Origin of the sequence: Leifsonia sp. NPDC080035, assembly GCF_040050925.1 — a bacterium.
Taxonomy (GTDB): domain Bacteria; phylum Actinomycetota; class Actinomycetes; order Actinomycetales; family Microbacteriaceae; genus Leifsonia.
The window spans coordinates 2,239,222-2,352,121 of the sequence record NZ_CP157390.1 but is presented as its reverse complement, the minus strand read 5'-3'; the positions used below and the strand labels follow the sequence as shown (position 1 = coordinate 2,352,121).

Annotated in this window: 101 protein-coding genes and 1 pseudogene (1 of these 102 cut by a window edge); 40 read left to right on the top strand and 62 right to left on the bottom strand. The window is 71.3% G+C overall.

Features of this window, described 5'->3' with window-relative positions:
• Positions 1 to 128: 128 nt before the first annotated feature.
• Positions 129 to 527: a VOC family protein gene (locus AAME72_RS11500; protein ID WP_348786697.1), complete on the top strand. Its 399-nt coding sequence runs from the start codon at positions 129 to 131 to the stop codon at positions 525 to 527.
• A gap of 224 nt (positions 528 to 751) precedes the next feature.
• Here AAME72_RS11500 and AAME72_RS11495 read toward each other — a convergent pair.
• The 7 genes and pseudogenes from AAME72_RS11495 to AAME72_RS11465 form a co-directional block, all read right to left on the bottom strand.
• A pseudogene (locus tag AAME72_RS11495) lies at positions 752 to 956 on the bottom strand (ATP-binding protein); the annotation flags it as partial.
• A 164-nt stretch (positions 957 to 1,120) separates the two neighbouring features.
• Positions 1,121 to 2,635, bottom strand: a complete 1,515-nt coding sequence (locus tag AAME72_RS11490; RefSeq protein ID WP_348786696.1) for an alpha-N-arabinofuranosidase — start codon at positions 2,633 to 2,635, stop codon at positions 1,121 to 1,123.
• Between the two features lie 26 nt (positions 2,636 to 2,661).
• Positions 2,662 to 3,924: a family 1 glycosylhydrolase gene (locus AAME72_RS11485; RefSeq protein ID WP_348786695.1), complete on the bottom strand. Its 1,263-nt coding sequence runs from the start codon at positions 3,922 to 3,924 to the stop codon at positions 2,662 to 2,664.
• On the bottom strand, positions 3,924 to 4,814 hold the full coding sequence (locus AAME72_RS11480) for a carbohydrate ABC transporter permease (RefSeq protein WP_348786694.1): 891 nt from the start codon (positions 4,812 to 4,814) through the stop codon (positions 3,924 to 3,926). Before AAME72_RS11480 ends, AAME72_RS11485 begins: the two co-directional genes overlap by 1 nt.
• The gene (locus AAME72_RS11475) at positions 4,811 to 5,758 is read right to left on the bottom strand and encodes a sugar ABC transporter permease (RefSeq protein WP_348786693.1); all 948 of its coding nucleotides are present in this window, start codon (positions 5,756 to 5,758) and stop codon (positions 4,811 to 4,813) included. Before AAME72_RS11475 ends, AAME72_RS11480 begins: the two co-directional genes overlap by 4 nt.
• 59 nt (positions 5,759 to 5,817) lie before the next feature.
• A complete protein-coding gene (locus tag AAME72_RS11470; protein WP_348786692.1) occupies positions 5,818 to 7,059 on the bottom strand; it encodes an ABC transporter substrate-binding protein in 1,242 nt (413 codons plus the stop codon).
• Positions 7,060 to 7,171: 112 nt separating this feature from the next.
• The gene (locus tag AAME72_RS11465) at positions 7,172 to 8,206 is read right to left on the bottom strand and encodes a LacI family DNA-binding transcriptional regulator (protein ID WP_348786691.1); all 1,035 of its coding nucleotides are present in this window, start codon (positions 8,204 to 8,206) and stop codon (positions 7,172 to 7,174) included.
• 134 nt (positions 8,207 to 8,340) lie between these two features.
• Between AAME72_RS11465 and AAME72_RS11460 the strand changes: the two genes are divergently transcribed.
• From AAME72_RS11460 to AAME72_RS11450, 3 genes are all read left to right on the top strand, one after another.
• Positions 8,341 to 9,846 (top strand): alpha-N-arabinofuranosidase, encoded by a 1,506-nt coding sequence (locus AAME72_RS11460; protein ID WP_348786690.1) that lies wholly within the window; start codon positions 8,341 to 8,343, stop codon positions 9,844 to 9,846.
• A gap of 99 nt (positions 9,847 to 9,945) precedes the next feature.
• A complete protein-coding gene (locus AAME72_RS11455; RefSeq protein WP_348786689.1) occupies positions 9,946 to 10,188 on the top strand; it encodes a hypothetical protein in 243 nt (80 codons plus the stop codon).
• A complete protein-coding gene (locus AAME72_RS11450) occupies positions 10,185 to 10,751 on the top strand; it encodes a hypothetical protein (RefSeq protein WP_348786688.1) in 567 nt (188 codons plus the stop codon). Before AAME72_RS11455 ends, AAME72_RS11450 begins: the two co-directional genes overlap by 4 nt.
• 52 nt (positions 10,752 to 10,803) lie before the next feature.
• Here AAME72_RS11450 and AAME72_RS11445 read toward each other — a convergent pair whose 3' ends face one another.
• Positions 10,804 to 11,412: a GNAT family N-acetyltransferase gene (locus tag AAME72_RS11445; RefSeq protein WP_348786687.1), complete on the bottom strand. Its 609-nt coding sequence runs from the start codon at positions 11,410 to 11,412 to the stop codon at positions 10,804 to 10,806.
• A 17-nt stretch (positions 11,413 to 11,429) separates the two neighbouring features.
• Here AAME72_RS11445 and AAME72_RS11440 point away from each other — a divergent pair, with 17 nt between their 5' ends.
• The 3 genes from AAME72_RS11440 (at position 11,430) to AAME72_RS11430 (ending at position 15,544) form a co-directional block, all read left to right on the top strand.
• Positions 11,430 to 12,269, top strand: a complete 840-nt coding sequence (locus AAME72_RS11440) for a helix-turn-helix domain-containing protein (RefSeq protein WP_348786686.1) — start codon at positions 11,430 to 11,432, stop codon at positions 12,267 to 12,269.
• Positions 12,266 to 13,129: an aminoglycoside phosphotransferase family protein gene (locus AAME72_RS11435; RefSeq protein WP_348786685.1), complete on the top strand. Its 864-nt coding sequence runs from the start codon at positions 12,266 to 12,268 to the stop codon at positions 13,127 to 13,129. Before AAME72_RS11440 ends, AAME72_RS11435 begins: the two co-directional genes overlap by 4 nt.
• A gap of 165 nt (positions 13,130 to 13,294) precedes the next feature.
• Positions 13,295 to 15,544 carry an alpha-galactosidase gene (locus AAME72_RS11430; protein ID WP_348786684.1) on the top strand — a complete coding sequence of 750 codons (2,250 nt, stop codon included), beginning with the start codon at positions 13,295 to 13,297 and terminating at the stop codon, positions 15,542 to 15,544.
• A gap of 102 nt (positions 15,545 to 15,646) precedes the next feature.
• Here AAME72_RS11430 and AAME72_RS11425 read toward each other — a convergent pair whose 3' ends face one another.
• On the bottom strand, positions 15,647 to 16,780 hold the full coding sequence (locus tag AAME72_RS11425; protein ID WP_348786683.1) for an ROK family transcriptional regulator: 1,134 nt from the start codon (positions 16,778 to 16,780) through the stop codon (positions 15,647 to 15,649).
• 99 nt (positions 16,781 to 16,879) lie between these two features.
• On the opposite strand from AAME72_RS11425, the gene AAME72_RS11420 reads away from it, so the two are divergent.
• The 4 genes from AAME72_RS11420 to AAME72_RS11405 are packed head-to-tail and all read left to right on the top strand — an operon-like array spanning position 16,880 to position 21,412.
• Positions 16,880 to 17,830: a sugar ABC transporter permease gene (locus tag AAME72_RS11420; RefSeq protein WP_348786682.1), complete on the top strand. Its 951-nt coding sequence runs from the start codon at positions 16,880 to 16,882 to the stop codon at positions 17,828 to 17,830.
• Positions 17,831 to 17,852: 22 nt separating this feature from the next.
• The gene (locus AAME72_RS11415; protein ID WP_348786681.1) at positions 17,853 to 18,776 is read left to right on the top strand and encodes a carbohydrate ABC transporter permease; all 924 of its coding nucleotides are present in this window, start codon (positions 17,853 to 17,855) and stop codon (positions 18,774 to 18,776) included.
• Between the two features lie 8 nt (positions 18,777 to 18,784).
• Positions 18,785 to 20,149 (top strand): sugar ABC transporter substrate-binding protein, encoded by a 1,365-nt coding sequence (locus tag AAME72_RS11410; RefSeq protein WP_348786680.1) that lies wholly within the window; start codon positions 18,785 to 18,787, stop codon positions 20,147 to 20,149.
• Between the two features lie 57 nt (positions 20,150 to 20,206).
• The gene (locus AAME72_RS11405; protein ID WP_348786679.1) at positions 20,207 to 21,412 is read left to right on the top strand and encodes a Gfo/Idh/MocA family oxidoreductase; all 1,206 of its coding nucleotides are present in this window, start codon (positions 20,207 to 20,209) and stop codon (positions 21,410 to 21,412) included.
• 74 nt (positions 21,413 to 21,486) lie between these two features.
• Here AAME72_RS11405 and AAME72_RS11400 read toward each other — a convergent pair whose 3' ends face one another.
• From AAME72_RS11400 to AAME72_RS11370, 7 genes are all read right to left on the bottom strand, one after another.
• Positions 21,487 to 22,179: a phosphatase PAP2 family protein gene (locus tag AAME72_RS11400; protein ID WP_348786678.1), complete on the bottom strand. Its 693-nt coding sequence runs from the start codon at positions 22,177 to 22,179 to the stop codon at positions 21,487 to 21,489.
• A gap of 32 nt (positions 22,180 to 22,211) precedes the next feature.
• The gene (locus tag AAME72_RS11395) at positions 22,212 to 23,441 is read right to left on the bottom strand and encodes a multidrug effflux MFS transporter (RefSeq protein ID WP_348786677.1); all 1,230 of its coding nucleotides are present in this window, start codon (positions 23,439 to 23,441) and stop codon (positions 22,212 to 22,214) included.
• Between the two features lie 247 nt (positions 23,442 to 23,688).
• Positions 23,689 to 24,870, bottom strand: coding sequence for an ROK family transcriptional regulator (locus AAME72_RS11390; protein WP_348786676.1), 1,182 nt, complete (start codon positions 24,868 to 24,870; stop codon positions 23,689 to 23,691).
• A gap of 16 nt (positions 24,871 to 24,886) precedes the next feature.
• Positions 24,887 to 27,145 carry an alpha-xylosidase gene (gene yicI / locus AAME72_RS11385; RefSeq protein ID WP_348786675.1) on the bottom strand — a complete coding sequence of 753 codons (2,259 nt, stop codon included), beginning with the start codon at positions 27,143 to 27,145 and terminating at the stop codon, positions 24,887 to 24,889.
• A complete protein-coding gene (locus AAME72_RS11380) occupies positions 27,146 to 28,042 on the bottom strand; it encodes a carbohydrate ABC transporter permease (protein ID WP_348786674.1) in 897 nt (298 codons plus the stop codon).
• Positions 28,042 to 28,992 carry a sugar ABC transporter permease gene (locus AAME72_RS11375; RefSeq protein WP_348786673.1) on the bottom strand — a complete coding sequence of 317 codons (951 nt, stop codon included), beginning with the start codon at positions 28,990 to 28,992 and terminating at the stop codon, positions 28,042 to 28,044. Before AAME72_RS11375 ends, AAME72_RS11380 begins: the two co-directional genes overlap by 1 nt.
• A 67-nt stretch (positions 28,993 to 29,059) precedes the next feature.
• The gene (locus AAME72_RS11370; RefSeq protein ID WP_348786672.1) at positions 29,060 to 30,370 is read right to left on the bottom strand and encodes an extracellular solute-binding protein; all 1,311 of its coding nucleotides are present in this window, start codon (positions 30,368 to 30,370) and stop codon (positions 29,060 to 29,062) included.
• 193 nt (positions 30,371 to 30,563) lie between these two features.
• On the opposite strand from AAME72_RS11370, the gene AAME72_RS11365 reads away from it, so the two are divergent.
• A complete protein-coding gene (locus tag AAME72_RS11365; RefSeq protein ID WP_348786671.1) occupies positions 30,564 to 31,661 on the top strand; it encodes a beta-eliminating lyase-related protein in 1,098 nt (365 codons plus the stop codon).
• Between the two features lie 101 nt (positions 31,662 to 31,762).
• Here AAME72_RS11365 and AAME72_RS11360 read toward each other — a convergent pair whose 3' ends face one another.
• The 5 genes from AAME72_RS11360 to AAME72_RS11340 form a co-directional block, all read right to left on the bottom strand.
• Positions 31,763 to 32,968: an ROK family transcriptional regulator gene (locus AAME72_RS11360; RefSeq protein WP_348786670.1), complete on the bottom strand. Its 1,206-nt coding sequence runs from the start codon at positions 32,966 to 32,968 to the stop codon at positions 31,763 to 31,765.
• A 19-nt stretch (positions 32,969 to 32,987) separates the two neighbouring features.
• A complete protein-coding gene (locus AAME72_RS11355) occupies positions 32,988 to 34,085 on the bottom strand; it encodes a Gfo/Idh/MocA family oxidoreductase (protein WP_348786669.1) in 1,098 nt (365 codons plus the stop codon).
• The gene (locus AAME72_RS11350; RefSeq protein WP_348786668.1) at positions 34,070 to 34,762 is read right to left on the bottom strand and encodes a ThuA domain-containing protein; all 693 of its coding nucleotides are present in this window, start codon (positions 34,760 to 34,762) and stop codon (positions 34,070 to 34,072) included. Before AAME72_RS11350 ends, AAME72_RS11355 begins: the two co-directional genes overlap by 16 nt.
• Positions 34,759 to 35,955: a Gfo/Idh/MocA family oxidoreductase gene (locus AAME72_RS11345; RefSeq protein WP_348786667.1), complete on the bottom strand. Its 1,197-nt coding sequence runs from the start codon at positions 35,953 to 35,955 to the stop codon at positions 34,759 to 34,761. Before AAME72_RS11345 ends, AAME72_RS11350 begins: the two co-directional genes overlap by 4 nt.
• Positions 35,956 to 36,085: 130 nt before the next feature.
• Positions 36,086 to 37,123, bottom strand: a complete 1,038-nt coding sequence (locus AAME72_RS11340; protein ID WP_348786666.1) for a LacI family DNA-binding transcriptional regulator — start codon at positions 37,121 to 37,123, stop codon at positions 36,086 to 36,088.
• A gap of 70 nt (positions 37,124 to 37,193) precedes the next feature.
• On the opposite strand from AAME72_RS11340, the gene AAME72_RS11335 reads away from it, so the two are divergent.
• The 3 genes from AAME72_RS11335 (at position 37,194) to AAME72_RS11325 (ending at position 41,079) form a co-directional block, all read left to right on the top strand.
• Positions 37,194 to 38,168: an acetylxylan esterase gene (locus AAME72_RS11335; RefSeq protein WP_348786665.1), complete on the top strand. Its 975-nt coding sequence runs from the start codon at positions 37,194 to 37,196 to the stop codon at positions 38,166 to 38,168.
• Between the two features lie 173 nt (positions 38,169 to 38,341).
• Entirely contained in the window at positions 38,342 to 39,535 is a 1,194-nt protein-coding gene (gene xylA, locus AAME72_RS11330) for a xylose isomerase (RefSeq protein ID WP_348786664.1), read from the top strand.
• A 113-nt stretch (positions 39,536 to 39,648) separates the two neighbouring features.
• Positions 39,649 to 41,079 (top strand): FGGY family carbohydrate kinase, encoded by a 1,431-nt coding sequence (locus AAME72_RS11325; protein WP_348786663.1) that lies wholly within the window; start codon positions 39,649 to 39,651, stop codon positions 41,077 to 41,079.
• Positions 41,080 to 41,195: 116 nt separating this feature from the next.
• Here AAME72_RS11325 and AAME72_RS11320 read toward each other — a convergent pair whose 3' ends face one another.
• From AAME72_RS11320 to AAME72_RS11295, 6 genes are all read right to left on the bottom strand, one after another.
• Positions 41,196 to 42,314 (bottom strand): glycerate kinase, encoded by a 1,119-nt coding sequence (locus tag AAME72_RS11320; RefSeq protein WP_348790122.1) that lies wholly within the window; start codon positions 42,312 to 42,314, stop codon positions 41,196 to 41,198.
• 5 nt (positions 42,315 to 42,319) lie between these two features.
• On the bottom strand, positions 42,320 to 43,189 hold the full coding sequence (locus AAME72_RS11315) for a sugar phosphate isomerase/epimerase family protein (protein WP_348786662.1): 870 nt from the start codon (positions 43,187 to 43,189) through the stop codon (positions 42,320 to 42,322).
• Complete coding sequence (locus AAME72_RS11310) at positions 43,186 to 44,343, bottom strand: DUF993 family protein (RefSeq protein WP_348786661.1); 1,158 nt, start codon at positions 44,341 to 44,343, stop codon at positions 43,186 to 43,188. The genes AAME72_RS11315 and AAME72_RS11310 overlap by 4 nt, the downstream gene beginning before the upstream one ends.
• Entirely contained in the window at positions 44,340 to 45,533 is a 1,194-nt protein-coding gene (locus AAME72_RS11305; RefSeq protein WP_348786660.1) for a Gfo/Idh/MocA family oxidoreductase, read from the bottom strand. Before AAME72_RS11305 ends, AAME72_RS11310 begins: the two co-directional genes overlap by 4 nt.
• Before the next feature lie 212 nt (positions 45,534 to 45,745).
• A complete protein-coding gene (locus AAME72_RS11300) occupies positions 45,746 to 47,038 on the bottom strand; it encodes an MFS transporter (protein WP_348786659.1) in 1,293 nt (430 codons plus the stop codon).
• A gap of 147 nt (positions 47,039 to 47,185) precedes the next feature.
• On the bottom strand, positions 47,186 to 48,169 hold the full coding sequence (locus AAME72_RS11295) for a LacI family DNA-binding transcriptional regulator (RefSeq protein WP_348786658.1): 984 nt from the start codon (positions 48,167 to 48,169) through the stop codon (positions 47,186 to 47,188).
• Between the two features lie 85 nt (positions 48,170 to 48,254).
• On the opposite strand from AAME72_RS11295, the gene AAME72_RS11290 reads away from it, so the two are divergent.
• Positions 48,255 to 49,013 carry a GntR family transcriptional regulator gene (locus AAME72_RS11290; protein WP_348786657.1) on the top strand — a complete coding sequence of 253 codons (759 nt, stop codon included), beginning with the start codon at positions 48,255 to 48,257 and terminating at the stop codon, positions 49,011 to 49,013.
• Between the two features lie 152 nt (positions 49,014 to 49,165).
• Here AAME72_RS11290 and iolD read toward each other — a convergent pair whose 3' ends face one another.
• From iolD to AAME72_RS11260, 6 genes are all read right to left on the bottom strand, one after another.
• Positions 49,166 to 51,076, bottom strand: a complete 1,911-nt coding sequence (gene iolD / locus AAME72_RS11285; RefSeq protein ID WP_348786656.1) for a 3D-(3,5/4)-trihydroxycyclohexane-1,2-dione acylhydrolase (decyclizing) — start codon at positions 51,074 to 51,076, stop codon at positions 49,166 to 49,168.
• Complete coding sequence (gene iolB / locus AAME72_RS11280) at positions 51,073 to 51,981, bottom strand: 5-deoxy-glucuronate isomerase (protein ID WP_348786655.1); 909 nt, start codon at positions 51,979 to 51,981, stop codon at positions 51,073 to 51,075. The genes iolD and iolB overlap by 4 nt, the downstream gene beginning before the upstream one ends.
• 18 nt (positions 51,982 to 51,999) lie before the next feature.
• Positions 52,000 to 53,511 carry a CoA-acylating methylmalonate-semialdehyde dehydrogenase gene (locus AAME72_RS11275; protein WP_348786654.1) on the bottom strand — a complete coding sequence of 504 codons (1,512 nt, stop codon included), beginning with the start codon at positions 53,509 to 53,511 and terminating at the stop codon, positions 52,000 to 52,002.
• A gap of 65 nt (positions 53,512 to 53,576) precedes the next feature.
• A complete protein-coding gene (locus AAME72_RS11270) occupies positions 53,577 to 54,461 on the bottom strand; it encodes an aldolase (RefSeq protein ID WP_348790121.1) in 885 nt (294 codons plus the stop codon).
• A gap of 22 nt (positions 54,462 to 54,483) precedes the next feature.
• Positions 54,484 to 55,455, bottom strand: coding sequence for a 5-dehydro-2-deoxygluconokinase (iolC, locus tag AAME72_RS11265; protein ID WP_348786653.1), 972 nt, complete (start codon positions 55,453 to 55,455; stop codon positions 54,484 to 54,486).
• A 177-nt stretch (positions 55,456 to 55,632) separates the two neighbouring features.
• Complete coding sequence (locus AAME72_RS11260) at positions 55,633 to 57,063, bottom strand: MFS transporter (protein ID WP_348786652.1); 1,431 nt, start codon at positions 57,061 to 57,063, stop codon at positions 55,633 to 55,635.
• A 36-nt stretch (positions 57,064 to 57,099) separates the two neighbouring features.
• Here AAME72_RS11260 and soxR point away from each other — a divergent pair, with 36 nt between their 5' ends.
• Complete coding sequence (gene soxR / locus AAME72_RS11255; protein WP_348786651.1) at positions 57,100 to 57,543, top strand: redox-sensitive transcriptional activator SoxR; 444 nt, start codon at positions 57,100 to 57,102, stop codon at positions 57,541 to 57,543.
• 95 nt (positions 57,544 to 57,638) lie between these two features.
• Here the strand turns inward: soxR and helR are convergent, their stop codons facing one another.
• The 3 genes from helR to AAME72_RS11240 form a co-directional block, all read right to left on the bottom strand.
• The gene (gene helR / locus AAME72_RS11250; RefSeq protein WP_348786650.1) at positions 57,639 to 59,777 is read right to left on the bottom strand and encodes an RNA polymerase recycling motor ATPase HelR; all 2,139 of its coding nucleotides are present in this window, start codon (positions 59,775 to 59,777) and stop codon (positions 57,639 to 57,641) included.
• A 100-nt stretch (positions 59,778 to 59,877) separates the two neighbouring features.
• Positions 59,878 to 60,861 carry a LacI family DNA-binding transcriptional regulator gene (locus AAME72_RS11245; protein WP_348790120.1) on the bottom strand — a complete coding sequence of 328 codons (984 nt, stop codon included), beginning with the start codon at positions 60,859 to 60,861 and terminating at the stop codon, positions 59,878 to 59,880.
• 89 nt (positions 60,862 to 60,950) lie between these two features.
• Positions 60,951 to 62,279: an amino acid permease gene (locus AAME72_RS11240; RefSeq protein ID WP_348786649.1), complete on the bottom strand. Its 1,329-nt coding sequence runs from the start codon at positions 62,277 to 62,279 to the stop codon at positions 60,951 to 60,953.
• Between the two features lie 55 nt (positions 62,280 to 62,334).
• Here AAME72_RS11240 and AAME72_RS11235 point away from each other — a divergent pair, with 55 nt between their 5' ends.
• The 3 genes from AAME72_RS11235 (at position 62,335) to AAME72_RS11225 (ending at position 69,188) form a co-directional block, all read left to right on the top strand.
• On the top strand, positions 62,335 to 63,105 hold the full coding sequence (locus tag AAME72_RS11235) for a GntR family transcriptional regulator (RefSeq protein ID WP_348786648.1): 771 nt from the start codon (positions 62,335 to 62,337) through the stop codon (positions 63,103 to 63,105).
• 199 nt (positions 63,106 to 63,304) lie between these two features.
• The gene (locus AAME72_RS11230; RefSeq protein WP_348786647.1) at positions 63,305 to 65,464 is read left to right on the top strand and encodes an alkaline phosphatase family protein; all 2,160 of its coding nucleotides are present in this window, start codon (positions 63,305 to 63,307) and stop codon (positions 65,462 to 65,464) included.
• Positions 65,445 to 69,188, top strand: coding sequence for a LamG-like jellyroll fold domain-containing protein (locus AAME72_RS11225; RefSeq protein WP_348786646.1), 3,744 nt, complete (start codon positions 65,445 to 65,447; stop codon positions 69,186 to 69,188). The genes AAME72_RS11230 and AAME72_RS11225 overlap by 20 nt, the downstream gene beginning before the upstream one ends.
• Positions 69,189 to 69,233: 45 nt before the next feature.
• Here AAME72_RS11225 and AAME72_RS11220 read toward each other — a convergent pair whose 3' ends face one another.
• Complete coding sequence (locus AAME72_RS11220) at positions 69,234 to 69,863, bottom strand: glyoxalase (protein WP_348786645.1); 630 nt, start codon at positions 69,861 to 69,863, stop codon at positions 69,234 to 69,236.
• A 183-nt stretch (positions 69,864 to 70,046) separates the two neighbouring features.
• On the opposite strand from AAME72_RS11220, the gene trxA reads away from it, so the two are divergent.
• The 3 genes from trxA (at position 70,047) to AAME72_RS11205 (ending at position 70,939) form a co-directional block, all read left to right on the top strand.
• Positions 70,047 to 70,433, top strand: a complete 387-nt coding sequence (gene trxA, locus AAME72_RS11215) for a thioredoxin (protein ID WP_348786644.1) — start codon at positions 70,047 to 70,049, stop codon at positions 70,431 to 70,433.
• Between the two features lie 24 nt (positions 70,434 to 70,457).
• Positions 70,458 to 70,619 (top strand): hypothetical protein, encoded by a 162-nt coding sequence (locus AAME72_RS11210; RefSeq protein WP_348786643.1) that lies wholly within the window; start codon positions 70,458 to 70,460, stop codon positions 70,617 to 70,619.
• Between the two features lie 113 nt (positions 70,620 to 70,732).
• The gene (locus tag AAME72_RS11205; RefSeq protein ID WP_348786642.1) at positions 70,733 to 70,939 is read left to right on the top strand and encodes a hypothetical protein; all 207 of its coding nucleotides are present in this window, start codon (positions 70,733 to 70,735) and stop codon (positions 70,937 to 70,939) included.
• A gap of 25 nt (positions 70,940 to 70,964) precedes the next feature.
• Here AAME72_RS11205 and AAME72_RS11200 read toward each other — a convergent pair whose 3' ends face one another.
• The 5 genes from AAME72_RS11200 to AAME72_RS11180 all read right to left on the bottom strand — a co-directional run bounded on the left by AAME72_RS11200 (position 70,965) and on the right by AAME72_RS11180 (position 74,398).
• A complete protein-coding gene (locus AAME72_RS11200; protein ID WP_348786641.1) occupies positions 70,965 to 71,894 on the bottom strand; it encodes an AraC family transcriptional regulator in 930 nt (309 codons plus the stop codon).
• Positions 71,895 to 71,997: 103 nt separating this feature from the next.
• Positions 71,998 to 72,360 carry a hypothetical protein gene (locus tag AAME72_RS11195; protein ID WP_348786640.1) on the bottom strand — a complete coding sequence of 121 codons (363 nt, stop codon included), beginning with the start codon at positions 72,358 to 72,360 and terminating at the stop codon, positions 71,998 to 72,000.
• Between the two features lie 35 nt (positions 72,361 to 72,395).
• A complete protein-coding gene (locus AAME72_RS11190) occupies positions 72,396 to 72,665 on the bottom strand; it encodes a hypothetical protein (RefSeq protein WP_314149476.1) in 270 nt (89 codons plus the stop codon).
• Between the two features lie 47 nt (positions 72,666 to 72,712).
• The gene (locus AAME72_RS11185; RefSeq protein ID WP_348786639.1) at positions 72,713 to 73,828 is read right to left on the bottom strand and encodes a glutamate--cysteine ligase; all 1,116 of its coding nucleotides are present in this window, start codon (positions 73,826 to 73,828) and stop codon (positions 72,713 to 72,715) included.
• 63 nt (positions 73,829 to 73,891) lie between these two features.
• Complete coding sequence (locus tag AAME72_RS11180; protein ID WP_348786638.1) at positions 73,892 to 74,398, bottom strand: GNAT family N-acetyltransferase; 507 nt, start codon at positions 74,396 to 74,398, stop codon at positions 73,892 to 73,894.
• 51 nt (positions 74,399 to 74,449) lie between these two features.
• Between AAME72_RS11180 and AAME72_RS11175 the strand changes: the two genes are divergently transcribed.
• On the top strand, positions 74,450 to 75,229 hold the full coding sequence (locus AAME72_RS11175) for a hypothetical protein (protein WP_348786637.1): 780 nt from the start codon (positions 74,450 to 74,452) through the stop codon (positions 75,227 to 75,229).
• On the opposite strand, the gene AAME72_RS11170 is transcribed toward AAME72_RS11175, so the two are convergent.
• The 3 genes from AAME72_RS11170 to AAME72_RS11160 all read right to left on the bottom strand — a co-directional run bounded on the left by AAME72_RS11170 (position 75,216) and on the right by AAME72_RS11160 (position 78,281).
• On the bottom strand, positions 75,216 to 75,635 hold the full coding sequence (locus AAME72_RS11170; protein WP_348786636.1) for a VOC family protein: 420 nt from the start codon (positions 75,633 to 75,635) through the stop codon (positions 75,216 to 75,218). The two genes, AAME72_RS11175 and AAME72_RS11170, sit on opposite strands and share 14 nt — an antisense overlap.
• 88 nt (positions 75,636 to 75,723) lie before the next feature.
• Positions 75,724 to 76,869, bottom strand: a complete 1,146-nt coding sequence (locus AAME72_RS11165) for a cystathionine gamma-synthase (RefSeq protein WP_348786635.1) — start codon at positions 76,867 to 76,869, stop codon at positions 75,724 to 75,726.
• 47 nt (positions 76,870 to 76,916) lie between these two features.
• Positions 76,917 to 78,281, bottom strand: a complete 1,365-nt coding sequence (locus AAME72_RS11160) for a cystathionine beta-synthase (RefSeq protein WP_348786634.1) — start codon at positions 78,279 to 78,281, stop codon at positions 76,917 to 76,919.
• Positions 78,282 to 78,361: 80 nt separating this feature from the next.
• On the opposite strand from AAME72_RS11160, the gene AAME72_RS11155 reads away from it, so the two are divergent.
• A complete protein-coding gene (locus AAME72_RS11155; protein ID WP_348786633.1) occupies positions 78,362 to 79,030 on the top strand; it encodes a metal-dependent transcriptional regulator in 669 nt (222 codons plus the stop codon).
• Between the two features lie 203 nt (positions 79,031 to 79,233).
• Here the strand turns inward: AAME72_RS11155 and AAME72_RS11150 are convergent, their stop codons facing one another.
• Both AAME72_RS11150 and AAME72_RS11145 read right to left on the bottom strand, forming a co-directional pair.
• The gene (locus AAME72_RS11150) at positions 79,234 to 80,478 is read right to left on the bottom strand and encodes an Nramp family divalent metal transporter (protein ID WP_348786632.1); all 1,245 of its coding nucleotides are present in this window, start codon (positions 80,476 to 80,478) and stop codon (positions 79,234 to 79,236) included.
• A gap of 143 nt (positions 80,479 to 80,621) precedes the next feature.
• Complete coding sequence (locus AAME72_RS11145; protein WP_348790119.1) at positions 80,622 to 82,496, bottom strand: ABC transporter ATP-binding protein; 1,875 nt, start codon at positions 82,494 to 82,496, stop codon at positions 80,622 to 80,624.
• Between the two features lie 209 nt (positions 82,497 to 82,705).
• Here AAME72_RS11145 and AAME72_RS11140 point away from each other — a divergent pair, with 209 nt between their 5' ends.
• The 5 genes from AAME72_RS11140 (at position 82,706) to AAME72_RS11120 (ending at position 87,286) form a co-directional block, all read left to right on the top strand.
• Positions 82,706 to 83,992, top strand: a complete 1,287-nt coding sequence (locus AAME72_RS11140; protein WP_348786631.1) for an ABC transporter substrate-binding protein — start codon at positions 82,706 to 82,708, stop codon at positions 83,990 to 83,992.
• Positions 83,993 to 84,076: 84 nt separating this feature from the next.
• Complete coding sequence (locus tag AAME72_RS11135) at positions 84,077 to 85,108, top strand: sugar ABC transporter permease (RefSeq protein WP_348786630.1); 1,032 nt, start codon at positions 84,077 to 84,079, stop codon at positions 85,106 to 85,108.
• The gene (locus AAME72_RS11130) at positions 85,108 to 86,022 is read left to right on the top strand and encodes a carbohydrate ABC transporter permease (RefSeq protein WP_348786629.1); all 915 of its coding nucleotides are present in this window, start codon (positions 85,108 to 85,110) and stop codon (positions 86,020 to 86,022) included. The genes AAME72_RS11135 and AAME72_RS11130 overlap by 1 nt, the downstream gene beginning before the upstream one ends.
• Positions 86,023 to 86,026: 4 nt before the next feature.
• Positions 86,027 to 86,263, top strand: a complete 237-nt coding sequence (locus AAME72_RS11125; protein ID WP_348786628.1) for a hypothetical protein — start codon at positions 86,027 to 86,029, stop codon at positions 86,261 to 86,263.
• A 12-nt stretch (positions 86,264 to 86,275) separates the two neighbouring features.
• Positions 86,276 to 87,286 carry a LacI family DNA-binding transcriptional regulator gene (locus AAME72_RS11120; protein ID WP_348786627.1) on the top strand — a complete coding sequence of 337 codons (1,011 nt, stop codon included), beginning with the start codon at positions 86,276 to 86,278 and terminating at the stop codon, positions 87,284 to 87,286.
• Positions 87,287 to 87,651: 365 nt separating this feature from the next.
• Here the strand turns inward: AAME72_RS11120 and AAME72_RS11115 are convergent, their stop codons facing one another.
• From AAME72_RS11115 to AAME72_RS11085, 7 genes are all read right to left on the bottom strand, one after another.
• Complete coding sequence (locus AAME72_RS11115; protein WP_348786626.1) at positions 87,652 to 88,890, bottom strand: MFS transporter; 1,239 nt, start codon at positions 88,888 to 88,890, stop codon at positions 87,652 to 87,654.
• Between the two features lie 63 nt (positions 88,891 to 88,953).
• Entirely contained in the window at positions 88,954 to 89,439 is a 486-nt protein-coding gene (locus tag AAME72_RS11110; RefSeq protein WP_348786625.1) for a MarR family transcriptional regulator, read from the bottom strand.
• Between the two features lie 32 nt (positions 89,440 to 89,471).
• Positions 89,472 to 90,128, bottom strand: a complete 657-nt coding sequence (locus tag AAME72_RS11105) for a class I SAM-dependent methyltransferase (RefSeq protein WP_348786624.1) — start codon at positions 90,126 to 90,128, stop codon at positions 89,472 to 89,474.
• A gap of 184 nt (positions 90,129 to 90,312) precedes the next feature.
• Positions 90,313 to 90,450, bottom strand: coding sequence for a hypothetical protein (locus AAME72_RS11100; protein ID WP_348786623.1), 138 nt, complete (start codon positions 90,448 to 90,450; stop codon positions 90,313 to 90,315).
• A gap of 249 nt (positions 90,451 to 90,699) precedes the next feature.
• Positions 90,700 to 91,089, bottom strand: coding sequence for a 50S ribosomal protein L7/L12 (gene rplL, locus AAME72_RS11095; RefSeq protein WP_185278456.1), 390 nt, complete (start codon positions 91,087 to 91,089; stop codon positions 90,700 to 90,702).
• A gap of 53 nt (positions 91,090 to 91,142) precedes the next feature.
• Positions 91,143 to 91,658, bottom strand: coding sequence for a 50S ribosomal protein L10 (rplJ, locus tag AAME72_RS11090; protein WP_348786622.1), 516 nt, complete (start codon positions 91,656 to 91,658; stop codon positions 91,143 to 91,145).
• 275 nt (positions 91,659 to 91,933) lie between these two features.
• The gene (locus tag AAME72_RS11085; RefSeq protein WP_348786621.1) at positions 91,934 to 93,079 is read right to left on the bottom strand and encodes a DUF4185 domain-containing protein; all 1,146 of its coding nucleotides are present in this window, start codon (positions 93,077 to 93,079) and stop codon (positions 91,934 to 91,936) included.
• A 187-nt stretch (positions 93,080 to 93,266) separates the two neighbouring features.
• Between AAME72_RS11085 and AAME72_RS11080 the strand changes: the two genes are divergently transcribed.
• The 8 genes from AAME72_RS11080 to AAME72_RS11045 all read left to right on the top strand — a co-directional run bounded on the left by AAME72_RS11080 (position 93,267) and on the right by AAME72_RS11045 (position 103,478).
• Complete coding sequence (locus AAME72_RS11080) at positions 93,267 to 94,298, top strand: LacI family DNA-binding transcriptional regulator (protein WP_348786620.1); 1,032 nt, start codon at positions 93,267 to 93,269, stop codon at positions 94,296 to 94,298.
• 75 nt (positions 94,299 to 94,373) lie between these two features.
• Complete coding sequence (locus tag AAME72_RS11075; RefSeq protein ID WP_348786619.1) at positions 94,374 to 95,291, top strand: ROK family protein; 918 nt, start codon at positions 94,374 to 94,376, stop codon at positions 95,289 to 95,291.
• On the top strand, positions 95,288 to 97,057 hold the full coding sequence (locus AAME72_RS11070; protein ID WP_348786618.1) for a class I mannose-6-phosphate isomerase: 1,770 nt from the start codon (positions 95,288 to 95,290) through the stop codon (positions 97,055 to 97,057). The genes AAME72_RS11075 and AAME72_RS11070 overlap by 4 nt, the downstream gene beginning before the upstream one ends.
• A gap of 147 nt (positions 97,058 to 97,204) precedes the next feature.
• The gene (locus tag AAME72_RS11065) at positions 97,205 to 98,464 is read left to right on the top strand and encodes an extracellular solute-binding protein (RefSeq protein WP_348786617.1); all 1,260 of its coding nucleotides are present in this window, start codon (positions 97,205 to 97,207) and stop codon (positions 98,462 to 98,464) included.
• Entirely contained in the window at positions 98,464 to 99,339 is an 876-nt protein-coding gene (locus AAME72_RS11060) for a sugar ABC transporter permease (RefSeq protein ID WP_348786616.1), read from the top strand. The genes AAME72_RS11065 and AAME72_RS11060 overlap by 1 nt, the downstream gene beginning before the upstream one ends.
• A 7-nt stretch (positions 99,340 to 99,346) precedes the next feature.
• A complete protein-coding gene (locus AAME72_RS11055) occupies positions 99,347 to 100,171 on the top strand; it encodes a carbohydrate ABC transporter permease (RefSeq protein WP_348786615.1) in 825 nt (274 codons plus the stop codon).
• 32 nt (positions 100,172 to 100,203) lie between these two features.
• A complete protein-coding gene (locus AAME72_RS11050; RefSeq protein WP_348786614.1) occupies positions 100,204 to 102,312 on the top strand; it encodes a hypothetical protein in 2,109 nt (702 codons plus the stop codon).
• The gene (locus tag AAME72_RS11045; RefSeq protein WP_348786613.1) at positions 102,309 to 103,478 is read left to right on the top strand and encodes an SGNH/GDSL hydrolase family protein; all 1,170 of its coding nucleotides are present in this window, start codon (positions 102,309 to 102,311) and stop codon (positions 103,476 to 103,478) included. The genes AAME72_RS11050 and AAME72_RS11045 overlap by 4 nt, the downstream gene beginning before the upstream one ends.
• On the opposite strand, the gene AAME72_RS11040 is transcribed toward AAME72_RS11045, so the two are convergent.
• The 4 genes from AAME72_RS11040 to AAME72_RS11025 all read right to left on the bottom strand — a co-directional run bounded on the left by AAME72_RS11040 (position 103,469) and on the right by AAME72_RS11025 (position 107,211).
• Positions 103,469 to 104,245, bottom strand: coding sequence for an alpha/beta hydrolase (locus AAME72_RS11040; RefSeq protein ID WP_348786612.1), 777 nt, complete (start codon positions 104,243 to 104,245; stop codon positions 103,469 to 103,471). The two genes, AAME72_RS11045 and AAME72_RS11040, sit on opposite strands and share 10 nt — an antisense overlap.
• The gene (locus AAME72_RS11035) at positions 104,242 to 105,861 is read right to left on the bottom strand and encodes a HAMP domain-containing sensor histidine kinase (protein ID WP_348786611.1); all 1,620 of its coding nucleotides are present in this window, start codon (positions 105,859 to 105,861) and stop codon (positions 104,242 to 104,244) included. Before AAME72_RS11035 ends, AAME72_RS11040 begins: the two co-directional genes overlap by 4 nt.
• Positions 105,858 to 106,613: a response regulator transcription factor gene (locus AAME72_RS11030; protein WP_348790118.1), complete on the bottom strand. Its 756-nt coding sequence runs from the start codon at positions 106,611 to 106,613 to the stop codon at positions 105,858 to 105,860. Before AAME72_RS11030 ends, AAME72_RS11035 begins: the two co-directional genes overlap by 4 nt.
• Before the next feature lie 79 nt (positions 106,614 to 106,692).
• The gene (locus AAME72_RS11025; RefSeq protein ID WP_348786610.1) at positions 106,693 to 107,211 is read right to left on the bottom strand and encodes a DUF6226 family protein; all 519 of its coding nucleotides are present in this window, start codon (positions 107,209 to 107,211) and stop codon (positions 106,693 to 106,695) included.
• Positions 107,212 to 107,321: 110 nt separating this feature from the next.
• Between AAME72_RS11025 and AAME72_RS11020 the strand changes: the two genes are divergently transcribed.
• Both AAME72_RS11020 and AAME72_RS11015 read left to right on the top strand, forming a co-directional pair.
• A complete protein-coding gene (locus tag AAME72_RS11020) occupies positions 107,322 to 108,890 on the top strand; it encodes an ABC transporter permease (protein ID WP_348786609.1) in 1,569 nt (522 codons plus the stop codon).
• A gap of 29 nt (positions 108,891 to 108,919) precedes the next feature.
• On the top strand, positions 108,920 to 109,591 hold the full coding sequence (locus tag AAME72_RS11015; RefSeq protein ID WP_348786608.1) for an ABC transporter ATP-binding protein: 672 nt from the start codon (positions 108,920 to 108,922) through the stop codon (positions 109,589 to 109,591).
• Between the two features lie 169 nt (positions 109,592 to 109,760).
• Here the strand turns inward: AAME72_RS11015 and AAME72_RS11010 are convergent, their stop codons facing one another.
• From AAME72_RS11010 to AAME72_RS10995, 4 genes are all read right to left on the bottom strand, one after another.
• A complete protein-coding gene (locus AAME72_RS11010; protein ID WP_348786607.1) occupies positions 109,761 to 110,348 on the bottom strand; it encodes a pentapeptide repeat-containing protein in 588 nt (195 codons plus the stop codon).
• Between the two features lie 67 nt (positions 110,349 to 110,415).
• Positions 110,416 to 111,471, bottom strand: coding sequence for a sugar phosphate isomerase/epimerase (locus AAME72_RS11005; protein ID WP_348786606.1), 1,056 nt, complete (start codon positions 111,469 to 111,471; stop codon positions 110,416 to 110,418).
• Entirely contained in the window at positions 111,464 to 112,534 is a 1,071-nt protein-coding gene (locus tag AAME72_RS11000) for a Gfo/Idh/MocA family oxidoreductase (protein ID WP_348790117.1), read from the bottom strand. The genes AAME72_RS11005 and AAME72_RS11000 overlap by 8 nt, the downstream gene beginning before the upstream one ends.
• 92 nt (positions 112,535 to 112,626) lie before the next feature.
• A protein-coding gene (locus AAME72_RS10995; protein WP_348786605.1) for a Gfo/Idh/MocA family oxidoreductase crosses the window boundary here: on the bottom strand, positions 112,627 to 112,900 show its 3' portion. 824 nt of this gene lie beyond the right edge of the window; only the last 274 of its 1,098 coding nucleotides appear in the window; its start codon lies beyond the right edge, outside the window; it ends in the stop codon at positions 112,627 to 112,629.

Below are 112,900 nucleotides of genomic sequence, written 5' to 3'. Positions count from 1 at the left end.
CGCGCGATGCGTGCGCAGCATTAACCGGGATTCGAATCCCGCATTCTCCGCCACTGTTTCGAGATGCGCCGCGGGGAGCGCGCTGCGTTCACCGGGGTTCCGGCCAACGCGGGTCTACAGTGCGGGACATGGCGTTGGGCGACTACCCCGTTCGGGCATCGATCGGGGTCACCGATATTCGACGGGCGGTCGGGTTCTACGAGGGAGTGCTGGGACTCGTGCCCGAAAGCGAGGGTCCGAGCGCGGGCATCGAAGGGGGCGCACGGTTCTACAGGGCCGGGCAGGGCACGATGCTCAACGTGTTCGAGACTCCTGCTGCGGGAGGAACGGCCTCAACGGTCGCAACCTTCTACGTCGATGACATCGAAGCGATCGTCCACGGGATCTCCCGGGCAGGCGGCGAGTTCGCCCGCTATGACGGTTTCGGTCAGGACGAGCACGGGATCGGGCCGCGTGCCGGTGGAGGGCGCATCGCATGGATCGCGGATCCAGACGGTAACACCATCGCGATCGAATCGGACCACTGATCCGCGTCGGCGGATGGGCGGCAAAGGAGGACATGCGCGCCGACACGCCGGGGCGACGCGGAGAAGGGAGGAGCCGCGGGGCTCAGAGGGGCGGGATGTCCTCCCGTTCCGACGGGACGACGTAAGACCGGTGAGGGCGGCGCGCAGACCGCGCCTTCCAACGGCGCAAGGTCGTGCCAGGCGACGGGAGAAGCACGCATGGCCGCGACGACGCACGATGTCAGCTCACGACCCGCCCACAGGGTGAAGTCGAGCCCGCCCTCCCGCGACGACGACCTCGTCCCGTCCACACACCACCAGCAGGCGCAGCGCGCGGTACAGCGACGACGTGCCGCCGCCGTTGGCTCCGGTCACGACGGTGACCCGGCCGAGCGGCAGCACGAGGTCGCGGAGCGAGCGGTAACCCGAGACCGCGACGGTGAAGACCATGCCGGGATGGTATCGGGAACCGCCGAGTACACAGAGGGTCTGCGTACTCGGCCAAGCGATCCCGACATGGTGCGTGATGGAAGCATCTTCGTTCCCTTTCTCACTGCCGACCCGGGCGCGGGCGCGCACGGGCTGTCACGGCGTCGGGTCGCCGTCACGGTGTGTCAGCCCAGCAGCACCTCGGTCCACGAGACGGCGGGCAGCCGCAGTCGGATCGTGTCGCCGTCGCGGGCGACCGGGAGGTCGGCGAGCGCGACGCGTTCCGGGTCGTCGAGCGTGTTGGCCGCGTCGAGATCCGGGTCGGAGAGCGTGCGAGCGGACACGCGCAGGTCGCGGCCCGCCGCCCCCAGCGTCGCGAGGTCGATCACGAGCTCGGTGGGCGCGTCGACCGCGCGGTTGACCGCGTAGACCGCGTAGCGCCCTGCGGCCTCGTCGTGGGTCGCAACGGCATCCACCAGCGGCACGTCGCCGAAGCGCTCGGTCGCATAGGTGTCGGAGCGCACGCCGACGTCGAGAGCGATACCTCGGCCGTGCGCCGAGGTGGCGGCGAACGGGAAGAACGTCGTCTGCTTCCACGCCGGGCCGCCGGGCTCGGTCATGATGGGGGCGATCACGTTGACGAGCTGGGCGAGCGAGGCGCTGGTGACCCGGTCGGCGTGCTTCAGCATCGTGATCAGGAGGCTGCCGAAGACGACCGCGTCGGCCACGGTGTACACGTCCTCCAACAGCCGCGGGGCGATCGGCCAGTTGTCGGTGCCGGTGATGCGGTCGATGTTCTCGAAACGCGTGTTGTACCAGATGTTCCACTCGTCGAAGGAGATGTCGATGCGCTTGTCGCTGCCGCGCACGGCCTTCACGTGGTCTGCGGTGGCGATGACGCTGCGGATGAAGTAGTCCATGTCGACGCCCGACGCGAGGAACGAGCCGAGGTCGCCGGTGTTCTCGTAGTAGGCGTGGCACGAGATGTAGTCGACGAGCTCGTAGGTCTCTGTCAGCGTGGTCCGCTCCCACTCGCCGAAGGTCGGCATGGACGAGCTCGACGAGCCGCACACGACGAGTTCGAGGTCGGGATCGTACGCCTTCATCGCGCCGGCGGTCTTCGCCGCCAACCGCCCGTACTCCTCGGCCGAGCTGTGGCCCAGCTGCCACGGACCGTCCATCTCGTTGCCGAGGCACCAGATGCGCACGTCGAAGGGCTCCGAGCGTCCGTTGGCGATTCGCTGGTCCGAGAGGGCGCTGCCACCGCGGTGGTTGGCGTACTCGAGCAGGTCGAGAGCCTCCTGCACACCGCGCGTGCCGAGGTTGACCGCGAGCATGAGCTCGCTGCCCACCTTGTCCAGCCACGACTGGAACTCGTGCAGCCCGACCTCGTTCGTCTCGGTGGTGTGCCAGGCCAGATCGAGCCGGCGGGGCCGCTGCTCGCGCGGCCCGACGGAGTCCTCCCAACGGAAGCCCGAGACGAAGTTGCCGCCGGGATACCGGATCGCCGAGACGCCGAGTTCCTTCACCAGGTCGATGACGTCGCGCCGGAAGCCGTCCGCATCGGCCGAAGGGTGGCCCGGCTCGTAGATGCCGTCGTAGACCGCCCGGCCCAGGTGCTCGAGGAACGAGCCGTAGAGCCGGGGGTTGACCGCCCCGATCGTCGCGGCGGGCTGGAGGGTGAGACGGGCTGCGTGCATGTGCTTCTTCCGGTGAGGTCGTTGGGTCAGGATGCGGCGAGCGCAGCGAGGCGGCGGCTGTGCTCGCGATAGCGGTCGGCGACGGGGTTGGCGACCCGAAGGAGGCCGTCGGCCGACTCGACGAGGTCGTGGAGGCCCATCGTCAGCAGATGATCGGCGCGCGGGTTCGCGCTGTGGCGCCAGGTCCACTCGTACATGTCGAAGAGCGGCCACCAGGTGTATCCGACGACGGGCGCTCCGTCGTCGCGCATCCGCTGCACGAGCGCGAGCGACTCGTCGAGCCAGGCGATGCGCTCGGCCACGCTGCCCGTCACGCAGGTCTCTGTGACCATCACGGGCGCGCCGTAGCGTGCGGCGAACGACTCCAGCGCCTCCCGCAGGCCCTCGGCGCCGCGGTCGACGCTCGGCCGTGGGTCGGCGAAGCCGCCGCCGTGGTGAACGCCCGGCTCGAACAGCTCGGTCGAGTGGCGGGGATAGTAGTTGACCCCCATCACGTCGGGCTGCACGGCGTTGTCGCGGAACCACTGCAGTTCGACGTCGGGGATGGCCGGTGCGATCCGGTCGAGAAGCGGGTGCGCGGCATCGACCCGGCCGGTGACGAGGTCTTCGACGAGGTGCACCTGGTGCCGGAGGCGCTCGGCCTCCTCGCGGTGCTCTGGCGCGGTGTCGTCGCCGATGAAGCTCATCGCGGCGTCGACGTGCACGAAGGCCGCCGCGTCGCCGATGCGGTCGGCGAGCGCGCGCTGGCTGCGGACGAACCCGCGTGCCAGGTTGGCGGCGATCGAGGCGAACCCGGACGCCCCGGTGAGGTAGGGCGGCCAGTAGCCGTACTCCCCCGAGAACAGCGCGTGGATGACGGGCTCGTTCACGGGCGTGTAGTCGAACACCCGGTCGCCGTAGCGCTCACCGAACCGCGCCGCGTACTCCTCGACATGGTGCGGGTAGTCCGCGTTCGCGAACTGCGCCTCCAGCCACAGCGGCGTGCCGTAGTGGAGGAGGTCGATGACCGGCCGCAGCCCGGCGTTCAACTGGGCGTCGACGGCGCGGTCGGTCCACTCCCATTCCCACCGCCCGGGCTCGGGCGCGACACGGTACCAAGGCACGCCCCAGCGCAGGAGCTCGGCACCGACGCCCGCGGCGAGCGCGAAGTCGTCGGCGAACCGCTCGTAGTGCTCGGTCAGCTCGTACTCGTCGATCGCGCGCTCCCCCGGCCGCGACTGCGGCACGAAGGTGTCTTCGATACCGAGCCCCAGATGGAGGCGGCCGTCCTGGAACCAGCGCGGCGCCATCACTTGAGCCCCGTGGTCGCGACGCTCTCGATGAAGCGCCGCTGCATGATCAGGAACATGACCGCGAGCGGGAGCACCGCGATCAGCGACCCGGCCATCATCGTGCCGTAGGGGATGATGCCGCTCGGTCCGGTGAGCAGGGTGAGCCCCGAGGTGATCGTCCCCATCTCCGGAGATGTGGTGAACACCAGCGGCCAGAGCAGGTCGTTCCAGTTGTTCACGAAGGTGAAGATCGCGAGCGTGAGCAGCGCCGGGACGGCGTTCGGCAGCACGATGCTCCGGAAGATCCGGAACTCGCCCGCGCCGTCGATCCTGGCCGCGTTGTCGAGGTCGCGGGGCAGCGAGATGAAGAACTGGCGCAGGAAGAAGATGCCGAAGGCGTCGGCCGCGCGCGGGATGATCAGCCCGGCGAAGGTGTTCACCCAGCCCAGCTGCGCCACCAGCTGATAGACGGGGATGAGCGTGGCCTGGAACGGGATCATGAGGCTGGCCACGATGACGATCAGAAGCACGCGGCTGCCACGGAAGTCGATCCGCGCCAGCGCGTAGGCCGCGAGCGAGTCGAACACGAGCGCGAAGACGGTCACCCCGCCGGCGAACACGAGGCTGTTGACGAACAGCCTCCCGAACGGCAGATCGTTGAAGATCTTGGTGAAGTTGTCGAGCGTCCAGGCGCCCGGCAGCAGGGTCGGCGGGAAGGCGTTGATCTCGGCGGCCGGCTTGAACGCCGTGAGCACGATCACGATGACGGGCAGCACCACGACGGCGGTGAGCACGAGCACGGCGGCGAACAGCAGCCAGCGCTCGGCCCGGCGCCCGATCCGGAGGCGCGCGCGGCGAGGCGCTGTGCGCGTCGGCGTGGCGGTTCGCGATGCGGCGGTGGTCGTCATGCGATGTCCTTCTCGCGTCGTCCGAAGAAGCGGAACTGGATGAGGCTGAGGAGCAGCGTCGCCGCCAGCAGCACGTAGGAGAGGGCGGTGGCGCCGCCGAGGTCGAGCTTCTTGAAGCCCTCCTGGTAGATCTCCATCACGACGGTCTGGGTCGAGCGGTACGGGCCGCCGCCAGTCATCACGTAGATCTGGTCGAAGGCCTGCAGTGCGGCGATCATCGCGAAGACGACCACGAACGCGAGCGTGTTGCTCAGCTGCGGCAGTGTCACGCTGACGAACCGGCGCCAGGCGCCCGCGCCGTCGATCTTCGCCGCCTCATACAGCGACTCCGGGATCTCCTGCAGCCCGGCGATGAAGATCACCATGTAGAAGCCGAAGTTCTTCCAGATCGCTACAAGGACGACCGTGGGCATCGCGAGCACGGGGTCCTGGAGCACGTTCCCCAGCTGGATGCCGATGCCGCGCAGCCAGTAGTTGACGAGCCCCACCTGCGGGTCGAGCAGGTAGCTCCATGCGAAGGCCGCAACGGCCAGCGACACCACGAACGGGAGGAAGAGCGCCGTGCGGAAGAAGCCGCGGGCGATCAGCCGGCGGTTGCCGAGCAGCAGGGCCAGCAGGAGGGCCGCGATCAGTGCGGTCGGGGTGAAGAGAACCGTGTACAGCGCCGTGTTGCCCAGCGTGGCGAGGATCTGCGGGTCGGTGAAGATCCGCACGTAGTTGTCGAGCCCCACCCAGTTCTCCGCTCCGAATCCGCTCGCGTCCGTGAACGAGAGCCGGAGTGCCGAGAGCATCGGCCAGCCCACGAAGGCGATCAGGATCACGAGCGCCGGGAGCAGGAACAGCACGGCCATCGGCGCCCGGCTGCGGCCGGTGCGCGGCCTGCCGCCGAGCGGTGCGGGCGGCCGGTAGGCGCGCCGGGGGCGGGTGCGGGTGAGACTTGTCATGGTGTCTTCCGAGAGGGGCGGGCCGCCGGTGTGGGGGTCATCGGCGGCCCGCCGGTCGATCACTTGCCGAGCGCCTGCTGGACCTTGCCGGAGGCGTCCTTCAGCAGCTGGGCGGGGTCGCCGCCCGTCAGCGCCTTCTGGGTGGCTTCGTCGACCGCCGCGAGCACGTCGGTGCTGTTGGCGATGCCCGGCAGCAGCGGGCGGGCGTCGCCGGCGATCTTCGTCAGCGACTCGACGACCGGGTTGGAGGACACCGCAGAGGCGGGGATGTCGGTGCGCAGCGGCGGCCAGCCGGAGCCGAGGGACCACTTCCTGGCGACCTCCTTGGTGAAGAAGTAGTCGAAGAACTTCTTCGCCGCGGCCTGCTTGGTCGAGTCGGCCTGTGCCGTGACGGCCGCCGAGATGCCGATGGCCGACGAGGCGGATGCCTTGGGGCCGGCCGGGATGCCCGCGATGCCGTAGTCGATCTTGTTCGCCTCGGCGACGCCGGCCATCCACGGGCCGCCGATCTCCATGGCGGCCTTGCCCGACGAGAACAGCTTGTCGGAGGCGACGCCGTCGAGTCCCGTCGGCGAGATCTTGTGGTCGATCACGGCCTTCGACCAGTAGCTCAGCGTCTCCTCGTTGGCCTTCGAGTCGACGACCGACTTCGATCCGTCCACGAGCTCGCCGCCGTTGCCGTAGAAGAGGCTCGCCCAGACGCCGTTGCCGACGGTGGCGTGGTCGGGCAGCGCAAGGCCGTACTGGCCGGTCGCGGGGTCGGTGAGCTTCTTGGCGTCGGCTACCCACTCGTCCCAGGTCGTCGGGAAGGTGGTGATGCCCGCCTTCTCGAACATCGCCTTGTTGTAGATGACCGAGAGCGGCACGAATCCGGTGGGCACGCCGTAATAGGTCCCGTCGACCTTCTCCATCTCGACCGCGCGCGGGTTGAGGTTGGCGTTCTTCACGTCGCCCGCGTAGAAGTCGTCGAGCTTCGCGAAAGCGCCCTTGCTCGCGTACACCGGCAGCGTCTCGGCGGGCACGGCGACGATGTCGGGCCCCTTCTTGGCCGAGAGGGCCGGCAGCAGGGTGTCGCCGATGACGGCCCAGGTCTTGGTGGTCGTGGTGATGGTGATGTTCTTCTGGGACTTGTTGAAGTCGTCGACGATCTTGTCGAGCACCTTGCCGTCGGCCTCGGTGTAGCCGTGCCAGAACGTGAGGTCGACGTGCCCGGTGGAGGTCGCGGCACCGGTTCCGGAGCAGCCCGCCAGCGCGATTGCCGCGCCCGCCGCGAGCGCGACGGCTGCGATGAGTTTCTTCATTGAATGCCTCTCAGGTTGACCGACCCCGGGTCGATCTGCGGGATTTTACAACGTTGAATTTTCAACGTTGTATCGGATTATAGGAGCACGCCTTTCGGGATGTCAATCGTCGTTACGCGGTCGGTATGGAGGCGTTCACGCGCGACGATTCGCGCACGACCGTGGTGAACGGCACCTCGATCATCCGGGGCGGTCCGACCGTGTCGTCGCGGTCGCCGATGCGCTCGATGAGGGCGGCAACGGCCCGCTCGGCGATGTCGGGCCGGCCCGGGTCGATGGTGCTGAGGCTCGGCATCGCGAACTGACCCTCGATGAGGTTGTCGAAGCCGATGACCGCCACATCCTCCGGCACGCGCACGCCCTCCTGATTGAGCACGCGCAGCGCGCCCAGCGCGAGTTCGTCGTTGAGTGCGAAGATCGCGTCGAAGGCGACTCCAGAGTCCAGGAGCTCCTGCGTCGCCGCCGCGCCGTCGGTGCGGTGCCAGCCCTCGCGGAACACGACCAGCTCGTCGCCGAGATCGAGACCGTGGTCGTCCAGCGCGGCGTGGTAGCCCTGGAGGCGCAGGGAGGCCGACCCCACGCGCTCGGCCACATGGGCGCCAAGCACCGCGATGCGCCGTCGCCCGGTGCCGAGGAGGTGCTGGGTGGCGGCGTACCCGCCCTCGACATTCTTCATGACGATGTGATCGGTCGGGCCGCCGAAGATCCGCTCGCCCAGCAACACCAGCGGGTAGTCGACGTTCAGCGCGTCCACGTCGTCCATCGACATCCCGAGCGGAGAGAACATGAGCCCGTCGAGCATGGACAGCCGCGGACCGCGCAGCAGCTCGAGCTCTGCTTCGCGATCGCCTCCGGTCTGCTCGATCAGCGTGACGAAGCCGAGCCGCCGGGAGGCCTCCAGCACAGAGTCGGCAAGCTCGGCGAAGTAGCTGAAGCTGAGCGACGGAACGGCGAGACCGATGACGCCGGTGCGGCCTGCGCGCAAGTTGCGCGCCGCGAGGTTCGGTTGGTACCCGAGCTCGTCGATGGCGGCGAGCACCTTCTCGCGCGTCGCGGCCTTGACGAACTGGTAGCCGTTGACGACATTGGAGACCGTCTTCACCGAGACGCCCGCGGCGCCGGCGACATCCTTCAGTGTCGCGACCATGGGACCCCCTCGTTTTCGAAACGCGTTTGCCGTCGAATTTACAACGTTGATAGCATCGCACATCACGAGCCGATCCGGAGCGGAATCTCCCGGCGCCAGCACCACCGAACCCAACGAAGGACCTGCGGACAGTCATGCCTGAAACGACCATCGCCCTCGACCGTGCCGACCGCGTCGCCTCGATCGACCGCCGCATCTTCGGCGCGTTCGTCGAGCACCTGGGGCGCTGCGTGTACGACGGCCTCTACGAGCCCGGCCACCCGACCGCGAACGAGGACGGCTTCCGCCTCGACGTCGTCGAGCTGGTGAAGGAGCTCGGGTCGACCACCATCCGCTACCCCGGGGGCAACTTCGTCTCCGGCTTCCGCTGGGAGGACTCGGTCGGCCCGCGCGAGCAGCGCCCGGTGCGCCGCGACCTCGCGTGGCACTCGCTGGAGACCAACCAGGTCGGGCTCGACGAGTTCTCCCGCTGGCTGAAGCTGACCGGCTCCGAGCTGATGCTCGCCGTCAACCTCGGCACCCGCGGCATCGAGGCGGCGCTCGACCTGCTCGAGTACGCCAACCATCCGTCCGGCACCGCCCTCAGCGACCAGCGGATCGCCAACGGCACCGTCCAGCCGCACGACATCCGGATGTGGTGCCTCGGCAACGAGATGGACGGCCCGTGGCAGACCGGCTACCTGACCGCGGAGGACTACGGGAAGCTCGCGGCACGCACGGCCGCCGCCATGAAGATGGCGGACCCGACCCTGGAGCTGGTCGCCTGCGGCTCCTCCGGATCCGGGATGCCGACCTTCGGCGACTGGGAGCGCACGGTGCTCGAGCACGCCTACGACCACGTCGACTTCATCTCGGCGCACGCCTACTACCAGGAGCGGAACGGCGACCTCGGCTCCTTCCTCGCCTCCTCGCTGGACATGCAGTACTTCATCGACACGGTGATCTCCGCTGCCGACCACGTCGGCAGCAAGCGGAAGAGCACCAAGAGGATCGCGATCTCCTTCGACGAGTGGAACGTCTGGTACCTCGACGAGCACAAGGAGTCCGACGAGGTCAACGACGAGTGGCGCGTCGCCCCGCGGCAGCTGGAGGACGTGTACTCGGTGGCCGACGCGGTCGTCGTCGGCAACCTGCTCATCACGCTGCTGAAGAACCACGACCGGGTGCGGAGCGCCTCCCTCGCCCAGCTGGTCAATGTGATCGCGCCGATCATGACCGAGCCGGGAGGCGCGGCGTGGCGGCAGACGACGTTCTTCCCGTTCTCGGTCACCAGCCGGCTGGCGAAGGGCGACGTGCTGCGCCCGACGATCAGCACCGGCACGTACGAGACGGTCGTGCACGGCGACGCCGGGATCGTGGACGCGGTCGCGACGCACGACGCGGAGAGCGGCCGCGCGGCGGTGTTCCTGGTCAACCGCAGCCAGACGGCGGCGGAGACCGTGCGCATCGACGTGCGCGACCTCGGGGTCGCCACGGTCGAGGAGGCGCTGAGCCTGTTCGACGACGACGTGTACGCGAAGAACACCTTCGCCGACCAGGAGCGCGTGGGCCTCAAGGCGAACGGTTCGGCGAGCCTCGCAGACGGGGTGCTCACCATCGAGCTTCCTCCCGTCTCCTGGACGGCGGTCGCGCTGGCCTGAGCCGGCGACAGGACGATCCGAGGCTGGGCGGCCGCCACGAGGGCGGCCGCCCAGCCTCGCGTGTTAGTGTCCTTGCGGCCACGACGGGGAAGGGGTCCGGTGTCGAAGAGGATGTTCGCGCAGCTCTGTGCGACCATCGTGCTCGGCATCCTCGCGGTGGCCATCGGGCGAGGGATGCACGACCTCGGCGGCGTCGTCGTCTTCGCGGTGTGCGTCGTCGCGACCGTCGTCTCGGCTTTCCGGGTGCGGTCGCTGCGCGCCAAGGACCTCGCCGCGCGCCGCCGTGTCCCCCAAAATGCCGCTACCGACGAGGACGGGCATCGGTCAGGCTCGATTCGATGAGCGGCCAGCGGGAACTGAAGCGGGAGACGGATACGGCACAGGACACGGTCCTGCGTCCCTTCCGGAGCCTCTTCGTGCGCGGGCTCGTCGCCATCCTCGCCCTGACCACCCCCGTGTTCGCCGTGCTGTACTGGCTGACCATCCCGGACGGCCCGTGGCTGCTGGTGCTCATCGCGCAGCTGCTCGTCATCGCTGCCACGGTGCTCGGCGTCTACGCCTTCTTCTCCACCACGATCACGCTGCGCGCCGACGGCGTGCGCGAGCGCGGCTTCTTCGGGCGGACGGTGCTCGTGCGTCCCGCGGACGTCGGGTCCATCGTGCTCGTGCAGCTCTACGAGGCAAGCACACTGGACACGCTGCCGCAGCTCTTCGTGACCGGCGCGGACGGCCGGCTGCTGCTCCGGATGCGCGGCCAGTTCTGGCCGCTCGAGGACATGGAGCGCGTCGCGGAGGAGCTGGATGTGCCGGTGACCCGGCCGGAGGAGTCGATGACCCTCACCCAGCTGCGCCGCAGCTCCCCCGAGCTGCTGTACTGGTTCGAGCGGATGCCGCGGTTCCGCTGACGCGGCCCCACGACGCGCGCTGCGCGACCGTCCCCGCAGCGGATGGGCCGGCTCAGACCTCCGCGTCGGTGCGGATGCCCAGCACGGGGCCTCCGGGACGGCTCGAGGGGAGCTCGTGGAAGCCGAGGCGGTCGTAGAACGCGCGCGCCGAGTGGTTGTCCGGCGACATCGTCAGGTAGACGGCGGGGACGCCGCGATCGCGCAGCGCAGCGAGCAGCGTGCGGATCAGCCGGCGGCCGAAGCCCTGACCCTGAAGCTCGGGCAGCAGATCGATGTGCAGGTGCGCCGGGTAGTCGGCGACTTCCCGGGGGATGCTGCTGCGCACGTTCCTGCCGTAGCCGATCATCTCCCGCTCACGGTCGTCCCCGGCGGACTCGAGCGGGTGCGCCGCGATGAAGCCCGGCAGCCACTCCGCCTCGTACCAGTCCGCGTACGCGACCGAGTCGGCGACCGCGATCACGTAGCCCGCGACGTGGTCACCGGTATCGACGACGAATGCGAGGTCGGGCTGGTAGGCGGCGTATGGCCCGGCGAAGATGTCCGGCAGCAGGGAGTCGTCGGAGTAGAGGCCGGTCGCGTCGCCCCCGCTCGCTCCGGTGCGCAGGCACACCTCGTACAGGTCGTCCCGGTCGGCCGGCTGGTACGGGCGGATGAGAGTCACCGTGAAAGTATGGCAGCGTGAGCCAGACCACCGCCGCCGGCCCGCGCAGCAAGGGCCTTTTGACGCCGCATGCCGGCGCGCCCGTGACCGTGGAGCGACGCTTTCCGGGCGAGGCGGCGGCCGCGTTCGCGAGGCACTACTGGCTGCCGCGCTGGCGGCTGACGGCCGGGACCGACATCCGCCAGGCCGTGCTCGAGTATCCGACCGCGAACCTGGTGGTGGAGCCGGACGCCGTGCTGCTGCACCGCGCGAGCCGCGGCCTCTCCACCCGCACGCTCCGCGGAGAGGGGTGGGCGTTCGGGGTGATGCTGCGGCCGGGCACGGCTCGCGGCTGGACCGGAGCGTCCCTGCGGGGGCTGCCGGCCGCCCTGCCGGCGACGGCACTCGTTCCGGAGGCGGCGGCCGCGATCGCCGCGGCCTCCGCACCGATCCGCGAGCGTATGGACGCCGGCGACGACTCCGGCGCGATCGACGCCTTCGAGGCCGCGATCACCGGCCTTCCGGCGCCTGGCGCGGATGCCGAGCTGGTGGATGCGATCGTCGCGACGGTCGAGGACGACCGCGAACTACTCCGGGTCGAGCAGCTCGCCGACCGCTTCGATCTCAGCGTCCGCAGCCTGCAGCGGCTCGTCGCGGGGCACATCGGGTTCGGCCCGAAGTGGCTCATCCAGCGCTACCGGCTCCAGGAGGCGGCCGCCGCTCTGAGGTCGGACGCTCCGCCCCCGATCGGTCTGCTCGCCGCCGAGCTGGGGTACGCGGACCAGGCGCACTTCACCCGCGAGTTCAGGGCCGTGGTCGGCTCGACCCCCGGCGCGTACGCGGCCCAGGTCGCCGCGGAGCGCGAGGCGGCGCGGTGAGCGTGCCGCCAATCGGCAGCGGGACGGCACGGGACCCCGCGGCGACGCTCGCTCCGTGGCGCGAACGCTGGTCGCTGACGCCGGACGGCGAGGCGTTCGCGACGCCGTCCAGCATCCTGCAGCCGGTGTCGAGCGGCGGGCGGCCGGCATTCCTCAAGCTCGCCACCGTCGACGAGGAGGCGGCTGGAGCGCGCGTGCTCGCCTGGTGGGCGGGGCGCGGAGCGGCCGCGGTGTACGAGGCGGACGGCGACGCGGTGGTCATGGAGCGGGCGACGGGGCACCGATCCCTGGAGGCGCTGGCCGCGTCCGGGCCCGACGGCGACGACGAGGCCACGCGCATCCTCTGCCGGACGGGACTGGCGCTGCACCGCGTGGACGACGCGCCCCGGCCGGACGGGATCGTCGACCTGCACCGCTGGTTCCGGGAGCTGTTCGCGCACGCACGCGAGCATCCCGGCGCCCACGGCGGGTTGTTCGCGGCGGCGGCCTCGACCGCGGGCGACCTGCTCGACCACCAGGAGGGCGATGCGGTGCTGCACGGCGACCTGCACCACGGCAACGTGCTCGACTTCGGCGAGCGCGGCTGGCGGGCGATCGATCCGAAGCACATCCACGGCGACCCGGCGTTCGACTTCGCCAACATCCTGTGCAACCCGTCCGCCTCCGTGGCGCTGGGCCCCGGACGGCTGGAGCGCACGGCGGCGGTGATCGCGGCCGAGACCGGTGTCGACGAGCGGCGGATGCTGCGCTGGGTTCTCGCGTGGTGCGGCCTCTCCGCCGCGTGGTCGGAACGGTCAGGCGACGACGGGGCCACGGCAGTCCGGGTCGGGATGCGCGCGCGGGCGCTGCTCGGCGCGTAATTCCGGAGGGCGCGCGCGACACACCGGTGGGATGACCGTTCCTACGGAGTTCCGGGAGCGTTGGGCCGGGATGTCCGGAGTTGCGCGCGGTTCACGACGGGATCCCCGGTCCGGGTGAGGGCGTGCAATACTTTTGCGGAGGAATTAACTGCGCGAGGGAGCGGCATGACCATCGACACCATCCACCTGACGGCCGGCGGCGTGAGCGTGCTGGTCGACGTGCGGGGCGGGCTGCTGCCCGCGATCGCGCACTGGGGCGCCGCGCTCGGCGAGCTGGATGCGACCGGCGCGCGGGCGGTCGTGCTCGCGGGCATCCCGCCGCAGGCCAACAACACGGTCGACGAGCCGGTGCGCGTCGCCGTCCTGCCGGAGCAGCGCACCGGCTGGCTGGGCCGTCCCGGGCTGAGCGGCAGCAGGGACGGCGCGGCCTGGTCGCCGTGGTTCCGGGTGACGGAGGTCGAGGCGGTCTCCGCGACGGACGCGGACGCGAGCGCCGGACCCGGCGGCGGCCTCGTCACCCTCACCGGCGGCGGCGCCGTGCGGGTGACGGCACGCGACGCCGCCGCCGAACTCGAGCTCGCGATCGACCTCGAGCTGAGCGCGGCGGGCGTGCTGCGCACGGCCGCGACCCTCACCAACCTCGGGGCCGCGTACCGGCTCGACGACCTCTCGCTCGCGCTCCCCCTCCCGCCGCGGGCGCGCGAGACCCTCGACTTCGCCGGCCGCTGGGGCAAGGAGCGCACCCCGCAGCGCGGCGAGCTGACCGTCGGCGCGCACGTTCGCGAGGGCAGGCGCGGCCGCACCGGCGCGGACGCCGCGACCCTGCTCACCGTCGGCGAGCCGGGCTTCGGCTTCGCGCGCGGCGAGGTGTGGGGCGTCCACGTCGGCTTCAGCGGCAACCACCGCCACTACGCGGAGCGGCTCTCCAGCGGCGAGCAGGTTGCCGGGGGCGGCGAGCTGCTGCTTCCGGGGGAGGTCGTGCTCGGCACCGGCGAGAGCTACCGCACCCCGTGGCTCTACGGCGCATACGGCGACGGCCTCGACGACCAGGCGCGGCGGCTGCACCGGCACCTGCGGGCGCGGCCGCAGCATCCACGCCGTCCGCGGCCGGTGACGCTCAACGTCTGGGAGGCGGTGTACTTCGACCACGACCTCGCCCGGCTCACCGACCTCGCCGACCGCGCGGCGGCGATCGGCGTCGAACGCTACGTGCTCGACGACGGCTGGTTCCGGCACCGCAGGAACGACACCGCGGGCCTCGGCGACTGGTACGTCGACGAAGGCGTGTGGCCGGACGGCCTCACCCCTCTGATCGACCACGTGCGCGGGCTCGGGATGGAGTTCGGGCTCTGGTTTGAGCCGGAGATGGTGAACGCGGACTCCGACCTCGCGCGGGCGCATCCCGAGTGGATCATGCAGACCGGCGGCCGGCTCCCCGTCGAGTCGCGGCACCAGCAGGTGCTCAACCTCGGCATCCCTGAGGCGTACGCGTACATCCGCGACCGGATGGTGGACATCCTGTCGCACGACGACATCGCCTACATCAAGTGGGACCACAACCGCGACCTCGTGGACGCGGGAACGTCCCCGAGCGGGCGGCCGGGCGTCCACGAGCAGACGCTGGCGACCTACCGTCTCATGGACGAGCTCAAGGAGCGGTTCCCCGGCCTCGAGATCGAATCCTGCTCGTCCGGGGGCGCACGCGTCGATCTGGGTGTCATCGAGCGCACCGACCGGGTCTGGGTGTCGGACTGCATCGATCCGCTCGAGCGGCAGGAGATGCACCGCTGGACTCAGCAGCTGCTGCCTCCCGAGCTGCTCGGCGCGCACATCGCCTCCGGGCGCTCGCACACCACGCATCGCGAGCACGAGCTCTCCTTCCGCGCGGCGACGGCCCTGATCGGGCACCTCGGGATCGAGTGGGACCTCGCGGCGGCGACCGACGCGGAGCTCGCGGCGCTCGCCGAGTGGACGGCGTTCTACCGCGAGCGCAGGGACCTGCTGCACGGCGGCGACCTGGTGCGCATGGACGACATCGACCCGACGCTGTGGGTGAGCGGCGTCGTCGCGCCGGACCGGAGCCGCGCGCTGTACTCGCTCGCCTACCTCGGCCGCTCGAACGAGGGACCGCTCGGGCGGATCACGCTGCGGGGCCTCGACCCGGACCGGCGCTACCGGGTGCGGCCGCTGGCGCTCGGCGACCCGGCGAGCGGCTACCGCGTTCCACCGTGGTTCGCGGGCACCGAGAGCGGCGTCCCGGTCGGAACGGACGGCAGCACGCCGCTGTCGCGGAGCCTGACGCCGGAGGAGACGGAGGGTGTCGTCCTGAGCGGGCGTGCGCTCGCGGCGGCCGGGATGTCGGCGCCGCTGTCGTTCCCCGACCGGGTCTGGCTCATCGACGTCACGGCCGTGTGAGCCGGCGCCCGCCCCGCCATCGCTTCCGGAGATGTTCACGCCTCCGCACGGCGTGTTGCGTGAAGAACTCCGGAACGGATGGAGGGCGGCGGGCGGCGCGGGTCAGCGCAGCATGCGGGAGCGGATGGCGGTGGCGGCGGCGCCGCGCGCCCACTCCGTGAAGGCGAACGGCTGCACCCGCACGGGGGTGCGCACGCTGTCCCAGACCGCCGCGCCCGAGAGCGCGGCGAGCATCGCGTGCTCTCCCGTCTCGCCCAGCCGGGCGCCCTCGCCCGCGACGACGATCGTCGCGGGATCGATGGTGTTCATCACCGTCGCGAGCAGAAGGCCAAGCGCCCCCGCCGCCTCGTCGACCACCGCGCGCAGTGCGGGGTCGCCACGGGAGGCACCGCGCAGCACCTCGTCGTAGCTCACGGCTCGGCCCGTCGCGCGCTCGGCGGCCGACTCCACCGCCTCCGTCGTCAGCAGTGCGCTCGCGCAGCCGTGGTGGCCACGCCAGCAGGTGGCCTCCGTCCAGGCGAGGAGCTGGTGGCCGATGCTGCCGAGCGCACCGTGCGCCCCGCCGACCAGGGCACCGCCCGCGACCAGCCCCATCCCGATGCCGGCGCCGATCGTCACCACGACGAAGGTGTCGAGACCGCGGCCGGCACCGAACCAATGCTGCGCCTGGGTCAGCGCGTTGACGTCGTTGGCGACCGTGACCGGCGGGCCGAGGCGCGCCTCCACGAGGTCGGCGAGCGGGACGTCCACCCACTCCAGGAAGTGCGACTCCCCCACCGTCCTTCCGTCGGCGGTGTTGCCGCCGAGGCTGATCCCGACACCGGAGAGCGGCGCGAAGGCGGCGGGCAGCGCGCGCACCACGTCGGCAACCGCGTCGGCCACCGTGTCCGGCGCGTGCCCGGCGAGCGGCGACTCCAGCTCGGCGCGGACCTCGCCGCGCAGGTCGGTGACGACGGCGTACACGGCATCGGCGGTGACCTTCACGCCCGCGAAGTGCTCCGAGGCCGGATCGAGGTCGAGCGGCAGGATGGGACGCCCGGCGGCGCGGACGAGCGGACGGCCTTGGAACAGCCGGCCGGAGGCGAGCAGCGGCTTGGTCAGCCGGGTCAGGCTCGGGCCGGACAGGCCGAGCCGCTCGGCCAGCTCGACGCGCGAGAGCGGACCGTGGATGAGGATCTCCAGGAGCACGCGCTGCGCGCTCTCCGGGGCTCCTTCCGCCACGACACTCTCCGCCATGCCGACATTCTAGGGTTCCCGATTCCCGATCGGGTGTTGACACCGCATTTAGTTTTGCTGCAACATTAATTCCGTTCCGGTCACGACGAAGGAGTCTCGATGGCCATCACGACCACACGCACCCCCACCCAGGCGGCGCCACCGGCCCCCGGTCCAAGCGCCCCTCCCACCCGCCGCTCGCGCGGAGGAGGCGACGGGCTCATCGCCCTGCTGTTCATCGCACCCGCCGCGATCGGCTTCCTGGTGTTCCTCGCCTGGCCGACCCTGCGCGGCATCTACCTCAGCTTCACCAGCTACAACCTGCTGACCCCGGAGAAGTGGATCGGCTTCGGCAACTACATCCGGATGGCCGGCGACCCCATCTTCTGGCACTCGCTCGGAGTGACCGTCGAGTACGTCGTCATCAACATCGGCGTCCAGACCGTCGTCGCGCTGCTCATCGCCGTGCTGATGCAGCGGCTCACGCGCTCGACGTTCCTCCGCGGCATCGTGCTCACGCCGTACCTGGTCTCCAACGTCGTCGCCGGTATCGTCTGGCTCTGGATCCTGGACACCCAGCTCGGCATCGGCAACCAGCTGCTCGGCGCGCTCGGGCTGGAGCACATCCCGTTCTTCGCGAGCGAGACCTGGTCGATCCCGACCATCGCGCTCGTCAACGTCTGGCGGCACGTCGGCTACACCGCCCTGCTGCTGTTCGCGGGCCTCCAGGCCATCCCGTCGCACGTCTACGAGGCGGCGCGGGTGGACGGCGCGAGCGAGTGGCGGACGTTCTGGAGCGTCACCATGCCGCTGCTGCGTCCGGTGCTCGCGGTCGTGCTGATCATCACGGTGATCGGGTCGTTCCAGGTGTTCGACACCGTCGCCGTCACCACGAACGGCGGACCGGCGAACGCGACGAATGTGCTGCAGAAGTACATCTACGACCTCGCGTTCGGCCGCTTCCAGTTCGGCTACGCGTCGGCGATCTCCGTGGCGCTGCTGGTGGTGCTGAGCGTCATCACGGTCATCCAGTACCGCCTCACCCGCGCCGGCAAGACCGACCTCGACTGACCGCAGGCGAAGGAGCCTCGACATGACAACCCTCGAACCGACACTGCCCGCGGCCCCCGCGCGCACCGGCCGCCGCATCCCGGTCGGCCGCACCATCGCCTGGATCGTGATGGTGCTGATCATCCTGGTGACGCTGTTCCCCTTCTACTGGATGCTGCGCACCGCGCTCTCCACCAACACCGCCCTCGCCTCCGACCCGAGCTCCCTGCTCCCCGTCGACCTCACCCTCGGCGGCTTCGCCAGGGTGTTCGGGCTGCAGAGCACCGAGGAGGCGCTCGCCCAGGGCGGCTCCGGCGCCTCCGTCGACTTCTGGCGGTACCTGCTCAACTCGGTGATCGTCGCGACCACCGTCGCGGTCTGCCAGACGTTCTTCTCCGCGATGGCGGCGTACGCGTTCGCCCGGCTGCGGTTCCGCGGCAGGAACATCGTGTTCGCGGTCTTCCTCGCCGGCCTGATGGTGCCGTCGATCTTCACGCTGCTGCCGAACTTCGTGCTCATCAAGCAGCTCGGGCTGGTGGACACGCTGCTCGGGATCACGCTGCCGAGCCTGTTCATGACGCCCTTCGCAGTGTTCTTCCTGCGGCAGTTCTTCATGAACGTGCCGAGGGAGGTCGAGGAGGCCGCCCTGCTCGACGGCGCGGGGAGGGTGCGCATCTTCTTCCGCGTGATGCTCCCGATGTCGGCGGCGCCGATCGTGACGCTCGGCATCCTCACCTACATCACGGCGTGGAACGACTACTTCTGGCCGTTGATGGTCAGCTACACCGACCAGTCCCGGGTGCTGACGGTCGCGCTCAGCGTGTTCCGCGCACAGACCCCGCAGAGCGGCACGGACTGGTCGGGGCTGATGGCGGCGACCCTCGTCGCGGCGCTGCCGATGCTCGTGCTCTTCGGGGTGTTCGCGCGCCGGATCGTCAACTCCATCGGCTTCACCGGATTGAAATGAGGACCCCCATGCGCGCATCCCGCCGTACCCGGCTCCGCTCCACCGCGGCCGCGATCGCCGCTTCCGCCGCCCTCGTGCTCTCCGGCTGCGCCGCCGGCGGGGCGAGCGAGCCGGCGAACACCGTCAGCTACTGGCTGTGGGACTCCAACCAGCTTCCCGCGTACCAGAAGTGCGCGGCGGGCTTCGAGAAGGCCAATCCCGGCCTGACGGTGAAGATCACCCAGCTCGGCTGGAACGACTACTGGACCAAGCTCACCGCCGGATTCATCGCCGGCACCCAGCCGGACGTGTTCACCGACCACATCTCGAAGTTCGCGCAGTTCGTCGACCTGGGTGTGCTCCAACCGCTCGACGAGCTGGACGCGACGAAGGGCATCGACGACAGCATCTACCAGCCCGGCCTCGCCGACAGCTGGCGGGGACCGGACGGGCACCGCTACGGCACCCCGAAGGACTGGGACACGATCTCGCTCTTCTACAACAAGAAGGTCACGAAGGCCGCCGGTGTCTCCGACGCCGAGCTGAGCGCGCTCAGCTGGAACCCCACGGACGGCGGCAGCTTCGAGAAGATGCTCGCCCACCTCACGGTGGACGCCAACGGCGTCCGCGGCGACGAGCCCGGCTTCGACAAGAACCACGTCGCCACCTACGGTCTCGCCAGCAACGACGCCGGCGGATCGGACGGCCAGACCCAGTGGAGCGCCTTCACCGGCTCGACGGGATGGACGTACACGGACAAGAAGACCTGGGGCACCCACTACAACTACGACGACAAGCGGTTCCAGGACACGATCTCCTGGTACTTCGGGCTGGCGAAGAAGGGCTACCTCGCGCCGTTCACCGCCTACTCCGCGTCCAACGGGCCGGAGGTGCAGCTCGGCAGCGGCAAGGCGGCGCTGTCGATGAACGGCTCGTGGATGATCAGCACGTACGCCCAGCTCAAGGGTGTCGACGTCGGGATGGCGCTGACGCCGGTCGGCCCGACCGGCAAGCGCGCCTCCATGCTCAACGGACTGGCCGACTCCATCACGAAGAACGCCGCGAACAAGGAGGGCGCGGCCAAGTGGGTCGCCTACCTCGCCTCTCCCGCCTGCCAGGACATCGTGGGTGAGCAGGGCATCGTGTTCCCGGCGGTGAAGTCGGGTACCGATAAGGCGATCGCCGCGTACAACGCGCGCGGTCTCGACGTGTCGTCGTTCACGAAGCAGGTGTCCGACAAGACGACGTTCTCGTTCCCGATCACCAACTATGCGGCCGACATCACGGCGCTGATGGCGCCCGCGATGCAGAACGTGTACGCCAACGACGCGCCGGTCTCGACGCTCACCACCACCAACCGGCAGATCGACCTGCTCTTCCAGCAGGGCGGCTGACCGGCCACGCGTCCGCCGCCCCTCGAACCACCCCTGAAATCCCCGAAAGAGAGTGACATGACCTTCTCCATCGCCATGATCGGCGCCGGCCAGTTCGCCGGGCAGTTCGCGAAGCTGTTCGCTCTGCATCCCGGCGTGAGCGCGGTGTACGCCACCGACCTCCTCCCCGAGCGCGCCGAGCGGCTGAACACCGAGTACCACCTCGACGGAACCATCCCCTCCTTCGAGGCGGCGCTCGACGACCCGCGGGTGGACGCCGTGGCCATCTTCACGCAGCGCTGGACGCACGGACCGCTCGTGGTCCGTGCGCTCGAGGCGGGCAAGCACGTCTACTCCGCGGTCCCGATGGCGATCAGCGCCGACGAGATCGCGGCGATCATCGACGCCGTGCGCCGCACCGGGCTCACCTACATGATGGGCGAGACCAGCCACTACAACCCGGCGACCGTGTACGCCCGCTCGCAGATCGCCGACGGCGCTTTCGGCCGCGTCTTCTACGCGGAGGGCGACTACGTCCACGACATGGACCTCGGCTTCTACGACGCCTACCGCTACTCGGGAGGCGACGAATGGAAGTCGACGGCAAGCTACCCTCCGCTGCTCTACCCGACGCATTCCATCGGCGGCATCCTCGGCGCCTGGGGCACCCACGCGGTGAGCGTCTCCGCGATCGGTGTCGCCGACGACCGCGGCGACGGCGTCTTCGACCGCGAGGTGAGCATGTTCGGCAACGACTTCTCGAATGCGACGGCACTGTTCGAGGTCGATGGGGGCGGGTCGTTCCGCACGAACGAGTTCCGCCGGGTCGGCTACCCGTCGCACATCCGCGAGTCGCGGTTCCGGTTCTTCGGCACCGAGGGCAGCTTCGAGCAGCTGGCGACGGTGTCGCACCGCACGGACAAGGACGGCGTCACCGACATCACCGACCTGCTGCAGCCGAAGCCGACGCTGTCGCCGGACGACCCGTCCCTCGCGCACGTCTCCCCCGCCCTGCGGGACGCGTTCACCTCGGGCAGCGCGCCCATCCACGACCGGAGCCGGCTTCCGCGCGAATTCGACCACGTGACGAACGGGCACGAGGGCAGCCACCACTTCCTCGCGGACGACTTCGTGCGCGCGGTGAACGAGCGCAGCCTGCCGCCGGTGAACGCCTGGCAGGCGGCGCGCTACACGCTGCCCGGGATCGTCGCGCACGAGAGCGCCCTGCAGGGCGGCGTGCGCCTCCCCATCCCGGACTTCGGCCCCGCCCCCACGTCCCTCTAGCCCCTCACACGCACGATCCCGAAGCCGCCGAGTACGCAGATCCTCTCCGTACTCGGCGGTTTCTCGTCGATTTTCTACGTACTCGGCGGTTGCGCGGGGCGGGGGCGGAGGAAGGGATGCGGGAGGGCGCTCTCGCGGGCGAGGCGGTGCGCGAGGGGGGCCCAGACGATCACCGCGACGCCCGCGCCGAGGAGCAGGCCGCCGATGGTGTCGCTCAGCCAGTGCGCGCCGAGGTAGGTGCGGCTGACGGCCATCAGGACCGCCCATGCGATGCCGGCGCACCACACCCAGACCCGCGGGAAGAGGATCGCGAGCACGACCACCATCGTGGCCGCGTTCGCCGTATGCCCCGACGGGAATGAACCGGTGTCGACGTTGACCAGGATCTCGGTCGGGCGCGCCCGGCCGACCGTGTGCTTGATCACCTGCACCGCCAGCACCGAGAGCAGGCTGGCGACGGCGAAGAACGTGGCGCCCCACGGCCGTCGGAACGCCAGGAGCAGCAGGAAGATCACGAGCGGGATGATCACCGAGCCGAGGATCCCGCCGCCGACGTAGTTGAAGAACAGCGCGGGGACGGTCCAGACCGGCGAGCGGTGCTCGAGGATCTCCTCCATCCACTCCAGGTCCAGCGCGAACGGCTCGTGCGGCCGGAACGCGATGATCGCTCCCAGCACGAGGACGAGCCCAACGGCGACGGATGCGGAGATCAGCGGCCAGCGCCTGCTGATCTCCCGCGCGGTACGGATGTCCTGCGGGCTCGCCATCCCCCCACCGTACCTGCGGGCGGCCTCGGGCGTCAGTGCGCCAGCTCTGGCACCGTGCGCGGGCGCACCACGAGCCACAGCGACGCGATCGACACCAGTGCGCAGATCGCCATGACGGCTCCCATCGGGGCCGCACTGCCGACGCCGAGGATGCCCACGATCGGCGAGACGATGCCGGCGATGCCGAAGTTCAGGGCGCCGAGCAGGCTGGCCGCGGTGCCCGCCTCGTGGCCGTGGCCGTTCAGCGCGAGCACCTGCACGCACGGGAAGCCGAAGCCGCACGCGGCGATGAAGAACCAGAGCGGGATCGCGGTCCCCCACAGCCCGACGTGGGCCTGGTCGAGGACGACGATCGCGACCGACGACAGGAACATGACGACGGTGGAGACCGCGAGGATCCACTGCGGGCCGAAGTACTTGGTCAGTCGCGACGCGGACTGCACGCCGATGATGATGCCGATCGAGTTGACGGCGAACAGCAGGCCGTACTCCTGCGCGTTGAACCGGTAGATCTCCTGGAAGATGAACGAGCTCGACGAGAGGTAGGAGAACAGTCCGGTGAAGTTCGCGGCGCCGACGATCGCGATCCCGACGAAGACCCGGTCGCTCAGCACTGACTTGTAGCGCTGGCCGACGGTCGAGTGCCCGGCGTCGTGGCGACGCGCCTTCGGGAGGGTCTCGACGATCCAGAGCGAGACGCAGACGATGACGAACAGGCCGTAGCAGGCGAGCACCACGAAGATCCCGCGCCACGGCATGACGAGCAGCAGCCACGAGCCGACGACCGGAGCCAGCACCGGGGCGAGCCCGTTGACGAGCGCGAGCCGGCTCAGCATCCGCACCAGCGGGCGGCCGCCGAACAGGTCGCGGACCATCGCCATCGCGACGACACCACCCGCGGCGGCGCCGATGCCCTGCAGCGCACGCGCGGCGCCCAGCAGCTCGACGTTCGGGGCGACCGCCGCGGCGAGGCAGGCGACGATGTGGACGGCGGTGGCGGCGATGAGCGGCAGGCGGCGGCCGATCTTGTCCGACCACGGGCCCACCAGGAGCTGGCCGACGCCGAAGCCGATCGTGGTGGCCGTCAGCGTCAGCTGGATGGCCGCGGTCGAGACCTGGAAGTCCTCCTGCAGCGTCGGCAGGGCGGGCAGGTACGTGTCGATCGTGAACGGCCCGAGAGCGGTGAGGGCGCCGAGGATGAGGATGTACGCCAGGCGCTGACGTCCGGAGAGCGAGTCGCCTGGATGCACGACGGTGGTCACGAAAGGGGTCCTTGCTGAGTCGGGGGTGGTCGGTGGAGCGGTGGGGACGCGGCCGAAAAGAAGCACCGCGTCGGCGCGCGGTGCTGTCAGCCCCGCTCGAATCGATTCGACCCGCGGGACGCCCACAATCCTATCCCCTCAGCGCCTCTAATGTGAACGTGCACATGCCCGCGAGCACAGGAAAAATGCTCCGATTCGCCCCCAACCGCGACACAATTCCTGTGCTCGCGGGCCTCGTCCCCGAGCGTCAGGCGGCGGGGGCGGCGAGAAGCGGGGCGAAGGCGAGCTCGGCGGCCCCGATCATGAGGATGTCGCTGCCGAGGGCCGAGCGGGTGATCGTGAGGCTCTCGGCGGAGGCGGCGAGGGCCTGCGCGGCGACGAGGTCCGGGAGGCGCTCCGGCGCGAGCTCGTGGAGCGCGCCGAGGAAGCCGCCGAGGACGATCCGCTCGGGATCGAACACGTTGGTCGCGTTCCGCAGCGCGGTCGCGAGGTAGCCGACCTGGCGGTCGACCTCCGCGGTGACGGCCGCGTCCCCCGAGCCAACGGCGGCGGCGAGCACGCGGGAGAGCTCGTCCGGGTCCGCGGAGGCGAGCCCGAGCGCCCGGAGCAGCGCGCGCTGGCTCACCTCGGTCTCCAGGCAGCCGATCGCGCCGCAGTGGCAGCGCACGCCCGACGAGTTGACGAGCGTGTGGCCGAGCTCGCCGGCGTACCCGCTGATGCCGGTCAGCGGCGAGCCGCCGACGATGACGCCCGCACCGATACCGGAGGCGCCGCCGTTCACGTACACGAGGTCGGAGGCTCCCCGTCCGGCGCCGAACAGCCGCTCCGCGTTCGCGCCGAGGCTCGCGTCGTTCGCGGCCAGCACCGGGTATCCCGTCGCCTCCGCCAGCTCGGCCGCGAACGGCTCCTCCGCCCACTCGAGGTGCGGTGCGAGCCGCACGACGCCGTCCTCCTCGCGCACGAGGCCCGGCACCGCGACACCGACGCCGACGACCCGGGATGCGCGGCCGAGGTCCGGCCGCAGCCCGTCGATCACCGCGGAGGCGATCGCCGCCGCCTCCTGCGCGGTCGGGACGTGCCCGGTCGGGTAGCGCACGCGCCGGTGCACGACGGCGTCGAGCCCGACCACGCCGACGGTCACCGCATCCACCTCGGGGTTCACGGCGAGCGCGACCACCCGCCCGTCCGGCGCGATCACCGGGGACGGCCGGCCGACGCGGTTGCTCGACTCCGGCTCGCGCTCGACCACCAGGCCGAGCTCGACCAGCTCCGCCACCAGCGCGCCGATGGTCGACCGGTTCAGGCCGGTGGCCTGGGTGAGCGCCGACCGCGCGACGGGACCACCGCGGTGGACGATGCCGAGCACCGTCCCGAGGTTGTGCCTGCGCACCGTGTCGAGGTTCGTCCCCGCCGTCGTCCTGCCGTTCATGGTCCCGAGTACTGTATTACAGCTCGGCGCGTCCCCCGTCGGCAGCGGCCGTGCGACCGGTGGTCACATCGTGCAGCGTGAACGCGAACCCGGCCGGGCCGGTCGCCGTCAGGCGGTCGCCCGAGCGGGTCACCGCGTACTCCGCGACCTCGCCGTCCGGGGTCACGACCGTGACGTCCCGCGTCCCGTCTGGACCCGGGTACACCGCGAGGGTGAGGCCGTCGCGATAGTCGTGGTCCGGCCGGTCCTCGCGCGCCCCGAGCGGCAGCACCGCCCCCTCCCGTACGTAGAGCGGCAGGCTGTCGAAGCCGTGCGTCTCGCGGAGCCAGCGGCCGCCGGCGACGGCACGACCGGAGAAGAACTCCGTCCAGGTGCCCTCCGGGAGGTAGAACTCCACCTCCGCCGGCGAGAACACCGGGGCGACCAGGATGTCCGGCCCGAGCAGGTACTGCCGGTCCAGGTGGTCGACCGCCGGGTCGCCGGGGAATTCCAGCTGCATCGGCCGCATCACCGGCGTCCCCATCAGGTGCGCCTCGCGGCCCGCGGCGAACAGGTAGGGCATCAGCCGCAGCTTCAGCTTCGTGAAGATCCGCGTCACCTCCACCGCCTCCTCGTCGAACGCCCACGGCACCCGCACGGAGTCGCTGCCGTGCAGCCGCGAGTGGCTGGAGAGCAGGCCGAACGCGGTCCAGCGCTTGAAGACGCCGGGGTCCGGCATCCCCTCGAACCCGCCGATGTCGTGGCTCCAGAAGCCGAAACCGCTGAACGCGAGCGAGAGGCCGCCGCGCAGCGTCTCCGCCATCGACTCGTAGGAGGAGGTGTTGTCGCCGCCCCAGTGCACCGGCATCGTCTGGCCGCCCGCGGTCGCCGACCGCGCGAACAGCACGGCGTCGCCGTCGCCGCGCTCCTCGCGGAGCACCTCGAACACGGCCTCGTTGTAGAGCTGTGTGTAGAGGTTGTGCATCCGCTCCGGCGAGGACCCGTCGAAGTAGTCGACCTCCAGCGGGATGCGCTCCCCGAAGTCGGTCTTGAAGCAGTCGACGCCCTGCGCCACCAGGGCCCGCAGCTTGTCCTGGTACCAGCGGGTCGCGTCCGGGTTCGTGAAATCGACGAGGCCCATCCCGGCCTGCCAGAGGTCCCACTGCCAGACGTCGCCGTTCGGCCGCTTCACGAGGTAGCCGGCGGCCGCTGCCTCGGCGAACAGCGGCGAGCGCTGGCCGATGTACGGGTTGATCCAGACGCAGACGCGCAGGTCCTTCTCGTGGAGACGGCGCAGCATCCCGTCGGGGTCGGGGAAGGTGCGCGGGTCCCACTCGAAATCGCACCAGTTGAACTCGCGCATCCAGAAGCAGTCGAAGTGGAAGACGGACAGCGGCAGGTCGCGCTCGGCCATCCCGTCGATGAACGAGGTGACGGTGGCCTCGTCGTAGGAGGTGGTGAAGCTGGTCGACAGCCAGAGGCCGTACGACCAAGCGGGGACCGACGCCGGACGCCCGGTGAGTGCGGTGTAGCGCTCCAGGATCTGCTTCGGCGTCGGACCGTACACGATGTAGTACTGCAGGCTCTCCCCCGGCACCGAGAACTGGACGCGCTCGACCGACTCGGATCCGACCTCGTAGGAGACGTGACCGGGGTGGTCGACGAACACGCCGTAGCCGCGGTTCGTCAGATAGAACGGGATGTTCTTGTACGCCTGCTCGCTCGAGGTGCCGCCGTCGGCGTTCCAGATGTCGACGACCTGGCCGTTCTTGACCAGCGGTCCGAAGCGCTCGCCCAGCCCGTAGACGAGCTCGCCGACGCCGAGCGACAGCTGCTCGTGCACGAACGCGCCCTCGCCGGCGACGGTCATGTAGCCGAGCGACTTGTGGCCGCTGGAGGTGAGGACCCGCTCCGCGCCGTCCTCGCCGGTCGCCGAGAAGGTGAGCGACCAGGGCGCGCCGCGACGCACGGTCGCGACCAGGTCGCCGGCGCGCAGGCTCGCGGATCCCTCCCCGGAGGAGACCTCGACGTGGCCCTCCTCCGCGGCGAGCGCGAACCCGCGCTCCTCGCGGACGCCCTGCCAGTGCTCGACGCGCACGCCGATCACGTTCGGCAGCGGTGAGCTGAGCGTGACGGTCAACGTCGGCCGGTTCAGGGTGTCGCCCCGGCGCTCGATGACCTTGCCCGGCGCGGTGACCGCGATCGTGTCGTTCGAGGCGCAGACGTCGTACGCCTCCTGGGCGTACACCGGCGTCACGCCGGGACGGGTCTGCCAGAAACCATCGGTGAACTTCATTTACTTGACAGCTCCTGCTGTGATGCCCCGCGTGAGGGTGCGCTGGAAGATGAGGAAGAAGACGAGCGTGGGGATGAGTCCCAGCAGCGCCGACGCGGAGGTGGTCGTCACGTCCATGAGCCGGTCGCCCTGCAGCACGCTGATGGCGACGGGCACGGTCTGGTTGTCGTTGGAGACCAGGAACGTCAGCGGGATGAGGAACTCGTTCCACGTCCAGATGAAGAAGAAGATGAGCAGCACGCTGAGCGTCGGACGGGAGATCGGCACGACCACGCGCCAGAGGATCCGCCAGCGGCCGGCGCCGTCGAGCGACGCCGCCTCCAGCACCTCCCTCGGGAAGGTGCCGTACACGCTCGAGAGCAGGTAGGTGCCGAACGCGCTCTGGATCACCGTGAAGATGATGATGACGCTCCACACGTTGTCGTACAGACCGACCTGCTTGAACATGTAGTACAGCGGGTAGAGCAGCGACTCCTGCGGAAGCATGTTCGCCAGCAGGAAGAGCACGATGATCCAGGTGCGCGCCTTGACCCTGCCGATGCCGAGCGCGTATGCGTTCAGCACCGAGATCACGACGGCGAGCACCGAGACGACGGCCGAGATGAAGACGGAGTTCCAGAGCTTCTGCGGGAAGTTCACCCGGTTCCAGAAGTTCACGAGGCCGTCGGTGTAGAGGTGCGTCGGCAGCTGGAGCGGACCGCCGGAGTTGTAGTCGGCGGGGCTCTTGAACGAGTTCAGCAGGATGAGCAGGAACGGGAACGCGATCCCGACGCCGATCACGATGGCGACGATCAGGATGACCCAGTCGGTGGCCGTCTTCTTCGGCTTCTGCCGCTTCAGCGTGCGCGGGGCGGCCGGGGCGCTGGTCCCCGTCTGCCGGGAGAGGGTGGTGGACATCAGCGCTCGTTCTCCCTGCGCTCGGCCCGGTTCTGGGCGATGATGAAGAGGATGGAGACGGCGATGATGACCACCGTCAGCGCGGTCGCGATCGTGGCGCCGTAGCCGACCTGCTGGCTCTGGAAGAACTCGCTGTACGAGTAGTACGAGGGCACCATCGTCGCGGTGCCCGGGCCACCGCGGGTGAGCGTGTAGACCGGTCCGAACACCTTGAGCGCCGCGATCGTGCAGGTCAGGGTGACGACGAAGATCTCGGGCCGGATGATCGAAACCGTGATCGAGCGGAACCGCTGGAACCAGTTGGCGCCGTCGAGCTCGGCCGCCTCGTAGAGCTCGGGGTCCACGCGCTGCAGCGCCGCCATGAAGATGACGACCGGGTAGCCGATCTGCACCCACACCATCACGGCCATGATCGACGCGAGCGCCGTGTCCGGGCTGCCCAGCCAGTTGTGCTGCAGGTCGCCGAGGCCGATGGCGGCGAGGACCTGGTTGAGCGCGCCGTTGTCCGGCCGCAGGATCCAGCCGATGACGATCGCCGCGATGACGACCGGGAGGATCTGCGGCAGGTAGTACGTCGCGCGCAGGAAGCTGGCCAGCTTGCCGCCGAACTTCTTGCCGATCAGGTCGAACAGCATCGCCGCGAGCACCAGGCCCACGAGCGTCGGGATGACCACCATCGCGATGATCATCGCGATCGAGTTGCCGAACGAGGTCCAGAACTTGTCGTCGGCGAGCAGCCGCTGCCAGTTGTTCAGACCGATGAACTTCGGCGGCCGGATGCCCCGGTAGCTCGTGAAGCTCAGGTAGATGTTCCAGACCAGCGGGATCAGGACGATCACCGCGAGCAGGACGAATCCCGGCAGCAGGTACCACCAGAACGATCCGCGCCCGCTGTCGGGAAGCAGCGACTCGCTACGCTTCCGCGCCGGGCGCGCAGTGAGCACGCTCATGTTTCCTCCGTCGCCGTCGGTCCCGCGGGTTCCGCACGCGTGCAGAACCCGCGGGGTCGATGGCTGGTTACTGGTTGACGATCTGGTCGACGCCGTCCTGGTACTCGGAGCCGAGCTCCTTGTTGACCGCGGCCGGGTCCTTGCTGCCGTTGATCAGCTCCTGCAGGCCGGCGTTCAGCTGGTCGTAGAAGGTGGGCGTGGGCCAGTCGGGGTAGAAGGCGATGCCGTCCTCACCGGTGAGGGTGTTGAAGTTGGCGATCAGGTCCTTCGACTTCTCGTCGGTGATGTCGCTGGTCTTGGCCGCGACGGGCACGCCGCCGTTGTTGCCGAGCAGCGCCTGGATCTTGTCGCTCATCGTGATGTCGATGAACTTCTCCGCGAGGCCCTTGTTCTTGGCGTTCTCCGGGACGACCCACATGTTGCCGGCGGAACCGGGCGACATCTTCGCGCCGGGGAACAGGAACGTGCCCCACTGGTACTTCGTGATCTCGCTCTGGAAGCGGCCGTACCACCAGCTGCCGGAGAAGAAGATCGGGTACTTGCCCGCGATGAACGCGGTCCCGGCGTCCTCGGCCTTCAGGCCGGAGGCGTCCTTGGAGATGTAGCCCTTCTTCACCCAGTCGTCGACGGTCTTGGTGGCGTAGCTGAGCGCCTCGCCCTTCCAGTCGACCTTGCCCTTGTAGAGCTGGTAGTCGTCCACCCACGAGCGGTCGGCCTTGGTCAGCGCGAGCTGGTACCAGAGCTGGCCGAGGGGGTACTCGGCCGCGGACTCGGCGAGCGGGGTGACGCCGGCGGCCCTGAACTTCTGCAGTGCGGCGACGAAGTCGTCGTACGTCTTCGGGACCTCGACGCCGTACTTCGCGAACATGTCCTTGTTGTAGTAGACCTCGACGTACTCGCCGTAGTTCGGGACGCCGTACCAGGAGCCGGAGCCCATGATGCCCTTGTCGTCGTACTTCGCGGTGGTCTGCAGGCTCGAGGCGAGCTTCTTGTCCCAGCCGTACTTCTTCACCGCGTCGTCGAGGTTGGAGAGCAGGCCCTGGCTGGCGAGGAGGCCGGCCGTGGCGTTGCCCTTGTTGTACTCGAGGATGTCCGGCGCCTCGTTGGAGTTCAGCACCTGGGACGCGGTGGAGCGGATCTGCTCGAAGCTTTTCGCCTCGAACTTCACCTTCGCCCCGGTCTCCTTCTCGAAGTCCGTGATGGCCTGGGCCCAGGCCTTGCCCATGGCGGAGTCCTCGCCCTCGTAGTGCCAGAGGGTGAGCGTCTTGCCGGTTCCGTCCGTGCTGTCGGAGCCCGAATCGGACGAGCTGGAGCATCCAGCGAGCAGCAGCGCACCGGCGGCCAGGATCGCGCCGAATGCGAGGTGCTTCTTGCGCATCGTTTACCTCCTTGTAGTGGAGTGGACGCGCCTGTGCAGGCCTCGCAGCCACTCCGATGCAATTTGTTGACGAACACAACATAAACGACGTTTCGAAAAGACGCAAGCTGGATTCTCGCGTCGGCATCCTGTGTTTAGAGGGTGGAAAGATTAGTTCGGGTGCCCAACAATAGGCACCACGTAGGGTATCGGCATGACCGATTCACGGCAGCGGTTGTGGAGTGCTTCCCGCGGCGCGCGGCGGCTGCTCTCGAACGAGCGCCCCGTGACGGCGGCGGAACGGCTCGCTGCACTCGCCGCCTCACCACACGCCGCGCACCTCGAACCGCTCGATGCGTACGGGGACGGGATCGTCGGCCGGCTGGAGGGGCGCGTGGGCGCGCTGCTGGGTACGCCGGCCGCGCTGTGGTTCCCGACCGGGATCATGGCCCAGCAGGCGGTCATGCAGGTCTGGGCCGCGCGTGCGGGGACGCGACGTGTCGCCGTCCACCCCCTCCAGCACACGCAGCTGCAGGAGGAGGACGGCTTCGCCGTGCTCAGCCGGCTGGAGCCCGTCCACCCGACCATCGAGCGCCGGCACCCGACCGCCGCCGAGCTGGACGCGATGCCCGGCCCGCTCGCCGCCGTGGTCGTCGAGCTGCCGCTGCAGGAGCTCGGCTACGTGCTCCCGACGTGGGACCAGTTCGTAGAGCTGGCGTCCGTCGCCCGGCGCCGCGGCGTCCCGCTGCACGTCGACGGCGCGCGGATCTGGGAAACGCAGCACGCCTTCGGGCGCCCGCTTCCCGAGATCGTGTCCCACGCGTCCTCGATCTCCGTCTCGCTCTATAAGGCGGTCGGCGGCCTCTCCGGCGCCGCCATCGCGGGCGAGGAGGACCTGATCGCCGAGGCACGCGTCTGGCGTACCCGTTTCGGAGGCGACGTCTTCCGCCAGTTCCCGGCGATCGTGGCCGCCCTCGACGGGCTCGACACCCGCCTCGACCGCGTTCCTCTCTGGGCGGAACACGCCGCCGTCGTCGCCGAGGGGCTGCGCGCCGTCCCGGGCCTGCGCGTCACCCCCGACCCTCCGCACATCGGCGAGTTCTGGGTGTACGCGGACCTGCGTGCGGACGCGATCAACCGCGCGGTGCTCGAGGACCTGGAGGCGACCGGAGAACGCTGGCTGCACGGCTGGTGGACGGACGACGGCGGCCGCGCGGTCGCCGAGGTCACGCTCCGCGACGAGGCCCTCGCCTGGACGGCGGACGACGTCGCCGAGGCGGGCCGCCGCGTGCTCCGCCGCGCCGCTCGCTGACCCACCACTTTCCCCACAGTCTCGCCCGCGAGTACGCAGAAAATGGCCCCGAAACCGCCGAGTGCGCGGATTCTCTCCGTACTCGGCGGGTGGGGACGGGCTCAGGCGACGCGGGCGAGGGCGCGCACCGGGTCCGCGATGAGCTCGGAGAAGACCAGCTCGGCCGCGCCGACGAGCAGCTGGTCGGCGCCCAGCTGCGCCTCCACCACCTCCACGCCCTCGCGGGAGGAGCGGACGACCTCGCTCAGCAGGTCGGCGGCGCCGTGCGCCGTCGCGCCGCGGTACAGCGCGGCGAGGAAGCCGCCGAGGACGACGACCGACGGGTTGAACACGTTCACCGCGTCCCTGGCGGCGATGCGCAGGTACCCGTAGGCGCGGCGGGCGACCGCGAGCGCGGCGGCGTCCTCGGTTTCGACGAGGCGGTCGGCGAGGTCCGCCGCCTGCGCGGAGGCCAGTCCGACCGCCTCGAGCAGCTCGGCCTGGGTGACCTCCGCCTCCAGGCAGCCGTGGGAGCCGCACGGGCACGGGCGGCCGTCGGTCGCCACGAAGGTGTGCCCGAACTCGCCCGCGTAGCCGGCGGCGCCGGTGAGCAGGCGGCCTCCGCTGATCACGCCGCCGCCGATGCCGGAGGCGCCGCCGATCATGTAGACGAGGTCGTCGACGCCGCGCCCGGCGCCGAAGGCGCTCTCGGCGCGCAGCGCCAGCACCGCGGCGTTCGCGGCCCAGGCGCGCAGCCCGGTGGCGGAGGCGAGCAGCTCCGCGAGCGGCTCGTCCACCCAGCCGAAGTGCGTCGCCTCCTTGACCATCCCGTCGGAGAGCCGCACCTGGCCGGGGACGGCGACGCCGATCCCCACGATGTGCGTGCCGGACTCGCCCGCCAGCATCCCGGCGATGCCGGCCGACGCCAGCGTGACGACATCGGTGACCGACCGCGCGGTGGAGGTCTCGATGCGCACCTTCTTGAGCACCCGTCCGCCGAGCCCGACCAGGCCGACGAGCACGGCATCCACCTCCGGGTTCACCGCGACGGCCGCGACGGAGCCGGTGACCCGCACCAGCGGGCTCGGGCGCCCGCGGCCGCCGGCGGCCGGCGCGTCGTCGACCTCGACCAGGTCGAGCCGCGCCAACTCGGCGACCAGGTCGCCGACCGTGGAGCGATTGAGGCCGGTGCGCCTGGTCAGCTCGCTGCGCGAGAGCGCGCCCTCCCGGTGGACGAGACCGAGCACCGTCGCGAGGTTGCTGCGCCGAAGCGCATCCGTCGCGCCGCCGGTCGCGGGACGCACGGTGCTGAGGTCAGAGGCGGACATGACATGACAATAGCCCGGCTCACCAGCTCTCCGGTCGCGCCCCGAGCGGCACGGGCTGCGGCCGGTCGAGCGCCGGCGACAGCGTGACGACCTCGTGGCGCGCGCTCGCGTCGAGGACGGCCTCCATGATCTCGAGCACGTGGAACGCCAGCTCACCGGATGCCCGGTGCGGGCGCCCCGTCTCGATCGCCCTGGCCAGGTCGGAGAGTCCGAACCCCCGCCCCGCGTCCGCGTAGCCGCCCGCGGCCGGCGCGTCGTGGAACTCCGGGTCCCCCGCCGACGCGACGGACACCGTGGCGGAGAACTGGTTGGGATCGGGCACCGACAGCGTGCCCTCCGTGCCGTACACCTCGAACAGCGGCACCCGGGTCGCCCACACCTCGAACGACACCGTGACCGTGGAGATCACGCCGGACGCGTGCTCCAGGATGGCGGTCACGTGCGTGTCGACGTCCACCGGGATGCTCGTCCCGGCGAGCGGCCCCGTCGCGACCGTGCGCTCCCTGGCGGACCGTCCGGCGGCGCCGGAGACCCGCACCACCGGCCCGAAGAACGTGACGAGCGCCGTGAGGTAGTACGGCCCCATGTCGAACAGCGGGCCGGCGCCCGGCTGATAGTAGAACGCCGGGGCGGGATGCCACAGCTCGTGTCCCGGCGCGCTCCAGGCGACGGCGGCCCCGATCGGGACGCCGATCCGGCCGGCATCGAGCAGCGCCCGTGCGGTCTGGATCCCGGTGCCGAGGACCGTGTCCGGCGCGCTCCCGACACGCAGCCCGCGGCGCTCCGCGCGCTCGAGCACCGGGCGCGCCTCCGCCGTCGTCAGCGCGAGCGGCTTCTCACCGTAGACGTGCTTGCCTGCGTCGAGTGCGCGCAGCGCGACCTCGGCGTGCGCCTGCGGGAGGGTGAGGTTGAGCACGGCGTGGACGTCCGGGTGCGCGAGCAGCGCATCCACCGTGAGCGCCTCGGCGCCGTGCTCGTCCGCCGCCGTCCTGGCGCGGTCCTCGTCCAGGTCGGCGACGGCGACGAGCCGCAGGTTCGGCAGCTTCGGCAGCTCGGCGAAGTACTGCCGGCTGATGTTCCCGACGCCGACGACGCCAACGTTCAGCGCGCCGCCCACAGCATCCCCCGTTCGATGATCGTGCGCACGGGCTCGCTCTCGACGATCTCCAGCCGGTGTCCGGGCGCGGAGACGAAGATCCGGCCCTCGCCCCACTGGCGCGTCCAGATCGCGGGAGAGGTGACCGGGCGGTTCCAGGCGTCCCACGGCCGCGCCTCCTGCGTGGTGGTGGCCAGCACGTCGTTGTACTCGTCGGAGAGCACCCAGTACTGCTCGGTGACCAGGTCGAAGTCCTCGATGCCCTGCGTGATGGGATGCGTGCGACCGTAGTCGGTGATGTGGACCGTGTACGGGATGTAGTTGTCCGACTGCTCCCCGGTGCGCTCGGCCGGGTCCTTGCCCGCGTGGTGGGCGAACTGGCCGCCGATCATGTGCAGGTAGTCGGCGTTGTCGCGGTAGGCGTCGGCGATGCCGCCGTGCCAGCCCGCCATCCCCGCGCCGCCGAGCACGGCGCGCTGGAGTCCGGCGAACTCGTCGTCCTGGATGCTGCTCATGGTGTTCACCTGGACGACCAGGTCGACGGTGTCCATTAACCCTCGGTCGGCGTAGACGCGGGTGCCCTCCTCCACGCGCACGTCGAAACCGTGCTCGCGGAGGAACGGGACGAAGAGGTCGGTGGTCTCGACGGGCATGTGCCCGTCCCAGCCGCCGCGGACGACGAGTGCCTGCTTGCTCATGCTTCCTTCCGTTCGGTGCTGGTCCAGGCGCTGCCGGAGGCGGCGCTGCGCTCGACCGCGTCAAGCACGCGCTGCACGTGCAGGCCGTCGGCGAACGAGGGCTCGGGGTCGCGTCCGCCGGTCACCGCGTCCACGAAGTCCTTCACCTGGTGGCTGAACGCGTGCTCGTAGCCGATCGCGTGGCCGGTCGGCCACCAGTTCGCCATGTAGGGATGCTCGGGCTCGGTCACGAGGATGCGCGTGAAGCCCTGCTCCCCCGCCGGCGCGGTCGCGTCGTAGAACTGCAGCTCGTTCATCGCCTCCAGGTCGAAGGCGATCGCGCCGCGGGATCCGCTCAGCTCGATCCGCAGCGCGTTCTTGCGCCCGGTGGCGTAGCGGGTCGCCTCGAAGGCGCCGATCGCGCCCTCCGCGTGGCCGCCCGCGAGGCGCGCGGTGAACCAGGCCGCGTCGTCCACCGTGACCCGGCCGCGCTGCTCGGAGGCTGTGCCGGAGAGCCCGACGGTCTCGCCGAGCAGCGGACGCTCCTGAACGAAGGTGGCGAGCGTGCCGGAGACGCCGCTCAGGAGCGAGCCGGTCAGGTGCTCGACCAGGTCGATCGCGTGCGCGCCGATGTCGCCGAGGGAGCCGGATCCCGCCGCCTCCTTGTCGAGCCGCCAGGTCATCGGGCCCTCCTCGTCGGAGAGCCAGTCCTGCAGGTAGAGCGCGCGCACCTGGCGGATCGCGCCGAGGCGCCCCTCCGCAACCAGCCGGCGGGCGAACCCGATCGCGGGCACCCTGCGGTAGCTGAAGCCGACCATCGACCGGACCCCGCGCGCGGCGGCGCGCTCGGCGGCCGCGGTCATCGCCTCCGCCTCCTCGACCGTGTTCGCGAGCGGCTTCTCGCACAGCACGTGCTTGCCGTTCTCGAGCGCGGCGATCGCGATCTCGGCGTGCGACGAGCCGGGCGAGCAGATGTCGACCACGTCGATCCGGGGATCCTCGACCACGCGACGCCAGTCGGTCTCGGCGCGGCTCCAGCCGAACCGGACGCGGGCGTCCTCCACGCGGGCGGCGTCCCTCCCGACGATGGTGTCCATCACCGGCTCGGCGGCCAGTCCGAAGAACCGCGGTGCGACCCGCCAGCCCTGGGAGTGGGCGGCGCCCATGAATCCGTAACCGACCATCGCCACCCTCAGCGGCGGGCTGTCGCTCATCCTCGCTCCTTCGCGTCCGCGGCCGGGGATCGGCCGCCGGGATCGGCGTGATCGGCCGCCCGGCACAGAACGTATGCGCGCGCCCGCGAGGCGCGCAAGTTTCTCCGCCGAGCTGGAAAACTTTCGTGCGTCAGCAGCGGGGAGCCGCCGTGGAACTGCGGACCACGAGGGAGGTCGCCAGCTCCAGTCGCGCGTTCTCCGCGTCGCCCGCCCGCAGCCGGAGCGCCAGCCGCGTCGCCTCCTCCGCCATCTCCTGCAGCGGCTGACGCACGGTGGTGAGCGGCGGCCGCGCCCACCGGGAGGGCGGGACGTCGTCGAAGCCGACGATCGACACGTCGCCCGGCACGTCCAGACCGAGCGCGAACGCCGCGTCGATGGCGCCCAGCGCCTGCAGGTCGTTGCCGCAGACGAGCGCGGTCGGCCGGTCCGTACGGTCGAGCAGCCGGCGCGCCTCCCGCTCGCCGTCCTCCCTGCTGAAGGCGCCGCCGCCGGTGAGCGAGCGCTCGGTGGAGAGCCCCGCCGCCTGCAGCGCCGATTGGGCTCCGGCGACGCGCGCCCGGGAGCACATCAGGTCGGCCGGGCCGGAGATGACCCCGATGCGGGTGTGACCGAGGCCAAGCAGGTGCCGCGTTGCCGAGACGCCGCCCGCGAAGTTGGTCGCGCCGACGGCCGGGACGTCCGGCGGCGGGTCGCCCGCCGGATCCACGACGACGAACGGGATGTTGCGGGTGCGCAGCTGCCGCCGGTGCGCCGCCGTGAGGTTCGAGAACTGCAGGACGACCGCGACGGGCTTCCGGCGGAGCACCCCGGAGATCCAGTCCCCGCCCGGCTCGTGGTGGTCGTCCAGCGCCGAGAGTGCGAGCACCAGCCCGGCCTGTCGCGCCACGCGCTCCGCGCCGCGGATGATCTCGACCGACCACTCGCTGGCGACGTCGTCGGTCACCAGCTCCACCAGGCCGCCGCGCTCCGGATCCGGGCCGCGCCTGGCGTAGCCGGTGTCGTGCAGGAGCGCCTCCACCCTGGCACGGGTGCCAGCGGAGACGCCGGGCCTGCCGTTCAGGACCTTGGACACGGTGGAGAGCGAGACGGACGCGGCGCGGGCGATCGCCTCCAGGGTCGGCCGCCCGATCCCGCCGGGGCCCGGGTGCGCAGCGGTCGGATCGGACATGCAGTCACTGTGCCACAATGTCCGGCATCGCTTCCGCCCGGAATCCCCTCTGAGACCTCCAAGGAGACCCATGCCGATCACCGACCTGACCCTCGACGAGCTCCGCGCGTTCCGGCCGGAGGTGGAGGAGCCGGCCGACTTCGACGCGTTCTGGGCGGCGACGATCGCCGAGGCGCGGGCGGCGGGCGCGGCGAGCGGCGGGGCGGTGCTCCGGCCCGCCGAGACGCCGGTGACGCAGCTGACGATCGAGGACCTGACCTTCCCCGGATTCGGCGGCGAGCCGGTGCGGGCGTGGGTGTCGCGACCGAAGGACACCGCCGGACCGCTGCCCGCGGTCGTGCAGTACCAGGGCTACAACGGCGGCCGCGGCCTTCCCGGCGAGAACGTGCTGTGGGCGCTCGCGGGCTACGTGCACGTGTTCATGGACACCCGCGGCCAGGGCAGCGGCTGGGGCTCGGGAGGTGCGACGCCCGATCCGCACGGTTCGGGACCGGCGACGGCCGGGTTCATGACCAGGGGCATCCACGATCCCGCCGAGCACTTCTACCGCCGGGTCTTCACGGACGCGGTGCGCGCGGTGGACGCGACCAGGAGCCTCCCGTTCGTCGACGCGGTGCGCGTGGCCGTGACAGGCGGCAGCCAGGGCGGCGGCATCGCGCTGGCGGCCGGCGCCCTCGCCGAGGTGCAGGCCGTGCTGCCGGACGTCGCGTTCCTCTGCGCCTACCGCCGCGGTGCCGAGGTCGCGATCGGCGGCCCGTTCCGGGAGCTCGCGACGTACCTCTCGGTGCACCGCGACGAAGTGGACACGGTCTTCCGCACGCTCTCCTACCTCGACGGCGTGAACTTCGCCCGCCGCATCCACGCGCCGGCGCTGTTCTCGGTGGCGCTGATGGATGCCGTGGTGCCGCCGTCCACCACCTTCGCGGCCTACAACCACCTGGCGGCGCAGGATCGCGCGATCGAGGTGTACCCGTTCAACGACCACGAGGGCGGCGCCGCGGCGCACTGGCAGAAGCAGGCCGCCTGGCTCGCCGCCCGGCTCTGACCCCGCGTCCCGCCGCCCGGCGTCCCGTCCCGTCCCGCGCCATCCGTTCCGGAGTTCTTCACGCAACACGCCGAGCGAAAGCGCGAAAGCTCCGGACCGGATTGCCGCGCGGCGCCGGGGCTGGTATAAGTTTAGTGAAACAACAAATCACCGACGACGTTGAAGGAACACCCATGAGCCTCACCCCCACCCGCGACGACAAGTTCTCGTTCGGCCTCTGGACCATCGGCTACAACGGCACCGACCCGTTCGGCGGCCCGACCCGCCCGCAGCTCGACGTGGTGGAGGCGGTGACCAAGCTCAACGAGCTCGGCGCGTACGGCCTCACCTTCCACGACGACGACCTCTTCGCCTTCGGCTCCACCGACGCCGAGCGCCAGACCCAGATCGACCGCCTCAAGCAGGCCCTCGCCGACACCGGCATCATCGTGCCGATGGTGACCACCAACCTGTTCAGCGCCCCGGTCTTCAAGGACGGCGGCTTCACCTCCAACGACCGCGCCGTCCGTCGCTTCGCGCTGCGCAAGGTGCTCCGCAACATCGACCTCGCCGCCGAGCTCGGCGCCAAGACGTTCGTGATGTGGGGCGGCCGCGAGGGCGCCGAGTACGACTCGGCCAAGAACATCCAGGCGGCGCTCGAGCGCTACCGCGAGGCCGTCAACCTGCTCGGCGACTACGTCACCGACAAGGGCTACGACATCCGCTTCGCCATCGAGCCGAAGCCGAACGAGCCGCGCGGCGACATCCTGCTGCCGACGGTCGGACACGCGCTCGCCTTCATCAACTCGCTGGAGCGTCCCGAGCTCGTCGGCCTCAACCCCGAGGTCGGCCACGAGCAGATGGCGGGCCTGAACTTCGCCGCCGGCATCGCGCAGGCGCTGTACCACGGCAAGCTCTACCACATCGACCTCAACGGCCAGCGCGGCATCAAGTACGACCAGGACCTCGTCTTCGGCCACGGCGACCTGCAGAACGCGTTCGCACTCGTCGATCTGCTGGAGAACGGCGGCCCGAACGGCGGCCAGGCCTACGACGGCCCGCGCCACTTCGACTACAAGCCCTCGCGCACCGAGGACATCACCGGAGTCTGGGACTCGGCGGCCGCCAACATGCGCACCTACCTGCTGCTCAAGGAGCGCGCCGCGGCCTTCCGCGCCGACCCCGAGGTGCAGGAGGCGCTGGAGTCGGCGAAGGTCAACGAGCTGTCGCAGCCGACGCTCGGCGCGGGCGAGAGCTACGACGACCTGCTGGCCGACCGCAGCGCGTTCGAGGACTTCGACGCGAGCGCGTACTTCGGCGGCAAGGGCTTCGGCTTCGTGCGCCTGCAGCAGCTCGCGCTGGAGCACCTGCTCGGCGCCCGCGGCTGACGCCTCCCCATCCATCCATCTGTCATCGAGGGGCACGTTGTTCTCGCTTTCGCGCCGCGGAAGTGACGACGACGTGCCCCTCGATCGACGGATCTACTCGAAGTGAGGGCAGCGTGACGTACGTTGCGGGAGTCGACTCGTCGACCCAGAGCTGCAAGGTGGTCGTCCGCGACCTCGAGACCGGCGCGCTCGTGCGCTCGGGGCGCGCCGCGCATCCCGACGGGACCGAGGTGGACCCGGCCGCCTGGTGGGCGGCGCTCACCTCCGCGATCGAGCAGGCGGGCGGGCTGGACGACGTCGCCGCGATCTCGGTGGCCGGGCAGCAGCACGGAATGGTGGTGCTGGATGCGGAGGGCCGCGTCATCCGCGACGCCCTGCTCTGGAACGACACCCGGAGCGCCGGCGCGGCGCGCGACCTGATCGACGAGGTCGGCGCCGACGAGTACGCGCGCCGGGTGGGCGTCGTCCCCGTCGCCTCGTTCACCGCGACGAAGCTGCGCTGGCTGCGGGATGCGGAGCCGGCGAACGCCGCGCGCGTCGCCGCCGTCGCCCTCCCGCACGACTGGCTCACCTGGCGGCTGCGCGGCTACGGGCCCGCCGACGAGAGCCCGCTCGGCCCCGACCTGGAGGCGCTGACCACGGACCGCTCCGACGCGAGCGGCACCGCGTACTGGGGCGCTTCCGCCGGGGCGTACGACCTCGACCTGTTCGAGCGGGCGCTCGGGCGTCCCGGCCGCGAGGCGGGGACGGCGGGCGACGGCATTGTGCTGCCGCGCGTGCTCGGCCCGAGCGAGTCGGCGGGACGCACCCCTGCCGGCGTGCTCGTCGCGCCGGGTGCCGGCGACAACGCCGGCGCCGCCCTCGGGCTCGGCGCCGCCGACGGCGACGTGGTGGTGTCGATCGGCACCTCGGGGACCGTCTTCGCGGTGACCGACGCGCCGGTGGCCGACGCATCCGGGACCGTCGCCGGCTTCGCGGACGCGAGCGGCCTGTCCCTGCCGCTGATCGCGACCCTCAACGCCGCGCGGGTGCTGGACTCCATCGCGGGGCTCCTCGGCACCGACCACGCCGGGCTCGCCTCGCTGGCACTCTCCGCGGAGCCGGGGGCGGGCGGCGTCGTGCTGGTGCCCTACTTCGAGGGCGAGCGCACGCCGAACCTCCCGGACGCGAAGGCCGCGCTGCACGGCCTGACCCTCGCCTCCACGAACCAGGCCAACCTGGCGCGCGCGGCGATCGAGGGGATGCTGTGCGGGCTCGCGGACGGCCTCGACGCCGTGCGCGGGGTCGGCGTGCGCGAGCGGCGCATCCTGCTCATCGGCGGCGCCGCCCAGAATCCCGCGGTGGCCGCGGTCGCCGCGCAGGTCTTCGACGCGCCCGTGGTCGTGCCGGCGCCGGGCGAGTACGTGGCAGACGGCGGCGCGGTGCAGGCCGCGTGGGCGCTGACCGGGTCGCGGCCGCGGTGGACGGTGGAGGCGGCGGAGCCGCTGCCCGTCGACACCCGTCCGGTGATCCGCGAGCAGTACGCGGCGGCGCGCGGGGCGTAACTCCGGAGTTCCTCCGCGACACGCCGCTGCGATGTCCGTTGCTACGGAGATCCGGCCCGAATCCGTCCGAAACTCCGGAGTTGTGGACGCCGCCCGACGAACGGGTCGCGGGCGGGTCAGCGGGCGGTGTGGGCCCGGGCGAGGGCGGCGCCCGCCTCGCGGGCCCAGCGGGCGGGATCGGCGATCGCCGCATCCACACCGCCGGAGAGGGCGGCCAGCTCGGCGGAGGCGGCGAACGCGGCCGGCGGCGCCTGGATGGAGCCGGCCGCGAGGTACGCAGGGATGCCCGCGGCGGCCGCGAGGCCGGACACGTACTCGGGGACCTTCCCTGCAGCGGACTGGCTGTCGAAGCGGCCCTCCCCCGTCAGCACGGCATCCGCCGAGCCGACGAGTGCGGGAAGGCCGATGGCCTCACCGACCGCAGCGGCACCCGCCGAGACCGTTGCACCCCACAGCATCAGGCCGAAACCGGTGCCGCCCGCGGCCCCCGCTCCCGCGGCAGCCGGGTCGGCGACGTCTGCGCGGTCGCCGACGGCGCCGGACGCGACGGCGGCGAAGCGGGCGAGCCCCGCCTCCAGCACCGGCACATCCGCCGCGGTCGCGCCCTTCTGCGGCCCGAAGACCGCCGCGGCGCCGGACGGGCCGAGCAGCGGGCTGGTCACGTCGCTCAGGATGCGTGCGCCGCCGGGCGGGAGCGGGCGCAGGCCGTCGAGGTCGACGCGCGCGAGCCGCCCGAGGCCGCGGTTGCCCGGCGGCACGATCCGTCCGTCCGCGTCGAGCAGGCGGGCGCCGAGCGCGGTGAGCGCACCGGAACCGCCGTCGGTGGATGCGCTGCCGCCGATGGCGAGCAGCAGTCCCGTCGCGCCGGCGTCGAGCGCCGCGGCGATCGCCTGGCCGAAGCCGATCGTGTGCGCATCGTGCGGCGCGGGCCGGCGCAGCAGACCGAGTCCGCTCGTCTCGGCGAGCTCGACCAGCGCCGTCCCATCCGGCAGCAGCAGCCAGCTCGCGTCGACCCCGTCGCCGGAGGGGCCGGTCACCCGCATCGGGTGACGGATTGCTCCCGGCACCGCGACCTCGAACGCGTCGAGCGTCCCCTCGCCGCCGTCCGCCATCGGCGCCCGCAGCACGTGGTCCCCCGGGCGCTCCGCGCGCCAGCCCTCGGCCAGCGCGGTGGCGACCTCGGTCGCAGAGGCGGACCCCTTGAACGAGTCGGGGGCGACGACGACCGTGCTCACCCTGGTCACACTGGCACAGAACCGAGCGGGATGTGCTCGGCGAACGCGCGCACCGTCCGCTCCACGACCTCGGCCGGGGCGGCGTCCCAGATCTCGGCGTTGAAGATCTCCACCTCGATGTCTCCCGCGTACCCGGTCGCCTCCACCGCGCGGGTCAGGCTCGCGAAGTCCACGTGCCCGTCGCCCATCATCCCGCGCGCGAGCAGCGCGTCCGCCGGGATCGGGGTGAGGAAGTCGCAGACCTGGTAGCTCGCGATGCGGCCCTCGACGCCGGCGCGGGCGATCTGCCCGAGCACCTCCGGGTCCCACCAGATGTGGAAGGTGTCCACGACGACGCCCACCGAGGCGGTGGGGAACGGCTCTGCGATGTCCAGCGCCTGACCCAGCGTCGAGACGACGGCGCGGTCGGCCGCGTACATCGGGTGCAGCGGCTCGATGGCGAGCGTGACGCCCGCGGCGCGCGCATCCGGCTCCAGCTCAGCGATCGCGTCGGCGACCCGCGCCCTGGCGCCCGCGATGTCGGTCGAGCCCGCAGGCAGCCCTCCGGCGACGAGCACGAGGACGGCGGCGGAACCCGGTGCGCCCGACGCGGCGAGCACGGCCGTCTCCTCGATCGCGCGGCGGTTCGCCTCCAGCGCCGCGCGCCGCTCGGCGCCCTCGAACGCCGTGAAGAAGCCGCCGCGGCAGAGGCTGGAGACCCGCAGCCCGGAGTCGGCGACCATCCGCGTCGCCTGGGCGAGTCCGACCTCGGCGACGGGCTCCCGCCACAGGCCGATGGCGCCCACGCCGGCGTCCGCGGTGACCCGCAGAGCGTCGGCGAGGCTCGCGTACTTGATGGTCGCCTGGTTGATCGACAGGCGCGGGTCGGCGATCACGCGTCCACCCCGTTCAGGCGCAGCAGGTCGTTCCAGCGCCGCGCGGCGAGGTCGGGATGCTCGAGCGCGCCGCACGCCGCGGCCAGCCGGACGATCTCGGACAGGTGCGGGAGGCCGCGCGCCGCGTGCAGGCCGCCGACCATGCTGAACGCCTGCTGGTGGCCATTCAGCCAGGACAGGAAGGCGACGCCGGTCTTGTAGTAGTAGGTCGGGGCGGCGAAGATCTGCCGGGACAGTGCCTCCGTGGGCCCGAGGATGTCGCGATAGCGCGCGCCGTCGCCGGCGTCGAGCGCCTGGATGGCCGCGGATGCGCTGGGCGCGAGGGCGGCGAACGCGCCGAGCAGGGCGTCGGAGTGCTGGGCGCCGTCCCCTTCGATGAGGCCGACGTAGTTGAAGTCGTCGCCGGTGAACATCCTGGCGTGCTCGGGGAGGCGGGAGCGGAGCGCGATCTCGGCGTCCGCATCCAGCAGGCTCATCTTGATGCCGGCGACCTTGTCGCCGCCCGCCTCGATGATGCGCAGCACCGTGTCGGCGCCGCCGAAATAGCCCGCGAGGGCAGGGTCGAACGCCTCCCCCAGCCAGTGCAGCACGACGGGAGCGCCGGCCGCGGCGATCACCTCGGCGTACACCCGCTCGTAGTCGGCCGGCGACTGCGCGGCGCGTGCCAGGTGCCTGCTCGCCATGAGCACGACGCCGGCGCCGGCGTCCTCGGTGAAGTGCAGCTGCTCCTTGTACGCGTCGATCACCGCATCCAGCGGGATGCGCTCGTCGTCGACGTGGTCGGTGTTCACACCCGCGACGACGCTGCCGCCGACCGCGCGCGCCTCCGCGGCGCTGCGCGTGATCAGCTCGCGGGTCGCGGCCGCGTCCAGACCCATGTTGCGCTGGGCGGTGTCCATCGCGTCGGCGACGCCGAGCCCCCACGAGTAGACGTGGCGGCGGAAGGCGAGCGTCGCATCCCAGTCGATGTCCGCCGGGGCGCCGGGCACGTTGTCTCCCCAGACCTTCGGGATGACGTGGGCCGCAGCGTAGGCCACCCGCGAGCGCAGCGGGGCGGCCGGGCGCTCGTACGCCCGCGCCTCGCCGAGGTCGGCGGTCGACGTCGTGCCGTCCGGGTTCAGGAGCGTCGCGGTCTGCACGGCGACGCCGGTCATCGCGCGGCTCCCGCGAGCGCGGCCGGGGTGGACTCCGACGCCGAGGGAAGGACGACCTCGGGCAGCCGGATGCGGCGGCCCTCGCGCGAGGAGAGCAGGCCCTGCTCGGCGAGCTGCACGCCGCGCGCACCGGCGAGGAAGTCGTAGTGGTTGGGCGCGTCCTCGAGCACGTGGCGCAGGAACTCCTCCCACTGCGTCTTGAAGCCGTTCTCGAACACCTCGTTGGCCGGGGACTCGATCCAGTCGGCGGCGTAGTCGTGCTCGTCGGCGAGGTCAGGGTTCCACACCGGCTTCGGGGTGGCATTGCGTGGCTGGATCTTGCAGCCGAACAGGCCGACGACCGCGCTGCCGTGCGTGCCGTCCACCTGGAACTCCACGAGCTCGTCGCGGTTGACGCGGGTGGTCCAGCTGGAGTTGAGCTGCGCGGTCACGCCGCCGGCGAGCTGGAAGATCGCGTACGCCGCGTCGTCGGCGGTCGCCGGGTAGGGGCGGCCCTGCTCGTCGACGCGCTGCGGGATCTCGGTGACGGCCTGCGCGTAGACCGACTCGACGCGGCCGAACAGGTTCTCGAGCACGTAGCTCCAGTGCGGGAACATGTCGACGACGATGCCGCCGCCGTCCTCGGCGCGGTAGTTCCAGCTGGGGCGCTGCGCGGCCTGCCAGTCGCCCTCGAACACCCAGTAGCCGAACTCGCCGCGCACCGAGAGGATGCGGCCGAAGAAGCCGGAGTCGATCAGGCGCTTGAGCTTGCGCATCCCCGGCAGGTAGAGCTTGTCGTGGACGACCCCGTTCTTGATGCCGGCCTCGTTCGCGAGGCGGGCGAGCTCGAGGGCCTCCTCGAAGCTCTCCGCGGTGGGCTTCTCGGTGTAGACGGCCTTGCCTGCGGCGATCGCCTTGCGGATGGCGGCGCTGCGCGCCTTGGTCACCAGGAAGTCCGCGTAGATCTGCCAGCGGTCGTCGGCGAGCGCCGCATCCAGGTCGGTGGTGTAGTCGGGGATGTCGTGGCGCGTGGCGAGCTCCGCCAGCTTCTCCTCGCTGCGGCCGACGAGCAGCGGCTCGACCTGCACGCGGCGGCCGTCGGAGAGCAGCACGCCGCCCTGCTCGCGGATCGCGAGGATCGAGCGCACCAGGTGCTGGCGGTATCCCATGCGTCCGGAGACGCCGTTCATGATGATGCCGATGGACGACACGTGTACTCCTTTGTCGGTGTTCGCCGCGCTCCTCGGTTGGTTGGGAAAGCGCTTACCAGCAGAGTAGCCGCGAGCAGCGGGCCCGTCAACACCCGGCGCTGCGCCCCTCGCCCGCGCGGCCGCCGAGGGGCACGTCGTTGTCACTTTTCGAGCGCGAAAGCGACAACAACGTGCCCCTCGGCGGAGAAGGAGGGTGGGAGGGCGGGTGCGGGCTACGAGGTGGACGCGCTGGGGGCGGCGGCGCCGGGCACCGAGACGCCCTCGGCGTGGAAGTCGATGCCGTGCGCCTGCTTGCCGAGCGCCGTCAGCACGATCACCGCGACCGCAGCGATCCCCACCGTCGACGCCATCGCCCAGCCGTAGCCCCACTGCGGCGCGAGCGCCTGCTGGATGGGCAGGTTGAACGCGGCGATCACGTTGCCGAGCTGGTAGGTCACGCCGGGATAGAACCCGCGGATCGCGTTCGGCGACATCTCGTTGAGGTGCGCCGGGATGGCGCCCCACGCGCCCTGCGTCGTGAACTGGATGAGCGCGGAGCCCAGGCACAGCATCCCGGCCGTCGTCGAGAACGCGAAGATCGGGATGATCGGCAGCGTGAGCGCGGCGCCCAGGATGATCGTGGCCTTGCGGCCCCAACGGTCGGAGAGCGAGCCGAGCACGATGCAGCCGACGATCGCCCCCACGTTGTAGACGACGGCGATCCAGCCCGCGGTCGCCGCATCCAGCCCGGCCCCGCCGTTCTCGGTGGACTTCAGGAACGTCGGATAGATGTCCTGCGTGCCGTGGCTCATCCAATTGAACGCGGCCATCAGCAGCACCAGGTAGACGAAGCGGCGCAGCACCTTGCCGTCGAAGAAGACGCGGCGGATGGAGGTGTTCGCCTTGCGCATGGTGTCGCGGGTGGTCTCCCACACCTCCGACTCGCGCACACGGGACCGGATGATGAGCGAGATGAGCGCGGGCAGGATGCTCAGCGCGAACAGCCAGCGCCAGTTCAACCCGAACACGGAGTGGATGAGCAGGAACGCGAGCGCGGCCAGCAGGTAGCCGGCCGAGTAGCCGGCCTGCAGGATGCCCGAGTACAGCCCACGGCGGGTGCGCGGCACCTTCTCCATGGTGAGGGCGGCGCCGAGGCCCCACTCGCCGCCCATCCCGATGCCGTAGAGCAGGCGCAGGATGAACAGCACGGTGAAGTTCGGCGCGAACGCGCACAGGAATCCGACGATCGAGTAGAAGCAGACGTCCGCGATCAGCGGGATGCGCCGGCCGACCCGGTCGGCCCAGAGCCCGAACAGGTAGGCGCCGACAGGCCGCATGATGAGCGTGACGGTGGTGAGGTACGCCATCTGCTCGAGCGGGACGTTGAACTCGGCGCCGATGTCGGCGTAGACGAGGACGATGATGAAGTAGTCGAAGGCGTCCATCATCCAGCCCAGGAGCGACGCGGCGAAGGCGTTCCGCTGGTCGGGGCTGAGGCGGGTGGAGACGGCTGCGGTGTCGGACACGACGGTTTCCCTTCCGATCGGCTTTGATCGGCACGCGCGCGAGAAAGCGCTTACCGGAGGCCACGGTAGGTGGCGCGCGCCGTCGTGTCAACGGCCTCCTTCGCGTCGGCCGGGCGGCGTGGGGCGCGGCGAGGGCGGGGCGGCGGGCTAGCGGCGCGGGGTGGAGGCGCGCACGCGCACCTCGGCGGCGACGGCCGAGGCGTCGGGGGCCTCATCGGCGAGGGCGAGCTCCAGGGCGCGCGCGCCGATGTCGGCCAGCGGCAGGGCGACCGAGGTCAGCGCGGGCGTGACGTCGCGGACGAGCGGGATGTCGTCGAAACCGGCGACGCCGATGTCCGCGCCGGGGGCGATCCCCGCCTCCCGCAGCGCGGCCATCGCGCCGATCGCCATCACGTCGCTCACGGCGAAGACGCACTCCGGCCGGGCGCCCCCGGCGAGGAGTTCCGTCATGGCCCTGTGGCCGCCGTCGCGGCTGAAGTCGGTGTGCACGACGGTCGCGTCCGGGAGCACGGAACGGAACCCGTCCACGCGGTCGCGGACCGTGACCAGCTCCTCCGGCCCCGCGAGCACCGCGATGTCCGCATAGCCGAGGGAATGCAGCTCGCGCGCCAGCGCCGCAGCGCCTCCCCGGTTGTCCACGCCGACCGTGCGCAGGCCCGGCGCGCCGGAGCCGATCACCGCGGCGCGGTCGGACGCGCCGGGGATCACCGTCTCGGCTCCCGCGATGCGGCTGCCGGCGAGCACGACCGCCCGCGGGCGCTGCCCGCGCAGAGCGGTCAGCGCGGCCCGCTCACGCGCGGCCGTCGCCTCCCCCGCGTACGGGCCGGTCGCCGTGATCGTGACCACCAGGCCGCGCTCGTCGGCGACCCGGACAACGCCGGAGGCGATGGCGGCGAAGTACGGGTCCGCGATGTCGCCGACCACCAGCGCGACGACGTTGCTCGTGCCCCGGGCGACGGCCTGCGCCTGGACGTTGGGGCTGTAGCCGAGCTGGGCGGCGGAGGCGAGGACGCGCTCCTGCAGCTCGGGGTTGACCTTGCGCGCGCTCCCGTTGAGGGCGCGCGACGCCGTGGCGAGGGAGACGCCGGCGTGCGCGGCGACCTCGGACAGCGTCGGTGCGTTCTCGCTCACAGGGCCAACCTACCGGTGCGGCGACGATGGCGGATCATTCCCGCGTGTATGGTTGTTCTGACAAACTAGCGAAGGAGGCGGTTCGATGCCGGCCGAGCACCCGCTTCCCCGCGACCTGTTCGACGACCTGGACAAGACAAGTCCCGTCCCGCTCTATTACCAGCTCGCCACCCGGCTCGAGCAGGCGATCCGCGACGACATCCTCCCTCCCGGCGCCCGCCTGGAGAACGAGATCGCGCTGGGCCAGCGGCTCGGGCTCTCCCGGCCGACGGTGCGCCGCGCCATCCAGGAGCTGGTGGACAAGGGCCTGATCGTGCGTCGCCGCGGCATCGGCACGCAGGTCGTGCACGGCAAGGTGACCCGCAACGTGGACCTCACCAGCCTGTACGAGGACCTGTCCCGCTCCGGCCAGGCTCCGGAGACGCGGGTGCTGAGCCACGAGGTGCGCCCGGCGACGGACGACGAGGCGGAGCACCTGACGCTCGCGGCCGGCGACCCTGTGCTGCACGTGGTGCGGCTGCGGCTCGCGGACGACGTCCCGCTCGCCGTCCTCGACAACACCCTCCCGACCGAGTTCACCGACATCACCGGCGACGACCTGGAGGCGCGCGGCCTCTACCAGCTGCTGCGCGAGCGCGGCGTGACGATGCGGATCGCCAACCAGCGCATCGGTGCGCGCGAGGCGACCGCCGAGGAGAGCGAGCTGCTGGAGATCAAGAGGAACGCGGCGGTGCTGACCATGTCGCGCACCGCGTTCGACACGGCGGGACGCGCTGTCGAGTACGGGCAGCACTGCTACCGCCCGGACCTCTACTCGTTCGAGATCACCCTCGTCGACCGCTGAGCCCGCGCACGCGGCTGCCGCGCACCCGCCCCGCCCCGCGCCCGGGGTGAGTGCACCCTGGGGGGACCACTGCGCCCGGGCGCCCCGGCGCAGTCGTCCCGGGAAGGCGCACTCGCCACGGCACGGCGCATTCCGCGGGCAGGCCCGCGCGGTCAGCCGAGCAGCGGGCGCTGGCGGCGACGCTGCTCCATGTACTCCTCGCGGGCGGTGCGGGTGCTCTCCAGCTCCGAGACCTCGGCGACCGGCACATCCCACCAGCCCTCGCCGTCCGGGGCGTAGAGGAACGGGTCCGACTCGACATGGATGAGCGTCGACGTCGGCGATGCCTTCGCGGCCGCCACCGCCTCCGACAGCCGCGCGACGGCGTCGGCGCCCGGCGCGATCTCGACGACGTCGATCCCGTAGCTGCGGGCGTTCGCGGCCAGGTCCACCGGCAGGAAGTCGCCGCGCTCGAAGTTCACGCCCTCCGCGTCGCGGTAGCGGTAGCGGGTCCCGAACCGGTCGGAGCCGATGGTCTCGGAGAGGTGGCCGATGGACGCGAAGCCCTGGTTCTGGATGAGCACGACGACGATCTTGATGCCCTCCGCGACCGCGGTCACGAGCTCGGTGTGCAGCATGAGGTAGGAGCCGTCGCCGACCATGACGATCACGTCGCGGTCGTCGCCGAGCGCCTCCAGCCCGCGCTTCACGCCGAGACCACCGGCGATCTCGTAGCCCATCGTCGAGAACGCGTACTCCACGTGGTAGCCGAGCGGGTCGCGCACGCGCCACAGTTTGTGCAGGTCGCCGGGCAGCGAGCCGGCCGCCTGCACGACGACGTCGCGCGGGGCGCTCGCCGCCTGGACGGCTCCGATGATCTCCGACTGGCCGGGCAACTCCGCTCCGGTCGGCGCGAGGGCGGCGTCCACCACCGCGTCCCACGAGCGCTTCTCGGCGGCGACACGATCCGCGAGAGCGGCGGGGATGCGGTGGCCGCCGAGCGCCCCGCGCAGCGCCTCGAGCGTCTCCCTGGCGTCGGCGATGACCGGCAGCTCGGTGCCGTGCTTGTAGGCGTCGAACGCGGCGACGTTCACGTTCACGAACCGCACGCCCTCCGCCTGGAACGCGGTGCGGCTCGCGGTGGTGAAGTCGCTGTACCGCGTGCCGATGCCGATGACCACGTCCGCCTCGGCGGCGAGCCGGTTGGCCGCGGTCGTTCCGGTGGCGCCGACGCCACCGAGGTACTGCGGGTGGTCCCACGGCAGCGCGCCGCCGCCCGCCTGCGTCGTGCCGACGGGGATGCCGGTCTGCTCGGCGAACGCGCGCAGCGCATCCTCGGCCCCGGAGTAGAGCACACCGCCGCCGGCGACGATGAACGGCCGCTCCGCCGATCGGATCGCCTCGACGGCGGCCGTCAGCGCCCAGCGCTCCGGCAGCGGACGCCGGAGGTGCCACTCGCGCGGCGCTAGGAACTCCTCCGGAACATCCAGCGCCTCCGCCTGCACGTCCTCCGGCAGCGCGATGGTCACCGCGCCGGTCTCGGCCGGGTCGGTCAGCACGCGCATCGCGGCGAGCGCGATCGAGAACAGCTGCTCCGGCCGCTGCACCCGGTCGAAGAAGCGTGACACCGGGCGGAACACGTCGGTCACCTGCATCCCGAGGTCGTGCGGATGCTCGAGCTGCTGCAGCACCGGGTCGGCGACGCGGGTGGCGAAGGTGTCCGAGGGCAGCAGCAGGGCGGGGAGGCGGTTCGCCGTGGCGAGCGCCGCACCGGTGAGCATGTTCGCGGCGCCCGGTCCGACGGACGCGGTGGCGGCGAGCGTCGCCCGGCGGCGGTGGATGCGCGCGTAGCCGACGGCCTGGTGCACCATGGCCTGCTCGTTCCGTGCCTGGTAGTAGGGCATCAGCGCCGGATCCTGCACGTTCGCCTGCTTCAGCGCCTGGCCGAGCCCGGCGACGTTGCCGTGGCCGAAGATGCCGAGCATCCCGGGCACGGTGCGCTCGCGCACGTCCCCGTCGACCGTCCACTGGTTGCCCAGGAACGCGACGAGCGCCTGGCCGACGGTCATCCTGCGGGTGGTCATCGGGTCGCTCCTTGCGTGGTCGTGTCGGTGCGGTACGGGAGGCGCGGATCGGTGTCCAGCTCCGCCCAGGTGTCGCGCAGCCAGGCCTGGCGCGGGTCGTCGCTCACGAGCCAGACCCGCTCCTCGTCCGGCCCCGCCATCACGTTGAGGTAGTAGAGGTCGTACTCGGGAGGCGCGACCGCCGGCCCATGGTAGCCGAACGGCACAAGCGCGATGTCGCCGCTGCGCACCAGCGCGTTGGTCTCGATGTCGCCCGCCGCCGAGCTGTAGGTGGCGAAGGTTGCGAACGCGTCCGCGTCCTCCGGCGCGCTCCCGCCGCGGACCGGCGCCACCTCGAAGTAGTAGATCTCCTCGAGGCGCGACTCGTGGCCAGGCACGTTCTCGTCGTGCTTGTGCGCGGGATGCGACGACCAGTTGCCGCCCGGCGTGATGACCTCGCACACGATGAGGGAGGCGGCGTCCAGCGCCGCGGGCGTGCCGAAGTTGTGCACCTGACGCGAGTCCGCCCCCGCCCCGCGCAGCTCGACGGGAACATCGTCCGCGGCGATGTGGACGGACGGCTTGCGGATCGTGGTCGGCGCCTCGGCGACGGCGACCCGGCCGGAGCCGCGGACGACGAGTCCCTCCCCCGCCCCGACGTAGAGCACATCGGTCGGGCCGTCGAACACGCTCGCCCGACCGGCGAGCCGCGTGCTGCGGCCCTCGTGCTCCACCGCGAACGACCCGCTGAGCGGGACGACGATCCTCTCGACGTCACCCGCGGGCAGCTCGGCCGCGCCGCCGTCGAGCTGCGCCACCCGGAGGCCGGTGTGCTGCCAGCCGGGCAGGGAGGAGTCGACCGCCGACTCCCACACGCCCTCGCTCAGCATGCCGCACGGGAAGAACCACTCGTTGTGCTCGGTCATCGCCGTCCTCCTCGTCGGTCAGTTGTTCTCGGGGAAGCCCAGGTTGATGCCGCCGTGCGACGGGTCCAGCCAGCGGCTGGTGATCGCCTTGAGCTGCGTGTAGAACTTCACGCCCTCGGCGCCGTGGGCCTTGGTGTCGCCGAACAGCGAGTCCTTCCAGCCGCCGAACGAGAAGGTGGCCACCGGGACCGGGATCGGGACGTTGATGCCGATCATGCCCACCTGGATCTCCTTCTGGAAGCGGCGGGCCGCGCCGCCGTCGTTGGTGAAGATCGCGGTGCCGTTGCCGAACGCCCCGGAGTTGATGAGCGCGACGCCCTCCTCGAACGAAGCGACACGCACGACCGCGAGCACCGGGCCGAAGATCTCCTCGGTGTAGGCGCGGGAGCTGGTGGGCACGTTGTCGAGCAGGGTCGGGCCGAGCCAGAAGCCGTTGGCGTCGCCGTCCGGGTTCACGTCCCGGCCGTCGACGACGACGGTCGCGCCGTCCTGCTTCGCGATGTCGATGTAGGAGGCGACCCTGTCGCGGTGCTGCGCCGTGACCAGCGGGCCCATGTCGCAGCCGCGGCGGCCGTCGCCGATGCGCAAGCCCTCCATCCGCTCGGTGACCTTGGCGATCAGGTCGTCGGCGACGGGCTCGACCGCGACGACGACCGAGATGGCCATGCAGCGCTCGCCCGCTGAGCCGAAGCCCGCGTTGATCGCCGAGTCGGCGATCAGGTCGAGGTCGGCGTCCGGGAGCACCAGCATGTGGTTCTTCGCGCCGCCGAGCGCCTGGACGCGCTTGCCGTGCGCGGTGCCGGTCTCGTAGACATACTTCGCGATCGGGGTGGAGCCGACGAAGGAGATCGCGGCGACGTCCGGGTGGGTGAGCAGGCCGTCCACCGCCTCCTTGTCGCCGTTCAGCACGGTGAAGACGCCGTCCGGGAGGCCGGCCTCCTTCCACAGCTCGGCCAGCCAGATCGCCGCCGACGGGTCCTTCTCGCTCGGCTTTAGCACGACGGTGTTGCCCGCAGCGATCGCGATGGGGAAGAACCAGGCCGGCACCATCGCCGGGAAGTTGAACGGCGAGATGATGCCGACGACGCCGAGCGGCTGACGGGTGGAATACACGTCGATGCCGGAGGAGACCTGCTCGGAGTACTCGCCCTTCAGGTGGTGTGCGAGGCCGGTCGCGAATTCCACGACCTCCTGGCCGCGGCTGATCTCGCCGAGCGCATCCGAGAGCACCTTGCCGTGCTCCGAGGTGATGATCTCGGCCAGCTCGCCCTTGCGCGCATCCAGCAGCTCGCGGAATCGGAAGAGGATGGCCTGCCTGCGCGCAAGCGAGAGCTCGGACCACGCCGGGAACGCTGCCTTCGCGGAGGCGACGGCCGCGTCGATCTCGGCACGGTCGGCGAGGCCGACGCGCTTGGTCTCAACACCGAGCGCCGGGTCGAAGACGGGAGCGGTCCGGCCGCTTGTGGACGGGCGCGCGGCTCCGTCGATCCAGTGCGGGACGACCGGGAGGTCGGTGGAGGTGTCGGTCATGGTCTTCCTTCAGTGGTCGTGCGGTGCAGTGCGGGCGGTGCGAGCCGTGCCGGCCGGCGGGCCGGTCAGCCGCCGTGGACGAGGGATGCCGCGGTGTCGACGGCCCGGGCCACGTCGCCGTCCTGCGGGTAGAGGAGGGTGCGGCCGACGATCAGGCCGTGGACGCCGGGGAGGCCGAGCGCGGCACCCCACGCGGCGTAGGTCTCTTCGGGCGCGGCGTCGGTGTCGCCGCCGAGCAGCAGGGTCGGCATGGTCGTCGCGGCCATCACCCGCTCCATCTCGGCCACGACCGGCAGCTTCAGCCAGGTGTACGCCGACGAACTGCCGAGCCCCGCCGCGATGGCGATGGAGGTGATCACCGCGTCCGGCGTGAGGTCGTTGACGATGCGGCCGTCCTGCCAGCGGCTCATGAACGGCTCGAGCATGATCGGCAGCCGGGCGTCGGCGGAGGCGCTGACCGCGCGGGCCGTCTCCTCCAGCGTGCGCGCCGTCGCCGCATCCTCGAGGTTCACCCGGAGCAGCAGCTTCGCGGCGTCCAGCCCATCGCGGACCATCGCGGGCACGTCGTAGCCGGTGTAGCGGTCGTCCATCTCGAACGAGGCGCCGCGCAGGCCGCCGCGGTTCATCGAGCCGACGGCGATCGTGTCGTCGAGCACGCCGAGCAGGGCTAGGTCCTCGATGATGTCGGGGGTGCCGAGCACGCCGTCCACTCCCGGGCGGGAGAGCGCGAGCGCCAGGCGCTCCAGCAGCTCGTAGCGGTCGGCCATCGCGGTGGCGTCGGCGCGGACGGAGAGCGCGCCGCGCGCCGGGTGGTCGGCGGCGACGATGAAGAGCCGGCCGTCGCCGCGCACCAGCGGGCGCCGGGTCCGCGCGGCGAGCGCTTCCCCGACCGCCTCCGGCCGCCGGTGCCGCAGGTCGCGGAGCCGGGCGAACGCATCCGCGCCGAGCACCGGCTGTGTGCGGTGAGTGAGGTCAGCTGTCGACACGTTCGAGCTCCTTCAGCACGTCATCGACCTCCGCCGTGGTCGGCATCGCGGTCGAGCACTCGCGGCGGGTGGCGACGATCGCCCCCGCGATGTTGGCGAACCGGAGCAGGCGCTGAAGCGGCCAGCCCTGCAGCAGCCCGTAGCAGAGCGCCCCGCCGAAGCCGTCGCCCGCGCCGAGGCCATTGACGACCTCCACCGGGTACGGCGGTACCTCCACGGTCTCCTCGCGGGTCTTCGCCAGCACGCCGCGCGGCCCCTGCTTCACGATCGCGAGCTCGACGCCGCGCTCGAGCAGCGCATCCGCCGCTCGCATCGGCTCGGTCTCGCCGACGGCGATCACGCACTCCTCGCGGTTGCCGACGGCCACGGTCACGTGCTCCAGCGCGCGGCCGACCTCGGCGGTCGCCTCGGCGGGCGACGACCAGAACATCGGGCGGTAGTCGAGGTCCAGGACGGTCAGCGGGGCGCGCCCCCGCGCGGCCCAGGCGACGTGGTGCGCCGAGCGGCTCGGGTCGCGGGAGAGGCCGGTGACCGTCGCCCAGAAGATGCGCGCGTCCCTGATGGCGTCGAGGTCGAGGTCTGCATCGGTGATCGCGAGGTCGGGGGCGATCGGGTCGCGGTAGAAGTAGAGCGGGAAGTCGTCCGGCGGGAAGATCTCGCAGAAGGTGATCGGCGTCTTGAGGTCGGCGACCGTGGTGACGAAGCGGTCGTCGACGCCGAGCCTGCGCAGCTCGCGGTGCGCGTAGCGGCCGAACGGGTCGGCGCCGGTGGCGGTGATGACCGCCGAGAGGAGGCCGTGCCGCGCGCCGGCGATGGCGACGTTCGTCGCGCTGCCGCCGAGGTACTTGCCGAAGGTCTGCACGTCTTCGAGGCCGACGCCGTCCTGCAACGGGTAGAGGTCGACACCGATGCGGCCGAAGGTGATGAGGTCGTACGCCGTCGTCGTCTGGTCCGTCATGGACGCGGAGCTCCTTCGTCGAGGGATGCGGTGCGGATGCTGCTGCGACGAGTCTACTTATGTCCTATCAAACTCACAAGGAAGGGTGGGCACAACGCGGCACGCGAGTACGCAGAAAGTCGCCCGGAAACCGTCGGGTACGCGGATTCTCTGCGTACTCGACCGTCGGAGAAGGCGCTACGACCGAGCGCGCAGGATGCGCGGCCCGCAGACCCAGGTGAGGGCGCAGAGCACGCCAGTGAAGACGAACACCGCGGCGAACGACGTCTCGGAGTCCGCGCCGCCGAACGCGGAGAAGACGATCGCCGTCGCGGCGAGCGCGATGGCCGAGCCGATCGCGTCGGCGATCGAGAGCGCCGAGCTGTTGAAGCCCTGGTTCTCCGGGGTCGAGTACTCGAGGGTCAGCACGCCGAGACGCGGGTAGAGCACGCCCATCCCGGCTCCCGCGAAGGCCCAGCCGATCACCACGACGACCGGGGATGCGCCGGTCATCGCCGTGACCAGCAGGGATGCGATCGCGATCGTCAGGCCCAGCGCGCCCAGGCGCGCGGCGAGCAGGTGGCCGATGGCCGGGAACCGGCCCTGCGCCCAGGACGCCGCCGCCCAGCTCAGGCCGGCCGCGGTCAGCGCGAGGCCGGCGACCGCCGCGGACGCGCCGTACTGCGTCACCAGCAGCAGCGGCACGTACACCTCGGCGGCGAAGAACGTGCCGGCGACGAGGGCGCGCATGAGGATCACGCTGGGCAGTCCGCGGCGCGCGCGCAGCGTGCCGGTCGGCAGCAGCGGGCGCAGCGCGACGAGGGCGACCACGGTCGCCAGCACCGGCGCGAGCCACTGCACCAGTCCACGCGACTCCGCCGCGAGCGTGAGCGCGAGCACGGCGGCGGCCACGAGCACCGCCCAGCCGATGCGGACCAGTTCCCGGCGGCCGAGCGCGGCGTGCTCGGCGGGTCCGTGCACTCCGCGCATCGCGGGCACCACCATCAGCATCGCGAGCACGACGAGGCCGACGACGCCGAGGAACACCCAGCGCCAGCCCACCGTCTCCGCGAGCGCCCCGGCGACCACGGGGCCGATCAGCGAGGGGATCACCCACGCCGCCGCGAAGGCGGCGAAGATGCGGGCGTGCAGCGCGGGCGGGTAGACGCGCGCCACGATCACGTAGAGCGCGACGGTCACCGCGCCGCCGGCGAGGCCGTGTACCAGCCGCCCGGTCACGAAGAGGACCATGTCCGGCGCGCCACCCGCAACGGTCAGGCCGACCGCGAAGAGCACGACGGACGCGAACAGCGCGTTGCGCGGGTTGCCACGGTCCGACCACACGCCCGCGAGCACCATCCCGACCACGCTCACGGCGAGCGGGCCGGCGAACGCGAACGCGTACAGCCCGGCCCCGTCGAGCTCCCGGCTGACGGTCGGCATGATCGTGGTGACCGCCATCGCCTCGAACGCCGCGAGCATCACGAGCAGGAACATCCCGATGCTCACCCAGCGGAAGCGCGGGCCGAGCACGCCCTCCGGTTTCGGGAGGGTCTGCGGGCTGTCGGGTGCGGATGCGGGCGGCGGAGCGGTGTCCGGCAGGGAGGCATCCCCGTCGCGAGAAGTCATGCCGCCAGCCTAGAACCTCAACTATGGTTGAGGTCAATGACCCCGTCGGAACCGATCCTCAGCGTCGGCGACGTCGCCTCCCGCAGCGGCGTCGCGGTCTCCGCGCTGCACTTCTACGAGCGTGAGGGACTGATCGAGAGCGAGCGCACCGCCGGCAACCAGCGCCGGTACCGCCGCGACGTACTGCGCCGCGTGGCGTTCATCCGGGTCTCGCAGCGGGTCGGCGTACCGCTCGCCGACATCCGTGCCGCGCTCGGCTCCCTCCCCGCCGGCCGCACGCCGACCAAGAAGGACTGGGCGCGGCTGTCCCGGCTCTGGCGGGACGAATTGGACGAGCGCATCCGGGCGCTCGAGCACCTCCGCGACGACCTCACCGGCTGCATGGGCTGCGGCTGCCTGAGTCTGCGCACCTGCTCCCTCCAGAACCCCGAAGACGCCCTCGCCGCCGAGGGCCCCGGCCCCCGGCGCTGGGAGGACTAGCCCCGCCCTGGGCCGCCGAGCACAGGGAAAATGTCGCGATTCGGGCGATTTCGCGACACTTTTCCTGTGTTCGACGGCAGGGCGGGCCGCCCGGGTCACGAGGTCAGGACGACGAGGCGCTCGGTGGCGCGGGTCATCGCGACGTAGCGGTCGACGCCGCCGAGGACGCCGTCGCCGAAACGCTCCGGGTCGACGAGCACGACGAGGTCGAACTCGAGGCCCTTCGCCGACTCCGGCGTGAGCGACGGGATGCGCGGCCGCCCCGCGAAGGCCGGGTCGCCGATCACGCACGCCACGCCGTCCTCGTGCCCAGCGAGCCAGTCGTCCAGCACGGCGTCGCGCTCGTCGGCCGCGCCGTACGCCACCGGGATGCCGGAGGAGCGGATCGACGTCGGGACGTTGGCGTCCGGCAGCACCGCCCGGATGACGGGCGCGGCGACCGCCATGATCTCTTCAGGGGTGCGGTAGTTGATGCCGAGCGAGGCGAGCGAGACGTCCCTCAGACCCGCGCGCGTCAGCCGGTCCTGCCACGACTCGGTGAAGCCGTGCCTGGCCTGCGCGCGGTCGCCGACGACGGTGAAGCTGCGCGACGGGCAGCGCGCGAGCAGCATCCTCCACTCCGCGTCGGTCAGCTCCTGCGCCTCGTCGACGACGATGTGCGCGAACGGGCCGGCCAGCGCGTCCGGGTCGAGCCGCGGCAGCACGGTCTCGTCGTCGAGCGAGTTCTGCACGTCCGCGCCGCGGAGCATCGTCACCAGGCCCTCGCCGTCGTCGGCCGCGATCAGGTCGTCGACGACCTGCGCCATCCGCTCGCGCTCCGCGCCGACGACCGCCTCGCGCCTCCGGTCGATGCCGACGGCCGCCGGATCGCCCGCGCGGCGGCGGGCGGCGTCGAGGAGCGGCAGGTCGGCGACCGTCCAGGCACGGGCGTCCTGGCGCTGGAGCAGCCGGATGTCGTCCTCGCCGAGGGTCGGCGCGCAGCGTCGCAGAAAGCCCGGCACGGTGAGCAGGTCCGCGACCAGCCCGGCGGGATCGAGCACCGGCCACGCGCGGGCGAACGCGCGGCGGAGCCCCTCGTCCCGCTCCAGCTCGCGGCGCACCAGGCGCGGCGGCAGCTCCTCGTCGAAGCGGTCGGCGAGGATGCCGATCAGCTCCTCCCAGACCTGGTCGCGCGCCTCGTTGTGGCTGAGCGCGGGATCGGCGGCGGCGAACGCGTCCGCCCATTCCGCCGGACCGACCCGCACGTCCGCCCACTCCGTCTCGACCAGCACGGACCGCTCTGATGGCGTCTCGTATGCCCGGACGGCCGCCTCCACCGCATCCACCAGCGCACCGGAGGCCTTCAGCGCGGCGACTCGCTGGTCGGCCTCGGGCAGCGCATCGGCGCCCTCGGGCACCAGATCGCGCAGCGTGCAGATCTGCACACCCTCCTCACCCAGGCTCGGCAGCACATCCGAGACGTACGAAAGGTAGCCGTCGCTCGGCCCGACGAACAGCACGCCGCCCCGATGCTGCTGCAGGTGCGGTTCGGAGTAGAGGAGGTACGCGGCGCGGTGCAGGGCGACGACGGTCTTGCCGGTGCCGGGGCCGCCGTCCACCACGAGCGCTCCGCGGGAGCCGGCGCGGATGATCGCGTCCTGGTCGGCCTGCAGCGTGGCCAGCACATCCCGCATCCGCGAGGAGCGGGTGCTGCCGAGGCTGGCGATGAACGACGACTGGTCGTCGAGAGCGGCGGCGCCGGCGAAGCCCTCCGCGGTGAACGCCTCGTCCCAGTAGTCGATGACCCGGCCGCGCGACCAGCGGTAGCGCCGTCGGCTCGCCAGGCCCATCGGGTCGGCGAGGGTGGCGCCGAAGAACGGCTCGGCGGCGGGCGAGCGCCAGTCGGTCAGCAGCCGGGTGCCGTCGGCGGCGGTGAGGCCGAGCCGGCCGATGTACACCGGCTCCGCCCCGCCCTCGACGACCATCCGGCCGAGGCAGAGGTCGATTCCGTAGCGGCGCAGGGTGCGCAGGCGGGCGCTCAGCCGGTGGATCTCCAGGTCGCGGTCGAGCGCGGCCTGGCCATGGCCGCCGGGCGCACGGCGCTCGGCGTCGAGCCGCGCGAGGATCGCGGCGACCTCCCCGGCGATGCTCTCGGCGATTGCGGCGAAGTGCCGTTCGTCGGCGGCGATGAGGGCGGGGTCTCGTTTGGCGGACAGTCGATCGGGCAGGGCGAAGGCGGAGGTCGTCGAAGTCACAGTGCAGCATTCTGCGACGCCGAGGGGGCCTTGCCGCAAGCCCCGTACCCTCCCGTATCCTGGAACTGCGGGGGAACGCACCCGCAGTGCGAGCGCGAGGTCAGTGCGCGAGGGCCGTCGAGCCGCGGACGACCAGCTCCGGCAGGATGCTCGCCGGCACCGGCTCCTCGCCGCCCTCGATCTCCGCGACCAGCCGCTCGACGCTGCGCCGGCCGAGCTCGGTGAAGTCCTGCAGCACCGTGGTCAGCGGCGGCCAGAAGTGCGCGGCCTCCGGGATGTCGTCGAAACCGACGACGCTGAGGTCGTCAGGGATGCGCCGCCCGCGCTCGTGCGCCGCGTGGTACACCCCGAGCGCCATCTGGTCGTTGGACGCGAAGACGGCAGTCACGTCCGGGTCGCCGACGAACTCCATCGCCGCGCGGTAGCCGGACTCCGCCGACCAGTCCCCGCGCTGCACCGGCGGCTCGGGCAGCCCGGCCGAGTGCAGCTCGCCGAGGTAGCCGTCCACCCGCGCCTGCGCCTCGAACCACTCCAGCGGCCCGGCGACGTGGACGATCCGGCGGTGGCCGAGGTCGATCAGGTGCCGCGTCGCCGCCCGCGCGCCCGCCTCCTGGTCGACGGTCAGCTCCCGCGTGACGACCTGCGCGCCGCCCTGCAGCGTCACGTACGGCACGCCGATGGCCGCGGCGGCCACCCGCCGCAGCACCGCATCCTGCGGCGCGATCACGATGATCCCCTCCACCGCCTGCGAGAGCAGGTGGTCGATCCCCGCCGCGATGCCCTCGTCGCTGAGGTCGCTGAGCTGGGTCACGGCGACGTAGTAGCCGGCCTCGCGGCCCTGCCCCTGGATCGCGTTGATGCTGGAGACGGGGCCGTACAGCGCGGCCGCCGAGGTGGACAGCACGCCGATGGTCCGCGAGCGCGCGGTGACCAGGGCCCGGGCGGCGGCGTTCGGCCGGTAGCGCAGCTGCTCCATCGCGTCGAGCACGCGCTGTCGGGTGCTGTCACGGATGCTCGGGTGCGCGTTGATCACGCGGGACACGGTCTGGTGGGAGACCCCGGCCAGCTGGGCGACGTCCCGCATGCTCGCGGCACGGGGCGGCTGCTCGTGGGTCACGCGGTCCCCTCCGTCCACGCTCGCCGCGGGGCTCGGGCACCCCGCGATCCCCCTCATTATGCGATATCGCGCCGCCGTCGCCGGGAGAACGCCCCGAACGCCCCCACGACCACCGCGACCACGGCGAGGGCCAGCGGGAAGACCAGGTGCCAGCCGGCCAGCAGCAGCAGGCCGGCGGCGAACACGCAGGACAGCACCGCCATCCACCACCCCGCCGACCGGCGCGGCAGCAGCACGATCGCCGACGCGACGCCCAGGCCGTAGACGGCTGCGGCGATGCTGGTGTGGACGAGGATGAACGGCTGCAGGTCGCCGCTGGAGAGCACCACGACCGAGTACAGCGCCATCACGACGGCGGAGAGCAGCAGGCCGCGCCGGGCGACCGCGCCGTTCTCGGCGCCGCGCCCGAACCAGGACGGCAGATCGCCGTCGCGGCCCATGGCCGCGCCGAGCTTGCTGAACGCGGCGAGGTAGGCGTTGAACACACCGGTGACGACGATCGCCGCGATCACCGCCACGACGACCCCGCCGCCCGAGCCGGTCGCGACCTCCACTAGGTCGAGCAGAGGCACCGCGGATGTCGCGGCGCCGCCGCCGAGCACGACCACGGTGACCGTTTGGATGGCGAGGTAGGCGATCGAGACGATCACCAGCGCGAGCGCGGTCGCGCGCGGGATGTCGCGCCGCGGATTCCGGAACTCGCCGCCGATGCCCGCCACCGCCTCCCAGCCGGCGAACGCCCAGATGTAGAGGCTCATCGCGAGCCCGACACCCGGCCAGCCGTGCGGCAGGAGGGGCGTCAGGTGCGCTGGGTCGGCGTGCGGGGCCGCCGCCGCCAGCACGAACACGAGCACGGCGATGAGCGCTCCGGAGAGGACGAGCTGCACCGAGGCGGCGAACCGCACCCCGAACGCCGTCACGATGACCGGCACGACCATGAGCGCGACCGCGATCAGCGTCGTGGTCACCGCGTCCCCGCCGATCACGGCGACGACGTAGCGGGCCGTCATGAGCGCGGCGATCGGGGCGCCGATCGGCGTTCCGAAGAAGAACCAGTAGCTGATGATCCGCGCCGAGGTCGGGCCGAACGCCCGCCGGGCGAACGTGGCGACGCCGCCCGCGTCGGGATGCCGCCTGGCCAGGGCCGCGAACGTCGCGGCGAGCGGCACCGAGATCAGCGCCAGCGCGGCCACCGCGATGATGGCGCCGGGGCCGGCCGCCGCAGCGGCGAGCGCGGGCAGCACGAGGATGCCGGTGCCCAGCACCGCGGCCACGTAGAGTGCTGTGCCACCGGCGACGCCCAGGCGGCCGTGCCCTGCGGTCGACGCCGCGACGCCGTCGGTGGATTCGGGCACGCGCGTCGTCGGTGACACGGATTCGCTCATCCCCCGATCATCGCGCGCACCGCCGACATCCGGGCGTTGTAGCCTTGCCGTGCCGATGCCCAGCACATCCCCGATCCCGGAGCCGGCCGCCGACCGCGACGCCGGGGCGCCGCGCTACGCACGGGTGGCCGCCGACCTGCGCAGGCGGATCGCGGAGGGCGACGTCGCCGTCGGCGCGCGGCTGCCCAGCGAGGCCGCGCTCGCGGCGGAGTACGGCGTGACCAGGAGCGTCGTGCGCGGTGCCCTCGCCCAGCTCGCGCGCCAGTCGCTCGTCGTCTCGCGTCCGCGCGGCGGCTGGGTCGTGCAGCCACGGCACCGCACCCAGGGCTTCGACAGGATGCTGTCGTTCGCGCAGTGGGCGGTCGACGGCGGCCGTGTCCCCGGCGGCGCGATCACCTCCCGCGAGCGGAGACCGGCGACCGCGCGGGAGGCGCAGCTGCTGCGCATACGCTGGCAGGAGCCGCTGATCGCCTTCACCCGCGTGCGGACGCTGGACGGACGCCGCGTGATGGTCGAGCGCTCGACCTGGGCGCCGTGGCTGACGCCGGTGATCGAGGCGCTGCCGGACGACGTGGTCTCGACCGCCGAGGCGCTCGCCGCCGAGGGCATCCACATCACCTCCGGCACCCACCGCATCGAGGCGGTCGCGGCGTCAACGGAGGACGCGGCGCTGCTCGGCGTGCGCCGCTCGAGCCCGCTGCTCCAGGTGACCAGGATCACCACCACCAGGGAGGGTCGCATCGTGGAGCTCGGGGTCGACCGCTATCTCTCCGGCGCGATCGCCTTCGAGGTGGCCGCCGGCGAGAGCCAGCGCACGCTCGTCTGACGGCGCGGTTCGGGGCACGGACCGCGCACCGACCGCGCCCCGAACCGCGCCCGAACCGCCCAGTGCGCACAGTCGGCCGACCGATCCGCCCGGATCGGCGATCCGTCGGGCGTTTCGACGCCTGCCGTTCACCGCCCATTCGCCTCGGCTTGCTCGGCTGTGCTCGCCCCTCCCCCCGATCCGAGAACCGAGGAGACCCATGTCCAGCGAGCCAGAGCCGTTCACCCCGGACCCGTACGAGCGCGAGCGGACCGTGCCGGACGAGATCCTGCGCTCCGGACTCTCCCGGCGCGGGATGCTGCGCGCCCTCGGACTGCTCGGCGGCGCGGCAGCGGTCGGCGGCGCGGCCGGCGCGGCACTCGGCGCCGGCGGCAGCGCGCAGGCGGGCACCACCCGCGCCGCCCTCCCGGCAGGCTTCGCCGGTGACATCACCGACATCAAGCACGTCGTCGTCCTCATCCAGGAGAACCGCGCGTTCGACCACTACTACGGCGCCCTTCCCGGTGTCCGCGGCTTCGACGACAAGCAGGCGCTGCGCTTCCAGAACGGCGGCGACGTGTTCTCGCAGCCGAGCGGCTCCTCGTTCGTGAAGCCGACCAGGGTGACAACGGTCGCCGGCACGACGACCGGGCTCGACCACTCCTACTCCGGCGGCCTGGGCGCCTGGGCGTCGGGGAGGTACGACAACTGGATCGGCGCGAAGGGCTCCGCGACGATGCACTACGTCACGGGCGAGGAGATCCCGTGGCAGTACTCGCTCGCGAGCGCGTACACGATCTGCGACGCCTGGCACTGCTCGGTGATGGGCCCGACGACGCCGAACCGGCTCTACCACTGGACCGGCACCTCCAGCGGCGTCACCGACAACGGCAGCGAGTCGAACGGGACGCGCTCCTGGCAGACCTACCCGGAGGCGCTGCAGAAGGCGGGCGTCTCGTGGCGCGTCTATGTGGACAACAGCAACAACGGCTCCAGCTGGGTCGGCGACTACACGGACAACCCGATCCGCGGCTTCGCGCCGTTCACCACCTCCGGCTCCACGGCCACCGACGTCGCCAACCGCGTCGACCCTGTCAAGAACGCGCCGGGCACCGGCCTCGTCTGGCGCGCCGGCTCCGCGCCGTACGCGGCCAGCGGCGCACCGAACAACGACAGCGACGCCAACCTGGACGCCGTGCTGAAGGACTTCATCGCCGCCTGCGCCCCGGACGCCGAGTTCCCGCTCCCCCAGGTGTCCTGGATCGTCGCGCCGTACGGCTGGTGCGAGCACCCGTCGGCGAACCCGGAGCACGGCGCGCACTTCAGCAACCGCGTCATCCGGACCCTGCAGTCCAACCCGGAGCTCTGGAAGAGCACCCTGCTGATCATGACGTTCGACGAGAACGACGGCTACTTCGATCACGTGCTGCCGCCGTACGCGGAACCGGGGACGCCGGGCGAGTACTCGGGCAGCACCCCGATCGGCTACGGCGCGCGGGTGCCGGGCATCCTGGTCTCGCCGTGGACGCGCGGCGGCTGGGTGAACAGCGAGGTGTTCGACCACACCTCGATCATCCGGTTCCTGGAGACCTGGACCACCGCCATCGGAACACCGGCGCTCAGCTCCACGATCACGCCGTGGCGGCGTGCGATCTCCGGCGACCTGACCAGCGCGATGGACTTCGCGAACCCGGTGGTGGACATCCCCGCGCTCCCGGACACCGAGGCGCTGGTGCAGATCGCGCGCGCGGGCGGCACCATCGCGACCCAGGTGCCGCCCGCGGACCGCTGGGACGGCGGCACTCTTCGGCACCGCCCGCTCTCGTTCCATCCGCACGGGACGTTCGCCGAGGACCGCACGACCGGCACCGTGACCGCCCGGCTGAGCCTGGAGGGAGGGCCGGAGGGCAAGGCCGTGAGCCTGCAGGCGTTCCCTGACGCGTACCTGCCGTTCGCGAACACACCGCACACCGTCTCGGCCGAGACGCCGGCGATCTACTCGTGGGATGCCGCGGCGCACGACGGCCGCTACGCCTTCTCGGTCTACGGCCCCGACGGCTTCGTGCGCTCGCACGCCGGCACGGTGCTCCCCGACGGCCAGGACAACTCCGGTGTGCCGCGCGCGGAGGTGTCGCTCGTCGCCGGCCCGAAGCCGACCGTCGCCATCGACCTGCACAACGACGGCCTGCAGGCGGTGCACTACACGCTGACCGCCAACGACTTCTCCGGGGGCACGCGCAGCGTCTGGGTGCACCCCGGCGCCCGGCAGAGCGTGAGCTGGCCGACGGACGACGGCTACTACGACGTCGTCATCACCGCCGACACCGGCACCGGCTGGCGGCACCGCTACGCGGGCCGCGTTGCGCAGCTCCCCGCCTGACCCGCCCGGCCTCGCGCCGCGTCCCGACCCCGCCCCCACCCGACCGCTCGACCGCCAGCTGGAGACCACCATGTCCGCGACCTCCCGTCCGCTGCTCCGCCTCCCCCGCTCGCGCGTCGCGCGGATCGCCTCGGCACTCGCCGCGCTCGCCGTCGTCGCAGCCGGCGCGCTCGGCGTCGCCTACGCGGCGAGCGCCGCCGGCTCCGCCGTCGACCCGGGGGATGCGATCAAGCCCGTCGCCGCGTACACCTTCGACGCGGACAGCGGGACCACGGTGGCCGACTCCTCCGGCTCGGGCAACGACGCGGCCTGGAATGGCACGCCCGCCTACGTGGCCGGCGTCTCCGGCCGCGCCGCGTCGGTGAGCGGCGGTGCGAACTACGTGAAGCTGCCGCTGGTGGCCGGTGAGACGGACGCGTCCTCCAGCTTCTCCTACGAGTTCTGGATGGCCGAGCGCAGCCGCACCAGCTACGGCCCGATCGTGAGCAACCAGGACTTCGACGTCTGCAACAACGCCGGGCTCACCCTCTACAACCAGGCGACGCCGGGGCTGTTGGAGGCCTGCTGGGGTCAGACCGCGGGAGGCACCAAGGAGTACGTCCACGGCATCCAGCCGAACGTGCTCGGGTCGTGGCACCACATCGCCGTCGTCGTGGACCGCGGCGCGAACACGATGACGTTCTACGTGGACGGCGGCAAGGCGACCGCGGCGCCCGCGGGCTCGATCACCGCGTCGACGGCGTTCCAGAGCGGTCTGGCGTTCAACATCGGCGGCCTCTCCGGCAGCGAGGCGGACACCGGGGACGGCTACATCGACGCCGCCATCGACGACTTCGCGTTCTTCGACCAGGCCATCCCCGCCGGCCAGGTCGCGGCCGACTACACCGCCACGAAGCCGTCGGTCGTCAGCTACACGATCGCGTTCGACGGCAACGGCGCGGGAGGCGGCTCGACCACCGCTCAGACGCTCACCTCCGGCCAGTCGGTCGCGCTCTCGAAGAACGGCTTCGCCCGCGCGGGCTACCGCTTCGTCGGCTGGGCGACCAGCGCGTCCGGCCCGGTCGCGTACACCGACGGCCAGACCGTCTCCGACCTCGCCTCCGCCCCGGGCGCGACCGTCACCCTGTACGCCGTCTGGAACCGCTACCGCGCCGCGGGCGACACGGTCGCGCCGATCGTCTCGTACGACTTCGACGGCGACAGCGGCAGCACGGTGACCGACAGCTCGGGCAACCGCTTCGCCGGCACCTGGTCGGGGACGCCGTCCTACGGCGCCGGGATCGACGGCAAGGCCGCGTACGTCAACTCGCCGGCCGGGAGCACCAAGGGCGTCAACTTCCTCACCCTGCCGCTGATCGCCGGCCGCACCGACGCCTCCGCGAGCTTCTCCTACGTCTTCTGGCTGAACCAGACGGCGTCCAGCTCCGACTCCCCCATCGTCTCCAACCAGGACTTCACGCACTGTTACAACAACGGCACGACGCTCTACAACACGGCGGGCAGTCCCGGCGTGCTGCGGGCCTGCTTCGGACGCAACGGCACCTCGACGGCGCAGAACTACCTGCCGCAGGTCAGCCCGACCTCGGTGATGGGCGTCTGGCACCAGGTGGCCGTCGTCGCCGACCGTTCCGCGGGCACGATGACCACGTACCTGGACGGCGTGCAGACGTCCCGGAGCACCGGCCTGACCAGCGCGTTCACGCTCACCAGCGGGTACCCGTTCACCGTCGGCGCCGAGGGCTCGGGCAAGGACGCCGGCGACGGCTTCGTCAACGCCTTCGTGGACGACTTCGACTTCTACGACACCGCCGTCGGCGCTGCGCAGATCCAGAACGACTACCGGGCCACCCGACCGGACACCGGGCCGGCGACTCCCGGGTCGACGGTGCCGTCCGGCTTCGTGAGCGACACCTTCCGGGCGCCGGAGGCGCGCGCAGGGGCGACCGTCACCCAGCGCATCGCCGGGCTCTTCAACGGCGGCACCGCCACGTTCACCAAGACGGCCGGCGACGCGTGGCTCTCCGTGGATGCGGGCGGCGTCGTCGGCGGCACGGCCCCCGCATCCGCTCCGGCCGACCCCGCCACCATCACGGTCGAGGCGACGGACGGCAAGACCACCTCGCAGCTCACCGTCGAGGTGCCCGTCATCGCCGCGGGTGCCGCGCCGCAGCTGGCGACCGCGACCTGGAACCTGTGGGACGCGGGCAGCCACGTCGACGACGCCGACTACAAGGACCTCGCCGTCATCGCCGCGAACGGGCTGGACGTGATCGGCCTGCAGCAGGACGACGGGACGGTCGCCGAGCGGCTGGCGAAGGCCCTCGGCTGGTACGCGCAGACCGGGGACGGCGTCTCGCTGCTCTCCGCCTATCCGCTCGCCGCCGCGCCGCCGTCCACCCGCGCGGCCGGTGCGCTGCCCGCGACGTCGGCGACCGTGGATGCGCTCGGTCACGACGTCCGGGTCTGGAGCGTCGGCCTCGACCGCGCGGGGTACGGGCCGGAGTCGGTCTGCCGCGGCTCCGCGCCGGACGCCGCGGCCGTCGTCGCCGCCGAGAAGGCGTCCGCCCGGTTCGGTCAGGCGCAGGCTGTGGCCACCGCGATCGCCCCGGAGGCGGCGAAGGCCGCGGCGACCCCCGTCATCGTGCTCTCCGACCTGGAGTCGCCGTCGTCGGCCGACTGGACGGCCGCCACCTCGGCCGCGCACTGCAACGCCGGAGCGGTCGCCTGGCCGGTGCCCGACCTGTTCACCGGCGCAGGGCTGACCGACTCGTTCCGCGCCGCGCATCCGGACCCCGCCGCGTCGGCCGGCGCCACCTGGTCGCCGATCGTCACCGTGGATGCGTCCACCGGCGGACCCGAGCCGCAGGACCGCATCGACTACATCCACTACGCCGGGTCGTCGCTGCGCGTGCTCGGCTCCAACACGCTGGTGGCCGGCTGGCCGTCGCCGAAGAACATCCCCGGCAACGCCTGGACCAGCAACCACCGCGCGGTCGTGACGACCTTCGCCGTCGGCGACGCGAAGGCGGCACCGGTCGTCACCGTCGCGAAGACGACCGCTGTCGTGCAGCGCGGGACGCATCCCACGGCGGCCGACCTGCTCCGGCTCCTCGGCGCATCCTCGACGACCGCGGGCGCCGACCTCGCGATCGACACCACGGCCGTCGATGCCGGGACCGTCGGCGACTACCCCGCCACGGTGACCGCCACCGACCCGTCCGACGGCCTCACCTCGAAGCCCGTCGCCGTGACGGTGCGCGTCGTGCCGGCGATCAGCGTGACGCTCGCCCACTCGAGCGCGAGCTTCCGGCTCGGCCGCGGGGAGACCCTGACGGCCGCCCGGGTGACGACCGCGCTCACGCCGACGCTCTCTGTCCCCGGGACCGTGACGGTCGACCTGTCGGCAGTGCCGAAGGGACGCGCGGGCAGCTATCCCGTGACCGTGACGGGGACGGACGCCTACGGCTTCACGGCCAGGGCGGACGCGACGGTGACGATCACCATCGCCGCGGGCGGGGGGACGGGCACGACCGGACCGGCCGGCCCGACCGCAACACCGACCACCGGCCCTGCCGCGTCCGGCTCCGACCCCGGCCGGGGCCCCGGGCTCGCCGGCACCGGGTCCGACATCGCCGTGCCGATCGTGCTTGCCGGCCTGCTGATCGCCGCCGGCGCGGCCGCGATCGGCGTGCGGACCGCGGTCGCCCGCAGGCGCCGCCCGTGACCGGAGGCCGCCGCCGCGCCCGGCGGCGGCCCCGTTCTCACGTCGTCAGGATGCGGCGCCGCTGGAGACGCCGGCCGTCGTCCAGGCGAAGCCGTCCGGGTCGGTGCCGGCGGCGCCGTCCCAGCCGACCTGGATGCGGTGCGAGCCGCTCCCCTCGACGGGTACTCCGGCGTCCTTGGCCAGGGCGGCCCGCTTGTAGAGGCCGAAGCCGATCGGGCTGCCGGTCAGCGCGAAGTCCACGTAGGAGCCGAAGCTCTTGCCGACGGTGAGACCGCGCTCGACGTAGAACCGCTTGCTGGCCTTCACGTCGTCGGCCCCGACGAGGAGCACGACCGAGTCCGCCTTCTTCCGGGCGGGACGGGTGTCCTTCTTGCCGGAGGTGGCGACCTTCCAGATCGTCCCGTCGGGGGCCTGGACGGAGCCGCCGACGCCCCACAGCGACGACGAGACGGGCTTCAGCACGGTCGCGCCCGCGGCGATGGCCGCATCCACGAACGCGTGAACATCCGCGGGCTGGGACACGATGATCGAGAGGGTGAATCCGCGGAAGCCCGTGGACGGCTCCGCCGCCTCGCGGAAGCGGAGGAGGTCGCCGAGCCCGAAGGCCTCGGCGTAGAAGCGCTCGGCGGCCGCGGTGTCGGCCACCTCCAGGGTGATGTGTTCGATGGATGTCATGCCGGCAACGCTATTTCCGCGGGTTGCCTGCACGCTTCTCCAAAGCTGCTCGATCCGCGGCAGCGGTCCCCGCCGTCCCCGGCGCGCTCCCAGCCACCCTCCCAGGTGCCGCCCAGGGAGGAATTCGACGGCCGGGCGTACCGTTCCCTTCACCGAGCAACCCGATCCCGAAGGGGGACACCCATGGCCACCGTCGAGCTGACCGCCGCGAACATCGAGTCCAAGATCACCGAGAACGACATCGTCTTCGTCGACTTCTGGGCGGAGTGGTGCGGCCCGTGCCGCATGTTCGGCCCGGTCTTCGAGAAGGCGTCCGAGCAGCACACCGACGCCGTGTTCGGCAAGGTGGACACCGAGGCGCAGCAGGCGCTCGCCGCCTCGGCGGGCATCACCTCGATCCCGACCCTGATGGCGTTCCGCGACGGCATCCTCGTCTTCTCCCAGCCAGGCGCGCTGCCGGAGCCGGCGCTGCAGGACCTGATCGGCCAGGTCAAGGCGCTCGACATGGACGCCGTGCGCGCGTCGATCGCCGAGGCGCAGGCGAAGGCGGAGACCCCCTCTGCCGAGTAGGCCTCCCGGCGTACCATTCCGGGCATGACCGACGCGAAAGAGAACTTCCCCGAGACCCCGTCGGGTGAACCGATCGACATCGATGCGCTCGCCGAGGGCGAGGGCGGCGGCCCGTACGACGCCGACGGTGTCGTCGAGCCCAGGGACGACGCGGCCGCCGGCGACGAGGACGACCCGACGACCTGACGTCGCCCACCGTTCACCCGAAAACACTTGTACCCCGGCGCTGTACCCCACTAAGGTCGTGCCAAGGGCCCCTCTTGGGGGGCGTTGGCAGCACATCTGGGGAGGGGTGCCGCATGACGACCTACGACACACCGATCGGGAACGCACCGAAAGCGGGACAGGACATCCATCTTGTCCGCTGGGTTCGTTCGGCCGATGGCTGGAGCAGCGAGACGGTGCTCTGCACATATCTGAGCGGAACGCCAAAGGAGTGGATCGTCGAGAGGTTCGGCGAGCGGGTCCACCTGGCCAGAGACGAGTGGTCGCAGTTCGCGTTCTGACCCGTCGCGGCCGACAGCCGCGGGGTCAGGCGGCGGGAGGCTCCTCCGGGCCATAGACGGCGTCGTACGCGCGCCGGAACCGGTCCGCGGAGGCGAAGCCCCAGCGGGCGGCGACGACCGCGTCCGTCTCGACCGGGCCGCGCATCCGGTCGGCGTGCGCCGCCGACAGCCGCGCCTGGCGGAGGTACGCGCCCGAGCTGGATCCGGTGTGGGCGCGGAACGCGGCGTCCAGCCCGAACAGGCTGGTCCCGGCTGCGGCGGCGAGATCAGCCGGCGTGATCGGCAGCGAGAGGTTGTCGTCCACGAACCGCATCGCGCGGCGGTGCACCTGCCTCTGCCCCTGCGCCGTCGTCGGCCGGTCCTCGCGCTGGCCTGTCAGCGGGAAGCACTCCAGCACGGCCAGGGCGACGGTGTGGAAGAGACCGGCGCGGACCATGCTGTTGTCGATCGTGCCCGACCGGACGAACTCGGCCGCCACCTGCGCCACCTGCTGCGCCCAGCGTCCCTTGTCGGGGCTCACCGGGCGAGGCGACGCGAACTCGGGGACGATCGCGTCGTCCGCGTAGACGACGCGCGCCACCTCCCCCAGCTTCTCGGCCGAGATGTAGATGTTGACGATGGAGAGGTCGCGGCCATGACCGAACAGGTCGTGGCCCGGACGGGAGAGGAACGGCATCCGGTACGACGAGTCCCGGTCGCCGTCGATCTCCCAGGCGTAGTCGCCGGAGAACACGGCCGACAGGGAGAACTGGTCGAACTCGCCGTCCGACTCCCAGCGGCCGCCGATGCGGTAGAGGCCGACGGACAGCTCATCGTCGCCGTCCTGCTTCACATCGAAGGTGAAGTCCGCTCCCGGGTCCCGGGAGAACGCGAATCGCCCGTTCGCCTCCCGCAGGAGGGCATCCGCTTCGGCGGGGTCGTTCGTGCGGCTCCGCACGCGCCTGAGGTCGTCCACATGCTCAACGCTACGCCGGCTTCCCCGGGAACCCGCCGGACGTCCGGCCGACGAGGATGAGCAAACCACCATCTCGGCTCTCTGCGGCGCTGAGCGGCGGGAGTCACGTGCAGGCCCACTCCCGCACGGCGTCGGAGGCCGGCACCGCTCGGCCGCGCTCCGGTCCGTTCGTGTCCACGCAGAGTTCGATGTCGTCGGCCCGGCTGCAGGCGCTCTCGTCGAGGGACTGGGTCGCGAAGTGCAGGGTCTCCGTCTCGCCCGGCCGCATCGGCCGATCACCGGTCCCGCAGTGCCATGTGATCGTGTGCGTCGTGTCGTTCATGACTGTTCTGTCGATGCCGCCCATCGTGATGCCGTCCCACCATGGGACCCACGCACCGGAGACGAAGAACAGCACCGCTGCGAGCACGGCGATGCCGCCGACGGCGGCGAGGACGCGTCGGCCGCCGCCAAAGCCTGAACGCATCCCCACACCCTAGCGGCGCAGCGCGAGCGGGACCCTCACAACCCGGCGTTCTCGGCGAGGACCTCCACCGCGATCCGCCAGTCGCGGGCCGGGGTCCCGTCGCCGGTCTCCTCCTCGCCGGGCAGGCGGGCGACGAAGGCGGGGAACAGCGCGCCCTCCTGGTGCGTCTCCTCGATCAGGCCCAGGTACTCGCCACCGAAGTACACCTCCCACGCCGCGGTCGCCGTCGGGCTGTACATGAGCGTCAGCGGCAGCGAGCCGTACGAGTAGACGGCGTGCTGGTGTGCGAGTTCCTTCCCCGTCATGTCCGCAGGATAGGCGCGATCCCTTCCGCGCGGAAGGGACTGTCGCCTCAGGCGACGAAACGGTCGTCGTCCTCCTCGCCGAGCTCGTGCGTCGCCGCCACAGCGGAGGCGACCACGTCCCGCATCCGGCCCCGGCGGGCGAACGCGGCGCGCTGCATCCCCGCGCCGCCGCCGGTCGCGAGGATGCGGGAGACGCCTTCGCGCACGCGCGCGAGGTCGCCGTTCGCCGCGAGCGCAGCGCCGGTGTGCGACACCAGCGCGTGCACCGCATCCGCCGCCGGCACCTCGCGGCCGGTCACGGGGTGGGGCAGGCTCCCGCTCGTTCCTGTGAGCGCCGCCTGCCACTCGGCGAGCCGCAGCGCCGCGGACGGGACGGGCAGGGGCGCGATCCCCGCGCGCCACTCGGCGACCGCGGTGTCGACGAGCCCGCGCACGAGGGCGGCGAGCACCACCGTGTCCCTGGCGTCGAGGCAGACGTCCGCGACGCGCACCTCGACCGTCGGCTGCTTGTGCGAGAGCCGGGCGTCCAGGTAGAGCATCCCCTTGTCCAGAATAACCCCGGTGTCCACCAGCAACCGCTCGAACCGGTCGTAGGCCTCCACGGAGCCGAACAGGTCGGTCGGGCCCGCGCTCTGCCACTGGTGCCACGCGACGAACCGGTAACTGGCGTGGCCGGTGTCGGCACCACCGAAGAACGGCGAGTTCACGCTCAGCGCCAGCAGCACCGGCAGCCAGTTGCGGATGCGGTCGAGGATGGCGACGCCCTCCTCCCGCGACTCGATGGCGACGTGGACGTGGCATCCGCACACCAGCGTGCCACGGGCGGTGAGTCCGTAGCGCTCCAGCATCTTCGCGTAGCGCGGGTCCTCCGTCACGTGCGGCCGCAGCCGCATCGGGGACATGGCCACCGCGGCCGCGCGGGCGCCGTGCGGCCGCGCCAGGGCGTCGGCGAGCTGTCGGCCCGCGACGATGTCGGCGAGGATGAGGTCGTTGTCCGTGTGCGGGCGCGTCTGGGTCTCGATCATCTCCTGCTGGATCTCGGCGCTGAGGCGCGCCCCGGCCTCGCCGTCCGGCCGGTCGGCGAGCGCGAGCGGCGCCACCGGGGTCGCAAGCCCGCGCGAATCCACGAGGAGAAGCTCCTCCTCCACCCCCAAGGTCCTCACGAGACCACTATCCGTGCCGGCGCGCCCTCCGGCAATACCCCGTGTGCGGCTTGGCGCACGCTGTCAGCGGACGCGGCGCGCCAGCACCTGGCCCGGCCAGTCCCCGACCGTGAACGTCTCGGTCCGCTCGTAGCCGCAGGACTCGTAGAACCGGACGAGGTCGCCGGACGCGCCCGCGTAGCAGTCGACGCGCAGCAGCCCGACGCCCGCCGCCTCCGCCTGCTCGTCGGCGAAGCGCAGCAGGGCGCGTCCGACGCCCTTCCCGCGCGGGTCGCGGGAGCCGATCAGCACCCGCACATACAGCTCCGGCTCGTCGGCGGGCCACACGTAGTCGGTCGGCTCGCCGAGCACGAGGAAGCCGACGGGCCCGGCCTCGGGATGCTCGGCGATCCACGCGCCCGGTTCCGCCACCCAGCCCTCCACCCTGCTCACCTGCTTCGGTTGCGCCGACAACGGCTCGGTGCCCCACTGGCGGGTGTTGCCGATGGTGGCGAACCAGGCGATGGCGTCGTCGAAGAGGCGGAGCACGTGCGCCGCGTCGGAGGGGCCGGCCGGCCGGATGCTCGTCATCCCCCGATCTTCCCGCATCCGCGGCCGGACGCGACGGCTAGACTCCGCACCATGCCGCCCCTAGCCGACCTGCTCTCGGCCGCCCTGCACGGTGACCGTGCCGCGCTCGAGACCGCACTCGCCGCCGACAGCCGTCTGCCGGGGCCGCGGGCGAACCTGGAGCTCGCGCACCGGTTCGCCGACGTCGCGGCCGCCCGTCCCGCCGAGGACAGGGATGCGCTTCTCGCGCTCCTGACGGACTGGCTCGCCTCGCCGCCGCGCTTCTCCGGCGCCGTGCCGGAGGGCGCGGCCGAGTTCCTGCCCGCGACCGCGGCACTCGCCGCCGGCGCGATCGGCGAGGTCCCGCTGCTCGACGTCGCGGCAGCCGACCCGCGCTGGCGGGTGCGGGAGCTGGCGGCGACCGGGATGCAGCGCGTCCTGGCGGCGGACTGGCGCGCCGGGGTGCCGGCCGTGCGCGCGTGGCTGCGCTCGGGCGACCCGTTGCGCGTGCGCGCTGCCGTCGCTGCGGTCGCGGAGCCGCCGCTCTTGAAGGACCCTGCACAGGCCGCCGAGGCGTGCGGGATCGTGGAGGACGCCGCCGACCTGTTGCTGGCGGTCCCGGCGGAGCACCGCCGCGACGACGACGTGCGCGTGCTGCGGCAGGCGCTCGGCTACGCCGTCAGCGTCGTCGCCGCCGCGCATCCCGACGCCGGCATCCCGGTGCTCGAGCGCCTTGCCACCTCCTCCGACGCGGACGCCAGGTGGATCGCGAAGCAGAACCTCTCGAAGGCCAGGATCTCCCGCTTCGCCGACCGGCTGGCCGTCGCGCGGGACGCTGTCAGCCGAGCGTGAGCGTGCCGTCCTCCGCGAGGGCCCAGCCGGGGTTGTACGCGACCTCCCAGACGTGGCCGTCGAGGTCGGCGAAGTAGCCCGAGTAGCCGCCCCAGAACACCCGCTCCGCCGGCTTGAGGATGCGCGCGCCCGCGGCTTCCGCCTGCGCGAGCACCGCATCCACGTCGGCCTCGGTGCGCTGGTTGCAGGCCAGGGTGATGCCGCTGAACCGACCGTCGATCTCCAGGCGCGCATCCTCGGCGAGGTCGTCGCGGCCGAACAGCGCGAACGCCATGCCCGGCAGCTGATAGAAGACGACCCCGTCCGGGGCGTCGGCCGGTGCCCAGCCGAGCCCGTCCTCGTAGAACGCGCGCGCCCGCGCGAGATCCGAAACCCCCAACGTCACCAGCGACAGCCTCTGCTCCACCCACCCGACCTTAGCCGTCGAATACGCAGAAGATCAGCCCGAAACCGTCGAGTACGCAGAGAATCCGCGTACTCGGCGGGTGCTCCGCTCAGCGGGCGAGGGCCTGCTCCACGTCGGCGAGGAGGTCCGCCGCGTCCTCGATGCCGACCGAGAGCCGGATGATGTTGTCCGGCACCTCGAGCTCCGTGCCGCGCACCGACGCGTGCGTCATCTCGGCCGGGTAGCCGATCAGCGACTCGACGCCGCCGAGCGACTCGGCCAGCTGGAACACCTCGGTGGACTCCGCGAACCGCCGGGCCGCGGCCGCGCCCCCGCTCAGCGCGACCGACAGCATCCCGCCGAACCCGCTCATCTGCTTCACCGCGAGCTCGTGGCCGGGGTGGCCGGGCAGTCCCGGGTAGTACACGGCGTCGATGCCGGCGTGGCCCACCAGTGCCTCGGCGATCGCCTGCGCGTTCGCGCTGTGCCGCTGCATCCGCACGTCCAGGGTCTTGATGCCGCGCACGGTGAGCCACGCGTCCATCGGCGCCGACACGGCACCGGCCGCGAACTGGATGAACTGCACCTTCTCCGCCAGCTCCTCGTCCGCGAAGACCAGGGCGCCGCCGATGACGTCGGAGTGGCCGCCGAGGTACTTCGTGGTCGAGTGGACGACCACGTCCGCCCCGAACGACAGCGGCTGCTGCAGGGCGGGCGACGCGAAGGTGTTGTCGACGACGACGAGGGCTCCCGCAGCGTGGCCCAGCTCGACCAGGGCCGCGAGGTCGCTGATCTTCATCAGCGGGTTGCTGGGCGTCTCGATCCAGAGCACGCGGGTGCGATCGCCGGCCAGCGCGGTGCGCACGGCATCCAGATCGGTGAGGTCGACCGTCGTGTTGCGCACATCCCACGCGCCGTGGATGCGGTTGATCAGGCGGTGGGTGCCGCCGTACACGTCGTTGCCGAGCACCACGTGGTCGCCCGGGCGCAGCACGGCGCGCAGCAGCGCGTCCTCCGCCGCCAGACCGGACGCGAACGAGAGGCCGCGCACGCCGCCCTCGAGCGAGGCGAGCAGGGTCTCCAGCGACGTCCGGGTCGGGTTGCCCGCCCGCCCGTACTCGTAGCCGCCGCGGAGGCCGCCGACGCCGTCCTGCACGAACGTCGAGGTCTGGTAGATGGGCGGGATGATGGCGCCGGTCGTCGGGTCGAACTCCTGGCCGACGTGGATGGCGCGGGTGGCGAAACCGTGGGTCATTGCTGTCTTCCTGCGTGGGGGTGTGCGTGTGGGTGTGTGCGGCGGGGCTATTCGCTGAGGTAGGTGAGGAGGTCCTGGCGGGTGAGCACCGCGACGGGCTTGCCGTCCTCGGTCACCATCAGAGCGCTCGAGACGGCGAGCGCGGAGCGTGCCGCCGTGACGGACTCGTTGACGCCGATCAGCGGCAGCGGCTCGCCGAGGTGCGCGCCGACGGGGTCGCTCATCTTCGCGCGGCCGCTGAACACGGCGTCGACGAGCGACGCCTCGTCCAGCGCGCCCGCCACCTCGCCCATGACGACCGGCGGCTCCGCGGTCAGCACCGGCAGCTGCGAGACGCCGTACGTGTTCATGATCTCGATCGCGTCGTGCACCGTCTCGCTGGGATGCGTGTGGACCAGGTCGGGCAGGTCACCGCGCTTGGTGCGCACGATGTCGTGCACCGTCGCCTCGTCAGGGACCTCGCTGAAGCCGTAGGAGCGCATCCACTTGTCGTTGAAGATCTTCGCCAGGTAGCCGCGGCCGCCGTCCGGCAGCAGCACGACAACGACGTCGTCCGGGCCGAGGTCCTTCGCGGCGCGCAGTGCGGCGACGACCGCCATCCCGCTGGAACCGCCGACGAGGATGCCCTCCTCACGCGCCAGCCGCCGTGTCATGTGGAACGACTCGGCGTCGGTGACGGGGATGACCTCGTCCACCACGCTCGGGTCGTATGCGCCCGGCCAGAAGTCCTCTCCGACGCCCTCGACCAGGTACGGGCGGCCGGTGCCGCCGGAGTAGACCGAGCCCTCGGGGTCTGCGCCGACGATGCGCACCCGGCCCTCCGAGATCTCCTTGAGGTAGCGGCCGGTGCCCGAGATCGTGCCGCCGGTGCCGACGCCGGCGACGAAGTGGGTGATCCGGCCGTCCGTGTCGCGCCAGATCTCCGGACCGGTGGTCTCGTAGTGGCTGCGCGGCCCGTTCGGGTTGAAGTACTGATTGGGCTTGAACGCCCCGGGGATCTCCGCGGCCAGCCGGTCGGACACCGAGTAGTAGGAGTCGGGATGGTCGGGCGCCACGGACGTCGGTGTCACGACGATCTCCGCGCCATAGGCGGTGAGGACGTTGCGCTTGTCCTCGCCCACCTTGTCCGGGAGCACGAACACGCACCGGTAGCCGCGCTGCTGGGCGACGAGCGCGAGGCCCACGCCGGTGTTGCCGCTGGTTGGTTCCACGATGGTCCCGCCGGGCTTCAGCAGCCCCTCCTGCTCCGCGGCGTCGATGATGCGGGAGGCGATGCGGTCCTTCGACGATCCGCCGGGGTTCAGGTACTCGAGTTTGACGAGCACCGTCGCCGCGATCCCGTCGGTCAGCCGGTTGAGCTTCACGAGCGGGGTGTCGCCGACCAAGTCGATGATGGTCTCTGCGTACTTCACGGGCTCCACCGTAACAGGAGGGCTGCGGCAGGCGGCCACTGTTACCTCCGCGCATCCGCGCCCCGCCTAGAATCGCTTGCATGCCCGTGTCCGACCTCTCGCCCGTGGCCCAGGACTATCTGAAGATCATCTGGTCCGCCACGGAGTGGGCGGGCGATCCGGTCACCGTCAAACAGCTGTCCGAGCGGATGGGCGTGCGGGCTGCGACCGTCTCGGACGGCATCCGCCGGCTCGCCGACCAGGGTCTGCTGGTGCACGAGCCGTACGGCGGGATCGAGCTGACCGAGGCGGGCCGACGCGGCGCCGTCGCGATGGTGCGCAGGCACCGGCTCATCGAGACGTTCCTGGTGGAGGAGCTCGGCTACGGCTGGGACGAGGTGCACGACGAGGCCGAGGTGCTCGAGCACGCGGTGTCCGACGAGCTGGTCGACCGGATCGACCGCCGGCTCGGCTACCCGGCGCGCGACCCGCACGGCGACCCGATCCCGACCGCGGACGGGACACCGCGGCGCCCGGAGGCGGTCCCGCTGCTCTCCGCCGAGACCGGGGTGCCGCTCACGGTCGTGCGCATCTCCGACGCCGATCCCGCGGTGCTGCGCTACCTCGGCGAGCGCGGCGTCGGCCTGGATGCGCTGGTCACCGTCGACGAGCACCGCGAGTTCGCCGGCGACGTGACGGTCCGCATCGGCGGCGAGCCGCTGGTGCTCGGCGCGACGGCCGCGTCCGCCGTCTGGGTCGCCGCACCCTGACCCTCGGCCCGCCGCGCCTCCCGCCCCACTTCGCCCCTCTCGGCAGGGGCCGGCGGCCCCGGCGGAAGCGGCAGGAGCGGCGGGACCGGCGGGCGCGGCGCGGCCATCGAGTGGCGCCTTGTTGTCACCATTCGCCGCGAGAAGCGACAACAACCTGCCACTCGGCGGGACCGGTGCCGGAGGGACCGGCGCGGGAGCGCGGGTCAGGCGGCGCCGGTGACGGTGAGGACCACCAGGGCGAGGTTCAGGAGCACCACGAGGCCGGCAACGGCGCCGCCCGCGATGCGAACCCACACCGCGTCCGCGCGCTCGCCCATCACCGCTCGCGAACCGGTGAGGCGCAGCAGCGGGATCATCGCGAACGGGATGCCCAGGCTCAGGAACACCTGCGACAGCACCAGCGCCCAGGTCGGGTCGGCCCCGAGCGCGAGGATGACGATGGCCGGGATGAGCGTGACCACCCGCCGGGCGAGCAGCGGGATCCGCACGCGCAGCAGGCCGCCCATGATCGTCGCGCCCGCGTAGCTGCCGACGGAGGTCGATGCGAGGCCGGAGGCGAGCAGCCCGATCGCGAAGATCGCCGCGATCACCGGCCCGAGGGCGTTTCCGATGGCGGCGTGCGCGCCCTCGATGGTGTCGGTCCCCGCCACGCCGGCGAGCGAGGACGCGGCCAGCAGCAGCATGGCGACGTTCACCGCGCCGGCGAGGATGAGCGCGAGGAGCACATCCAGCCGGGTCGCGCGCAGCAGCGTGCGCACGCGGCCGGTGTCCTCGCTCGCGCCGTGCCGGTCGCGGGCGAGCGCCGAGTGGAGGTAGATCGCGTGCGGCATGACGGTGGCGCCGAGCATGCTCGCCGCGAGCAGCACGGTCGGCGCGCCGTCGAAGCGCGGGACCAGTCCGCCCGCCGCGGCGCCCCAGTCCACCGGGCTGACGAACAGCCCGGCCAGGAAGCCGACCGCGATGACGCCGAGCAGCGTGCAGATCACCACCTCGAACGGCCGCTGCCCGTGCCGGGACTGCACGGCGAGGATGCCGATCGCCGCGACCCCGACGATGAGGCCGCCGAGCGGCAACGGCAGGCCGAACAGCAGGTTGAGCGCGATCGCGCCGCCGATCACCTCGGCGATGTCGGTCGCCGCCGCAACCAGTTCGGCCTGTGCCCAGTACGCGCGACGTGCGGCGTTGCCCAGTCGCGATCCCAGCAGCTCGGGCAGGCTCCGCCCGGTGACGATCCCCAGCTTCGCCGACTGGTACTGCACGAAGACGGCGATCGCGTTGGCCGCCACCAGCACCCAGACCAGCAGGTAGCCGTAGCGCGCGCCCGCGGTCAGGTTGGCCGCGACGTTGCCCGGGTCGACGTAGGCGATGGCGGCGACGAACGCCGGCCCGAGGAGGAGCAGGAGGCGCAGCGGGGCGCGTGTCGGCCGGTCGGTTAGCTCCAGCGCCATCCTCGCCCCCCCTCACTAGATTGTTAGGCCAGCCTAACACCGGGACGCGGCGCGCGACTGCCCCGTTCGGTACGTGTGCCCGTGCTCGAGCATCCCCGGAACGTCCCGAACGACCCCAGTCGCCGATGCACCCGGCGACGGCGCTACGCCTCCGGCGCGAGCGCCCCCTCGGTCTGCTCGCGGTAGAGGCGCGAGTACACGCCGCCGAGCTCCAGCAGCTCCCTGTGCGTGCCCCGCTCCACGACCTGTCCGTGGTCGATGACGAAGATGACGTCCGCCGCCACGATGGTGGAGAGCCGGTGCGCGATCGCGATCGTCGTGCGGCCGCGGGATGCGGTGTCCAGCGCCTGCTGCACCACCCGCTCCGAGATCGTGTCGAGGGCGCTCGTCGCCTCGTCGAGGATGAGCACCTCGGGGTCCTTCAGCAGCACGCGCGCGATCGCGATCCGCTGCTTCTCGCCGCCGGAGAGCCGGTAGCCGCGCTCGCCGACCACGGTCGCGTAGCCGTCGGGGAAGCCGACGATCGTCTCGTGGATGTTCGCCCGCTTCGCCGCCGTCTCCAGCTGCTCCTGGGTAGCGTCCGGCCGCGCGTAGCGCAGGTTCTCCGCGATCGTGGCGTGGAAGAGGTACGTCTCCTGGCTCACGACGCCGATGTGCGAGACCAGCGAGTCCTGCTGCAGGCTGCGGATGTCCGCGTCCCCGAACAGGATGCGGCCGCCGGTCGCGTCGTAGAACCGCGGGATGAGGTACGAGACCGTGGTCTTTCCCGCGCCGCTCGGCCCGACGAACGCCGCGAACTCCCCCGGCTCGATCACGAAGGAGACGTCGTCGAGCGTGTTGCGCTCGCCCGGCCGCGCGTCCGGGTACCGGAACACGACGTGGTCGAACTCGATGCGGCCGAGGCCGGCGCCCTCGTCGACGGGCACCGCGTCCGGCGTGTCGGCGATCGCCGGCTTCAGGTCCAGGTACTCGAAGATCCGGGCGAACAGCGCGCCGGAGGTCTGCAGGTCGAGCGCGACGCGCATCAGGGCGAGCAGCGGGAACAGCAGCCGGGCCTGCACCGTCGTGAAGGCGACGATCGTGCCGGCGGTGATATCGTGCGCGCCCCCGAGCACGAGCCAGCCGGAGACCAGGTAGACGATGGCGGGGATGGACGACAGGAAGATGTTGACCATCGCGAAGAACCACTGGCCGCTCATCGCCTGGGAGACCTGCAGCCGGATCTGGTTGCGGTTCTCGTCCGAGTAGCGCTCCACCTCGGCCGCCTGCCGGTTGAAGCTCTTCGAGAGCAGGATGCCGGACACGCTCAGCGTCTCCTGCGTGATCGCCGTCATGTCCGAGAGCGACTCCTGCGTCTTCGTGGCGATCCGCGCGCGGACCTGGCCGACGCGCCGCTGCGCGATCACCAGGATCGGCATCAGGATGACCGCGACGATCGTCAGTTGCCAGTTCAGCAGCAGCATCGCGACGAGCGCGGCGATCACGGTGACGGTGTTGCCGAGGATGCTCGACATCGTGTTGGTCAGCACGCTCGCGACGCCGCCGACGTCGTTCTGCAGCCGCGACTGGATGATGCCGGTCTTGGTCTTGGTGAAGAAGCTCAGCTCCATCGACTGCAGGTGCGAGAAGAGCCGGACCCGGAGCGCCCCCATCACCTTGTTGCCGACCGTCGCCGTCAGGTAGGTCTGCCAGACGCCGAGCAGCGCGGAGCCGACGAACACCACGATCATCAGCACGACGATCTCGATCAGCACCGGCATGTCCGGGGTGCCGCTCTTCGGGAACAGGCCGTCGTCGAAGGCGCGCTGGGTGAGCAGCGGCGGCACGACGGAGAGCGCGGCCCCGACCAGGACCAGCACCATCGTCACGATGATCGCCATCCGGTGCGGTGCGAACAGGGCCACGATCCGGCGGAACAGGTGCGGGATCCTCGGCGCCGTCGCGTTCAGCGCCTTCTGCGCCTCCGCATCGCCGCCGCTGACGCGCGAGCGCATCCCGCCTCCGCCCATGCCGCGCATCCCACTCACACCCGAAAGCCTAACTCCGCGCGCCGACGCCGCCTGCTGCACCCCGCCTGTCCCCCGCTCGCGGGCAGACGCGCCGTGACCAAACCGCAATGCGCGCGCATGCAAGCGCTTGACGTAAACGCTTGCATCGCACGCGAAGGCGGGGGTACGGTGTCGACGGGCGCGCCCGCGCCTGCACCAAGAGCTCAACGAGGAGTGAAATGAAAGCAGCACGTCTCTCCGTGATCGCCGGTGTGGCCCTGGTTGGCCTTGCACTGGCGGGATGTACCGGCGGCGGATCCGGAGGCAGCGGGGGCGGGGACGCCAACGCGAACCTCACCGGCAAGGGTCCGATCACCTACGTGCAGGGCAAGGACAACTCGAACGTCGTCCGTCCGCTCATCGAGAAGTGGAACGCGGCCCACCCGAACGAGAAGGTCACCTTCAAGGAGCAGACCGACCAGGCCGACCAGCAGCACGACGACCTCGTGCAGCACTTCCAGGCGAAGGACTCGAACTACGACGTCGTGGACGTCGACGTCGTCTGGACCGGTGAGTTCGCCGCGAAGGGCTGGCTCCAGCCGCTGAAGGGCGACTTCAAGATGGACAACTCGGCCCTGCTGGCGCCGACCGTCAAGTCGGGAACCTACAACGGGACGCAGTACGCGGCCCCGCAGACCTCCGACGGCGGCATCCTCTACTACCGCAAGGACCTGGTCCCCACCCCGCCGAAGACGTGGGATGACATGCTCAAGGACTGCGACATCGCCAAGGCGAAGGGCATCGGCTGCTACGCCGGGCAGTTCGCCCAGTACGAGGGTCTGACGGTGAACGTGGCGGAGGCCATCAACACCAACGGCGGCACCATCGTCGGCGACGACGGCAAGACCGTCACCGTCGACAGCTCCGAGGCCAAGGCAGGTTTGACCCGCCTGGTGGACGGCTTCAAGAACGGGCAGATCCCGGCCGAGGCCATCACCTACCAGGAGGAGCAGGGCCGTCAGGCGTTCGAGGCCGGCAAGCTGATGTTCCTGCGCAACTGGCCCTACGTGTACAACCTGGCCAAGACCGACGGCTCGTCCACGGTCAAGAACACCTTCGGCATCGCGCCGCTTCCCGGCATCACCGCCGACAAGCCCGGCGTCTCGAGCCTGGGCGGTCACAACGCGGCGATCAGCGTGTACTCGAAGCACAAGGCCACCGCGTTCGAATTCCTGAAGTTCCTCCAGAGCGAGGAGACCCAGAAGTTCTTCGTGACGCAGGGCTCGCTGGCCCCTGTCCTCTCGTCGCTGTACGACGACGCGGGCCTGAACCAGCAGCTGCCGTACCTGTCCACCCTGAAGACGTCGATCGAGAACGCGGTGCCGCGTCCCGTCTCGCCGTTCTACCCGGCCATCACCAAGGCCGTTCAGGACAACTCGTACGCCGCGCTGAAGGGCGACAAGTCCGTCGACCAGGCGCTGAAGGACATGGCGTCGGCCATCAAGACCGCCAGCTCCGGGCAGTAACGCCCTGACGCGGTCGCCGGGCGGCGGGACCCTTCCCGCCGCCCGGTCCCCATACCCCACAGCTTTCCCTCCCGGAGGCAGCACATGTCAACGTCGAACGTCGTCGCCCCCTCATCAACCAAGAACAGGCCGCCCGAGCAGCGCGCCGGAGTCAAGCACAACCGCCGCCAGCAGAGCCGCTGGGCCTTCTACCTGATCATCCCCACGCTGATCCTGCTCGCCGTCGTCATCGGCTACCCGATCGTCAGCGCCGTGGTGATGTCGTTCCAGAAGGATGCGGGCCTCGACCCCGCCACCGGCCTGTTCGTGCAGGGCGGCTTCGCCGGATTCCAGAACTACGCCCACTGGCTGTTCCAGCAGTGCGCCGGCCCGAACGGCGAGACCATCGCCTGCCCGCCCGGCAACCTCGGCTCCACTTTTTGGAGCGCCGTCGGGGTCACCTTCTTCTTCACGGTCACCACCGTCGTCCTGGAGACCGTGCTCGGACTCTGGTTCGCGCTCATCATGAACCGCGCGTTCCGCGGCCGCGGCTTCGTCCGCGCGGCCATCCTGATCCCGTGGGCGATCCCCACCGCCGTCACCGCGAAGCTGTGGTTCTTCATCTTCTCGGTCGCCGGTGTCGCCAACGCCATCCTGAACACCCACATCCTGTGGACGAGCGACGAATGGGCGTCCCGGTTCGCGGTCATCATCGCCGACACCTGGAAGACGACGCCGTTCATGGCGCTGCTCATCCTGGCCGGCCTCCAGATCATCCCGGAGGACGTCTACGAGGCGGCGAAGATGGACGGCGCCAGCACGTGGCAGCGCTTCTGGCGCGTGACCATGCCGCTGCTGAAGCCGGCCCTGATGGTCGCCGTCCTGTTCCGCGTCCTCGACGCGCTCCGCATCTACGACCTGCCGCAGATCCTGACCGGCGGCGGCGGAGGCACGGGCCATGCGACCACGACGCTGTCCATTCTGGTGGTGGATCAGATCAGGCAGGGCTTCAACAGCGCCGCTGCCCTCTCCACCATCACGTTCATCCTCATCTTCCTGGTCGCCTTCATCTTCGTGCGGTTCCTCGGCACGAACGTCGTGCGAACACAGGAGACGCAAGCGAAGGGAGCCAAGTGATGACCACCGTCGCCGGGCCCGCGTCGGCCACCGCGGAGGCGAACGCCCTCCCCCGCACGCGCACCAAGAACCGCACCAGGTCGCGCAACCGCAACCAGAGCATCCGCACCATCGTCCAGGCGATCGTCATCGTGCTCTGGTGCCTGCTGCCGTTCTACTGGATGGTCGTCACGTCGTTCCGCGACGTCGGCTACACCAACGACAACACGCCGTGGTTCACCCACGTGACGCTGGACAACTACGTGACGGCGCTGTCGACCAACCTCGGCAACCACCTCGGCCAGGCGCTGCTGAACTCGCTGTTCATCGGCGTCTGCGTCACGGCGATCTCGCTCGTGGTCGGCATCTTCGCCTCGTACGCGCTCGCGCGCCTCGAGTTCAAGTTCAAGGGCATCATCCTGGGGATCATCCTGGCCGCCTCGATGTTCCCCGGCGTCGCGCTCATCACCCCGCTGTTCCAGCTGTTCACGAACATCGGCTGGATGGGCACCTACCAGGCGCTGATCATCCCGGAGATCTCGTTCGCGCTCCCGCTGACGGTCTACACGCTCGTCTCCTTCTTCCGCGAGATGCCGTGGGACCTGGAGGAGGCGGCGCGGATCGACGGCTGCACCCAGGCGCAGGCGTTCCGGAAGATCATCCTGCCGCTAGCGGCGCCCGCCGTGTTCACGACCGCGATCCTCGCGTTCATCTCCTCGTGGAACGAGTTCCTGATCTCCAGCCAGCTGTCGAGCGATGCGACGCAGCCGGTCACGGTGGCCATCGCCTCGTTCACCGGCAGCCAGCCGCACCAGGAGCCGTACACGGCCGTCATGGCGGCCGGTACGATCGTGACCGTGCCGCTGATCATCCTGGTGCTCATCTTCCAGCGCCGGATCGTCGCAGGCCTGACCGCAGGTGGAGTGAAGGGCTGAACGGATGCGCTGGAACGATCCGCTGGAACTGGTCGATGTCGGTCTCGGCTTCGTGGGGTTCTTCGGTGTCGCGTTCCTGATCATCACGGCGGCCTGCGAGCTGACCGGGCAGCCGGCCCTCGGCTGGGCGCTCACGACGCTCGCGCTCGTGCTGGCCTTCATCGCGCTCTGGCAGGCGCGCCGTCGCATCCTGGCGGCGCGCCTCCGGGCGGAGGAGGCCAGGCTCGGGCAGGACTCCTGACCGGGGACCGCGATGGCAGGAATCGAGGAGGTCGCGCGCGCGACCGGGGTCTCCACGGCCACCGTGTCGCGAGCGCTGCGGGGGCTCCCCAACGTGTCGGACAAGACGCGGGCCGCCGTGCGCCGCGCCGCGGACGAGCTGGGCTACGTCGCGTCGTCGAGCGCGTCCGGCCTCGCCAGCGGCCGGACGCTCGCGCTCGGCGTCGTCGTCCCCTCGGTGAGCCGCTGGTTCTACACGCAGGTGCTGGAGGGTGTCGACGCCGAGCTGCGCTCGGCCAGCTACGACATGATCCTGTTCAACCTGGGCGGCCACCGCGGCGACCGTGAGCGGGTGTTCCACCGCAGCATCCTGCGCAAACGCACGGATGCGCTGCTCGCGCTCTGCCTGGACTTCACCGCGGAGGAGCGCGAGCAGCTGGCGACGCTCGGTCACCCGACGATCGTCGTCGGCGGCCCGGTCAAGGGTCTGCGCAGCATCGGGATCGACGAGAAGTCGACCGCGCGCACGGCGACCGAGCACCTCATCTCGCTCGGTCACACCGAGATCGCGCACCTGGGCGGCGAGGACGAGGAGGGGCTGAACAGCAACGTCCCCGTCGGCCGGCTCCGCGGGTTCGAGCAGGCGATGCGGACGGCGCACCTGCCGGTGCGGCCGGAGTGGGTCATCCCCGGCGGGTTCTCGCTCCCGGAGGGCCGCGCGGCGGTCAACCGGTTGCTCGACCGTCCGGGGCCGCGCCCGACGGCGATCTTCGCCGGCTCGGACGAGATGGCGTTCGGCGCCATCCTCGCCGCGGGCGACCACCGCCTGCGGGTGCCGGAGGACCTCTCGGTCATCGGCATCGACGACCACGACTACGCGGAGTGCTTCGGCCTCACGACGATGGCGCAGAGCCCGTTCGAGCAGGGAGCGCTCGCCACGCGCATCCTGCTCGACGAGCTCGGAGGAGCGGAGCCGAGTACGCGCTCGGTTCGGGCGGACGCGCGGCTGGTGGTCCGCAGGTCGACGGCGGCGCCGTCGCGCTGACGACGCTGAGACCGGGAACGCAAGACGCACTGTGCACGACGCGCCCGGGATGACGTGGAGGGTGGACGAAATGACGTGTCAATCGGTGTTGTGAACGTGAACACGCGATTCGTCTGAAATAATGTCATTGCTGGCCGTTGGCCGATCGCGCCTTTCGGGTAGGCACGATCGCGTGCCGACGGTCGGCCCGTCCCCAACTCCTAGAAGGTGACGGGAAGAGCCGCCCTGCCTAGGAACGGGGCGGCTCTTCGCATTGCGCGGCGTTCCCGCCATCGCTTCCGGAGTTCTTCACGCAACACGCCGTGCGGAGGCGGGAAGAACTCCGGAACCGACAGCGGGGTCGATCCGGGCGCGGGTCGAGCGACTCAGTCGGCGTCGGCGACGGCCAGGACCTCCGCCTCCTGCTGCTGCGTCTCCTGCGGCGCGTCCACGCGCTTGAGGTGCTTGTGGCCGACCATCACGAGTGCCACGGCGATGAGCACCGAGATCGCGCCGGCATAGAACGGCGTCGCCGGGCTGATGGTGTCGGCGAGCAGCGTCGCGGCGGGCGGGGCGATCGCGCCGCCGAGGAACCGGACGCCGGAGTAGGCGCTCGACGCGACCGAGCGCGGCAGGTCGGTGGCCTCCATCACGCACTCCGTGAGCACGGTGTTCAGGATGCCGAGGAGCAGACCGCCGACGATCACGCAGACGATCAGCGCGACCAGCGACGAGCTGAACAGGCCGGCCGCGGCCAGGTCGATGGCCAGCAGCGGCATGACCAGCCACAGCACCCGGGTGCGCGGCAGCCGCGCCGTCAGCAGCGGGGCGACCCACACCGAGGTGACCGCCAGCGCCACGCCCCAGCCGAAGAAGATCAGGCCGAGCGTGATCGCGTCCTCGACTCCCAGCGGCACCAGCGCGAACGGCGTGTACGCCAGCAGCACGAAGAAGCCGATGTTGTAGAACAGCGCGGCGCCCGCGAGGAAGCCGAGCGCAGGACGGCCGAGCGCCCGGAACGGGGCGGAGAGCTTCGTCGGCGTCGGCTTCTCCGGCGTCTTCTTGAGCATCGAGACGATGGCGATGAAGCCGATCGCCATCAGGGTCGCCGTCCCGAAGAACGGTCCGCGCCAGCTCCAGCTGCCGAGCAGTCCACCGAGCAGCGGGCCGATCGCGATGCCGAGTCCGAGCGCCGCCTCGTACAGGATGATCGCCGCCGACGTTCCGCCCGACGCCGCGCCCACGATGGTGGCGAGCGCGGTGGAGATGAAGAGCGCATTCCCGAGGCCCCAGCCGGCGCGGAAACCGATGATCGACTCCACGTTCTGCGACAGGCCGGCCGCGAGCGCGAACAGCACGATCAGCGCGAGGCCGATCAGCAGCGTCTTCTTCGCGCCGATGCGGCTGGAGATCCAGCTGGTGAAGAACATCGCGGCGCCGGTGATCAGGAGGTAGCTCGTGAAGAGCATCTCCGTCTGGGTCGGCGTCGCCTGCAGGCTCTTGGCGATGGCGGGGAGGATCGGGTCGACGAGGCCGATGCCCATGAAGGCGATGACCGACGCGAAGGCGACGGCCCAGACGGCGGTGGGCTGCTTGAGGATGTTGTCCGGTTTCTCGTGGGACATGGAAGGACTGAGGCTCCTGAAGGTTCGGTGGAAAGGGTACGGAAGGGTGAGCGCCGGGGCCGGTCAGCGACCGGAGAGGGCCGCGGAGGCGGCGGCCGACAGGTCGGCACGCGAGGCGATGACCTGCACGGTGAGGCTCATCGCCGCGAGCTCCTCCTCTGTGATGTCGGCGAACATCGGGACGAGCGCGTCCGCGAGCGTGTCGCGCCAGTTCTGCAGCGCGTCAGCGCCCCTGGGGGTGAGGGCGATCTGCCAGGCGCGCGCGTCATCCGTGTCGGCGATGCGCTTCACCCACTCGGAGTCGACGAGGTTGCGGACGATCTTGGTCATCGTCGGCTGCGAGACGCGGCTCTGGGTGGCGAGCTCGCCGAGGCGCATCGGGCCGGCGCTCTGCAGCACGCTGAGCGTCCGCCAGGTGGCGGGCGACTCGGTGCTGCCGGTGACGCGTGCCGCGATGCGGGTCAGCCGGTGGCTCGCGACGACGAGGTCGCCGAGGGTCTGCCGGAGGGCGGCGGTGTCTGCTTCTGTGGTGATGAGGGTCTCGGGCACGGCGACAATTTTATATAGCTCGCCTATATAAATCAAGTGGCGTCGCGAATGGAGAGCAGGAACGCCTGCCGCGACTTCTCCGGCGCCTCCGGCTCGCGCAGCAGCTCGGCGGTCGGCGTGAATCCTGCCGCCCGGAGCCGTTCCCGCACTCGGGCAGGATGCTGGCGCCTGGTCCGCAGGTCGATGTCGTGGCCGTACGCGCGAGTGAGGTGCACGACGTCCTCGTCCGCCCGCTCGCTCACCTGGAACGCCAGCAGCAGCCGGCCGCCCGGGCGCACGACCCGCGCGAACTCGGCGAACAGGGCCGGTTGACCCTCCTGCGGCGTGTGGATGATCGAGTACCAGGCGAGCGCTCCCGCGAGCGCCCCGTCCGCGTACGGCAGTTCCGCCATCGCGCCCACCTCGAACGGGATGCCCGGGTGCTCCGCCCGCGCCACGTCCACCATCCCGGCGGAGAGGTCGAGCCCGCGCACGTCCACCCCGAGCCCGGCCAGGTGCGCGGCGATCCGGCCGGGTCCGCAACCGAGATCGGCGACCGGTCCGCCGCCCGAGCGCTCGACCTGCTCGGCGAACGCGGCGAGCATCGCCCGCTCCAACGGCTTCTCCGCGAGCTCGTCGCGCAGCAGGTCGGCGTAGTCGGCGGCGACGAGGTCGTAGGCCGTGCGGGTGGCGTCGAGGTCGGCGGTCATCCGGTCAGTGTATGGCCGTCGGTTCGTACGGAGTTCTCGCACGACGCGCCGGGCGGATGTCCGTTCGAACGGTTTCCCCGCCGCAGGCGGCCCGAATCTCCGGAATTCATCGCACGAGCAGAGAGTGGACGCGGACGCGCGAAGCGCCCCCGGCCGTGGCCGAGGGCGCTTCGTGGTGTCGGGTCTACCGCAGGTACCTGTCGTAGAGCAGGGTCCTGCGGTACAGATCCGGCGGGTGGGCGCCGCTGTCGCGGTCGTCCCCGTGCAGGAGCGCGGACCCGAGTCCGCGCAGCGTGGAGGCGTAGCGCCGCCATCTGTTCATCGTGGTTCTTCCTTACGGTTGTGCGTCCTTGCACACCGATGCACGCGAGCAGGCGCGATCGGACGCGGGTGGATGGGTGAGCATCCGCGCCCGTACGTCTTAAACGCACGGAGGGCGTCGCCCCGTAGCGGGGGCGACGCCCTCCACAACGCGGACACTCTCTTGCGAGGAGTCCGCGTCGCGCACGTGTCTTACGACACGAAGACGAGCCTGTCAGCCTGTCGTAGAAGAGCCCCGATGGGGCGCTTACTACTTGAGGGTGATGGTGGCGCCAGCCTCTTCGAGCTGGGCCTTCGCCTTCTCAGCGGTCTCCTTGTTGGCGCCCTCGAGCACGGTGCTCGGCGCGCCGTCAACGAGGGCCTTCGCCTCACCGAGGCCGAGGCTGGTGAGGGCGCGCACCTCCTTGATGACCTGGATCTTCTTGTCACCGGCGGCCTCGAGGACGACGTCGAACGAGTCCTTCTCCTCGACCTCTTCGGCAGCGGCACCAGCGCCACCGGCGGCCGGGGCGGCCACGGCGACGGGGGCGGCGGCGGTGACCTCGAAGGTCTCCTCGAACTTCTTCACGAACTCGCTGAGCTCGATGAGGGTCAGCTCCTTGAACGCGTCAAGCAGCTCGTCAGTCGACAGCTTTGCCATTGTTCTCTCCTTAGTTTCTGTGGTTACTCACCGCTGGCAGGATCCGTGACGGATCAGGCAGCGGACTCCTGCTTCTCACGCAGCGCGTCGACCGTGCGAACGGCCTGCGACAGCGGTGCGTTGAACAGATATGCGGCTCCGAACAGCGAGGCCTTGAAGGCGCCGGCCAGCTTGGCCAGCAGTACCTCACGGGACTCGAGGTCGGCGAGCTTGCCTACCTCTTCTGCGGTCAGGGCGTTACCGTCGAAGTAACCGCCCTTGACCACCAGCAGAGGGTTTGCCTTGGCGAAGTCACGCAGCGACTTCGCGACGGCGACAGGGTCACCGTGCACGAAGGCGATCGCGGACGGCCCAACGAGCTCCTCGTCGAACGACGAGATTCCCTTGTTGTTGGCCGCGATCTTGGTCAGCGTGTTCTTCACCACGGCGTACGTCGCGTGCTCACGGATGGATGAGCGCAGCTCCTTGAGCTGCGACACCGTGAGACCGCGGTACTCGGTCAGCAGAACGGCGGTCGAGCTGTCGAACAGATTCTCCAGCTCGGCAACCGTGGCTTCCTTGTTCGCCATGGCCTACTCCTCAATCTTCTTCGTCGCACACCGCGGGAGCGATGTGCGCCTCGACCGCGGGAAATGAAAAAAGCTCCGGCGCAGGGCACGGAGCTTGTCGACGCAGAGAACTGCGGGAAAACTTGCTTCATACACCTGCGCGGGCCCCCACCTGGATGGGACTTCGGACATGCGAACATGTCGACCAGCGGTCTTTGGCTTCGATAAGGGTACGGGATACCCGCGGCGCCGCGCAAATCGTGCGCCGCGGGTATCCCGTCAGCGGACGCTCCCGGTCACCCGAACCGCACGTCGATGTAGCGCGGGCGGTAGTTGTCGACGTCCCGGTAGACATCGGCGGTATCGAAGCTGTTCACGTTGTAGGTGACGAGCAGCGACCCCGACCGCGACAGCTCCGGGTGCGCCTTCGCGTTGTAAGTGAACACGTTGCCCGCGGTCTCGGGGGTCGTGTAGAGGAGCGTCTTCTGCGTGAACGGTCCGGTGGGCGACGCCGACCGGTAGAGCACGATGTGCGGGCTCAGGATCTCGGTGGAGTCACCGGTCACCAGCGCGAAGCCGCCCTGGAAGCGCGTGACGCTGTACTCGTTGGCGACGCCGCCCATCACGCGGGCCGACGCGGACTCGTCCGCGGACCATCCCGAGCCGCTCCAGAACTGCCACGGCGCCCGTGTCAGGCCGTTCGTGCGGACCCGGGCGACGTGCATGTACTTGGTCGACTGCAGGTCCTCGACGCCGTAGACGTAGGTCCACGGGCCCTGCTCGAGGATGGCCGACCCCCATTCCACGGTGCCCTCCGGCCGTGTGACCACGCCGTCCAGCCGCATGGTCGGCAGCGAGAACGAGGCGACGGCGCTGCCGACGTAGGCGAAGTCGAAGACGCCGGTGCCGGTCTTGCGGAAGTGCAGCAGCATCACCCTCAGGTGCGAGCCCTCGACCGTGCCGTCGCCGAACCAGTACCAGTCCTGCTGCTCGTCGCCGCCAGCGACCGTGACAAGCGACTGCGGGGCGGTCGCCGTCCCGCCCGTGTAGGTGGTCAGCCGGCCGCCGCGGTCGACGACGATCGAGTTGTGCACGAACGGGGAGTCGGCAGGGCGGGAGTGGTCGGGATTCACGGTGCCGAGGAACGTGTCCGAGTAGAGCCAGGCGACGCCGCCGCCGGGCAGCGGGACGCTGTACGCGGAGTCCGCGCCGGTCCACCTGCCCGCCGTGTCGCCGTAGTGCTCGAACCGGTCGGCGAGGCGCTGGTCGACGTCGGCCCCGGTCGGAGCGGATGGGGTCGAGGGACCCGCGCCGGCCGACGCCGGAGTGGGGGCCGCGGAGGATGGGGCCGCGGCGACGGGGGCCGCTCCGGCGGGGGCCGCGAGCAGGCCGACGGCGACCGTCCCGGCCGCGACAGCGGCGACCAGGGTCGAGGTGCGCACACTCCGGTGGGTGCGACGGGGATGGCGAGGCATGACACTCCGTTCGGTCGGCCGCGCTGGAGGGCGACGGCGCTGTCCTGATATCGTCTTGATATCGTTACCAATGCCCGACACCGTAGCACCGCGGGGCGCGGGACGGGAGAGCTTGGATAGGTTGGGTTGCGAAACGGCCCGCCGAAGGAGCGAGATGACCGAGACGCTGCCCGAGGGGCCGGCCAAGCAGCCGACCATCCGCGAGGTCGCCCTGCGCGCCGGCGTGAGCCCGATGACCGTCTCGCGCACCCTTGCGGGCGGCAAGAACGTGCGGCCCGACATGCAGGACCGCGTGCTCGAGGCCGTCGCTGCACTCGGCTACCACCGGAACGAGAACGCCAGGAGCCTGCGCCCTGGACACACGAGCGGCCTGATCGGCGTCGCCATCACGAACCTCGGCAACCCGTACTACGGCAACTTCGCGCTCGGCGTCGAGGAGGTCGCCGCGCAGTACGGCCGGCGCATCCTGCTCGGCAACACCGGCGAGGACATCGCCCGCGAACGCCTCGTGATCACCGACTTCATCGGCAGGCAGGTCGAGGGCCTGATCGTGGTGCCCTCAGGTGAGGACGCCGCGCACCTGCAGCCGGATGCGCTCCGGGAGACGCCGCTGGTGCTGGCGTCCAGGACCGTCGACGGCGTCCCGGCCGACTCCGTGGTGCTCGACGACGTCGGTGGCGCCCGGCGCGGCACGGCCGCCCTCATCCAGGCGGGCCACACCAGGATCGCGTACCTCGGCAACGTGACCAGCGTCTTCACCGGCAAGCGCCGCTTCGAGGGCTACTGCCAGGCGCTCGAGGAGGCCGGCATCCCGGTCGACCTCGGCATCGTCCGCCGCGGCCAGCAGGACGTCGACACCGCCTCGGCCGCGATGATCGAGCTGCTCGGCGCCGACAGCCCGCCCACGGCGGTGTTCTCCGCCAACAACCGGAACACCATCGGCGCCATCCGCGCGCTCGCCGGCCGGATGACCGGCGAGGGCCGATCGACGCTGCCCGCCATCGTGAGCTTCGACGACTTCGAGCTCGCCGAGCTCATGCCGATGCCGGTGACCGTGGTCATGCACGACCCGCGCGAGCTCGGCCGGCAGGCCGCCCGCCTGCTCTTCGATCGCCTGCTGGAGCGGCCGGATGGCGCGCCGCGCTCCGTCGAGATGCCGACACCACTGCGCGTCGCCCGCGACTGAGCCGCGCGACGCGGAGTTGACGCTGCGCGGCCGCGTGTGCGATGGTAACGATACCAACACGGGAAGGAGCCCGGGATGAGCACGCTGTGCATCGACCTCGGCGGCACCGAGATCAAGCTCGGAGTCCTCGACGGCGCGGCGGTCCTCGCCTCGGGCGCCCTCCCCAACACCGGCTCCGCCGCCGACCTCGGCGCGGTGCGGGACACCGCGACCGGCCTCGGCATCCCGTTCGACGCCGTCGCGATCGCCGTCCCCGGCGTCGTCGACCGCGCCTCGGCCTCGCTCGTCGCGGCCCACGGCAAGTACGGCTGGGCGCGCGGGATGGACCTCGACGCCTGGTCGCAGACCGCCTTCTCCCTTCCCGCGGTCGTCGAGAACGACGCCCGCGCCGCTCTTCTCGGCGAGGTCGTGCACGGCTGCGCCGCCGGTGCCCGCGACGCCGTCCTGGTGACACTGGGCACCGGCATCGGCACGGCCGCCATGATCGACGGCGAACTGCTGCGCGGCCGCCACGACCACGCCGGCATCCTCGGCGGCCACATCACCGTCGAGCTCGACGGGCCGCCCTGCACCTGCGGCAACATCGGCTGCGCGGAGGCGGTCGCGAGCACCTGGGCGCTCCAGCGCGATGCCGCCGCCGACGCCGTGCTCGGCGACGCGCTGCGCCGGGCCGACGGCGATGCTCCGGGCCTGCGCGAACTCGTCGAGCGCCGCGACGACCCCGCGGTCGGCGCCGAGTTCGAGCGCTTCGTCGGCGCCTGGGCCGCGACCATCGTCGGGATGTGCCACGCATACGACCCGGACGTCGTCGTCGTCTCCGGGGGCGCGATGCGCGCCGCCGACGTGCTCCTCCCCCGCCTCGAGGCGCTGGTGCACGCCCACCTCTGGTCCTCCTCCCACCGACCGCCCATCGTCACCCCACCGGAGCCGGAGCACTCGGTGCTCCTCGGACTCTCCGCGGCGTCCCGCCGACCCAGAAAGGATCCCTCGTGACATCCCGATCCAGCTACGACCGACAGCCGACCATCCCGCTCCCGGCCGGCAGCTCCGTCTGGAGCGGCGCGGAGGCGTGGGCCCGGCTGGACGAGAGCGCGCGCCAGGCCTCCGGCGGGGCGCCGATCATCGAGGTGGACTGCTACCCCGGCGTCGACGTGCCCGCACTCGTCGCCGAGCTGCGGGAGGCGCTGCCCGACTACACGGTGATCGACATGGAGGACGCGGCGAAGCCGGCCGAACAGCTGGAGGCGATGATCGCCCGCAACCTCACCGACGACCGGGTGTTCGGGGTGATGAGCCACTTCACGCTCGACGAGTTCTACATCCGCGCGGAGCTCGATGCGCTCGGCGCGGCCGTCGCCGCATCGCACCGCCCGACGGTCCTGGTCGGCTGGGGCGCCTCGCTCGTCCCCGTGCCGCACGCGACGCTCGTCCTCGCCGACCTCGCCCGCTGGGAGATCCAGCGCCGCCAGCGCGCAGGCGCCACCAACTGGCACACCGCGAACGCCGGCGAGGACAACCTGCGCAAGTACAAGCGCGGCTTCTTCGTGGAGTGGCGCACCGCCGACCGGCACAAGCGCGGGCTGTTCGACCGGGTCGACTTCGTGCTCGACACCAACACCAGCATCGCCGGGGCGGGGCTGATCACCGGCGACGCGTTCCGCGGCGCCCTCGCCGCAGCGGTGACGACGCCGTTCCGGGTCGTCCCGTTCTTCGACCCCGGCGTGTGGGGCGGCCAGTGGATGAAGGAGAAGCTGGACCTCGATCCGTCCGTGGACAACTACGCGTGGTGCTTCGACTGCGTGCCGGAGGAGAACTCCCTGCTGCTGGAGGCGGACGGCCGCGTCGTCGAGATCCCCGCGATGGACCTGGTGCTCACCCGGCCGCGCGAGCTGCTCGGAGCGAAGACGTTCGCGCGCTTCGGCGCGGAGTTCCCCATCCGCTTCGACTTCCTGGACACGATGGAGGGCGGCAACCTCTCGCTGCAGGTGCACCCGCTGACCGACTACATCCTCGACACCTTCGGGATGCACTACACGCAGGACGAGAGCTACTACCTGCTCGACGCGACGGACGACGCGGTCGTCTACCTCGGCACCAAGGAGGGCGTCGATCCCGCCGAGATGCTGGGCGCGCTGGAGGCGGCAGCCGACCCGGAGACGCCGTTCGACGCCGAGAAGTACGTGAACCGGTTCCCTGCGCGCAAGCACGATCACTTCTCGATCCCCGCCGGCACCGTGCACGCGTCCGGAGCGGACTCGATGGTGCTCGAGATCTCCGCGACGCCGTTCATCTTCACCTTCAAGCTCTGGGACTGGGGACGCGTCGGCCTGGACGGCATCCCCCGCCCTGTCCACCTGGAGCACGGCCGCAACAACATCCAGTGGGACCGCGACACCGACTGGGTGCGCGAGAACCTCCTCGACCAGGTCGAGCTGATCTCGGACGAGGGCGGCGTGCGCGAGGAGCGGACGGGGCTGCACGCGCTCGAGTTCCTGGAGGTGCGCAGGCACTGGTTCTCCGAGGAGGCGCACCACGACACCGAGGGCACCGTGAACGTGCTGAACCTGGTCGAGGGCGACGCCGTCGACGTGGTCAGCCCCTCCGGCGCCTTCCCCCCGTACCGGGTCCACTACGCCGAGACGTTCATCGTTCCGGCCGCGGTCGGCCCCTTCATCGTCCGCCGTGCGGCGGGCTCCACGAGCACGACCTTCGCCACCGTGAAGGCCTCCGTGCGCGGCACCGTCACCACCGACAACTGAATACGCACCAGCCACCCCTGCTCCTTGCAGCGCCCGGACACGCCTGGTAGTTTTTCCCCAGGCGGTTTGGTAACGATACCAACGCATCCCGGGCAGCGAGGGACCACAGTACCCGGCCCATCGCCGGACCCGAACAAGGGAGTTCACATGTTCAAGAAACGCACCCTGGCGCTCGCGGCCTCCGCGCTGGCGGCGGGACTGCTGCTGGCCGGATGCTCCGGCAACGGCTCCAGCGGCGGCACGACGGGCACGCTCAAGTTCTACACGGACAAGGCCGCCTGGAAACCCCAGTTCCAGTCGCTGAACCCGACGTCGCAGAAGGACGTCAAGATCTCGCTCAGCACCACCGGGTACTCGGACGAGAACCAGTACCAGGCGTTCGTCAAGCAGTCCTTCCGCACACAGCAGAGCCCCGGCCTGTTCACCTGGGCGACCGGCGACCAGCTCACGCAGCTCGTCGACCAGAAGCTGGTGGCCGACACCTCCTCCATCTGGAAGGGCGCGATCGCCGACGGGTCGGTGAGCAAGGACCTGGAGAAGTACTACACGTTCGACGGGAAGCAGTACTGCGTCCCCATGAACATCGCCTACTGGGTCATGTACTACAACAAGAAGATCTTCGACAAGTACGACATCCAGAAGCCCACCTCCTGGCAGGAGCTGATGGACGACGCCGCGAAGCTCAAGCAGAACGGGGTGACGCCGTTCTACCAGACCAGCACCCTGTTCACCTTCCCCTGGTTCGAGACCCTCGTGGCCGGCACCGACCCGAAGCTCTACAACGGGCTCTCCGACGGCTCGGTGAAGTACACCGACCCGCGCATCGTCGACATCATGAACACCTGGCTCGACCAGGAGAAGAAGGGCTGGTTCAGCGACGCGGGAAGCAAGACCGATCCCGCCCAGATGCTGAAGCAGGGCGACATGGCGATGATCAACTTCGGCACGTTCTTCGGGGCATCCCTCGACGGCGTGGGGATGAAGGCGGGCACCGACTACGACTACTTCATCATCCCGGCGGTCGACCCGAGCCTCAGCAAGACGCCGGTGCCGGTGGAGACCGGACCGATGTGCGTCGCGCAGAGCTCGAAGCAGAAGGACCTCGGCCTCGCCTACTCGAAGTGGTGGATGACGCCGGGCGCCCAGACGGCGTGGAGCAACGCGCGCGGCGACGTGCCGTTCAACCCGAAGGCCGAGGTGAAGGACGAGGGCCTCAAGAAGCTCGGCGAGGACGTCGCCGGCGGCGACTACCAGCTGGTGACGCGCTACTTCGAGGCGGCTCCCACGCCGATCCTCAACGTCGCGCTTGAGGAGTTCGGTGCGTTCTCGGCCAACCCGGGAGACCCGAAGCCGTTCCTGCAGAAGATCCAGGACGCCGCCGACAAGTACTGGGCGAGCAAGAAGTAGTGAGCGACGCCCGACCGCAGTACCGCTGGGCCGCCCGGGGCTTCATCGCCCCGGGCGTGCTCCTGGTGTCCGTCCTGCTCTACCTGCCCCTGCTCTGGACCGTCTTCCTCAGCTTCACCGACTACAACGGCCTCGGCGACCCCACCTGGGCCGGCCTCTCGAACTACCAGACGATGTTCGAGGACCCGGACTTCCTCAACTCCGTCTTCAACACGCTGCTCTGGGTGGTCGGGACCCTCATCATCCCCGTCGGGCTCGGCCTCGGCCTCGCGCTGCTGACCTTCAACCTGAAGGGCGGCGTCTGGCTGCGGCTGCCGTTCCTGATCCCGTACGCGATCTCCGGCATCGGGGTCGGCCTGATCTGGTCGTTCGTGCTGCAGAGCAACGGCGCCCTCGACCAGGCCCTGCACTTCTTCGGCGTCGCCCACACGCCGCGCTGGCTGCTGGATGCGCCGCTCAACACCGTCGTGATGATCGTCGCGGCGGCGTGGCAGGGCGTCGGCGTCAACGCGCTGCTGTTCACGATCGGCCTGCAGTCCATCCCCAAGGAGCCCCTGGAGGCGGCACGCCTGGACGGCGCCCGCGGCTTCCGGCTGTTCGGCAGCATCCTCTGGCCGATGCTGCGCCCGCTGACCACCGTCGTCATCGGCCTCTCGATCGTGGCCAGCCTGAAGACCTTCGACATCGTCCTCGGGATGACCAAGGGCGGCCCCGGCCGGGTGTCCGAGACGCTCGCCCTCACCATGTACAACGACACGTTCGTCGACAGCCAGTACGGCCTCGGCTCCGCCATCGCGGTGTTCCTGACCGTGGTGACCCTGCTCGCGTCCATCCTGTACCTGCGGCAGCAGCTCTCGAAGAAGAACGAGTTCTAGGAGAACCATGGCGTCCACCGCATCCCGCATCGTCAGGACGACCGTCCTGGTCGTCTTCGGCATCATCTGGCTGCTGCCGGTCTACCTGCTCGTCATCAACGCCAGCAAGTCGCCGCAGGCCTACGACTCCAACCAGTCCTGGATCCCCACCGGGATGGACCTGCTGTCGAACATGGCCGAGGCCTGGCAGCTCAGCAACCTCGGCGACAGCATCGCGAGCACGGTGATCTACGCCGTCGTCTCGCCCCTCATCGCCGTGATCGTCGGCGCCGCAGCCGGGTTCGCGATCGTCGCGCTCGGGCTCAGGCGCGGGTTCTTCTGGTTCGCGTTCATCTTCGGAGGGACGGTGTTCCCGCTGCAGATGATCCTGCTGCCGCTGTTCGACGGCTACTCGCGCGTCGGGCTGTTCGACACCCAGGTCGGCATGATCATCGTCTACACCGTGATCTCCATCCCGTTCAGTGCGTTCGTGATGCGCAACTTCTTCACGGGGATCGCGCACAACGTGTTCGAGGCGGCCGTGGTCGACGGCGCATCCACCTGGCGGATCTTCACGCGGATCTACCTGCCGATGGCATCGAGCGCCCTGGTGGCGGTCTTCATCCTGCAGGCCACGTTCATCTGGAACGACCTGCTGCTGGGTCTGACGCTCGCCCAGTCCGACAACGTGCGGCCCATCGTCACCACCCTGAGCGGGATGCAGAGCACCTACGGCGGCGCGCAGCTCTCCACGGTGCTGGCGGCGGGCATCCTGGTGTCCCTGCCGACCGTGGTGCTGTTCCTGTTCACTCAGAAGTTCTTCTCCCGCGGCCTGGCGCTCGGTCAGTACTGACCGGGCCCGCCGCCACGACCCCTGGAGCGCCGATGCCCCGCACCATCCCGACCGTCGCCGACCTCGCCGCCGACCCGGTCAGCCACCACTACGACGACCTCATCGCACCCTCCGGCCTGACCAACGCGATCGGGACGGTGACGGTCGGACACGACCTCGTCGGGCTCTCGTCCGTCACCTTCCCGCCGGTGTCGCAGGGTCTCGCGAAGACGGCGGCGCTCTTCGTGGACGGCCGCGTGTTCGAGTCGTACGGCGTGCCGATCACGCACGCCTGGCGTCCCGACCGGGTCGTGCGCACGGCCGTGCTCGACGGGCTGGAGCTGGAGACGGTGACCGTCTGCGTTCCCGGCGAGCCGGCGGTCGCCGTCGACATCCGGGTGCGCAACACCTCGGTCGCCCCGCGCAGCACCAGGATCGGCCTGGCGCTCGCGGCGCGGGTCACGCGTGCCGAAGGGTCGTGGGGGGACGCGGAGTCCCCGAACCTGCACAACACCGCGACGGTGCTCGACCCGGCGGGGCGGCTCTCGTTCACCGACGCCGGGCGCACCGCGGTCAGCGTCCAGGGCGTCGACGCGCCGGGGGCGGCGCGGATCAGCGCCGTGCCGCCGTCGCCCGTCGACGGGTTCGAGGTCGGCATCGGCGGCGCAGGACGCGGCGGCGAGGTGGAGGTGGTGCTCGAGCTCGCGCCGGGGGCGACCGGCCGCGTCGGCTACGTGCACGCCGTCGCCGAGCGCGCCGCGGACGCCGAGGCCGCGTTCGAGCGCGTGGCCGACGACGTGCCGGCGGCCGTCGACGCCGCCGAAGAGTTCTGGAACAGCCGGCTCGCGGCCGCGTTCACGCCGGGCAACGCCGAGTTCTCCGGCCACCTGCCCGTGCTGGAGACGACCTCCGACGAGCTCCGGCGCCTCTACTGGTGGGGCGCCCTCGGCGTGATCTGGTTCCGCCGCGACTACCCGGGCTCGGTGCTCGGCCGCAGCTACGACACCCTGATGCCGAACTACTGGGCGACCACCACGTTCATCTGGGACTACTCGCTGAGTTCGGTCGTGCACGCCCTGCTCGACCCCGCCGAGATGCGCGGCCAGCTGCTGCACTGGATCGAGAGCGACATCCACACCCACTTCGGCACCTCCGCGCTCACCGGCGCACCGGTCGGCCGCTGGTACTCGGTGAACGACTACGCGATGACGAGGATGGTCGCCGACTACGTCCGCTACTCCGGCGACACGGCGTTCCTCGACGTCGAGGTGGCCGGTCGCGGCGTGCTCGATCACGTCGTGGAGTGGGCGGAGGCGTGGCGGGGGCTCCGCGTCGCCGGCGAGCTGGCCGACTACGGCGAGATCGACAACCTCCTGGAGTGCGTCAGCTCGTACACGCACGAGGTCGCCAGCCTGAACGCCGCGAACGTCTGGAACCTGCGGACCGCGGCCGACCTGCTCGAGCTGCGCGGCCGCACCGGTCCGGCCGAGGAGCTGCGCCGGTCGGCCGACGCGCTCCTCCCGCACGTCCGCTCCCTCTACATCGACGGCGCCGGGCACTTCGCCGCCGGCCAGCCCGACGGCGGCCGCATCCCGGTCAAGCACTGCTACGACTTCAACATCGTCGGCACCACCATCGCGAGCGACCTGGAGCCGCGGGTGCGCGAGGAGATGGTCTCGTTCTTCCGCCACGACCTGCAGACCGAGAACTGGATGCGCGCCCTCTCCCCCTGGGACCCGGACGCCAGCTTCAGCGTCCGCCCCGACCACCAGTGGAACGGGGCGTACCCGGCGTGGCCGGCGGACGCCGCGCGGGCGCTGATCGAGCTCGGCGCCGCCGACATCGCGCTGCCGTGGCTCGGCGGCCTCGCCCGCACCGCGAACCAGGGCCCTCCCGGCCAAGCTCACTTCGTCGAGGAGGCGCTGCCGGGCATCGGAGGCGGCGCGCGGAAGGCGCCGCCGCAGCTGCCCTACATCAACGACTGGGCGTGCTCGTCCGCCGGGGCCTGGGTGGCGCTCGTGATCGAGTCGGTCTTCGGGGCGCGCGCGGCGGTCGGCGGCGGCCTTCAGGTCGACGGCTGCGTCCACCGGCTCGATCCCGACGCCGTGCTCGCCGGCCTTCGCGTCGGCGGGACGGAGCACACCGTCCGGGCGCGGGCATGATCGACGTCGAACTCGACCCGTCCCGCGGCGGGCCCGTCGCGATCCGCGGTGCCGTCGGGGTCGAACGCGGCGAGCGCGGGCTGCTGCCGCGGCGGGTGCGCGCCGACCAGTGGTCGCGCATCCCGGACGACTTCATGCTCGCCTCCGTCTCGCAGTGCGCCGGCGTCCGGCTGGCCTTTCGCACCGCGGCGACGGCGATCGAGCTGACCGTCAACGGGACCAAGATGGTCGAGGACGAGCGGGTCCCGCTCCCAGCGAGCGGGTACGAGCTTGTGGTCGACGGCCGGCTGGAGCAGACCCGGGCCTCCGTCGCCGGCTCCCGCTTCGTCTTCAGCTTCGAGCGGCCGTCGGCGTACCGCGTTCCGGGCGACGACGACGTTCTGCGTTTCGACGGGCTCCGCGGCGGGGTGAAGGACGTCGAGCTGTGGCTGCCATACACCGACGAGGTGGAGCTGATCGCCCTGCGCGCCGACGCACCGGTCTCGCCGCCCGCCCCTCCGGTCGGGCGGCGATGGCTGCACCACGGCAGCTCGATCAGTCACGGCTACATCGCGACGCGGATCGGCGCGACCTGGCCGGTGGCCGTCGCGCGCTCGACCGGCGTCGAACTCACGAGCGCGGCGTTCTCGGGCAACGCGCTGCTTGACCAGCTGACCGCGCGCACCATGCGGGACACCCCGGCGGATCTCATCAGCGTCAAGGTCGGCATCAACGTGGTCAACGGCGACCTGATGCGGGCGCGCATCTTCCGCTCCGCCGTGCACGGCTTCCTGGACACCCTCCGCGACGGCCACCCGGACGTTCCGCTGCTCGTCGTCTCGCCGATCTTCTGCGCGCCGGTGGAGGAGCTGCCCGGTCCGACGATGCAGGACCCGTCGCGCCCGGAGCTCTGGAACATCACGCGCGGACGCGCGGAGGAGCTGGCCGAGGGCAAGCTCAGCCTGGGCGTCATCCGCGACGAGCTGAGCCGCATCGTGCACCTGCGCTCGGCCGAGGATCCAGCCATCCACTACCTCGACGGCCACGCCCTGTACGGGCCGGCCGACGCCACCACGTCGCCGCTGCCGGACAACCTGCATCCCGGCGACGACGTGCAGGCCCTGATGGCGGAGCGGTTCGCGCGGCTGGTGTTCGGGCAAGGCGGGCCGTTCGCGGCTCAGGGCTGACGGCGCAGGAACGCTCCGACGTCACCCGCGAATCGCGGGTGCAGCGGGGTTCCGGCGTGCGAGCGGTTCGGGTAGACGATGTGCGTCGCGTCCGGGAGCCGCCGCACGGTGTCGGCGGCGACCGCGGGCGGGTAGAAGCGGTCGCGGCCGCCGGAGACGACGAGCACCGGGACGCGCACACGGCCGAGACTCTCGCGCACGTCGTAGCCGTCCTCCGCCTCCACGAGAGCGCGGAGGCCCGCGCGGTCGGCGGGCGCCGGAACCACACGGGAGGCGACCCGGACCGCGGGGGCGAGCAACGGCGCGTCCATCGTCGCGACGGCCAGCTGCTCGGTCGCCTCCTTGTGCCCGTCCGCGAGGAGGTCGGAGTAGCGGCGCTGGACGGCCCTGCCCTCCGCGCCCAGCGTCGCGGCGCCGGCGGCGACGACGAGCGAGCTGACGAGCTCCGGGTGATCGGTCGCCAGCTGGAGGGCGATGCTCGCGCCGGTGGAGACGCCCATCAGCGCGGCGGGACCGTCGAAGCGGCGGCGGATCAGGTCGGCGTAGACGTCCGCGATGCCGGCCATGCTCGTTCCCGGCCGGATGCGGACAGGGCGGCCGATGGCGTGCACGCGGCGGCTGCGGGCGGGGCCCCGCACGATGATCCGCTCGGTGAGGGCGTCCAGCCCGCGCGCCCGTCCCGGTTCCGACGGCAGCCCGCGCAGGTACACGAGCGGGGGAGCCGCTGGATGCCCATACGCGACGGCCGGGACGAGCACGTCGCTCATTCGCCGGGGCTCTCCGGCTCGGCCGGGGCGGACGCCACCTCCGCCGGCCGTTCCCCTGCGGCAGCGGTCTCCGGGAGTGCGAGCGGCAGCCGCACGGTGAACACGGTGTCCCCCGCCACGCTCCGCACCTCGACCGTGCCGCGATGCGCCTCCACCACCGCCTGCACGATGGCGAGCCCGAGGCCCGTCGAACCGGTCGCCCGGTTGCGCGAGCTGTCGCCACGGGCGAAGCGCTCGAACAGCGTCGACTCCAGCCCCTCGGGGATGCCCGGCCCGTCGTCCGCGACCGTGATCACCGCCTGCCCGGCATCCGCGTCGACGGCGAGCGCCGCGGTCACCGTGGTCCCGTCCGGCGTGTGGACGCGCGCGTTCGCCAGCAGGTTCATCATCACCTGGTGCAGGCGCGGCGCGTCGCCCGGCACCTCCACCGGCTCCTCCGGCAGCTGGATGCGCCAGGTGTGCCCCGGGCCGGCCGCGTGCGCATCGCTCACGGCGTCGATGAGCAGCAGCGAGAGGTCCACCGGGTCGTGATCGAGCTCGCGGCCCTCGTCGAGCCGGGCCAGCAGCAGCAGGTCCTCGACGAGCGAGGTCATCCTCGTCGCCTCCGACTCGATGCGGCCGAGGGAGCGGGTGACGTCGTTCGGCAGCTCGTGCGGCGAGCGCCGGGTCAGCTCGGCGTAGCCCCGGATGGACGCGAGGGGCGTGCGCAGCTCGTGGCTCGCGTCCGCCACGAACTGGCGGACCTTCTGCTCGCTCGCCTGCCGCGCGGTGAGGGCGGACGCGACGTGACCGAGCATCCTGTTCAGGGCGGCCCCCACCGTGCCGACCTCGGTGTGCGGGTCGGTGTCCTCCTCGGGAACGCGCACCGACAGGGCGACGTCGCCGCGGTCGAGCGGCATGTTCGCCACCTGCTCGGCGGTCCCCGCGACCCGCTCCAGTGGACGCATCGCCAGCCGGACGACGACGTTCGCGATCAGGAAGGCGAAGACAAGGCCTGCGAGCGTGACGAGCACGATGACCAGGGTGAGCTGTCCAACGGTGGCCTGCACGTCGCTGAGCGGCAGCCCGATGATGACGCTGTCCCCGTTCTGCAGCGGGTAGGCCGCGACGCGGTAGTCGCCGAGGTTGCCGAGCGTGATCGTGCGGGCGTTGCCGTCCGCGGGCAGGGCGCGCAGCGCCTCCGCCGGCAGGACGCCGACGTCGCGTGGAGCGGCGGGCTGGTTGTTCGTGCTGTCCGACTGACGGTCGGTGAGGATGACGGGGAAGAGGAACGAGTCCCCACTGCGGATGGTGCCGAACGTGCCGGTCGGCTGTCCCGGCGCCGCGACGATGCGGATGCCGTCCGGGCCGGTCGGCGACGTGCCGAACAGGTTGTCCGCCGTGTGCTGACCGCGGACGAGCGCGCTGGTCAGCTGCTGGTCGAGCCGCGTCATCAGGTAGTTCTGCAGCGCGAGGACGCTGACGGTGCCGATCACGGCGCCGAGCACCGCGAGCATCGCGACCACGACGAGGACGACGCGGCTACGGAGCGTCCACGTCTTGAAGGGCCGGGGACGCGGGAACCGGCCGCGGGTGCGGCCGGAGGTCGGGGCGCCCGCCTCGCGGGCTGCGGTCATTGCGCCGCCTTCACCATGTAGCCGGCGCCGCGGACCGTGTGGATCATGGGGGCGCGCCCGGCGTCGATCTTCTTGCGCAGGTAGGAGATGTAGAGCTCGACGACACTGGAGGAGCCGCCGAAGTCGTAGCTCCACACCCGGTCGAGGATCTGCGCCTTGCTGAGCACGCGGCGCGGGTTGCGCATCAGGAAGCGCAGCAGCTCGAACTCGGTCGCGGTCAGCTGGATGGGCTCGCCGTCGCGGTGCACCTCGTAGCTGTCCTCGTCGAGGACCAGGTCGCCCACGATGAGCACCGGGTCGTCCTGGTCGGCGACCGCGGCGCGGGACCGGCGCAGCAGCCCGCGCAGGCGCGCGACCAGTTCCTCCAGGCTGAACGGCTTCGTGACGTAGTCGTCGCCGCCCGCGGTGAGGCCGGCGATGCGGTCGTCGAGCGAGTCCTTCGCGGTGAGGAACAGCACGGGCGCCTCGTTGCCGTCGGCGCGCATCCGGGAGAGCACCTGGAGGCCGTCGATGTCCGGCAGCATGATGTCGAGCACGACCACGTCCGGCTTGAACTCGCGCGAGAGCTGCAGAGCCTGCTGCCCCGTCGACGCGGTCTTCACTTCCCAGTCCTCGTAGTGGAGGGCCATCGCCAGGAGGTCGGTGAGCGTCGCCTCGTCGTCGACGACGAGCACGCGGATGCTGCTGCCGTCCGCTCGGCGCAGAAGTGAGCGCGGCTGGCTGGACGGGGTGGAGGCGGCTCGAGCGTTCATGGTCACCTTTCCCATTATCTGGAGCGCCCTTGACGGCGACTTTGCGAAACCTATGGACAGTCTGTGAGGCGAGACACCCTCAGGTCCATGCCGACCAGCGTCCACCCTCCGGGATGCGTGCGCGTGCCTCGGCGAGCTGTGCCGCGCTGAGGAGCCGCCCGCCGACCACGGCGAACACGAACTGCTCCAGCTCTTCGACCGCGGCGAGGACGTCCTCGTCGCACGCGTCGCAGCCGCAGTGCGGGGCGACGTGCGCCGCGAGCGCGCCAGCGCCCACGATCACGCCCGGGAAGTCGGTGAACTCGAACGTGAGCGGCGCGGCCGTCGGATCCATCGGTGTCACCCGCACGATGCGCTCGGCGGTCGTGCCCGCTGTCCCCCCGTCCGGCGGGAGCTCCTCGACCGTGACGGTGTACGTGGCGGCGAGCCAGTCCACGAGGGCGCGGGCCACGTCGTGCAGCGGCCGGTACCGCTCCGTGTTGCTCGTGCGCGAATACGCCTCATCGGGCGGAGAGCCCTCCCACCGATGCCCGTACGGGATGGGCCTGCCGCCGCCGTCCACGAACGTCCGCTCCCGGACCACTGGGCGCTGATACACGATCCCTCCTCGCACTCGGCAAAACCATAGCTTCGCCATAGAACCCGGAAAAGGGGCGGACTTAGCGTCCAGTCGACCCATTCGTCGAATCCCCAGAGATATGGAAGCCAATGTTCGGGACATATCTGCGGCGCGAGTTGCTCAATCGCCGCAAGCAGACGGTCATCATCGCGATCGGCATGGCCCTCGCGATCGCGCTCGTCATCATCGTCAACGCGGTCTCCGCCGGTGTCAAGGAGGCGCAGGCGAGTGTCCTGCAGTCCGTCTACGGAGTCGGGACCGACATCACCATCACCCAGCCGGCGACGGCCCAGAACGCCACCGCCCAGCAGGGCGAGGGCGGCGGTCCGCGGTTCGACTTCGGCGCGAACGCCGGGAAGGACACCGGCACCGGCCGGAGCGTCAACACCTCTCGGCTGGAGCCCACTCGCGGCGCGACCGTCATGGATGCGAGCACCCTGACCACCGCCGAGAAGGTGCAGAACGTCTCCGCCGCCGCGGCCGTCCTCTCCCTCACCAACACCAGTTTCAGCGGCACGCTGCCGAACTTCCAGCAGATGCGCGAGCAGCGGGAGGCCGGCGGCACGGCCGCGCAGCCCACCGCCCCGCCCACCGGCGGAGCGGACGGCGCGGGCGGCAGCTCGTTCACCGTCGACTCGTTCTCCGTGATGGGGCTCGACCCCGCGGGCAAGTCGGTCGGACCGCTCTCCTCCGTCACCCTCTCCAGCGGGCGGACCTTCACCTCCGCCGACGCGGGCAAGGACATCGTCGTGCTCGACGCGGCCTACGCCAAGACCGCCGGCAAAGCGGTCGGCGACACAATCACGATCGGCGGCACGAACTTCACCGTCGTCGGCGTCGTCACCGCCACCGGAGCGGACTCGACCACCGCGTCGAACGCCTACATCCCGCTGGATGTGGCGCAGAAGCTCTCCGGCCAGACCGGCAAGGTCTCCGCCGTCTACGTCACCGCCGCATCCGCCAGCGACATCGACCAGATCAAGACGGACCTCACGAAGTCGATCTCCGGCGCGACGGTCAGCACCCAGGCCGACCTCGCCTCCAGCGTCTCGGGCTCGCTCGGCAGCGCGGGACAGCTCATCGCCAACCTCGGCACCTGGCTGTCGGTCATCGTGCTCGCCGCGGCGTTCCTGATCGCGATCCTGTTCACCATCTCGGGCGTCGCCCGGCGCACCCGCGAGTTCGGCACGCTCAAGGCGATCGGCTGGTCCAACCGCCGCATCGTCGGTCAGGTCGCCGGCGAGTCGGTCGTGCAGGGGCTCATCGGCGGCGTCATCGGCGTCGCGGTCGGTCTCGTCGGCGTCCTGATCGTGAACGTGATCTCCCCCACCCTGACCGGCAGCATCGGCTCCGGCTTCGCCGAGGCTGCCGGTCAGCGGACCGGAGCGGGCGCGGGCGGTGCCGGCACCGGAACGTCCGGAGGCGGCGAGGGCGGTTTCGGGGCCGCGGGCGGCTTCGGTGGTGGCGGCGGCGCCTTCGCCGGCGCCCGGCGGGCCGCATCCACATCCGCGGACATCGCCCTGCACGCCCCGGTGACCGTCTGGATCATCGTCGGCGCCGTGGCCCTCGCCGTGATCGGCGGCCTGCTCGCCGGTGCCATCGGCGGCTGGCGCGCCTCCCGCCTCCGCCCCGCCGCCGCCCTGCGCTCGGTCGCCTGACCAGGCCGGCACGAGAAGAAGGAGTCATCGTGTACACGCTCACGAACGTCACCAAGAAGTACACCCAGTCCAAGCGCGAGGTGCTCGCCCTGAACGACGTCACCCTCGAGATCCCGGACGGCCAGCTCGTGGCCATCCAGGGTCCGACGGGCGGCGGCAAGTCCACGCTGCTGCAGATGCTCGGCGCCCTCGACCGACCGACCTCCGGATCGGTCGAGCTCGGAGAGGCGAGCCTGTCGAAGCTCGGGGACGGCAGGCTCACCGGCATCCGCGCCAACGAGATCGGGTTCGTCTTCCAGGGGTTCAACCTCATCCCGACGCTCACCGCCCAGGAGAACGTGGAGACCGCGCTCGCGCCGCTGAGGATCGGTAGCGAGGAGCGCAAGCGGCGGGCGGCCGAGGCCCTCGCCTCGGTGGGCCTCGCCGACCGCGGCAGCCACCTGCCCTCCGAGCTCTCCGGCGGTCAGCAGCAGCGCGTCGCGATCGCTCGGGCGCTCGTGAAGAACCCGGACGTGCTGCTCGCGGACGAGCCGACCGGCAACCTGGACGAGGAGACCCGCGACGAGATCATGGACCTGCTCGAGGGTCTCTGGCGTGACCGTGGGCTCACCCTCGTCATCGTCACGCACGACACCGCCGTGGCGAAGCGCGCCCAGCGCCGCCTGCACATCAAGCACGGCCAGGTGAAGGACGTGGCCTAGCCCCGGCCCGGCTGACCCGACGCCCGCTCCCGCGACACCGGGAGCGGGCGTCGCTGCGTCCGGCCACAGGGCTGGACCGTCGAGGGGCAGGAAAACGTCGCTTTCCCGCCCGAGAGGCGACAACAACCTGCGACTCGGCGCGCGCCCGGCGGCGGACGGGCCGCGCGGCTCAGGCGGGGGTCGGCACCACGATCATGCCGGACGCCTCGGCGAGCGTGACCGCCTGGCGCACGTCGATCGTCGCACCGCGCAGGAGCACGCCCTCGGGGTCGACGCCGGTGAGGTCGCTGCCGGTCAGGTCGGCCGCGCTGAAGTCGGCACCGGCGAGGGCCGCCGCCGAGAGGTCGCATCCCGCGAACACCGCCTCGGCGCACCGCGCCCTGGTCAGGTCCGCCTCCCGCAGCCGCACGCCGGTGAAACCGGCGCCGCGAAGTTCAGCGCCGGACAGGTCGACGAACGACCAGTTGCCGCCCTCCACCTTCAGCAGCGCGAAGTCGCAGCCGGTGAAGCTGCTCCCGGTGAGCTTGCAGCGCACGAACGTGGCGTCGAAGAAGTTGCAGCCCTGGAACGTGCAGTTCGAGAACGCCGCATCCGTGAACTCCGCCACGTTGAAGCGCACCGTGCGGAACGTGCAGCCCGTGAACGCCGCGCCGGTCGCGCGCAGCTCGGTCATGTCGACGTCGATGAACTCCACGCCGTCGAACTCGGCGCCGTCGAGGTCGCGCCCGTACCAGTCCTCACCCCGGATGATCTCCACCGTCCGAGCCTAACGAGAGGCTCGGACACGGAGCCGACCCCGGCGGGCACCCTGGCCCCGAGAGGCGTCAGTCCTGGTTGCTGAACGCGGCGTCGAAGGACGCGGTCGGCTGCTTCCAGAGCAGCGACCGGATGTAGCCGACGGCCTCCTTCGCCCCGTGCAGCCGGTCCATCCCCGCGTCCTCCCACTCGATCGAGATCGGGCCGGTGTAGCCGATGGACGTCAGCGCGCGGAAGGCGTCCTCCCACGGCACGTCGCCGTGGCCGGTGGAGACGAAGTCCCAGCCGCGCCGCGGGTCGCCCCATGGCAGGTGGGATCCGAGCACACCGGCGCGGCCATTGCGCGGCCGCAGGCGGGTGTCCTTGCAGTCCACGTGGTAGATGCGGTCCTTGAAGTCCACGATGAAGCCGACCGGGTCGATGTCCTGCCACATCATGTGCGACGGGTCCCAGTTGAAGCCGAAGGCCTCGCGGTGGTCGATCGCGTCCAGCGTCCGCACGCTCGTCCAGTAGTCGTAGGCGATCTCGGACGGGTGCACCTCGTGCGCGAACCGCACGCCCTCGCCGTCGAAGACGTCGAGGATCGGGTTCCAGCGGTCGGCGAAGTCCTGGTAGCCGGCATCCATCACCGAGGCGGGCACCGGCGGGAACTGCGCCACGTACGGCCAGATGCTCGACCCCGTGAAGCCGACCACCGTGTCAACGCCGAGCTTGCGGGCCACCTTCGCCGTGAGCTTCAGCTCCTCGGCCGCGCGCTGTCGCACGCCCTCCGGGTCGCCGTCGCCCCACACCTTCGAGCCCACGATGGCCTGGTGGCGGAAGTCGATCGGGTCGTCGCAGACGGCCTGCCCCTTGAGGTGGTTGGAGATTGCCCAGACCTTCAGGCCGTACCGGTCGAGGATGTCGAGGCGCCCCTGCAGGTACGCGTCGTCCTCCGCGGCACGCCACACGTCCAGGTGCTCGCCCGAGCACGCGATCTCGAGGCCGTCGTAGCCCCACTCGCTCGCGTACCGGGCGACCTCCTCGAGCGTGAGGTCTGCCCACTGCCCCGTGAAGAGCGTGACCGGGTGCGTGCTCCCGGACTCGGCGGCGGCCTGCTCACCCTGATGAAGCTGGTCAGTCATCGTGCGTTCCCATCTCGATCCAGGTGCCCGACTCCGCGGAGTCGAGCACGGCGTCGGTGACGCGGACGGCGCGCAGTCCGTCCGCGAAGCGCGGCAGTCCCTCCGGGGTCTCCCCCGCGACCGCAGCATACGTGTCCGCGACGAACGCGGTGAAGGCCTCCTGGTAGCCCTGTGGATGGCCGGACGGGACGACGCACAGGCGTGCGGCGTCCTCGCTCAGCTGGTCGGCGTCCCGCGGCACGATCGTGGTGCCCGCGCGGCGGCCGATCCACAGGGTCTCCGGCTGCTCCTGGTCGAACGCGACGCTCTCCGCGGTGCCCGCGATCTCCAGCCACAGCCGGTTCTTGCGGCCGGGCGCCACCTGTGAGACGAGCAGCGTGCCGATCGCGCCGGAGCGCGTCTCGATCACCACGGCGACGGCGTCCTCCGTGGTGATGCCCGAGTGGGATGCGCGCTCGGTGAACACGGTCCTGGTCGTCGCCGCGACCCGGCTCACCCGGTCCCCGCTGACGAACTCGACGAGGTCGACCAGGTGCGAGCCGATGTCGGCGAACGCCCGGGAGCGGCCGCCCTGCGCCGCATCCACCCGCCAGTTGTCGTCAGCGGAGGCGAGCAGCCAGTCCTGCAGGTAGGACGCGTTGATGCTGAGCACGCTGCCGGCCGCGCCGGTTGCGAACCGCGAGCGCGCCTCCCGCACGAGCGGGTGGTAGCGGTACACAAACGGGACGGTGGCCGTGCGGCCGGTCGCGGCCGCGGCCGCGACCATTCCCTCGGCGTCCGCGACGGTGGTGGCCAGGGGCTTCTCGCAGACCACGTGCTTGCCGGAGGCGAGCACGGCCCGCGTCTGCTCGGCGTGCAGCGCGTTCGGAGTGGTGACGTGGACGACGTCGATGCCGTCGTCCGCGAGCAGCTCCTCCAGCGAGCCATAGGCGCGCCCGATGCCCAGCCGCTCGGCTGCCTCGGCTCCGCGCTCGGGCGATGACGAGACGATGCCCGCCGGCTCCGCCCTGGCGGCCCGGATCGCACGCGAGTGCACCTCGGCCATGAACCCGCCTCCGACGATGCCGGCCCTCAGCCGTTCCCCGGCCCGGCTCTCGTCGCGGCGGCGGAGTCCGCCGTCGGCGCTGCGGCCGTCGTTCCCGCTCGTGTCGGCCGTCACGCGAGCGTCGCCTCCCGCGGGTCCCAGTCCTCCGGCAGTGCCGGTGCGACCTCGACCGTGCTCTCGACAGCGACAGGAGCACCGGCCTCGGCGGACTCGATCGTCGCGACCATCACGTCCAGCACGTGGAACGCCTGCTCGCCCGACGCCCGCTCCGGCACGCCGGCGCGGATCGCGCGGGCCAGCTCGACGACGCCCGTGCCGCGGGTGGTCGTGGATCCCGTCGACGGGAGCGTCTCCACGCCGTCGGCGCCGTGCACCAGCAGGTCG

What these genes read in the sequence shown, in the direction of transcription:
- AAME72_RS11370 (WP_348786672.1), bottom strand. Translation starts at nt 30,370, where the DNA reads ATGCGCAAGAAGCACCTCGCATTCGGCGCGATCCTGGCCGCCGGTGCG.
- AAME72_RS11405 (WP_348786679.1), top strand. Translation starts at nt 20,207, where the DNA reads ATGACCTTCTCCATCGCCATGATCGGCGCCGGCCAGTTCGCCGGGCAG.
- AAME72_RS11260 (WP_348786652.1), bottom strand. Translation starts at nt 57,063, where the DNA reads ATGACTTCTCGCGACGGGGATGCCTCCCTGCCGGACACCGCTCCGCCG.
- AAME72_RS11420 (WP_348786682.1), top strand. Translation starts at nt 16,880, where the DNA reads ATGGCCATCACGACCACACGCACCCCCACCCAGGCGGCGCCACCGGCC.
- iolC (WP_348786653.1), bottom strand. Translation starts at nt 55,455, where the DNA reads ATGACGGACCAGACGACGACGGCGTACGACCTCATCACCTTCGGCCGC.
- AAME72_RS11045 (WP_348786613.1), top strand. Translation starts at nt 102,309, where the DNA reads ATGATCGACGTCGAACTCGACCCGTCCCGCGGCGGGCCCGTCGCGATC.
- AAME72_RS11105 (WP_348786624.1), bottom strand. Translation starts at nt 90,128, where the DNA reads ATGACCGCCGACCTCGACGCCACCCGCACGGCCTACGACCTCGTCGCC.
- AAME72_RS11360 (WP_348786670.1), bottom strand. Translation starts at nt 32,968, where the DNA reads ATGTCCGCCTCTGACCTCAGCACCGTGCGTCCCGCGACCGGCGGCGCG.
- rplL (WP_185278456.1), bottom strand. Translation starts at nt 91,089, where the DNA reads ATGGCAAAGCTGTCGACTGACGAGCTGCTTGACGCGTTCAAGGAGCTG.
- AAME72_RS11075 (WP_348786619.1), top strand. Translation starts at nt 94,374, where the DNA reads ATGAGCACGCTGTGCATCGACCTCGGCGGCACCGAGATCAAGCTCGGA.
- AAME72_RS11220 (WP_348786645.1), bottom strand. Translation starts at nt 69,863, where the DNA reads ATGACATCCATCGAACACATCACCCTGGAGGTGGCCGACACCGCGGCC.
- AAME72_RS11470 (WP_348786692.1), bottom strand. Translation starts at nt 7,059, where the DNA reads ATGAAGAAACTCATCGCAGCCGTCGCGCTCGCGGCGGGCGCGGCAATC.
- AAME72_RS11425 (WP_348786683.1), bottom strand. Translation starts at nt 16,780, where the DNA reads ATGGCGGAGAGTGTCGTGGCGGAAGGAGCCCCGGAGAGCGCGCAGCGC.
- trxA (WP_348786644.1), top strand. Translation starts at nt 70,047, where the DNA reads ATGGCCACCGTCGAGCTGACCGCCGCGAACATCGAGTCCAAGATCACC.
- AAME72_RS11450 (WP_348786688.1), top strand. Translation starts at nt 10,185, where the DNA reads ATGAGCGGCCAGCGGGAACTGAAGCGGGAGACGGATACGGCACAGGAC.
- soxR (WP_348786651.1), top strand. Translation starts at nt 57,100, where the DNA reads ATGACCCCGTCGGAACCGATCCTCAGCGTCGGCGACGTCGCCTCCCGC.
- AAME72_RS11140 (WP_348786631.1), top strand. Translation starts at nt 82,706, where the DNA reads ATGAAAGCAGCACGTCTCTCCGTGATCGCCGGTGTGGCCCTGGTTGGC.
- AAME72_RS11335 (WP_348786665.1), top strand. Translation starts at nt 37,194, where the DNA reads ATGCCGATCACCGACCTGACCCTCGACGAGCTCCGCGCGTTCCGGCCG.
- AAME72_RS11145 (WP_348790119.1), bottom strand. Translation starts at nt 82,496, where the DNA reads ATGCGCGGCATGGGCGGAGGCGGGATGCGCTCGCGCGTCAGCGGCGGC.
- AAME72_RS11465 (WP_348786691.1), bottom strand. Translation starts at nt 8,206, where the DNA reads ATGGTCGCGACACTGAAGGATGTCGCCGGCGCCGCGGGCGTCTCGGTG.
- AAME72_RS11190 (WP_314149476.1), bottom strand. Translation starts at nt 72,665, where the DNA reads ATGACGGGGAAGGAACTCGCACACCAGCACGCCGTCTACTCGTACGGC.
- AAME72_RS11480 (WP_348786694.1), bottom strand. Translation starts at nt 4,814, where the DNA reads ATGACGACCACCGCCGCATCGCGAACCGCCACGCCGACGCGCACAGCG.
- AAME72_RS11410 (WP_348786680.1), top strand. Translation starts at nt 18,785, where the DNA reads ATGCGCGCATCCCGCCGTACCCGGCTCCGCTCCACCGCGGCCGCGATC.
- AAME72_RS11365 (WP_348786671.1), top strand. Translation starts at nt 30,564, where the DNA reads ATGACCGATTCACGGCAGCGGTTGTGGAGTGCTTCCCGCGGCGCGCGG.
- AAME72_RS11340 (WP_348786666.1), bottom strand. Translation starts at nt 37,123, where the DNA reads ATGTCCGATCCGACCGCTGCGCACCCGGGCCCCGGCGGGATCGGGCGG.
- AAME72_RS11245 (WP_348790120.1), bottom strand. Translation starts at nt 60,861, where the DNA reads ATGCGGGACGTCGCCCAGCTGGCCGGGGTCTCCCACCAGACCGTGTCC.
- AAME72_RS11175 (WP_348786637.1), top strand. Translation starts at nt 74,450, where the DNA reads ATGCCGCCCCTAGCCGACCTGCTCTCGGCCGCCCTGCACGGTGACCGT.
- AAME72_RS11400 (WP_348786678.1), bottom strand. Translation starts at nt 22,179, where the DNA reads ATGGCGAGCCCGCAGGACATCCGTACCGCGCGGGAGATCAGCAGGCGC.
- AAME72_RS11205 (WP_348786642.1), top strand. Translation starts at nt 70,733, where the DNA reads ATGACGACCTACGACACACCGATCGGGAACGCACCGAAAGCGGGACAG.
- AAME72_RS11035 (WP_348786611.1), bottom strand. Translation starts at nt 105,861, where the DNA reads ATGACCGCAGCCCGCGAGGCGGGCGCCCCGACCTCCGGCCGCACCCGC.
- AAME72_RS11050 (WP_348786614.1), top strand. Translation starts at nt 100,204, where the DNA reads ATGCCCCGCACCATCCCGACCGTCGCCGACCTCGCCGCCGACCCGGTC.
- AAME72_RS11155 (WP_348786633.1), top strand. Translation starts at nt 78,362, where the DNA reads ATGCCCGTGTCCGACCTCTCGCCCGTGGCCCAGGACTATCTGAAGATC.
- AAME72_RS11430 (WP_348786684.1), top strand. Translation starts at nt 13,295, where the DNA reads ATGACCATCGACACCATCCACCTGACGGCCGGCGGCGTGAGCGTGCTG.
- AAME72_RS11415 (WP_348786681.1), top strand. Translation starts at nt 17,853, where the DNA reads ATGACAACCCTCGAACCGACACTGCCCGCGGCCCCCGCGCGCACCGGC.
- AAME72_RS11020 (WP_348786609.1), top strand. Translation starts at nt 107,322, where the DNA reads ATGTTCGGGACATATCTGCGGCGCGAGTTGCTCAATCGCCGCAAGCAG.
- AAME72_RS11030 (WP_348790118.1), bottom strand. Translation starts at nt 106,613, where the DNA reads ATGAACGCTCGAGCCGCCTCCACCCCGTCCAGCCAGCCGCGCTCACTT.
- AAME72_RS11150 (WP_348786632.1), bottom strand. Translation starts at nt 80,478, where the DNA reads ATGGCGCTGGAGCTAACCGACCGGCCGACACGCGCCCCGCTGCGCCTC.
- AAME72_RS11460 (WP_348786690.1), top strand. Translation starts at nt 8,341, where the DNA reads ATGCCTGAAACGACCATCGCCCTCGACCGTGCCGACCGCGTCGCCTCG.
- xylA (WP_348786664.1), top strand. Translation starts at nt 38,342, where the DNA reads ATGAGCCTCACCCCCACCCGCGACGACAAGTTCTCGTTCGGCCTCTGG.
- AAME72_RS11080 (WP_348786620.1), top strand. Translation starts at nt 93,267, where the DNA reads ATGACCGAGACGCTGCCCGAGGGGCCGGCCAAGCAGCCGACCATCCGC.
- AAME72_RS11195 (WP_348786640.1), bottom strand. Translation starts at nt 72,360, where the DNA reads ATGCGTTCAGGCTTTGGCGGCGGCCGACGCGTCCTCGCCGCCGTCGGC.
- yicI (WP_348786675.1), bottom strand. Translation starts at nt 27,145, where the DNA reads ATGAAGTTCACCGATGGTTTCTGGCAGACCCGTCCCGGCGTGACGCCG.
- AAME72_RS11135 (WP_348786630.1), top strand. Translation starts at nt 84,077, where the DNA reads ATGTCAACGTCGAACGTCGTCGCCCCCTCATCAACCAAGAACAGGCCG.
- AAME72_RS11275 (WP_348786654.1), bottom strand. Translation starts at nt 53,511, where the DNA reads ATGACCGACACCTCCACCGACCTCCCGGTCGTCCCGCACTGGATCGAC.
- AAME72_RS11375 (WP_348786673.1), bottom strand. Translation starts at nt 28,992, where the DNA reads ATGAGCGTGCTCACTGCGCGCCCGGCGCGGAAGCGTAGCGAGTCGCTG.
- AAME72_RS11210 (WP_348786643.1), top strand. Translation starts at nt 70,458, where the DNA reads ATGACCGACGCGAAAGAGAACTTCCCCGAGACCCCGTCGGGTGAACCG.
- AAME72_RS11490 (WP_348786696.1), bottom strand. Translation starts at nt 2,635, where the DNA reads ATGCACGCAGCCCGTCTCACCCTCCAGCCCGCCGCGACGATCGGGGCG.
- AAME72_RS11115 (WP_348786626.1), bottom strand. Translation starts at nt 88,890, where the DNA reads ATGTCCCACGAGAAACCGGACAACATCCTCAAGCAGCCCACCGCCGTC.
- AAME72_RS11475 (WP_348786693.1), bottom strand. Translation starts at nt 5,758, where the DNA reads ATGACAAGTCTCACCCGCACCCGCCCCCGGCGCGCCTACCGGCCGCCC.
- AAME72_RS11125 (WP_348786628.1), top strand. Translation starts at nt 86,027, where the DNA reads ATGCGCTGGAACGATCCGCTGGAACTGGTCGATGTCGGTCTCGGCTTC.
- AAME72_RS11120 (WP_348786627.1), top strand. Translation starts at nt 86,276, where the DNA reads ATGGCAGGAATCGAGGAGGTCGCGCGCGCGACCGGGGTCTCCACGGCC.
- AAME72_RS11065 (WP_348786617.1), top strand. Translation starts at nt 97,205, where the DNA reads ATGTTCAAGAAACGCACCCTGGCGCTCGCGGCCTCCGCGCTGGCGGCG.
- AAME72_RS11500 (WP_348786697.1), top strand. Translation starts at nt 129, where the DNA reads ATGGCGTTGGGCGACTACCCCGTTCGGGCATCGATCGGGGTCACCGAT.
- iolB (WP_348786655.1), bottom strand. Translation starts at nt 51,981, where the DNA reads ATGACCGAGCACAACGAGTGGTTCTTCCCGTGCGGCATGCTGAGCGAG.
- AAME72_RS11180 (WP_348786638.1), bottom strand. Translation starts at nt 74,398, where the DNA reads ATGACGAGCATCCGGCCGGCCGGCCCCTCCGACGCGGCGCACGTGCTC.
- AAME72_RS11055 (WP_348786615.1), top strand. Translation starts at nt 99,347, where the DNA reads ATGGCGTCCACCGCATCCCGCATCGTCAGGACGACCGTCCTGGTCGTC.
- AAME72_RS11040 (WP_348786612.1), bottom strand. Translation starts at nt 104,245, where the DNA reads ATGAGCGACGTGCTCGTCCCGGCCGTCGCGTATGGGCATCCAGCGGCT.
- AAME72_RS11390 (WP_348786676.1), bottom strand. Translation starts at nt 24,870, where the DNA reads ATGAACGGCAGGACGACGGCGGGGACGAACCTCGACACGGTGCGCAGG.
- rplJ (WP_348786622.1), bottom strand. Translation starts at nt 91,658, where the DNA reads ATGGCGAACAAGGAAGCCACGGTTGCCGAGCTGGAGAATCTGTTCGAC.
- AAME72_RS11350 (WP_348786668.1), bottom strand. Translation starts at nt 34,762, where the DNA reads ATGAGCAAGCAGGCACTCGTCGTCCGCGGCGGCTGGGACGGGCACATG.
- AAME72_RS11310 (WP_348786661.1), bottom strand. Translation starts at nt 44,343, where the DNA reads ATGACCGGCGTCGCCGTGCAGACCGCGACGCTCCTGAACCCGGACGGC.
- AAME72_RS11380 (WP_348786674.1), bottom strand. Translation starts at nt 28,042, where the DNA reads ATGTCCACCACCCTCTCCCGGCAGACGGGGACCAGCGCCCCGGCCGCC.
- iolD (WP_348786656.1), bottom strand. Translation starts at nt 51,076, where the DNA reads ATGACCACCCGCAGGATGACCGTCGGCCAGGCGCTCGTCGCGTTCCTG.
- AAME72_RS11290 (WP_348786657.1), top strand. Translation starts at nt 48,255, where the DNA reads ATGCCGGCCGAGCACCCGCTTCCCCGCGACCTGTTCGACGACCTGGAC.
- AAME72_RS11230 (WP_348786647.1), top strand. Translation starts at nt 63,305, where the DNA reads ATGTCCAGCGAGCCAGAGCCGTTCACCCCGGACCCGTACGAGCGCGAG.
- AAME72_RS11485 (WP_348786695.1), bottom strand. Translation starts at nt 3,924, where the DNA reads ATGGCGCCGCGCTGGTTCCAGGACGGCCGCCTCCATCTGGGGCTCGGT.
- AAME72_RS11345 (WP_348786667.1), bottom strand. Translation starts at nt 35,955, where the DNA reads ATGAGCGACAGCCCGCCGCTGAGGGTGGCGATGGTCGGTTACGGATTC.
- AAME72_RS11130 (WP_348786629.1), top strand. Translation starts at nt 85,108, where the DNA reads ATGACCACCGTCGCCGGGCCCGCGTCGGCCACCGCGGAGGCGAACGCC.
- AAME72_RS11240 (WP_348786649.1), bottom strand. Translation starts at nt 62,279, where the DNA reads ATGAGCGAATCCGTGTCACCGACGACGCGCGTGCCCGAATCCACCGAC.
- AAME72_RS11165 (WP_348786635.1), bottom strand. Translation starts at nt 76,869, where the DNA reads ATGACCCACGGTTTCGCCACCCGCGCCATCCACGTCGGCCAGGAGTTC.
- AAME72_RS11005 (WP_348786606.1), bottom strand. Translation starts at nt 111,471, where the DNA reads ATGACTGACCAGCTTCATCAGGGTGAGCAGGCCGCCGCCGAGTCCGGG.
- AAME72_RS11100 (WP_348786623.1), bottom strand. Translation starts at nt 90,450, where the DNA reads ATGAACAGATGGCGGCGCTACGCCTCCACGCTGCGCGGACTCGGGTCC.
- AAME72_RS11235 (WP_348786648.1), top strand. Translation starts at nt 62,335, where the DNA reads ATGCCCAGCACATCCCCGATCCCGGAGCCGGCCGCCGACCGCGACGCC.